Here is a 115004-nt window from a genome sequence, read left to right as displayed (position 1 = left end):
CATGCGCTGTTCATGCTGGGCCTCGGCACCTGCGGGATGCTCGGCCACATGCTCCTGACCCAGGCCTTCAAGCACGCCGCCCCGGCGATGCTGGCGCCGTTCAGCTATGGGCAGATCCTGTTCGCCGGGATGTTCGGCTATCTGATCTTCGACCACAGCCCCGATGCCTATGGCGTGGTCGGTATCACCGTCATCTGTCTCAGCGGCCTGGCCGTGGCCTGGGTGCAGCGCCGTCGCTGACTCAGTGCCCGCGCAACTCACGGTTGGGTAGCGCCAGCGCTGCCGCCAGGCCCAGCAGCGAGATAGCCGCGCTGCCCAGCAGCAGGTTGCGGAAGGTGATGGAAAGCTCCGCCTGTACCGCCAGCGTCGCTTCGCCTGTGCGCAGGCTGCCCAGCAAGGCTTCGCCGGCCAGGGCGTAGCCACCGTCCTGCAGCATTGCCAGCAACAGCGCCGACATCAGCGCCACGCCCACCGCGCCACCGAGGGAGCGGAACAGGTTGGTGGTGCTGGTGGCGACGCCGATATCCTGTGGCTGCACCGCGCTTTGCGCCGCCACCAGCGAGGTGGGGAACTGCGCGCCGCCGGCAATCCCGGTGAGGAGCATGAACAGGCCGCTGAGCAGGCCGGAGGAGGGCGGGCTGAAGGCCATGCCGGCGATGGCCAGCGGCATCAGCACGCTGCCGAAGAGGATCTGCGGCTTGAAACGTCCGGTGAGGTTGGTCAGGCGGCCGGCGCAATAGGCTCCGATCGGCAATCCCATGGCCAGCGGCAACAGATGCAGCGCGGCGCTGTCCGCTCCGGCGCCGGTGATGCTCTGGTAACGCAGCGGCATCAGCATGGTCAGGGAAATGGACTGGAAACTGGTGAAGAAGATGGCGCACCAGCACAGCACCGCGACCCGGTTGCCGAACAGTTTCAGTGGCAGCAGTGGCTCCGGTGCCCGGCGTTCGTAGAACACGAACAGAACGAGCCCGAAGACGCCGGTTGCGAACAAGGCCAGCACCGCCTCGCCGTGCCACGCATAGCCCTGGCCGACCAGGGTGATGGCCAGCAGCAGGGCGGTGAGCCCAAGAATCAACAGCAGTGCGCCGGGATAATCCACCCGGGCCTCGCGTTGCGGCGTCGCCAGGCCGCGCAGGCTGTTGCGGGTCACCCACCAGGCGGTCAGGCCCAGCGGCAGGTTCAGCCAGAACACCCAGCGCCACGACAGGTACTCGGTCAGCAGCCCGCCCAGCACCGGACCGGCAACGCTGGCGGCGGCGTACATGCTGCTGAAATAACCCTGGTAGCGCCCGCGTTCCCGTGGCGGCACCAGGTCGCCGAGGATCGCCTGGCTGACCGACACCATGCCGCCGGCACCGATACCCTGCAGCACCCGCGCCAGCACCAGTTGCTCCATGTTCTGGGCGGCGGCGCAGAACACCGAGGCGAGGGTGAAGATCGCGGTGCCGGAGAGAATCATCCGTCGCCGGCCATACAGGTCACCGAGCTTGCCGTAGATCGGCGTGGCGACGGTCATCGCCACCATATAGCCGGAGATCACCCAGGCCAGCAGGCCGACATCATTGAACTGTGCGGAAATCGCCGGCATCGACACGGCGATGATGGTCTGGTCGAGGGCGCCGAGGAAAATCGCCAGCATCAGGGCGACCAGAACGGTACGAATGGCGGGTTGCGGGGTGTTCGGCTGGTTCACGGACGGCTCGGTTCAGTGGGCTTCAGCGCTGACTTGCCAGCGATGAAGCCAGAATGATGTAACCGAGTCTATCCGATAGCTTGCTAAGCGTCTGCTACCTCAAGGCACTCAAGGTCGCCGTATGCGGCACGCAGTGATCGAGGCTGCAACTGGCGGCCGACCAGGGTTGATTGCGTGCCTGCTCCACCCGCCACGCGGCCGTGGCGTACAGCCCCATGACGGCGGCGATGGTCATGACAATGGCGCATTTTCTTGTTTTCACGCCCATGATGCGGACCTCCTGCATCAACACATGCGGTTACTCGCATGCTGTTACAAGGATAGTCCAGCATCCCGAAGCCCGCTCAGGGCAGGGCCTGGTCCCACTCCGGGTGGTCGGTGAAACGTTCGGCGAGGAAGTCCAGCATGCTGCGCAGCGTGGCCGGCATGTGCTTGCGCGAGGTGTACACGGCGTTGAGGTCGAGGGTCATGGGTCTGGCTTCGGGCAGCAGGCGGATCAGTTCGCCGCTGCGCAGTTTTTCCGCCGCCAGGTAGGTCGGCAGCATGGCGATACCGGCGCCGGCCAGGGTTGCCTGTTGCAGCGTCAGGGCCTCGTTGGCGCTGATATTGCCGTGCACCGGCACGGCGATGCTTTCACCCGCCACTTCGAAATGCCACAGGCTGCGGCCGAAATAGGAGTGGGTCAGACAGTTATGCCCGCTCAGGTCTTCTACCCGGCTAGGCGTCGGGTGGCGGCGCAGGTAGTCCGGTGACGCGCAGATCACCGAATGACAGACACTCAGGCGCCGGGCAATCAGGTTGGGATCGATGTCGTTGCTGGTGCGGATGGCCAGGTCGATGCGCTCGTCCACCAGGTTGACGGTGCGGTCGAGCATCTGCAGATCGACCTTTACCAACGGATAACGCCGGACGTACTCGGTCACCGCATCCACCAGTTGTGCCTGGCCGAACGAGGTACTTACGCTGATGCGCAATTCGCCTCGCGGCGCTTCGTCCGGAGCACTGACCACCGCTTGCAGGTCGCCAGCCAGCTCCAGCATCTGCCGACAGCGTGGCAGCACCTCGTTACCAGCGGCGGTCAGGCTCAGCTTGCGCGTGGTGCGCTGCATCAGCCGGGCGCCGACCCAGTTTTCCAGGTCGGCCAGATAGCGCGAGATGACAGGGCGCGACATGTCCAGATGGTCGGCGGCGGCGGACTGGCTGCCCAGATCCACCACCGTGACGAACACCCGCATTGCAGTGAGGCGGTCCATGATGTGCACGATTTCCGAAACAAACTATGTCCAAGCATCGCATTTTTTGCGTCGAATCGCGCAACTAAGCTGTGAGCCATTGTCCCTCACAGGAATTGCCCGATGCTCCGTTTTCTGTCCTTGCGCCGTCTGTTGCCGGCCCTGTTCACGCTGTTTTGGGTCGCCCGTGCCGCTGCCGCGCCGGCGCCGCTGGAACTGACCGTCTACAACCCCGGCACCGCTGCGCTGTTCCCGGTCAGCTCGGTGATCGTCAGCGGTCAGCACGATGCCATTCTGGTCGACGCCCAGTTCGGCAAGGCCCAGGCCCAGCAGGTGGTGGAGAAACTCCGCGCCAGCGGCAAGCAGCTCACCACCATCTATATCAGTCACGGTGACCCGGACTACTACTTCGGCCTCGACACCCTGGTCAGCGCCTTCCCCAAGGCTCGCGTAGTCGCCACGGCACCGACGGTGGAGCACATCAGGAAGACCATGGATGCCAAGCTGGCCTACTGGGGCCCGCAGATGGGGGCCGACAAACCGCAACGGCTGATCATTCCCGAGGTCTTGAAAGGTGACCGGCTGACCCTGGAAGGCCAGGCCCTGCAGGTGATCGGCCTCGATGGCCCGCAACCGGACCGCAGCGTGGTGTGGATTCCGTCGATCAAGGCGGTGGTGGGCGGCATCCTGGTGACCGAGGGGCTGCATGTGTGGATGACCGACACCCAGACCGCGCAATCCCACGCCGACTGGCTCATCGGCCTGAAACGTATCGAAGACCTGCAGCCGGTCACCGTGGTGCCGGGACACTATCTGGGCAAGAACAGCGGCTCCCTGGACGCCGTGCGCTTTACTGCCAGCTACATCCGCGCCTTCGATGAAGAAAGCGCCCGCACCGCCAACGCCGCCGAGCTGATCGCGGCGATGAAGAAACGTTACCCGGACCTGGCCGAGGAAAGCTCTCTGGAGCTGGGGGCCAAGGTCGCCAAGGGCGAAATGAAGTGGTAAGTCGTTCAATCCTGATCGGAGGTTTTTCATGAGCAAGATCGCAATCATCGGCGCGACCGGCCGTGCTGGCAGTGAACTGCTGGAAGAGGCCCTGCGCCGTGGTCACAGCGTCACCGCCATCGCCCGTGATCCGGCCAAGCTGCAAGGCCGCGCCGGGGTCACCCCGGTGGCACTGGACATCAAGGATGCCGCGGCGCTGGAAAAAGCCCTGGCGGGCAACGACGTGGTGCTGAGCGCGGCGCGCTTCGACGGCATCCCGGCGCAGACGCTGCTGGGCCCGGCGAAAAAGGCCGGCGTGAAGCGGGTTCTGGTGGTCGGTGGTGCGGGCAGCCTGCTGTTGCCGGATGACTCGCGGGTTATCGACAGCCCGGACTTCCCCGAAGCCTACAAGGCAGAAGCCAACGCTGGCGCGGTGTACCTGCAGACGCTGAAGCAGGAGCAGGATCTGGACTGGACCTTCCTCTCGCCGTCGGCGGAGTTCGTTGAAGGACCGCGCACTGGCAGCTACAAGCTGGGCAAGGATCACCTGCTGATCGGTGCCGATGGCAAGAGCTGGATCACCTTTGCCGACTACGCCATCGCCTTGCTGGATGAGGTCGAGAAGCCGGCGCATTCGCGGCAGCGTTTCACTGTCGGGTACTGATCGCTCGTCAGCACAGATCCAGGTAGGAGCGGCTTCAGCCGCGATTGGCCGCGCAGCGGCCATAAAACCTGAGTTCCGGGTATTCCAGATGAGTCGCGGATTCAGGTTTTACGACGGCTGCGCCGCCGATCGCGGCTCAAGCCGCTCCTACGGGGTCGCAAGTGATCGGTAGTAAGCTAGCGATTGTCCGCCTGTTCTCCCAGCCATTCGAACAGTTCCAGCAATCCCTGGCCCGCCGCTCTCTCCGGCCGAACCAGGTAATATGCCTTCCCTGTCCCGACCCGCAACCCGAACGGCGTCACCAGCCGTCCACTCGCCAGATCCTCGCCAATCAACGCCCAGTCGCCGATTGCCACGCCGGTGCCCTGCGAAGCCATGGCCATCGCCATGTCCAGGGTCTCGAAGTGTTGGCGCTTGCCCTGGACCTGCGGGTTGGCGCCTGCCGCTTCCAGCCAGGTCTGCCAGTCCCGCTCGTCACGCGCCGGGTGCAGCAGCATGTGCCGGGACAGGTCCGCTACCTCCTTGAGCGGCACGCTCCCCGCCAGCACCTGCGGCGAACACACGGGCGTCAGTTGTTCATCGAACAGCTTCAGCGTCAGCACGCCCTCGGGCTCGCCGCCATAGACCACCGCCGCGTCGAAGCCTTCACGACGAAAGTCCACGCCGTGCAGCAGGGTGGTGGTCAGCTCTACCGGGACATCCGGGCGCAAGGTCTGCCATTCCATCAGCCGTGGCAGCAACCAGCGCATCACGCAGCTCGGCGCCTTGAGCTGCAGGGTTTTCCCCGGTTCGCCGATGCTCTGCATGCCTTCCTCGACCAGGGCGAACATCTGCTCTACCCGTGGCAGCCACGCCTGCCCTTCGCGGGTCAGGCTCAGGCCACGGGCCTGACGGACGAACAGCGGGTAGCCGAGGTGTTCTTCCAGCCCGGCGATCTGCCGGCTCACCGCGCCTTGGGTCAGGTGCAACTGCTGCGCCGCATGGGTGAAGTTGCAGCACTGGGCGGTGACCAGGAAGGTGTGCAGGGCGGGGAGGGGAGGAAGTCGTTTCATTGGAGATAAGCCATGATCTGGGCGCATGGCTAGTATGAGGAAGTTTGCATTGTGCCGGTAGCGGCCCGGCGGTCCAATTGAGCCCTGTTCCAACAACAAACGACAGGCGAACGAAAATGGCGACGTGCGGCGAAGTGCTGGTGAAACTCCTTGAAAACTATGGCGTGGATCATGTCTTCGGCATCCCGGGCGTGCATACCGTGGAGCTTTACCGTGGCCTGGCCGCCTCGACGATCCGCCACATCACCCCGCGCCACGAGCAGGGCGCCGGCTTCATGGCCGACGGCTACTCGCGCACCCGTGGCAAGCCGGGGGTGTGCTTCATCATCACCGGCCCCGGCATGACCAACATCACCACCGCCATGGGCCAGGCCTACGCCGACTCGATCCCGATGCTGGTGATTTCCAGCGTGCAGTCGCGCAATGCCCTGGGCGGCGGTCGCGGCAAGCTGCACGAGCTGCCGGCGCAGAGTGACCTGGTGGCGGGCGTCGCTGCGTTCTCTCATACCCTGATGAGCGCCGACGATCTGCCTGCGGTACTGGCCCGGGCCTTCGCGGTGTTCGAAGGTGCACGGCCGCGCCCGGTGCATATCGAGATTCCGCTGGATGTGATCGTCGAAGACGCCGATCACCTGCTCGCCAGCGAGCCGGTGCGCGTGGCCCGTGCGGGCGCGGCGCCGTCCACCGTGGCGAAGATGGCCGGATTGCTGGCCGGTGCGCGTCGTCCGCTGATTCTCGCCGGTGGCGGCGCCATCGATGCCGCCACCTCGCTGACCCGCCTCGCCGAATACCTGCAGGCCCCCACCGCGCTGACCATCAACGCCAAGGGCATGCTGCCGTCGGGCCACCCCCTGTTGATCGGCTCGACCCAGTCGCTGGTGGCGACCCGGGAGCTGGTGCGCGAGGCCGACGTGGTGCTGGCCATCGGCACTGAGCTTGCCGAGACCGATTACGACGTGACCTTCAAGGGCGGTTTCGAGATTCCGGGCACCTTGCTGCGCATCGACATCGACCCTGACCAGACCGTGCGCAACTACCCGCCGAAGCTGGCCCTGGTGGCCGACGCCCGCGAAGCCAGCGATGCACTGTTGCTGGCGCTGGCCGAACACCCTGCGCCCGTGCGTGGCAATGACTGGGGCCCGGCCCGTGCTGCGCGGCTGCGTGAAACCCTGGCGGGGCAGTGGGATGCGGCGACGCAGGCACAGACCCTGTTCCTGCGTACCATTCTTGGCGCACTGCCGGATGCGGTACTGGTGGGCGACTCGACCCAGCCGGTGTACACCGGCAACCTCACGCTCGACCTGGATCATCCGCGCCGCTGGTTCAACGCCTCCACCGGTTACGGCACCCTCGGCTATGCCTTGCCGGCGGCCACGGGTGCGTGGCTGGGCAGCGCCGAGGATCCGCAACAGCGGCTGCCGGCGGTGTGCCTGATCGGTGACGGCGGCATCCAGTTCACCCTGCCGGAACTGGCCAGCGCGGTGGAGGCGCAGGTACCGCTGATCGTGCTGCTGTGGAACAACCAGGGCTACGAAGAGATCAAGCGCTACATGGTCAACCGCGACATCGAACCGGTGGGTGTGGATATCCACACGCCGGACTTCCTCACCATTGCCAAGGGTTTCGGCTGTGCCACCGAAGCGGTCAGCGATGTGGAACCGCTGCGCCAGGCGCTGCTCAAGGCTCGCGAGCGCAAGGGGCCGACGGTGATCGAGATCGATCAGCGGCAGTGGACGGAGACGGTGCTGGGCTGATTCCGCTGGCAGCGCGCGCAGTTACAGCGCGCTGCGCAACCGTGCCATATCCCGCAGCGGCGGCGCGCCGTACAGCCGGCTGTATTCCCGGCTGAATTGCGACGGGCTTTCATAACCCACCCGATAGCCCGCCACCGCCGCCTCCAGCCCGTCGTTGAACATCAGCCGACGGGCTTCCTGCAGGCGTAACTGCTTCTGGTACTGCAGCGGGCTCATGGACGTCACCGCCTTGAAGCGGTGGTGCAGGGCCGAGACGCTGAGGTTCACTTCCCGCGCCAGATCCTCGATGCGCAGCGGCTTGTCGTAATGATCGTTGAGCCACTGGATCGCCTGGCAGACCCGATGGGTCTGGCTGTTGGACATGGCGATTTCGTACAAGCGGTGCCCCTGTTGCCCGCGTAGCAGGCGGTAGAGAATCTCCCGGCGGATCAGCGGTGCCAGCACCGGGATGTCCTTCGGTGTCTCCAGCAGGCGAATCAGGCGCAGCAGCGCATCCAGCAACGCCAGGTCCAGACGCTCCACGTACAGGCCACGCCCCGAGGCGGCGGGCACGCCCATGGGGCCGGCACCGCCGATCAGGTTGTTGATTTCCGCCGGATCGATATCCAGGCGAATCCCCAGGCTCGGGCTTTCCGGGCTGGCATCGAGGTAGACGCCGCTGATCGGCATCGCCACCGACACCACCATGTAGTGCAGCGGGTCATAGACATAGCGCTCATCGCCCAGATGCACCGCCTTGCTGCCCTGGGCGAGGATGCACAGGGCCGGTTGCGCGAGGGTGGGCATCGAACGGATGTTTTCCTCGTGACGCACGAGAAACAGGCCATTGATTGCCGATGATTGCAGGGCGTCCGTGCCGGCGTGCTTGCAGACCAGGTCGGCCAGGGCCTGGCGCAGGGATTCGAGAGCGGGATCGAGCGGTGTGGGGGATGACATGGTCGGATTTCCTCGGCGGACGGATGCAGCATAGGTTTGTGCAAGTACGTCCGCTAGCCGAAAGCTGTCGTCTTCTTGCCCGATCCTGCCGGATGGCCGGTATTGTCACCAAAATGAAGCGTTTGCCTTTGCCTGATGGGCTCGCGACCAAGCCCGTGTGCACTCGGGTGATGCGTGAGGGTAAACGGGTGGTCGTGCAGGATCAGGCAATTTGCCGACAGCATTCGCCTAACGCCGTCGCGGCCGGAGCAGTAGCCTTGGCAGCCTGGCAGTTTCCCTCTGGCCGTCTACAGGAGCATCGCACATGACGTCATCTCAACCGGTCAGCCATCTGTCCTTCGTGCGCGCCAGCGCGGGACGTTCCGCCGAGCTGGGCGAACGGCTCCGGCAGTTGCTCGAACCCAGCCGGCGAACCCCGGGCTGCCTGGGGTTCAGCCTGCAACGCTCCACCTGTGACGCCGACCTGTGGCTGCTCAGCAGCCAGTGGTGCGATCAGGCGGCCATGAGTGGCTACTTCAACTCGCCGGATCTGCAATTGTTCGGCGAACTGGTGCAGGCGCGGGTGCTGGCCAGCCTTGATCTGCACACCTTCAGCGAGCCGAACGCGGGTTAGAATGGCCGCCTCTTTCGCAACGGTGTGGATGTAACGGTCATGGCACGCAGAGTATTCGTGGGTTTTGAGGCGGTATCGGCGGTGGTGCCCGGCGAGGGCGGTTACAGTGCTGCCATTGCTGTGAAGGGCCTGGGTGCCACGGGCGCTCCGCGCTTTCACAAAGTGCTGCCAGAGCAGACCTTCAAGACCGCCCTGGCCGCCGACGAAGCAGCCTGCGCGGAGCTTGAGCGCCTGAGCGGCGTCAACGCTGACGCCGAACTGGTCTGGTAAGCGTGGTTCAGAGCTGCGGGCGGCGCATCTGGAACAGGTTGCCCAGCTCGAAATAATCCGCCGGGCCACCGCCACGCAGGATGGGTTCGGCGGCGGCGGTGTCGTAGATGCCGTCCTTCAGCAGATGCTCGGCGATATGCACCGCCACCACTTCTCCAAGAATCAGCCAGCTCGGCACCAGAGCCTGGTCGGCCCGCTGCAGTTGCACGATCTGGCTGACCTTGCATTCGAACGACACCGGGCTTTCCTGCACCCGCGGCACGGCAATTACCCGTGAGGCGGCCGGGGTCAGTTGGCTCAGGGCAAATTCGTCGACCTCCGGTGGTACTGCCGCGCAGCTCTGGTTCATCGCCTCGGCCAAGGGGCGGGTGGCGAGGTTCCAGGCGAATTCGCCGGTCTGCTCGATATTGTTCAGGCTGTCTTTGCGCCCGACGCTGCAGAAACCGATGATCGGCGGGATGTAGTTGAAGGCGTTGAAGAAGCTGTAGGGCGCCAGGTTCAGGCGGCCTTGAGGGTCCTGGGTCGAGATCCAGCCGATCGGGCGCGGGCCGACGATGGCATTGAAAGGATCGTGGGGCAGGCCGTGGCCTTTTGCGGGTTCGTAGTAGTACATCGGTCGGGCCTTGTGGGCGGATACACGGAAGAAAGGCTCCCAGTGTGCCAATTGCCGCGGTCCCTGAAAACGATTAAGCCCGGCCGAAGCCGGGCTGTGAGGAGAAGGCTTCAGCCATTAGCTGAAGCGATGGCCTTGGGTACGGTCATAGCCGTCTTCGGCGAATTTGGCACCGCCAGTGCGGTCGTAACCGTCTTCGGCGAATTTGGCACCGCCAGTGCGGTCGTAACCGTCTTCGGCGAATTTGGCACCGCCAGTGCGGTCGTAACCGTCTTCGGCGAATTTGGCACCGGCAGTGCGGTCGTAACCGTCTTCTGCGAATTTGGCGCCGCCGGTGCGGTCGTAGCCGTCTTCGGCGAATTTGGCGCCGCCGGTGCGGTCGTAGCCGTCTTCGGCGAATTTGGCGCCGCCGGTGCGGTCGTAGCCGTCTTCGGCGAATTTGGCACTGCCGGTGTGATCGTAACCGTCAGCGGCGACTGCGGCCGACTGCGCCTGGGGCTGGGCGAAGCTGTTGCTGTGGGTGCGATCAAAGCCGTCGGCGGCGAAAGCGTTGGCAGTCAGAACCGAGAAGGCCAGGGTCAGGATCAGTTTGCTTTTCATGGTCGTTGCTCCGGGGTAGTGAGGGGTTGCTTGTTTCTATGGGTTTGATGCTACGCCGATTAATTTGATTAAAAAGCGCAAAAATCAGGCTATAAAAATCGATTTATTCGATTTGATAGCCCGCAGCCAACCCATTTCCACATCACGGACCGCTCTGCGTCAGGGCTTTTGTGCCGCGTGGCTATCCGTTACCCATAGCCTGTGCTCGCCGGGTTATGTCGCGATTAACGAGGCTGTACAGACGCTGAACGCTTTTTTCATTTTGCGCCGACCTCTTTTTCATCGCCGTTTGAGCAGTCTCTGCCGCACTTGCCCTCCGGAGCCTCGAACCGATGAACAAACTCCCCCAGATCACCCTGGCGTTCTGGATCATGAAGATCTGCGCCACCACCCTCGGCGAGACAGCGGGCGACCTGCTGTCCATGACCCTCGGTGTCGGTTATGCGCTGAGCTCGGTCATCCTGATCAGTCTGTTCCTGGTCACGCTGGTGACTCAGTTGTTTTCCCGGCGTTATCACCCGGTGCTGTACTGGCTGGTGATCCTGTCTACCAGCACTGCCGGTACCACCATGTCGGACTTCATGGACCGCACCCTGGGCCTCGGCTACGCCACCGGCTCGGCGGTCCTGATTGCGATCCTGGCGTTGACCTTCGCCCTCTGGCGCCTGAGCGGCGACCCGCTCAACGTCAACGCCATCAGCACGCGTCGTACCGAGTTGTTCTATTGGGTGGCGATCCTGTTCTCCAACACCCTGGGCACCGCGCTGGGCGACTACCTGGCCGACGATTCGGGCCTGGGCTTCGCCGGTGGTGCCCTGCTGATTGGCGCGGCTATCGGCCTGGTGGTGGTGGCGCGTTACTGGACGCGGATTTCCGGCGTGCTGCTGTTCTGGATCGCCTTCGTTCTGACCCGCCCGTTCGGTGCGACACTGGGGGATTTCCTGACCAAGCCTCATGAAAAGGGCGGCCTGGACTTTGGCACCGTGGGCTCATCGGCGGTGCTGGGCGCGATCTTGCTGGGGTTCGTTCTGATGGCTTATCACTTCAATCGGCGGGAGCAGCAGGTGCGGGTGGGCGAACTCACCTGACGCTTGTAGCGCTTGCAGTTTCGTTTCGCGCAAACAAAAGCCCCCGGTCTTTCGGCCGGGGGCTTTGTCTTTTCACGGTCTGATGCGTTGCGCTATCAGTCGGTGACGATCCGCGAGTGCTTCTGAGTGTCCTTCATGAACACGTAGACCAGCAGCGAGCAGGCGATACAGGCGGTGACGTACCAGTAGTAGCCGGTTTCCATGCCCATGTCCTTGAACTTCAGGGCGACGTATTCGGCGGTGCCGCCGAAGATCGAGACGGTCAGGGCGTATGGCAGGCCGACGCCCAGGGCGCGGATTTCGGTGGGGAAGAGTTCGGCTTTGACCACGGCGTTGATCGAGGTGTAGCCGCTGACGATGATCAGCGCCCCCATGATCAGGAAGAACGCACCCCAGAAGCTGTCGATGGTGTGCAGGGTGGTCAGGATCGGTACGGTGAAGATGGTGCCCAGAACACCGAAGGCGATCAGGATCGGGCGCCGGCCGATCTTGTCGGAGAGGCCGCCGATCACCGGCTGCAGGCACATGAACAGGAACAGCGTGCCTGCCGAGATCATGGTCGAGTCAACGATTTCCATGCCCACCGTGTTGACCAGGTATTTCTGCATGTAGGTGGTGTAGGTGTAGAAGGCCAGGGTGCCGCCCATGGTCAGGCCGACCACGGTGGCGAGTTCCTTGGGGTGGCGCAGCAGGGTGCGCATCGTGCTCTCTTTGGCTTTCGGCTTTTCCTTCTGGGTGAAGGAGGCGGTTTCTTCCATGCCGCGGCGCAGGTACAGGGCGACCACCGCACACAGTGCGCCGATCACGAAGGGTACGCGCCAGCCCCAGTCGTAGAGCTGTTCGGGGGACAGGTTCCGCTGCAGGATGATCAGCACGGCGAGGGCGATGAGCTGGCCGGAGATCAGGGTCACGTACTGGAAGCTGGAGAAGAACCCGCGACGTTCCTTGGTCGCCATCTCGCTGAGGTAGGTGGCCGAGGTGCCGTATTCGCCACCCACCGACAGGCCCTGCATCAGGCGGGCGATGACCAGCAGGATCGGCGCGGCGACGCCGATGGTCTCGTAGCTCGGGGTCAGGGCGATGACCAGCGAGCCGAAGCACATCAGCAGGACCGAGGCCATCAGCGCGGCCTTGCGGCCCTTGCGGTCGGCATAGAGGCCCATCAGCCAGCCGCCGATCGGACGCATCAGGAAGCCCACGGCGAAGATCGCGGCAGTGTTGAGCAGTTGTGCAGTGGTGTCGCCGGCCGGGAAGAAGGCCTTGGAGAAGTACAGGGAGAATGCGGCGTAGACGTACCAGTCGTACCACTCGACCATGTTGCCGACCGATCCGCTGAAGATCGACTTGAGACGGCTGGAGGTGGTCTTTGCCGCTGCGGGCGCGGCGGCCGCCCCAGCAGGCAGGGAGGAGGAGTTATCCATCTGACGTAACCTTCAATGTTGTTTTTGTGAAGCGCGTCGAAACGCAGCCTGGCGTGGCTATAGCAGGAGCTGTGCCAGCCACCGCGCAGCTGACTGGCCAGCTCCCGCAAGCGCCTTGGGAAGCCCGGAAACAGAGGCCTTCCGCGAACCTGTGGGAGCTGGCTTGCCAGCGATAGCGCCAGAGCAAACAACAAGGATGAACAGTCTGATGAGCGGAAATCCGCTTATCTGGAAATCGGTCTGAGCAGGAATTCGCCGAGTCCTACAAGCGATCGATAAAGTCTTCGCGGACCAGTCCGTGGCGCTGCATTTTCTCGTTGAGGGTACGCCGCGGCAGTTGCAGTTCTTCCATGACGGCCTTGATTTCGCCCCTGTGCCGGCGTAGTGCGCTGCGCAGGCAATTGGCTTCGAAGGCTTCGGTCTGCGCGGCGAGGGACTGGCCCGGCTCCACCTGCACCGCCTGCGGTTCGGCCAGGCCGAGGGCATGGCGCTCGGCGGCGTTGGCCAGTTCGCGAACGTTGCCGGGCCAGTCGTGGCCGAGCAACTGGCCCAGTTGCGCGACGCTCACGGGCGGCGCAGTGCGGCCGAGGTTCTGCGCAGCGCGGCGGGCGAAGTGTTCGAACAGCAGCGGGATGTCCTCGCGCCGTTCGCGCAGCGGCGCCAGGTGCAGCTCGGCGATGTTCAGGCGGTAGGCGAGGTCTTCGCGAAAGCGTCCGGCGCGAGCCTCTTCGAGCAGGTCAGGCTTGGTTGCGGCGACGATGCGCAGGTCCACGGTGATGCTCTGGTTGGCGCCCAGGCGCTCCAGCTTGCGCTCCTGGATCACCCGCAGCAGCTTGGCCTGCTGGGCCAGGGGCATGCTTTCGATTTCGTCGAGAAAGACCGTACCGCCATTGGCGTATTCCAGCTTGCCGACGCGCTTGCCCTGGGCGCCGGTGAAGGCGCCGCTTTCATGGCCGAAGAGCTCGGTCTCGAACAATTGCTCGGGGATCGCCGCGCAGTTGAGCGCGACAAAGGGCCTGGCCGCACGCGGGCCGAAGTCGTGCAGGCAGCGCGCGACCTGTTCCTTGCCGCTGCCGGTTTCCCCGCGGATCAGCACGTTGACCGGCAGTGCCGCCAGCTCCAGCACCTGGCGCCGCAGTCGCTGCATGCCCTGGGTCATGCCCAGCAGGGTGGCTTCGAGACGGGTCTTGAGATCGGCCTGTTCGTGCAGGCGGCGGTTTTCCAGCACCAGCCGGCGTTTTTCCAGGGCCCGGTGCAGGCTGCCCATCAGGGCTTCCGGGCTGAAAGGCTTTTCGAGGAAGTCGTAGGCGCCGTTGCGCATGGCGTCCACAGCCATGGGCACGTCGCCGTGGCCGGTTAGCATGATCACCGGCAGGTCGGCATCACGGCGCTGCAGCTCGGCCAGCAGTTGCAGACCGTCCATGCCGGGCATGCGCACATCGCTGAGGATCACCCCTGGAAAGTGCGTCGGCAGACTGGCCAGGCATTCATCGGCGCGGCTGAACAGCTGCACCTCGAAGCCCGAGAGGCTCAGCCATTGCTCAACGGCACTACGGATACTGGCTTCATCGTCGACGACAATCACCGAATTCAACATACAGGCTCCGGATCGCGGGGAAGGGTGAAGCTGAAGCGGGCACCACCTGGCTGGTTGTCCACCCGCAGGCGACTGCCGGCCTCGTGGATGATGCCATAGGAGATCGCCAGGCCCAGGCCCAGTCCTTCACCCACCGGCTTGGTGGTGAAGAACGGGTCGAAGACGTTGCCCAGGTGTTCCTCGGCAATACCGCCGCCGCTGTCCAGCACACTCAGGCGCCAGCCTTCGTCTTCGCATTCGATGCGGATCTCCAGGCGACGGAAACTCTTGCCGGTCATGGCATCGAGGGCATTGTGCAGCAGGTTGATCAGCACCTGTTCCAGGCGAATCGCATCGCCACGGACCCAGGCCGGGCGAGCCAGGTACAGGGCGGTGCTGACGCCCTCGGCGCGAATCCGCGCATCGAGCAACTGCAAGGCATGATCGACCACGGTGGCCAGGTCGAGACGTTCGCGCAGGCCGCTGGGGCTGTTGCGGGCGAAGGTCTTTAGGTGGCCGGTGAGCGAGGCCATGCGCGTGAGCATCTGCTCCAGCGGTTGCAGGGCCTGCCTGGCGTCATCGATGCGGTCGTGGTCGAGCAGCAGGCGCAGCGAGGCCAGTTGCATGCGTTGGGTGGTCAGCGGTTGATTGAGCTCATGGGCCAGGGCCGCAGACATCTGTCCCAGCGCCGCCAGCTTGGTGGATTGCACCAGGCCTTCCTGGGCGGTGCGCAGGTCGCGGGTGCGCTCTTCCACCAGGCGTTCCAGCTCTTCGCGGCTGCGTTGACGCAGGCGGGCCAGACGCAGGCGCTGGCTGACGAACAGGGCGGCGAACACCAGGGTCAACCAGATCGCGGCTGCCGCCAGTGCCGCATTGCGTCCGCCGTCACCGGCCTGTGGCTGGCGCAGCAGATGCAGGGTCCAGCCTTCGCTTTCCAGCGGCAGGCTCTCCCACAGGTAATCGACATTGCCTGTCGGTCCCTGGACGCGCACCAGATGGCTGTTGTCGGCGAAGCGGTCGAGCACCTGGCGCTTCAGTGGAACGAGGGCCTGTTTGTCGTACTGGCGGGTCTGTTCCAGCTCATTGAAGTCGTGGGCCGACAGGCTGTTCAGCTCGCGGTAGCGCCAGCCGTCCTGGTTGGCGATGAAGATGATGCCCCGTGAGTCGCTGACCAGCAGGATGTCGTTGCCTTGGCGCCACTCCCGTTCCAGCTCGGGAAACTCCAGCTTGACTACCATGGCGCCGAGGAAGCGCTGGTCGTCATCCTTCACGGCGCTGGACAGGAAATAGCCGGGTATGCCGCTGGTCACGCCCACCGCATAGAAGCGACCGGTGCCCTGGCTGCGGGTCTGCTTGAAGTAGGGACGAAAACTGTAGTTGTTGCCGACATACGTGCTGGGCAGGCGCCAGTTGCTGGCGGCCACCGCCAGGCCGGTCTGGTCGAGCAGTTCCAGGGTCGAACAATTGGCCGCGCCATTGATGCGTTCCAGCTTGCGGTTGAGCTGGTCCTGGGTGGTGGCATCCACCGGGCCGCGCAGCGCGGCGATCAGTTCAGGGTCAAGGGCAAGCACCGCAGGCAGAGCGCGGTAGCGTTCGATCAGGGTATGCAGCGAGGTGGCGTACAGGCCCAGTTGCTGCCGGGCACGTTCGGCGTCATCGGCCAGCCCCTGGCGCTGGGCATGCTGCATGGCCAGGGCGGCGGCGATGACGGTGCCGGCGGTGATCAGCAAGAGGATCAGGCCGAGACGCAGGGTGCGAAAGGAGAGAACCATGGGAATCCATCCGGGCAATGGGGAAGGCCGGATGGCGCTTCCCCTCGGGCTGGGTCGCGCTTACAGCAGTTCGAAACTCTGCTGTTGCACCGTTGCGGAATCCAGGCCGACCTGCACGTTGAACTCGCCCGGTTCAGCGGCGAACTGCAACTGGCTGTTGTAGAACTTCAGGTCGTCCTCGCTGATCCGGAAGGTCACCGTGCGTTCTTCACCGGCCTTGAGCAGGATCTTCTGGAAGTTCTTCAACTCCTTGACCGGGCGGCTCATGGAGGCGGCAACGTCCCGCAGGTAAAGCTGGACCACGGTTTCGCCGTCGCGCTTGCCGGTGTTCTTCACCTTGACGCTGGCTTGCAGGCTATCGCCTTTCTTCAGCGTGCTGGCCGACAGGGTCAGCGGCGACAGCGAGAAATCGCTGTAGCTCAGGCCGTAGCCGAAGGGATACAGCGGGCCGTTGGGTTCCTCGAAGTACTGCGAGGTGTAGTTGCCCGGCTTGCCGGGGGTGAACGGACGGCCGATGCGCATGTGGTTGTAGTACATCGGGATCTGGCCGACCGAACGCGGGAAGGTGATGGCCAGCTTGCCGGACGGGTTGTAGTCGCCAAACAGAACGTCGGCGATGGCGTTGCCGCCTTCTGTGCCGGAGAACCAGGTTTCGAGCATGGCGTCGGCTTGCTCGCGCTCCCAGGCCAGCGACAGCGGACGGCCGTTCATCAGCACCAGCACCAGCGGCTTGCCGGTGGCTTTCAGGGCCTTGATCAGGTCGCGCTGCACGGCGGGGATTTCCAGGCTGGTGCGGCTGGACGACTCGTGGGACATGCCACGGGATTCGCCGACCACCGCCACCACCACGTCGGATTGCCGGGCGGCCTTGACCGCTTCGTCGATCAGCACGGCGGCCGGACGCGGATCGTTGATGATTTCCGGGGCGTCGAAGTTGAGGAAGTTCAGGTAGTCGAAGATCGCCTGGTCACCGGTGATGTTGGAGCCCTTGGCGTAGACCACCTTGGCCTTGCCCTCCAGGGCGCGGCGCAGGCCTTCGCGGACGGTGACCGAGTGCACCGGTTTACCGTCGGCCGCCCAGCTGCCCATCATGTCGATCGGTGCATCGGCCAGCGGGCCGACCAGGGCGACGGTGCCGGCTTTCTTCAGTGGCAGGGTCTGGTTGCGGTTTTCCAGCAGGACCAGGCTGCGGCGCGCCACGTCGCGGGCGGCCTCGCGGTGCAGGCGGGAGTCGGCGTAGTAGTCCGGCACGTCGTTCTCCGGCTTGCCGATACGCACGTACGGGTCCTTGAACAGGCCCATGTCGTACTTGGCCCCGAGCACTTCGCGCACTGCCTGGTCCAGCTCGCCCTGGCTGACTTCGCCGGACTTGAGCAGGCCGGGCAGTTCTTCGCCGTAGAGGGTGTCGTTCATGCTCATGTCGATGCCGGCCTTGATCGCCAGCCTAGCGGCTTCGCGACCGTCGCGGGCGACGCCGTGACGGATCAGTTCCTGGATGGCGCCGTGGTCGCTGATGGTCACGCCGTTGAAGCCCCACTCCTTGCGCAGCAGGTCGTTCATCAGCCAGGTGTTGGAGGTGGCCGGCACGCCGTTGATCGAGTTCAGCGCCACCATCACCCCGCCGGCACCGGCGTCGATGGCCGCACGGTAGGGCGGCAGGTAGTCGTTGTACATCTTCGGCAGGCTCATATCGACCGTGTTGTAGTCGCGTCCGCCTTCCACCGCGCCGTACAGGGCGAAGTGCTTGACGATGGCCATGATGCTGTCGTGGTCGGCCGGGCTCTTGCCCTGGAACGAGCGGACCATCACTTCGCCAATCCGCGAAGTCAGCCAGGTGTCTTCGCCGAAGCCCTCGCTGGTACGACCCCAGCGCGGGTCGCGGGCGATGTCCACCATCGGCGCGAAGGTCATGTCGAGGGAGTCGGCGGACGCTTCGATGGCCGAGGTGCGGCCGACGGTGGCGATGGCGTTCATGTCCCAGCTCGAGGCCAGGCCCAGGCCGATGGGGAAGATGGTGCGGTTGCCATGGATGGTGTCGTAGGCGAAGAACATCGGGATCTTCAGCCGGCTGCGCATGGCGGCATCCTGCATCGGCCGGTTTTCCGGTGCGGTGCGCGAGTTGAAGGTACCGCCGATGCGGCCTGCGGCGATTTCCTCGCGGATCTTTTCCCGCGGCATTTCCGGGCCGATAGAGATCAGGCGCAACTGGCCGATCTTCTCGTCCTGGGTCATCTGGCCCAGCAGGTTGTCGACGAACGCCTTCTTCTCCTGGAGGCGGGCGGCGGCAGCGGAGGTGTCGGCCAGGGCCGTCTGACTGGCCAGGCTGACGAGCAGACCCAGCAAACACAGCTTCTTCATGAATTCAGTTCTCGAGGCCTGCGCCGGTGATCACGGGTCCACCGACCTGCCGAAATTGGGGGAGCGGCTATTGTTGTTGTGTGCTGGGGCACGTTTTTAGCCGATTGGGGCTGCACTATCCAGCGGCGGTCACGGATTATGCCTCAAGTCCGGTGTTTTACGGGTAATCAAGGAGCGTTGCGAGCATGCAGGTCATCAACACGATCAAACCCTGGCTGCTGGTGCTGGTCGCCAGCCTGCTGGCGGGCTGTGGCATCAACAATATTCCCACCTACGACGAACAGGTGAAGGCCGCCTGGGGCCAGGTGCAGAACCAGTACCAACGCCGCGCCGACCTGATTCCCAATCTGGTTGAGACGGTCAAGGGCTACGCGAAACATGAGCAGGACACCCTCACCGCGGTGATCGAGGCACGGGCCAAGGCCACCTCGATCCAGGTCGACGCCAACACCCTTAATGATCCGGAGAAGATCCGTCAGTTCCAGGCTGCCCAGGCACAACTGACCGGCGCCCTGAGCCGGTTGATGGTGGTCGCCGAGCAATACCCGGACCTCAAGGCCAACCAGAACTTCCTCGCCCTGCAATCCCAGCTCGAAGGCACGGAGAACCGCATCGCCGTGGCGCGCAAGGACTTCATCGCCGCCGTGCAGAAATACAACACCGAGATCCGCACTTTCCCCGGCCTGCTCTGGCACAAGGTGATGTACAGCAACCTGCCGCTGCGGGAGAGCTTCGAGGCCACCAGTGCCGATGCCGACAAAGCGCCTGAAGTGAAATTCTGATGCGTCCGCTCAGGGCGGTGATGCTGCTGGCGCTGCTGTGTGCAGCGCTGGTGGCACGTGCCGAGGTGGCGTTTCCGGCGTTGAGCGGGCGGGTGGTGGATGGCGCCAACCTGCTGGACGCTCACACCCGTACCCAGCTTGGGCAGATGCTGCTGGCCCACGAACAGGCCAGCAGCGAGCAGGTGGTGGTGGCCACGGTGGCGGACCTGCAAGGGCTGGCCATCGAGGACTATGGTTATCAGCTCGGCCGGCATTGGGGCATCGGTCAGAAGGGCAAGGACAACGGCGCCCTGCTGATCGTCGCGCCGAACGAGCGCAAGGTGCGCATCGAGGTTGGCTATGGCCTGGAAGAGCGCCTGACCGATGCGCAATCGTCGGTCATCATCAATCGCATCATCCTGCCGGCGTTCAAGCGTGGGGAGTTCAGCCAGGGTATCGTGCAGGGGGCTGCGGCCATGCTCCAGGTGCTCGGCGGCAACCCGCTGGCGCAGCCATCGCGGGCCAGTGCGGCGGAAGGTGAAGGCGAGCCGCCGTCGCTGTGGGCCATTGGCCTGTTCATCCTGCTGGTGGTGGTCGTGCTGTATCTTCAGGGGCTCGGTGGCGGTGGCCGGCGAGGTGGTCCGGGCGGTGGTTTTGGCGGCGGCTTCGGCGGGCTGGGCGGTGGCGGGTTTGGCGGCGGTCGCGGAGGGGGTGGTTTTGGTGGGGGCGGCGGCAGTTTCGGTGGTGGCGGTTCGTCCGGGAGTTGGTGAGTCGCTGCCGATGGCCTCATCGGCAGCAACAAAGGGTTAAAAGGACATCCATGGCATTACTCAACGAATTCCAGCAACGCCAGGTCGCCGAGGCGATCGCCGAGGTCGAACGCCACACCGACGCCGAGCTGGTCACGGTGCTGGCCCGCAGCGCTGACGACTACGCCTATGTACCGCTGATCTGGGCCAGCCTGCTGGCACTGCTGATACCGGGGTTGCTGTACTACCTCACCGGCTGGTTCAGCGCCCATGGCCTGTTGCTCACCCAGTGGCTGACCTTCATCGTGCTCTGCCTGGTGCTGCGCCTGCCGCTGTTCACCAGCCGCCTGGTGCCGCGCCGGGTCCGTCACTGGCGTGCCTCCAACCTGGCGCGGCGGCAGTTCCTCGAGCAGAACCTGCACCGCACCGAAGGCCGCACCGGGGTGTTGATCTTCGTCAGCGAGGCCGAGCGCTACGTGGAAATCCTGGTGGACGATGGCATTGCCGAGCGCCTGGGCGACGAAGCCTGGGAAGCGATCGTCGCCGGTTTCACCGCCCAGGTGCGGGCGGGCCAGACGCTGCAGGGCTTCCTCACCTGTATCGAGGCCAGCGGTGCCTTGCTGCAAAGCCATGTGCCGTTGACCCAGACCCGCAACGAATTGCCCAACCGCCTGGTGATCCTCGACTGACGCGCCGATCGACAAACGCTGGGCGCTGGCCGGGCATCGACGTAAAATGCCCGGCATTGCGCGCCGCTGGCGCCCCCGCAACCCCCGAGGCACCCAATCTCCATGTCCGTTACCTCCACCGTCCAGGCCGCGCCGGATGCGCGTGCGCAGTTTCTCGCCCTGCTGGCCGAGAGCCTGCAACAGCAATCCTTCGTCAAGCTGGTCCTGGCCCGGCATGTCGGCACCGAAGCCGATCTGCAACGCATCACCGCCAAGCCGCTGACGGTCAAGGGGCAGGCCAGCCTGTCGTTCACCCTGCGCTACAAGACCCGCGACATCACCCGCAATCTGCCGCTGGACGACGCCCTGGCGCAGGTCGGCGAGTGGCTGCCAGGTTCGTTCCGCAATGCCCACCTGCTGAGCCTGGCCGACGAGGTGCAACTGGAGTTCAGCAAGAAAGGCAAGCCGATGCTCCACCGCAACGCCGCGCAGCAGGTGCGTCAGGCAGCGGCTGGCGAGCACGACCGGGAGAAGAAACGCTACCTGGAGCTGAGCCGTCCGTTCCTGCAGGACCTCGGCGTGACCGACAGGCAGCACGCGCTGATTCCGGCGATGTCGCGCAAGTGGAAGCAGATCAACAAGTTCATCGAGGTGTTTTCCCACGCCTTCGCCAGTGTCTCGCTGCCGACCGAACAGGCGGTACGTGTGGCTGATTTTGGTTCCGGCAAGGGCTACCTGACCTTCGCCATCCACGATTACCTGAGCAATACCGTGCAGCGTCAGGCGCAGGTCACCGGTGTCGAGTTGCGCGCCGACATGGTCGAGCTGTGCAATGCCGCCGCCAGCCGCCTGGAACATCCGGGGCTGGTGTTCGAGCAAGGTGACGTGCGCAGCGTGGTGCCGGCCGAGATCGACGTGATGATCGCCCTGCATGCCTGCGACATTGCCACCGACTATGCCATCCACACCGGCATCCGTACCGGCGCGTCGATCATCATGTGCTCGCCGTGCTGCCACAAGCAGATCCGGCCGCAACTGCACAGCCCGGGCCTGCTCAAACCGATGCTGCAATACGGCCTGCACCTGGGCCAGCAGGCCGAGATGCTCACCGACAGCCTGCGGGCGCTGTACCTGGAAGCCTGCGGCTACGACACCAAGGTGTTCGAGTTCATTTCGCTGGAGCACACCAACAAGAACAAGATGATCCTGGCCACCAGGCGCAAGGAGGCGGGAGATCCTGCGGCCTTGCTGGAGAAGATCGCGGAGTTGAAGGCGTTCTACGGGGTTTCGGAGCACTGCCTGGAGACGTTGCTGCGGGCGGACGGGTTGATCCCGGCCTGAATGAATCGGGGCCGCTCTGCGGCCCTTCGCGACGGTTCGGCGCCCCGACACGCTCGCTCCCACCGGGACGGGTGGGAGCAAGCAGCCCGGGATTCACTCAGAAGAACCGGGTAATGCTCACCTTGGCGTTGCGTCCGGTGCTGTAGACGTTGTCGTCGCTGAGCATCGGCGCGTAATCGCGGTTGAACATATTGTCGAGAGTGAAGTTGACCTCGGTGCCCTTCAGGTAGGGCTGCTGCGGTTTCCAGCTGGCGAACAGGCCTTGCACGTTGTAGGCGTCGTTGGCGCGATGGTCCCAGGCGCTGTCACCCAGTGCACTGCCCATGAAGCCCGGTGGGTACTTGTCGCTCGGCAGGCGGTCGGTCTGACGCACCCACAGGCCTTTCCAGCCCACCACCGCGTCCCACTGCGGAATCTTCACGCCCAGGCGCGCCACCCACTTCGGTGCCGGTACGTCACGCGCCCAGACATTCGGGCCCCACGGATTGTTATAGGCGCCGTCGTGCTTGCCGGTCATCCAGGTGTAGGAAAGGGTGCCGAACAGGTAGGTGGAGTCGTAGAAGCTTTCCACCTCGAAGCCCTTGTAGGTGACGCCGTCGAGGTTGCGGTAGTTGCCGATCAGGTATTTCCCGCAGGTATCGCCGATGCTGCCGCCGTTCACGGCCTGCGCCTGGCACTCGATACCGAGGTTCTTGAAGATTTCGTCCTTGATCCGGTTGTGGAACAGGGTGGTACGGACCTGCAGGTTGTCGTCCTTGAAGAGCACGCCGGAGAAGTCGGTGACATTACCGACGCGCAGCGCGGTGACCCGTTCAGGATCGAGGTTGCGGCTCGTTGAACTGCGGGTGCTGGCCGCACTCTGGACTTCGTACTGCTCGTCGATCACCGGCGCGCGCCAGGTTTTCGAGTAGTCGGCGAAGAACGCGACATCGTCGGTGGCGCGCCAGAACACCGCCAGGCGCGGCGACCAGCCGGTGTAGGTCTTGGCGCTGTAGTCGTGTCCGGCGGGCGCGACGTTGTAGAACGGTGCATCGTTTTCTTCGCCACGGTTGCGCACATGGTCGTAGCGCAGCGACGGGGTGATGGTCACCTGGCCCAGGGTGATGGCGTCCTGTACGTAGGCGCTATTGGTATCCACCTTGCCGTGGGGCATGAAGCCCGGCTGGAAATGGCCGTAGTTGTAGTTCGCGGTGTTGTACGTGGTGCCGGGCATCCACATCTCGGTTTCACGGGTGTGGCGATGCAGTTCGAAGCCGGTGGTCAGCGAGTGGTCCAGCACGCCGGTGCTGAACTGGGCGGTGTTGCGCACTTCGAAGTTGCGGTCCTTGTAGTCGGTCTCCATGCGCCGCCCGCCGGTGGCAAGCTGGAAGAACGCGTTGGGCCCGCGGTCGTCGGTCTGGTCGACATCGGATTCGGAATAGCTCACTTCCAGGTTGACCAGGGGATTGTCCACCGGCTGGAAGCGATACTTGGCCGACCAGGTGGTGTCGATGGTTTCGCGGTGGGCCAGGAAGCGGCGAATGGCCTGGTCGTAGCCATAGCGGTCGATGTTGGCCTGGGTCGGCGGGGTCGAGTAGTTGGTCGACGAATAGCGTGTCATGCGCTGGTTGTTCGAGCGCGAATAGGACAGCCCGAGGGATTGCTCCTCGGTGAGCTGAACGTTCAGCTTGAACAGGGCGCCTTCGAGGTCCTGGGCGCTGTCGGGCAGGCGCTTGGGATTGATCGGGTATTGGTTGCGCGGGTCGGGCAGCGACGAGGCCAGCTTGAAGTCGTCGCCGTCGCGCTTGGTCAGGTAGACCAGGCCGTCGATGCGGCGGTCTTCGGTGCGGCCGAACAGTGCCGTGCTGTAGACCTGCTGATGATCGTTGCTGGAGTAGCCGTACTTGACCATCGCGCCGGTGTCGCGGCCTTCCTGCAGCAGGTCAGGGGCGTCCTTGGTGGTCATGTTCACGCTGCCGGCGAGACCGGCGTTGCCGACGAAGGGCGAGTGCGGGCCTTTCTCCACCTCGATGCTCTTGATCAGTTCCGGCTCGATGAACATCGTCCCTTGCTGGTAACGCTCGAAGCCGGTCTTGGTGGCGCCGTCGACGGTCAGTTGCACGTCTTCGGCATCGCCCATGCCCCAGATATTGATCTTCTGCCCGCCGGGCATCATGGAGCCGGCCATTTCCACGCCGGGCAGGGTGCTCAGCAGGGACGGCACATTGTTGGCCTGCTCGCGGTCGATGTCGCGCTGGGTCAGGGTCGAGCGGCCGACGGTGGCCGGGGTCACCTGCTGGCCGTCGCCGACGATGCTGGTGGCACCTAGCTGGAGGCTGGCGTTGTTGTTGCCGGGCGGGGTGGATTCGGTTTCCCTGGGCCGCACCACGTAGGTGCTGCGGACCTTGACCAGGGCAAAACGGCTGTTGGCGAGCAGGCGGGCGATGGCGTCTTCGGCTTCGTACTGGCCGTTGAGGGCGGGCGCGGCGACATTGCGCAGCAGAGACTCGTCGAACAGCAATTGCACCTTGGCCTGTTGGGCCACCTGGCTCAGCGAGGTCGCCAGTGGCTGGGCCGGCAGGTGCAGCTCCACCGGCGCGGCCTGGGCCTGCAGGCTCAGGGCCAGGCAGGCGGCCAGCAGTGATGGTCGGGCAGACAACGGCTTGGTAGGTCGAAACGCGCGAAACATGAAATCCCCCAGTGCGGCCAAAGGCCAGAAAAAGTCAGTGCGCAGGGCGCGGACGGGGAGGAAGACGCGGAGGCGAGAAAAACCCTCACCTGCAAATGAAAAATATTCTCAGGATTTTTTTCGGCGCTGAATGAACCTGTTGTCGCGTTGCTGGCCCCATCGCCGGCATGGCACATAACCCGTGGGAGCTGGCGGTGCCAGCGATGAGGCCATCACTGGCGCCCTGAGCGTCGCAGCCTACTTGCGCTCGATGCGCATCCGCCCGTCCGCGAGCACGGCGGTCTTGACCGGCAACAGCGCGGGCAGTGCGTTGAGCAGGGCATCCGGATCATTCACGTCGAGGTTGCCCGACACCCGGTATTTCGCCAGCGTCGGATCGGCCAGCAACACCGCTGCCGGACGGTACAGCGACAGTTCGTCCACCAGGCTGGCCAGCTCGCGGTTGCGGAACGACACATGGCCGCTGCGCCAGTCGGCCACTTCACCGTCGCCCAGGGTCTGGCGGCTGAGGTCGCCACGGGCGAGGTTATAGACCGCGCGTTCACGGGCACCCAGCAGCATCGGCTCACGGCGCTCGCCTGGCGCTTCGAACGCTACCAGGCCATGTTCGACACTCAGTACCAGCTCCTGCTGGCCCCGCCGCAGGTCGAACGCGGTGCCCACTACCCGAACCCGGGCGGTGCCGGCATCGACGAACAGTGGGCGTTCCTTGTTCGGGGCGACGTCGAGGAACACCTGGCCCTGGTCCAGATGCACGATGCGCCGCTCGGCATCGAACTCGACGCGCACGCGGGTGTTGGCGTTGAGGTCCAGGCGGCTGCCGTCGGGCAGGGTGACACTGCGTGGTTGACCTTCCTGGCTGGCCACCTGCTGCTGGTAATAGACCGCTGGCGTGCCGAGATTGCTCGCCAGCAAGGCGCAGACCAGCGCCGCGGCGGCGGCCAGTGCCGGTCGCCAGTACGCGGTGCGACGCGGACGCAGTTCCACCGGTTTGTTCAGTTGCTTGAGGGCGGCGAGGTCGTCCCAGAGCTGTTCGAACTGCTGGTAGGCCTGGGCGTGGCCGGGCTGCTCCAGCCACTGGGCGAACGCCTTGCGTGAGGCGCGCGAGCGGTTGTTGCGGTTGTGGGTGAACCAGCTCGCCGCCTGCGCGTCCAGCGGACGGCTGTCCATGTCAGGAAGGGTCATTCTGGTTGCTCCGCAACGTTGTCGCTGTCCAGTCGTTGCTTGAGGTACAGCAGCGCCGCGGCGATATGTTTCTCCACCATGCTGATGGAAATGCCCATGCGTTCACTGATCTGTGCCTGACTCAAGCCTTCGAAGCGGTGCAGCATAAGGGCTTCGCAGCGTCGCGGCGAGAGCTCGGCAAGCACAATTTTCAGGTGTTCCAGGCGTTGCAGACGCTGTGCGCTGGCCATCGGGTCGCTGGCGAGTGCTTCGCTGGCCTGGGTTTCGGGCGCCGATTCGGCCTGTTCGTCAAGCACGGTATGGCGCACTTTCTGCCGCCGCCAGTGATCGCGCAGCAGGTTGCGCGCCACCTGGAACAGAAAGGCCCGAGGCTGCTCCACCCGTGCCTTGTCGCGGTATCCCAGCCACTGGGTGAAGACATCCTGGGTCATGTCTGCAGCGTCGCTGGCATTGTCCGTGCGCTTGCGCAGGAAATGCAGGATGTCGGCATAGAACCCGTGGCAGGTTTCTTGCGCGAGAGGGTCGGGCTTGGAGCGACGCATGCGAGCTTTCCCAGAAAGGGCCGGCGAGAAAAGTCGCAAATGTTATCGAGAATTATTGTTATTTGAAATGCCCTGTTTCAGCTTTCCCGAATCCCGTGCCTGCTTCAGCGACGTTTCCGGGTGATCGCGGCGGGTGCGGGCACGTTGAGTTCCGCTCGACCCAGTGGGTGGCTGCTGGAGTCGAAGAAGTGCAGCTCGATATCCGCTGATTCGCCGAAGATGCGTGCGTAATGCTGCTTCTGGCCAACGATGGCCGCCTCATTGGTCGGCAGGATCGAGATGGCGAGGTGAGCCGGTTTCGCTTGCCGGATGGCCTGCAGCAAATGGTTGTCGGCGCGGTCGAGGTGATGGCCGAAGATGCACAGGCCTTCGTTGTGGCTGGCCAGGGCCGCGTAGCTCCAGGTCAGGTAATCGGAGGAGCGGATTGCCCGCAGCTTCTGCGCGCTGCTGTCCTCGTTGACGAACAGCGGCACGTCGCCCGGGGTGTTGATGGCAAAGCCGTCGAGCAACTGGCTGCCGCTGGCTGCGCGTTGTCGGGTCCCGCCGTCCTGGGTCTTGAGCAGGTGCAGGCCGCCGTGGAGGTAGTGCAGGCGAGTGCCCTGGCCATGGGCCCGGCTGACGTCGAAATCGCCTTCTTCATCGAACAGCGCGAGAAAGCCTCGCGGCTCGTGGCTCACCGCCCAGTGACAGAGCAGGTCGTAGTTGCTGGTGAATACGCTGCGGTAGTTGCGCAACTCGGTATTCAGCGCAGCCAGCGTAGTGTCCGGCAGCAGCTTGCGGGGAATGTGCACGCTGCGCACGGCGTGGATCAGCGCTTCCTTGATCGCGTAATAGCGGTTCAACGGTGCCGAGGAACTGATCGCCAGCGCCGCGTTGACTCGGACTGTGGTGTTGAGGGCACTGAGGACCGGCTCGAAGAGCTCGCTGCCGAGGGATTTGAACAGTGCCTGGTCGCTGACGCCGAGGGGTTTGTTGCGCACCCGCTGGGCGATCTCGAATAACGAGAAGTAGCTGAATGGCCGCCAGATCGTCCGGCTGGCGCCGTTGCCCAGCAGCAGGCCGGTGCTCGGGTGGCGGGCGTTGAGGTCCGGCCAGTAGGCGAGGGAAGCGTCGAAGTCGAGGGGCATGAAAAGGCTGTCTCGTAGGAATCTGTTGCAAATCGGCAGGGCGGGACTGTAGCACGCACGGCTTGTCATCCGCCCCGACGACTATGCTCTTGAGCATTTTCGACGAGGAGGACGTTGCATGCCGTTCAAGCGATTGCGGGTGGGCCTGGGTCTGATAATGGCGGCGCTCGGCGTACCGGTGCTCGCCGCCGATGGCGCAACGCTGGCGAGGGGCCAGGGCATTCCCGACCTGGCGGTGATCGCCCATCGCGGCGCCTCCTTCGATGCGCCCGAGTCCACTGTCCCGGCCTATGAACTGGCCCGTGAACTGGGCGCCGATTACCTGGAAATGGACCTCCAGCGTTCCCGCGACGGCGTGCTGGTGGTGGTCCACGATGATGATCTGCAACGCACCAGCGATGTTGCCGAGCGCTTTCCCGAGCGCAAGGACAGCCCGGTCAGTGCCTTCACCCTGGCCGAACTGAAGTCGCTGGACGCTGGCAGCTGGTTCAACCGCCAGCACCCGGAGCGGGCTCGGGCCTCCTTCGCCGGTCTGAAGCTGCTGACCCTCGATGAAGTGATGGACATCGCCGAAGCCGACCCGGCCCGCCGCCCAGGCCTGTACATCGAAACCAAGAAGCCGAGCCTGTTTCCCGGGATCGAAAGCGATCTGCAGCGGGCGCTTCAGGCCCGGGGCTGGCTGGACCGGCCAGGGCGAGTGGTGTTGCAGAGTTTTGATCGCGGCAGCCTGGCGTTGTTGCAGCAGGCCATGCCCCAGGTGCCGAAAGTGCTGCTGTTGTGGCTGGGCCAGGGCGCGATCGAGCCAGCTTCGGCGCAGACCTTCGCCGAGTCCGGCGAGCAGGACAGGGCCGCGTTCCTCGCCCGCCAGCAACCGAAGGACCGCGCCGAGTTCGAGCGCTGGCTCGGTTACGCCAAGGCTGCGGGCGCCATCGGCACCGGGCCGTCTGCCGCGCTCGTCGGTGGCGGCGAGCAGAGCTACGCCGACCTGGCGCAACCGTGGATGAATCGCATGGCCCACGACAAGGGCTTGCTGGTCCATGTCTACACCGTCGATGAGGCCGTGGATTTCAAGCGTGTCAGCGAGGCCGGGGTCGATGGCATCTTTACCAATCGCCCCGGATCGCTGCTGCGGTTCTACGGTCGTCCGGTGCCAGGGGGTGAGGCGAGCCTGCTGCAGGCCAGGGGCTGGTGAGGCCCGAGGTGTTTGTCGATAGATCTTCAGTGCTCTTGAGATCGAGCGCCGCCCGCGCGGCGCATCGCCGGCAACGCCGGCTCCCACATTTGTTGCAACGCGCCATGGCCTGTGAGATTTGAGTTGCCAGCTTTTGGTGTTTGGCGATTTATTGCGAGGAGGCTATTGGGCTCGACTCGATATCGTGTCGTACACACAAGGCGATCAACCATGGCTTTACAGGCATAGGCACGTTGCAACAAATGTGGGAGTCGGCGTTGCCGGCGATGCGCCGCGCGGGCGGCGCTCGATACGGAGGGCGCTGAGAATCCAGAGGCATGCGCTCGGCGCTCCGCTTGCCAGCGATGGGGGCCTCATGAACTAAGGCAAATTCGGCACCGGTGCCGCAGCCCCTGCATCCGCTTCATCCCGCCGCACCTTGTTGCGCCACAGCCGGTAGGCGCGAATGCCCGCCCGCACCGAGCCATACAGCAGGTGATTGCCCATTTCGCGCGCGAGCCCCGAGCGCACCAGCATCCGCAGGAAATTCCCCCGCGCCCGGGCGATGCCCAGTTCGATGCCTTGCGCCTTCAAGGTGTCGCGCACCTCGCGCAGTGCGGCGATGCCGCTGACATCGATGGTGCTCACGGCCTCGGCGTCAAACAGTACCGCCTTCGGCTCAGGCTCGCGCTGCACGGCGTCGAGCAGGCGCATCTTGAAGTAGTCGGCGTTGAAGAACAGGATCGCGTCGTCGAAGCGGTACACCACCAGGCCCGGTACGGTACGGGCGTCTTTGTGGCGGCTGATGTCCACCTGGCCTTCGATCCCAGGCGCCCAGCCCAGTACGGCGTCGGTGGGCTGGTAGATGCTGTAGAGCAGGCGCAGGATCGCCAGGGTCACGGCAATGATGATCCCCGGCAGCACACCGACGCCGAGTACGCCGATGGTGGTGAACACGCAGAGGAAGAACTCGAAGCGGCTCAGTGCCCAGATCTTGCGCAGCGACTGCACATCGATCAGGCCCCAGCCGGCCATCAGCAGCACCGCGCCCAGCGCCGCCTGGGGAATCCAGGCCATGGGCGCAGTGAAGAACATCAGGATCACGGCGATCACCAGGGCGGCGACGATGCCCACCAACTGGCTTTTGCCGCCGACCATGTCATTGACGGCGGTGCGCGAGTCGGCACCGCTGATGGCGAAGCCCTGGGACACGCCAGCCGCCAGGTTGGACACGCCGAGGGCGACGAATTCGTGGTTGGCGTTGATCGCATAGCCGTGCCGCGCGGCGAAGCTGCGGGCGGTGAGCATGGCGCTGCAGAAACTCACCGTGGCGATACCCAGAGCGTCGCGCAACAGGCTTTTCATTTCTTCCAGCGAGGTCTGCGGCCAGGCCAGTTCCGGCATGCCGCCCGGTACATGGCCGAGCACCGCGACACCGTACTGGTCGAGTCCGAAGACACCGGCGATCAGGGTGAACACCGCCACCGTGACCAGCGCCGACGGCAGCTTGGGGTAGCGCCGCGGCAGCCAGATCAGCATCGCCAGGCCGGCCAGGCCGATGGTCAGGGTCAGCCAGTGGATCTCGCCGACCCGCTCGAAGAAGTTGATCATGCTGAGGATGAAGCCGTTGCCCTCGATCTTGAAACCGACCACCTTGCCCAGTTGGCCGGCCAGCAGGCTCAGGCCGATACCGTTGAGGTAGCCGATCAGGATCGGCCGCGAGAAGAAGCTGGCGATGAAGCCGGCCCGTGCCACGCCAGCGGCGATCAGCATCACTCCCACCAGCACCGTGACCACCACCGACAGTTGCAGCAGCCGCTGCGGGTCGCCCATCGCCAGCGGGGCGATGGCGCCGGCGACCATGGCGCAGGTGGCGGCATCCGGGCCCACCATCAACTGCCGCGAACTGCCCACCAGCGCGTAGACCATCATCGGCAGGATGCACGCATACAGGCCCACCTGCGGCGGCAGGCCGGCGATCTGGGCGTAGGCGATGGCGATGGGAATCTGGATGGCGGCTACCGACAGGCCAGCCTGCACGTCCGGGCGGAACCACTCGCGACGGTAATGTAGCAGGTTGGCCAGGCCCGGAAGCCAGCGGGAAAGAAACATGTTCAGGTCCTTTTGATGTATCTGACAGACGCTAGCGCAATACCCCGGCGCCCGGCCATCCGCAGAGGGAAGGTCGGGATGCTGGACGGCATTTGGCCAGCATCCTATACCCTGAACAGTTGTGTGGCCAATCGGAAGCTCGGGTCAGCCTTCCGCCCACTCCAGATCCCCAGTGAACAGCACCGTCAGCCAGCGATCCGGGCCTTCGCCGCCGATGGCGTTGCCGATCTCGTCGCGCCAGGCGTCCCACTCGGCGATGGTCCGGGCGGGCATCTCGGCCGGGACGATGAAGAACAGTTCGATCTCCCGCGAGCGCCCGACTCTCGCGACGTACGCCCGGTAGCCAAGCATGCCGTGGCGTTCGACGAACGCCTGGGCCACTTCATCGACGTGTTGCTTGAGGTCCGCCGGGGTGACCAGGAACATGTCTGCCAGGGCCTGGCGCACCACCGAGATCGGGATCGGGATGATCGCCAGGCACACCAGTGCCAGTACCGCCGGGTCGATGTAGGGCGATAGCCACTCCCAGCGGGTGCCTTGCACGGCGATACCGAAGCAGAAGGCGATAAGCAGGGCGGCGGTGATGCTGGCCGACATGACCCAGCCCTTGACGTCCATGCGCACGAAGTCCGAACCGATCTTGCGGTTGGCGCGGGCTTCGAGGATGGCGATGGTCAGGCAGGCGATCACCGTAACGACCGCATAGACCAGGGCCACGCCGAACTCCAGGTCGCGGCCGCCTTCGAGCAGGCTGCTGACGGCGTTGATCAGGGCGTAGACGGCCACGCCGGTGAGCAGGATGCCATTGAGTGCCAACACCATCGGTTCCAGGTGCCAGAAGCCCATGGTGAAGCGTTCGCGCAGCTTGCGTGACATGCGTGCCGAGCGGGTGTGGGCGGTGATCAGCTTGACCACCACCAGCGACAGCCCGCTCATGCTGGCATCGACCATCGAATAGACGCCGTCGAAGATGATCGAGAACGAGCCCGAGGCGAGGCCGAAGCCGATGCCGATCGCGGCGATGAACAGGGTGACGGCGATGGAGGTGCGCAGCACGCCCTGTTCGCTCGTCATGTTGAAGAAACGCGTACCCATCGAGGGGCTCCCATGATTGCCGGGCATCCGGAACGGCACGCCCTTTTCTATGCTGGTCAATCCTAGACCCGGAATTGCTCCATCAAGGCTTGTTGCTGGTTGGCCAGGCGGTTGAGTGACTGGCTGATGCGCGCCGACTCGTCGGCCTGCCCGGACAGCGACTCGGTGACATCGCGGATACCGGCGACGTTGCGGTTGACCTCTTCGGCCACCGCGCTCTGTTCCTCGGCGGCGGAGGCGATCTGCAGGTTCATGTCGCTGATCACCGTCACCGCCTCGCCGACCCGCTGCAGCGCGGGCAGGGCCTGTTCCATGCGCGTGGCGCTGTCCTTGGCCTGGCGCTGGCCGTCCTGCATGGCCTCGACCACGTCCTGGGTGCCTTGCTGCAGCGCTTCGATGACCTGGCGGATTTCCTCCACCGAGACCTGGGTGCGCTGAGCCAGGTTGCGTACCTCGTCAGCGACCACGGCAAAGCCGCGACCTGCTTCGCCGGCGCGGGCGGCTTCGATGGCGGCGTTGAGAGCGAGCAGGTTGGTTTGCTCGGCGATGGCGCGAATCACTTCCAGCACCGAGCCGATCTCGCCACTGCGCCCGGCCAGGGCACGTACCCGCTCCATGCCCAGGTCCATGTCGCGGGCCAGCTGGTCGATGCTCTGGCGGGTGACTGATACCAGATCGAGTCCCTCGCGGGTCGCCTGGTCGGCGCCGCGTGCGGCGTGGGCGGCCTGGGAGGCGTTGCTGGCAACGTCATGGGCGGTGGCGCTCATTTCGTTGGCCGCGGTGGCCACCTGTTCGATTTCCCGCTGTTGCTGCTGCATGCCGCTGCTGGTCTGGCTGGCGATGGCGGCCGACTGGTCGGCCGTGCCACGGGCTTCAAGCAGCGAGCCCTTGACCTGGGTGATGACGGGCTGGAGCTTGTCGAGGAAGCGGTTGAACCCGCCGCTCAACTGGCCCAGTTCGTCGTCGCGGTGGTAGTTGAGTCGTTGGGTCAGGTCGCCGTCGCCGCTGGCGATTTCCTTCAGGCGGTCAGCGACGTCGAGGATCGGCCGGGTGACGCCGCGGGCGGTCAGCCAGACCAGTATCAGGCCGACTATGGCGGCGGCGAGGGCGATCAGCAGGCTGGTCAGGTTGGCCGACTGATTGTGCGCGTCGAGGCGCTGGTTGAGGGCCACCGCTGGCGCCTGGAGTACCGCTTCCGGCAGTTCCAGCAAGACTTGCCAGGGCGCTGCGTCCGGGATCGGCGTGAATGGATGGGCGATCTGCATCAGGCCGTTGTCCAGGCGTTCCACCGGCTTGCCCGAGTGCAACAGGGCCGCCATGGCCGGATCCAGCGGCTTGCTCAGTTGCGCGGCGTCACGGCTGTGGCCGGCGAGCAGGCCAGCAGGGCTGACGATGCTGACCTGACCTTCGCCGTCGAACAGTTGCCGACGACCCTCGAGGCTGAGTTGCTGCAGGTTGTCGAGGCCGATATCGAGACCGATCACGCCGATCACTTTGCCGTTGTCCAGCAGCGGCAGGGCGATGCTGGTCATCAGCACCTGACGGCCGTTGACCTCGTCGAAATACGGGTCGAGTACACAGGCGCGGGCGGTTTCCTGCGGGCAGGTCAGCCAGCGGTTGTAGGGCGTGCCGTTGGCGGCAGGGGTGGTGTCGGCGAGCATCGACTCGGGCATGGCTTCCGATTCCAGCGTTCCCGGCTCAGGCCGCGACCAGTACAGCGAGAAGCGTCCGCTGTCGTTGCTGCCCAATGCGGCCTGCCCGGCGAAGCGGGCGTCCTGACGGTCCAGGCCGTCGGGCTGGAATACCAGGTACAGGCCGATCAGGTCCGCGTTGCCCGCCAGGGCGGCCTGGGTCTGCTTCACCAGTTCGGCACGCAGGTCGGCATCGCCTTTCATCCTGAGCACTTGCACCAGCCGCGACAGTCCGTTGCCGTACTGCCAGGCATCCATGAAGTAACGCTGGACCCGCAGCGCCTGGTTTTCTGCCTGCGCCTGCAATTGCCGGCGAGCACTGTGGTCCAGCAGCTCGCTGTTGGCCCGGAACACCTCGGCGGCGCCGCGACGGGCCTGGGTCAGCGAGGTGGCCGCAAGAATCGCGACGATGGCCAGCATGCACAGGCCGGCGAGGAGAATGATCTTCCACTTGATGGACAGGCGGCGCGGGAGCATGGGATTTCCTTCTCGTTCATGAACGACGCCCGCGGGGTGGCGCGGGCGTCGGAGGCGGGTCAGGTCATTCGGCGAGGTAGCTTGGCGGTGCGACCCGGAACGACTTGGTCAGCCAGGCGAGGTACAGCACGCCGGCCAGCGCCCAGACGCCGCCGAACATCAGCGAGTGCTCGTCCAGGTCGAGCCAGAGCATGGCGATGGTGCAGAAGCCGATGGTGGGCAACACCAGGTACTTGAACTTGTTGGCCAGGCCCTGGTTCTGCTTCTCGCGCAGGTAGCAGTGGTTGATCACCGACAGGTTGACGAAGCTGAACGCCACCAGCGCACCGAAGTTGATGATCGAGGTGGCGGTCACCAGGTCGAAGAAAATCGCCGACAGGGAAATGAACCCGACTACCACGATGTTCACCACCGGGGTCTTGAAGCGAGGGTGCAGGCGGGCGAACACACCGGCCGGGATGACTTTGTCGCGACCCATCACGAACAGCAGGCGCGAGACGCTGGTCTGGGATGCCAGCCCCGAGGCGATGGTGTTGATCACCGTGGCAGCGATGAAGAACGACTGGAACAGCTTGCCGCCGACGTACAGGGCGATCTCCGGCAGGGCCGCTTCATGGTCCTGGAAGCGCGCCATGGTCGGGAAGTAGGCCTGGATGAAGTACGACATGACGATGAACAGCAGGCCGCCGAACAGGGCTACCATGAAGATCGCCCTGGGAATGGTCTTCTCCGGCTGATGGGTTTCTTCCGAAAGCGTGGTGACCGCGTCGAAACCCAGGAACGAGAAGCACAGGATCGTGGCGCCGGCCACCAGGGCGTTGAACTGCGTCTTGTCGTCGGCGAACGGGATCAGGCTCCAGGCCGTGCCCAGGCCTTCGCCCTGGTCCAGGCCGCGCAGGCACAGGTAGACGAACAGCGTCATGATCAGCAATTGCACGCCGACGAACAGTGCGTTGAAGCTCGCCACCAGGTTGACGCTGCGGATGTTGATCAGGCTGATCAGGGTGACGAAACCGACGACCCAGAGCCATTCCGGAACTTCCGGGAACATCGCCGACAGGTACAGCTTGGCCAGCAGGGCGTTGACCATCGGCAGCAGCAGGTAATCCAGCAGCGATGACCAGCCCACCAGGAAACCGATGTGCGGGTTGATCGCCCGTTGAGTGTAGGTGTAGGCCGAACCCGACTGCGGGAAACGCCGCACCAGGGTGCCATAGCTCAGGGCGGTGAACAGGATGCCCAGCAGGGCCAGGATGTAGGCGCTGGGCACATGGCCGGCGGTCAGGCCGGAGACGATGCCGAAGGTGTCGAACACCGTCATGGGCGTGAGGTACGCAAGGCCGATGATCACCACCTGCCAGAGTCGCAGGGTTTTGCGCAGATTGACGTCGCCGTGGGTGTGCTCAGGCTGCATGCGGGCGCTGCTCCTGGGGCGGGACGACGGGGTGGACGGACGACGGGCACGGCAAGGACGAGCAGGTGGGCTCCATTGTTGTTTACCTTTTATGTTGGAGCTGGAATGGGCGCGGGCGAGGCGCCGGTGTCAGGGCTGGCCGTGCCGTAACCGCGAAGGCGGCGCGTGGGGGCTCTCCTGGAGGGCAAGAGGGCGGCGCTGTTCTTCTTGGTTTATGGGGCGCAGGGCAAGGTGGGAAAAATAAGAAACGAGATGGGGGTAGCGTGTCAAGTAAAACGCTACATTATTTTTATTTCATGAATATTTATCGAGGAATTTTGTATTTTTGCGGGGTTTTTTTGAGTTTTTGGCCTGAATGTCGATTTTGATGTTCGTAAAAATTGACGAATGAGTAGGGGATGCCTGGCAGGAGAAACTGCTGGCCCAGATGGTCTCTGCCGGGGCATCGCCAGAATCAGTGCCGCAGAGCCGCGAGCACATGTTCAGGGTCATTGTGAATGGCCCGTAGCAGTGCACGTGCCGGGCCTTCTGGCTCCCTTCGCCCTTGTTCCCAGTTGCGCAGGGTTCCGACGGCAACCGATATGGTTTTGGCGAAGTCCACTTGAGACAAGCCCGTTGCCTTGCGAATGTTTCTGACCTGCATGGCATCCACATGGAATTCACGAGAAGGTTTGCGCTCGCCTCGGTCAATCTCATCCATCTGGTTCATGCTTTCGACCAGGCGGTTGAAAAGATTCTTGTCCATCATGTCCACCCTTCGTTGATCTTGCGTAGAACGGCCTTTTCCTGAGCAGTCAGGTCGTCCTTGATCCCTTTCCTGTAAATCAGTAGCAAGCGGATCTGGGCATCACTGCAAACGTAGTAGTAGATAACCCGGACGCCACTTCTCTTTCCCTTGCCATTTGCGCTCCAGCGAATTTTCCGCAATCCGCCGGTTCCCTGAATGACGTCTCCCGCTTCGGGGGCCTCGGCCAGGAAAATCTGGAAGCGTCGATAGTCGGCATCATCCAGCAGCTCGAAAAGATCCGCGGTAAAGATGGGCGTCTCAATGAAGATCATTCATTCCCTGCTAGGTACGTCATTGGCGTACCTTGAACTCTAGAGGCTATGCAGCGCTTGGGCAATGCCCATTTGGCGGCGAAAAAACTGGAGTACAGAGGGCGGCGCAAGTGAAGCGGAAGAGGGTTGACGCGGGTGAGCAGATTTTTGGCTGGCGCTCTAACGAACTGAAATTCAAAGAAAATCTGGAGCGGGTGAAGGGAATCGAACCCTCGTTATCAGCTTGGGAAGCTGGAGTAATGCCATTATACGACACCCGCGCAAGGCGACTTTTTACCAGAACCTTGAAACGATTTGAAGCTTTTATCGTGAACGGTGCGTGCGGCCTGTAGCGACAGGGCGGTGATCTTCCTTCTGCCCGGTGGGCTATCGATACCGCTGGCTGCGCTACAGGCGCCCGTCCCTCTCAAATGGCCAATGCATGCTGGCCCTGCACATGCGGGTAGCGAGTGCGTTGTTCGCGTTGCGCAGGTTTCAGGAAACTCAGCAGCGCGTCGCGGGTGTCGCGGCAGGCCGACTTGTTTTCCATGTCGAGGAAGTGCCCGGCGCTGCCGATCTCGCTGAAGTGCGAGTTGCGCACATGCCGGCTGAACTGCCGCGCATCGGCGATGGTGGTGTACTCATCCCACTCGCCGTTGATGAACAGCACCGGGATGTCGATCGCCTTGGCCGCGTTCAACGCCTTTTCCAGGTCGTGGTTGAGCACCTGGTGGATGTGGTAGTGCATCTGCGCGTATTCGTGGTTGTCCAGGCTGCTTACGTGCCGGTAGTTGAAGCGCTTGAACAGCGGCGGCAGGTACTTGCCGATGGTGTCGTTGACCAGGTTGCCGACCTGGTAGCGATCGCACTCGCTGAGAAACTTCGAACCGCGCTCCAGATAGTCGCGCATCGGTTCGTTGATGATCGGCGAGAACGAACTGACGACTGCCCGCTCGATGCGCCGTGGCTTCTGCGCCAGGGCCATGAGGGTGCAGGCGCCGCCCCAGGAGAACGACATCACCTGATCGGCGCCGAAGTGGTCGATCAGCTCCAGCAGGATCTGGCCTTCGGTTTCCTTGGTCAGCAGGCGTTCGTTGTGGTTGTGCGGCTTGGATTTGCCGGCATACGGCTGGTCGTAGAGCACGACGTTGAATTGCGGATGCAGATTGCGCACGGCCTGGGCAAACGAGGCCGTGGTGGCGAGCGAGCCGTTGATCAGGATGATCGTCTTTTCGGCTTCTTGCGAACGATAGAACTCCGTGTAAACCCGGTATTGCCCCTGTATATCCAGCACAGCAATTTCTGGCCTCATGTCATCGACTCCTGGCGCAAAAAAAGGGTATCCGTCCAAGCAAGCTTGCACGTTCTTTATGACAGGTAGGCATACGCCTTGAAGTGAATCGAGGGGCCCTTGTCGATCCGTTACAGGCGTGGTCGACGGGTGTTGTTCTAGGCGGGCGATTCTGCCGATCCCCCAGGCATCAAGGCGCGGGTGGCCGGCAAAAAGGTGTCTTGGACTACGAACGTGACTTGGCAGTCACATGAAGACCGACGATTCGATTCAAGCAGTGGATGGGCGAAGTCGCAAGTGCCGTTCGGGCAATTGAGTCACTTTTTTGGGTGACCGTTCGTCGGGTCAGATGGCTGCGATTTCTGCTGCGGACAATTCCCGGTACTGCCCGGGGGCCAGCTCCGGGTCCAGAACCAGCGGGCCCATGCGTTCGCGGTGCAGCCGTACCACCTTGTTGTCGTAGTGGCCGAACATGCGCTTCACCTGATGGTAGCGGCCCTCGACGATGCTCAGCCGGGCGCTGTGGCTGCCCAGCAGGACCAGCTCGGCGGGCAGGGTGGTGAGGTCTTCGAAGGCGAAGTAGAAACCCTCGCGAAAGCGCTCGACATAGTGCGCCTCGATCACCTGCTCGGTTTCCACGTAGTAGACCTTGGGCAGCTTGGTCTGCGGCTGGGTCAGGCGGCGTGACCATTGGCCGTCGTTGGTCAGCAGCATGAGACCGGTGGTGTTGAAGTCCAGGCGCCCGGCGATATGCAGGTCGTCCTTGTCCGGCTCGTCGAGCAGGTCGAGCACCGTGCGGTGCTGCGGATCGCGGGTGGCGCTGACGCAGCCTTCGGGCTTGTGCAGCATGAAGTAGCGCGCTGGATAGCCGGCCTGCAGTACCTGCTCGTCCACTTCGACGCGGCTGAATACCCGCACCTCGTGCCGGGGATCGCTCACGGCCAGGCCATCGACACGCACCCGGCGTTCTACCAGCAGCAGGCGCACTTGCTGGCGGTTGAAACAGGGCAGGTTGGCGAGGAAACGATCAAGGCGCATGACGGGCAACAGGACGGGAAAAAGGGCGCGCAGTTTAGCCGTTTGGCGGCGTCTCGGCAGCCTTGAGCCGGGCGTCGGCCTGGGTGCAGGACGGACACAGGCAGGCGGCGTTGCGCAGTTCGTCCGGCAGCGCTTCGAGCACGGCGGGATCGATGTGCACGCTGTAGCACCAGCAGGCGCGGTCCGCAGTGCGCGGGTCGGCCAGGCTGCACTGGTTGCTGGCGCCACAGGCGGGGCAGCGTTGCGGGTCAGGCATGGTCGGTCGCCGAAGGTTCGCGGCAGACGCGGTTGCGTCCGCCCTGTTTGGCACGGTACAGCGCCCGGTCGGCGCGGGCGATGAGGCTGTGCAGGGTATCGTTGGCGTGCAGGCTGCTCAAGCCGATGCTGGCGGTCAGGGCGATGGCGGTCTCGCCGAACATGAACGTGCGTTCCTCGGTGCGCTGGCGGATCTTCTCGGCCACGCTCTGGCCCTTGTCCGCATCGGTGTCCTTGAGCAGCACCACGAATTCCTCGCCGCCCCAGCGGCAGAGAATGTCGGCCTGGCGCAGGCTGCTTTCCAGCACACGGGCGAACTGGCGCAGCACTTCGTCGCCGGCCAGGTGCCCGTGGGTATCGTTGAGCTGCTTGAAGTGGTCGAGGTCGATCAGCAGCGTGGTCAGTGGCTCCGGGCCGCGCTCGGCTTCGACCAGCGCCTGGGCCGCCAGCAGGTCGAAGGCGCGGCGGTTGTGCAGGTGGGTCAGGCTGTCGAGGGTGGCCATTTCCTGCAGGCTGTCCTGGTGGCGGCGGATCATGCCGTTGATCATCGCCAGGACGATCAGCGAAATGATCCCGCAGATCGCCAGGTTCAGGTACAGCGACTGCTTCACGCTCTCCAGACTGTCACCGGTGGGTTTGTCGACGAACAGGTACCAGTTCAGCTCCGGGATGAAGCGCACGTTGAGAAAGTGGCTCTGGCCATTGCGCTCGTATTCGCGACTACCGCTGACCGGGGTCGGCATGCGCGCCAGCAATCCACCGAGGGCCGGAATGTCGGCCAGCGACGTGCCTGCCCGGACGCCTTCCGGTCCGCCGGACGAGCCGGTCAGGACAATCCGGCTATTGGCGTCGACGAAGTACACCGAGCGCTGGTAGCGCAACTGGTAGGCATCGATCAGCCTGACCACCGCATCCACGGTCAGGCCCACGCCAGCGGCGCCGATGAAATTGCGCTGGTAGTCGAACACCTTGTAGTTGATGAACACGGTCAGGCGGTCGCGGTTGGCCATGTCCAGGTCGACGTTGATCTCGTAGGGGGTCTGCATCTGCTTCACCCGCGGGTACCAGCGGTCGCGCTCGGTGCCGGGGTCGATCTTCTTGAGAATGCCCTTGGCCTGGTAATAGATGCCACTGGCCTCGGAGACGAAAAAGGCGGTGTAGGCGCGCTGCTCGCGGGTGACTTCGCCGAGGTAGCGGGTGATCTGCTCCGGGTCCTGCTCGCCGGCCAGGGTCCAGTCACGCAGGAAGGTGTTCTGCGCCATCATCGAGGACACCACGATGGGGCGGATCAGGTCTTTCTGGATTTCCGAATAGACGGTGTCCGAGGTCAGTGGCAGCTCGGTGTTGACGATGCTGTCGCGGATCGAACTGCGCGAGGCGTAGTAGCTGACCAGCGATGTCGAGATGAAACCGCAGCCGAGCAACAGGAGTAATGCCAGCAGGAGTGACCGTTGCGAAAACAGGGCGGAACGAAGAGGCATGGCAATCCCGGGGCGGCAACCAAGGGCTCCTATTCTAGAGGTGTAACAAAAAAATAACTGGATGATTTTTGCGGGTATCAACCTGTTGCAAATTGTTGCCGAAATCGCACCGCACGCCCTTTTCGATGTCTGATTCAGTGTCGATGAACGCTTGCCGATCGACGCCCGCCAGCGCCGCTGGGTCGGGGCAGTTCCGCGGTCCGGGAGGCCGCCATGTATCGCCGACTTTCACTGCTTGCCGTATTGGGTTTGTTGCTCACCGCCTGTGTCCCTTATGGAGGTGGAGGCTACTATCGGACCGATGTCTATTCCGTGGACCGCTACGACTATCCCGGCTACTACCGGCCGGCTTATCCCTACAACCGTGGTTATTACGTCGTACCCCAGAGACCCCGTTACTACGCACCGGCGCCACGGTATTACCAGCCGCCGCCGGTCCCGGCCTACCGGCCGCATCCCGGCCCGGGTCGCCCCAATGGCGGCTGGAACCGGGGGCCTGACCGCAATGACCATGGCTGGAGCCGTGGTCCCGACCGCAATGACCGCAACTGGAGCCGTGGCCCCGGCCGTGATGACCGGGGTGGTGGCTGGCGCGGCAATCGTGGTGATGGCCGAGGCGACGGACGCCACGGTGACCGCGATCACTGACCGCTGAACCGCGACACCCCCTGGCGCCTGGCCTCAAGCCAGATCCGCCAGGGGGTGTCGTCCTTCCCAGGCCTTGTGAAAATGCGCTTCGACCACCGCGTCGGGCACGTGCGCCACATCCGGCCAGTGCCAATGGGGGGGGTTGTCCTTGTCCAGCAGCCGCGCCCGCACACCCTCGCTGAATTCCGGATGGCGGCAGCAATTGAGGCTTATGGCGTATTCCATCTGCAACACCTGACCCAGTGACAGATACCGTGCCCGGGCAATCTGCTGCCAGACCAGATGTGCCGTCAGCGGACAGCCCTTGAGCAGGGTGTTCGCCGCCTTGGCCAGCACGTCGTCGTCCTGCTGCGCCAACTGGCCGATGGCGCGCCACGCGCAAGCCGGGTCGCTGACATCCAGCAGTTGGTCGATCTTTTCCCGTCGTGGCAACCACTGCGCTGTTGGCAAGGCTTCGCGGGCTTCCAGTTCCAGCGCCTTGAGCAGGCTGTTGAGTTGCATGGCGGTCTGTTCCTGCCAGTTCAGTTGCAACAGACCGTCGATCAGTTCGTCCTGCTGGGCCTCGCCCATGAAGCGATCGGCCAGGCCCAGGTCGAGGGCATCGCGGGCATTGATCGGTGCGCCGGTGAGGCCGAGGAACAGGCCAAGCCGCCCGGGAAGGCGGGCAAGGAACCAACTGGCACCGACATCCGGATACAGGCCGATGCTGATCTCCGGCATCGCCAGGCGACTGGACGGGGTGACGATCCGCACCCCGGCGCCCTGTAGCAGGCCCATGCCGCCACCGAGCACATGGCCGTGGCCCCAGCACAGCAAGGGCTTGGGATAGTGATGCAGCGCGTGGTCGAGCCGGTACTCGGCGGCGAAGAAGCTGGCCGCCAGCGGCGGCACCTCGCCGGGATGGGCGCGGCAAGCCTCGACCAGGCTGCGCACGTCGCCACCGGCGCAGAACGCCTTGGCACCGTTGCCGCGCAGGAGCACGCAGACGATCGCCGGATCCTGGGCCCAGGCGTGCAGGTGCAGGCTCAACTGCTCGATCATCGGCAGCGACAACGCATTGAGGCTCGAAGGAGCATCGAGCGTGGCGATGCCGAGGCGCGCGCCATCGACACCGGTGAGAACTTCGAACTGCACAGCCATGGGCGACCTCGCACGGGTTGAACCGACAAGTATGGTCGCTGGCGCCGATCGTGCCGCCCGCCGGTCGCGCCGATTGACAAGCGGGGGCAGCTTTCCTAGTGTCCGCCCCACTGTGCAACGGATAACCCCATGACCGACGACGACCGTATCAAGCTCGAACCCAGCTGGAAGGAAGCGCTGCGCGCTGAATTCGACCAGCCCTACATGCATGACCTGCGCGAGTTCCTGCGTCAGGAAAAAGCCGCCGGCAAGGAGATCTACCCGCCCGGCCCGCTGATCTTCAATGCCCTGAACTCCACGCCGCTGGAGCAGGTGAAAGTGGTGATCCTCGGCCAGGATCCGTACCACGGCCCGGGCCAGGCCCATGGCCTGTGCTTCTCGGTGCAGCCCGGTGTGGCGACGCCGCCTTCGCTGGTCAACATCTACAAGGAGTTGCACCGCGACCTCAATATCGAGATTCCCCGCCACGGCTACCTGCAACACTGGGCCGACCAGGGCGTGCTGCTGCTCAACACCACCATGACGGTCGAGCGGGCCAACGCGGCTTCGCACGCCAACAAGGGCTGGCAGTTCTTTACCGACCGCATCATCCAGGTGGTCAGCGAGCAGCGCTCCGACGTGGTGTTCCTGTTGTGGGGCTCCCACGCCCAGAGCAAGAGCAAGCTGATCGATGGCACTCGTCACCTGATTCTCAAGTCGGTGCACCCCTCGCCGCTGTCCGCGTACCGTGGCTTCCTCGGTTGCGGGCATTTCGGTCGCACCAACAAGTTCCTCGAGGAGCGAGGATTGACCCCCATCGACTGGCAGATTCCTGCGCTGTAAATCGTGCGGTACCTGATATTTTTGTCAGTTTCGCGCTACCAGTCATGAGTATTAAATAACCCAAGTCGTTTCATTCCTGCGCCCTTGAGCCTGATTACAAGGGCCGCAGGTGAACTTGGGAGAATACGCTCATGTCCGGAAAAACCTGTTGTGAAAGCTGCGCGCAGACGCTTTCCTTCCCTGCCCCGACCGTTCCCGATGCCTTGGCGCCACTTCCGGGTGACGATGCCTGGCTGGTACCGGTCGAGTTCCAGGGGCAGCCCCTGCGTGTGGAAATCGCCGAGGCCTGGGGTGGCTACGAGGAAGAAAACGGCTCCACCTTTTGGGTCGATGTGCAACTGATCCTCAATGAGAATCAGGTGGTTGACACGCTCCGTCTTGAGCCGCCCTTCGATGCAGACGCCGACTTCCCGTTGTTCTTCAGCGTGCCCGAGGAACAGTTCAACATTCCCCGTTACGTGTCGTTGCATTATCAATTGCACACTGACTCGGGCAACTCCGTCGATTCCGACCCGATCCGCATCGAGATCGACCACCGTGCGCCCAATAGCAACAACCCCGGCGAGGCGCTGATCTTTCCGGATGAGGTGATTCGCGACGGCGTGACCGAAGCGTGGCTGGCGCGCAATGGCGATCAGTTGGCGGTGGAGGTGCCTCGCTGGTCTGATCTGGAGGTCGGCGATACGGTGTATTTCTACTGGGGAACGCCGTTCGACACCGAGCCGGTGGGTTCGCTGGTCATCACCGAGCCTCATGCCGCGCCGGGTACGCCCATCGCGTTCGCCTATTCGGGCGACACCTTGCGTGAAAAGGGCAATGGCGAGCTGAACGGCTATTACGTGTTGTCCGATCGCGCAGGCAACCGCAACCCGCCTTCGCGCATCGTGCCCATCGATGTCATCGACCTGCCGGCGGTGCCCGATGAGTTCCCGGCGCCGGTGGTGCCTCTGGCTACCGTCGACAAGCTGATCGACCTGGGTGATGCCCGGACGGGCGTGGTGGTTGAAATAGGCCCGATCATCGATGCGGCGGGCGGGGACACCTTGCAGACCTGGTGGAACGGCAGGCAGTTGCCGACGATCACCCTGCCGCCCGCGCCGACCTGGCCGCAAACCGTGCCGGTGGCGTGGGCCATCCTCTCGGCGGACGGCTTCGCTGCACCGGTGCCGGGTAATGTGCAGTACCGTTGGCAGCGCGGCACAGGATCCGGCAAGGACTCACCGCTGACCTCCTTTACCGTCGATCTCACGGTCGCCGGGCCGGATCCGGTAGGGCCGGATCCGATCAACCCGAACCTCGATCTGCTGGTGGTCAAGGGGCTGACAGGCGACAACGTGCTGATCGGTCCCGACATGGGCAATGATGCGCGGGTAGCGCTCGAACTCTATGGCAATCCTCGTGCCGGCGAAGTGCTCGAGCTGCACTGGGGCGATCATCCCCAGGTCGCGGCGACTTATCGCGTGCAAGCCACCGATCTGCCGGGTCAGCAGGTCTGGTTCGAAGTGCCCTGGGACATCATCGATTCCGTGGGCAACAATCCGCAGTTGCCGGTCTTTTATTGGGTCTCCAACGGCGTCAATCGTCAGCGCTCCGGGAACACGCTGGTGCGCGTGGCGGTACGTCCGGTGGAAGGCCTCGAGCCGCCTTCATTGCCGGATGCGTCGCTGTGGAACTGGATCAATTGCGAGAACGAGCCCTGGAACGGCATCCGCGTGAAAATTCCGGGCAATGCCGCGTTGCTGCAGGCCGGTGACCTGATCGAGATGAGCTGGCAATTGTGCAGGGCAACCACGGGGGAAGACCCCATCACCGAAACCGTGTTCTTTGCGCCCCACACACTGACCGCCGCCGAAGCCGTGGACGGCGTGATCCTGGTGATGGACCGTTTCACCGAACTGGTGCTGCCACTGCAGATGGCAGACGGTTCGGCCAATGTCGGCTATCGCCTGACCAAACTGGACGGCACCCCCGGTATCGCGCCGCTCAAGGTCGTGCGGATTTCCCTGGTAGTTCCCGGCAATACGAAGCCCTGCGACGGGACGAACGGATCGAAAAAATGACGGTACCTGATATTTTTGTCAGGTGCGCATTCCTGAAAATTGGAATTTACTGAACACAACAGTTCACCGCATCGGGATCAGCAATAACGTCACCCGGATTATTCAAGGAGCGATAGGGATGAATAGTATCGATGACCTGTTCCGACAATAACTGACCAGCACATCCGGCCATTCATCGTGCTTTCGAGAGATGGCCCGCTTTAAAAAATCTGGGTTGTAGATTCGCAAGTAACACGACGGGATGAATTTTTTCCCGGGACGGTCTTCGGCCAGAAGAAGGCCAAACATCAATATTGGAAACAAGGAGTCTCGATCATGAACGATATCGAGAAACTGTCCCCGGACATGAAAAAAATGCTCGCACTGCGTAGCCTGCAAGAGAGCACTGACAGGATCAAGGAGCGCATGAACGCCAGCCGGGCACTCATGCAGGGCGTCCCCTTGTCGGAGGTGAGCCAGCAGGATCCGCTGGTACCGGTCAATACATTGCCCGACGTTGGCGATGGGCAGGACAATCTGCTCCCCCTAAGCGAGCTGCCCACCGGAATTACCTTCACGCTCTCGCCCTGGGAGCCGATGGATGAACCGGGCTACGACATTTATTTTGCGTTGGACGACAATCTTTTTCCGACACTCCCGCAACTTACCGTCCGGCCTGGCTTCGATCCCGAAAATGTAACGCTAGCGCTCGGGGATTTGCGGCTCGATCACGGTCAGCATAAGGTCAAATGGGAGGTACAAGGCCACGACACCGGTAATCCACTGCCAGGCCCAGACCTGCCCTTCTTCGTCGATATCCTCGCGCCCAACCTGCACCTACAGCCGAACAGGCCGCTATTGCCCGAAGACCTGCCAAACGGTGAGATCACCCAGGAATACCTGGACCAGAACGGCGGCGTCACGTTCACCTTGCCTGCCTGGCAAGATCCGCGGATCGGAGACACGTTCAGCTTCTATATCAATTCCCTGCCGTTCATCACCGAGCAGGATGCGCCCGCCGACAATCAGGTCACCATCCCCGCCGCTGACTTCGCCCGGTTACCGGAAGGCACGCTTAGACTGGACTATTACCTTTACGATCGTGCGGGCAATCGCACGGTCAAGTCGCTGGATACCTTGGTTTATTTCGCCAAATCCGCTGCGCCGGTACTCAGAGCGCCGATCATCCCGCAAGGTCCGGATATCACCCTGGGGGATGCTCGTGATGGTGTGATTGTGCAGCATGATTTTGACTCTCACACGAGCGGTGACTATGTCGCGGTGAAATGGGAGGGCGTGGACACGGACGTCATCCTCTATCCCACGCCGGCGGTCAAGGTGCCGCTGAGCATCATCAAAGTCCCCGGTGAAACCTACACCGCCACGGTGTTATATCAGGTCCGCCGCAACGGAAGAGAATATGACTCACCGTCAGTGACTGTAACGGTGGATCTGGAAAGGGTAGGACCAGATCCGGACGTGCCGGATGAAATCGTCAATCCGAAGCTCGATCCACTGGTGCTGGTCAGTTTCACGGGCGTGGACAACATCATCGCGCCGGCCGACAAAAACCAGGATGCCACCATCACGGTGCCGCTCTACACACCGGTGAATGTCGGGGAGATGATCGAAACCTTCTATGGCGGTCTCGCCAACTCCCTCGGGGCCAGAAGTCTTGTCCAGGCCGATATCGATAAGGGTGAGATTACGGTGGATGTGCCCTGGGACCTCATCCAGACCGTGGGCAACGGGACCATTAATGCGTTCTATCGCATCTTCCCGGACGGCAAGCCGGAAAACGTCCAGCAATCGCCGGACACGCCAGTCCTGGTGACGGTGCATAACCTGGAGGCCTTGCCCGTTGCGGTGTTCCCTGACCGCAACGTGAACCTCAACATCATCAACTGCGTCAATGAACCGTGGCTCAACGGTGTCAATGTCAGGCTGGCCTATCCCGACTTCGAGGCAGGTGATCTGGTCGAACTGAACTGGGTGCTTGACCCTACCGTGGTGCCACCGACCCACCCGACCGTGCCAACCGATCCACTCGAATCCACCCGCATGAAATTCCCGCACGAGGTTACGGCGATTGAAGCGGCAGCGGGCGCTGCGGTGATCAAAGTGTGGTGGGGCCCACATATCTCTGACCTCACCGAGGGTTGCATTGTTGTCGAGTGGACATTGCAGCGAGGCGATGTGCACGGAAGTTCAGACCAGTCGTTCGTGCGCTACAGCCGTCACAGACCGGGAACTGGCCGTCCGGTATGTCCGGACGACGATCCGGCCTGAGTGGCCCGAGCGCGATAAAAGCCCGGAACTTCGGTTCCGGGCTACTTCACACGTGTTGCTTGTCTAGATAGCCAGATGATTTTTCTTATCGGTGCTGTGGAATATTCCTACATACGATCTGTAGGACGTTCACTAGTCTACGTTTTCCAAAAAATCAGGTTCTCGGAGAGTTTTTCTGTGGTTGCTGAGACTTCAAGATAACCAACGTAGGTGATTATTTTATGGCTACTCAGATTGGAATGAACGGGCAGCGTATCCTTCGTGTTGCGCCCTGGGCTTTATTGGTCCCTCTTTTCCTGCACAGTCACCCAGTTGCTGCAGCGTTACTTGACGGTGTGACTCTGGACATTGATTCGACGACCCCGGTCGATAGTTATGAGTTGACCAATGCCGCGGTATTGAATGCACAGGGTGCCACTACTGATACTATTAATGCCAGGAACGGTTCTACCGTAAACTTCACGGGTGGTTCTGTGGTGAGTTCGGCCCCCGGCGTCGCGACGGTCAATATTGCCGGTTCCACGCTAAACCTGTCGGGATCCCAAATCACTGGCATCAACAACCGAGGCCTGGCGCTTACTACCCTCAGCACGGGTGAAGGCGCCGTGGGACGGGTCACCGACAGCAGTATTAGCGGTAGCCCCGCCGGAGCATCCGTGACGAGCGAAAGTACGCTGATCATGGTCAACTCCACACTGACCGGAACAGCCGCCAATAGCGTGGGGCTGATTTCGTTCTCCGGTACCATTCACGCCCAGGGCGGCAGCATCACCGGCGGGGACAAGGGCATCAGCATTCGTCGCGGGGCGAACAGCGGCGATCTGGTCCTGGATGGCACACAGGTCACTGGCCAGACGGGCTCGGCCATTGAGCTGATCAACGGCGGTGTCTCCGATATCGACATCCTCAACGGCACCACCCTCACCGGCGGCAACGGCACCCTCATCGACGTGCTGAGTGGCTCGACGGCCAATGTGCGTGTCTCGCAAAGCGACCTCACCGGCAACCTCAACGTCTCGGACACCAGCACCGGTGACTTTACCTTCGACAACGGCCGGATGACCGGCGACCTGATCGTTGCCCAGGGCGGTACCGCATCGCTTGCGCTGAACAACAGCTCGCTCTTCACCGGGCGCCTGGAAAACGTCCAGGACGCGAGCATCGACAGCACCTCGCACTGGATGATGACCGGCGACAGCAGCGTGACCAACCTCAGCATGAACGGTGGCCGCGTGACCCTGGGTGATACCGACTCGTTCTACACCCTCAACCTCGAGACGCTGTCGGGCAACGGCACCTTCGTCATGGGGTCGAACTTTGCCACCAACGAAACCGACTTCCTAAACATCACCGGCGAGGCCACCGGCAACCATGAGCTGCTGATCAGCGCCAGCGGTACCGACCCGGCGGCCGGCGTCCCGTTACAGGTGGTGCACACCGGCGGCGGTGACGCGTTGTTCAGCCTGGTGGGCGGTTCGGTGGATCAGGGCGCCTATTCCTATGGCCTGAAGAAAGAAGGCGACGACTGGTTCCTCGATCCGGAAACCCGCACCATCAGCCCCGGCACCAAGACGGTGATGGCGCTGTTCGGTGTTGCCCCGACCGTGTTCTACGGCGAGCTCACCACCCTGCGTACCCGCATGGGCGAACTGCGCTACAGCGAAGGCCGCAGCAGCGGCGTCTGGATGCGGGCCCACGGCAGCCAGCACAACGTCGCCGACGCGGCCTCCGGCGTGGGCTACACCCAGAACCAGCAAGGCATGTCGTTCGGCGCCGACGCGCCGCTGCCCTACGGCGATGGTCAGTGGCTGATCGGTGCGCTGGCCGGCTACAGCAAATCCGACCTGAACCTGAACTACGGCAGCTCCGGTACCATCGACAGCTACTACCTCGGTGGCTATGCCACCTGGCTGGATGCCAAGACCGGTTACTACGTTGACACCGTGATCAAGTACAACCGCTACCAGACCACCGCCAAGGTCGGCCTGAGCGACGGCGAGCGGGCCAAGGGCGACTACAACAACCATGGTATCGGCGGCTCGGTGGAAGTGGGGCGGCACATCAAACTGAACGACGGGTTCTTCGTCGAGCCCTATGTGCAGATCGCCGGCACCGTGATCCAGTCCAAGGACTACAGCCTCGATAACGGGATGCGCGCCGAAGGCGATGCCACCCGCTCGCTGCTGGGCAAGGTCGGCACCACGGTCGGCAAGACCTTCGATCTCGGCGAGGGTCGCATCATCCAGCCGTACCTGAAGGCTGCGCTGGCCCACGAGTTCGTCAAGAACAACGAAGTCCAGGTGAACGACAACAGCTTCAACAACGACCTCTCCGGCTCTCGTGGCGAGCTGGGCGCGGGTGTCGCGTTGTCGCTGTCGAAGGACTTCCAGGTTCACGCCGACTTCGAGTACAGCCATGGCGAAAGCATCGAGATGCCTTACAGCATGAACGTCGGGCTGCGCTACTTCTGGTAAGCGTTTCAGGGGCGGGGACCTGGCCCGGGCATTGCCCGGGCTTTTTTCATGGCTCGGAGGAAGGGCGTTCCGCGTCCGGGTTCCAGTGCCGGAACAACGGCTCGGCCAGAAACAGCACGAACAGCAGCCGCATCATCTGCAATGCCGTTACCAGCGGTACCGACAGTTGCAGGGTTTCTGCGGTCAGGCTCATTTCGGCGATACCGCCGGGCATCATGCCCAGGGTCAGGGAGCGCAGGTCCAGGTGAGTGGCAGCGCTCAGCGCCAGTGCGGCCACGGCGGCGATCACCATGGTCAGCACCGTCGCCGCCAGGGTGCGGGCCAGGAATGACGGCGCACGGCGGAAGAAGGCGCGGTTGAAGTGGCAGCCCAGGCCCGCGCCGATCAGCCATTGACCGATCTGGCTGGCGCCATCGGGCATGCCCAGGTGCAGGTTCCAGCCGATGCTGGCGACACCCGCCACCAGCAGCGGGCCGAACAGCCAGGGATTGGGCTGCCTGAGGCGTTGCCAGAGCCACGCCACCAGCGCACCGACCGGGAACAGCACCGCCAGCCAGCCCCAGTTCACCGCACCCGCATGGGAAATCGGTACGCCGTCACCGAGCAGGTACTTGAACGCTGCCGGCACGCACAGCACCACCACCAGCACCCGCAGACTCTGCCCGGCCGCCACGCGACTGAGGTTGGCGCCGTTGCGTGCGCCGAGGTTGACCATTTCGCCGGAACCGCCCGGCATGCTGGAGAAGAATGCGGTGGCGCGGTCTTCACCGGTACGCCGCAACAGCCAGACGCCGACCACACTGGAAAAGCTGGTGATCAGCGCGCCGAAGAAGATCAGGCCGAAATGGCTGGCGACCTGCTCGGCCACATGGGGTGTGAAGTGCAGGCCGATGCCGATGCCGACGATCCATTGCCCGCACTTGCGCCCGCCGGGGATTTCCGCCAGTTGCCAGGGCGTCAGGCAGCGCACCAGGATGATCGCCAGCAATGAACCGACCATGAACGGCAACGGCCAGCCGACGGCGCTGGCCGCGAACCCGCCGGCCAGGCCGACCAGCGGGGTTGCCCACCATTGTCTGAACGACGACTCAGACATCGGCCAGGGCGCGACGCTGCAGGGCCCGGCGACGCCAGATGCGGATCAGCGGCAGGGTCAGCATCAGCACGGTCAGGGTCCACACCGCGACACTGATCGGGCTCGACCAGAGAATGTCCAGCGCACCGTTGGAGATCGACAGCGCGCGGCGCAGGTTCTGTTCCATCAGGCCGCCGAGGATGAAGCCCAGCAGGATCGGCGACAGCGGGAAGTCCAGCTTGCGCAGGATGTAGCCCATGATGCCGATGCCGACCATCAGGAACAGGTCGAAGGTGGTGGCATGCACGGCGTAGACGCCGATCGCGGTGATGATCGCGATCACCGGCACCAGCGCCCAGTTCGGCACGGCGAGGATGCGGGTGAAGATGCGGATCATCGGGATGTTCAGGATCACCAGCATGATGTTGGCGATGAACAGCGAAGCGATCAGGCCCCAGACGATGTCCGGCTGCTGTTCGAACAGCATCGGGCCAGGGGTGATGTTGTACAGCGTCAGGGCGCCGATCATCACCGCGGTGGTGCCCGAGCCCGGTACGCCGAGGGTCAGCATCGGCACCAGGGCGCCGCAGCAGGACGCGCCGATGGCGGTTTCCGGTGCGGCGAGGCCGCGGGCGTCACCCTTGCCGAACTTGCCGCTGGTACCGGCGAGGCGTTTTTCGGTCATGTAGGCCACGGCGCTGGCCAGGGTTGCGCCGGCACCCGGCAGCACGCCCATGAAGAAGCCGAGCAGGCCGCAACGGATGTTGACCACGAACACCGAGGCCGCTTCCTTGATGTTGAACAGCATGCGTCCGGTGGCTTTCACCGCGACGTGACCGTGGTGGGTCTTTTCCAGCAGCAGGAGGATTTCGCTGATGGAGAACAGGCCCAATACCAGCACGACGAACTGGATGCCGTCGGCCAGATGCACGCTGTCACCGGTGAAACGGTACACACCGCTGTTGGCGTCGATGCCGACGGCCGACAGGAACAGACCGATCAGTGCAGCGATGAAGGTCTTCAGCGGCTTGTCGCCGGCCATGCCGCCGAGCGCGACGATGGCGAACACCATCAACACGAAATACTCGGCCGGCCCGAAGGCAATCGCCCATTTCGCCAGCAGCGGGGCAAACAGCACCATGCCGCAGGTGGCGATGAAGGCACCGATGAACGAACTCCAGGCCGACAGCGACAGAGCGACGCCGGCCAGGCCCTGGCGGGCCATCGGGTAGCCGTCGAGGGTGGTCATCACGGTGGAGGCTTCGCCAGGGATGTTCAGCAGGATCGAGCTGATCCGCCCGCCGTATTCGCAGCCCAGGTAGACCGCCGCCAGCAGGATCAGCGCCGACTCTGGTGGCAGTCCGAGGGCGAAGGCGATGGGGATCAGCAGGGCCACGCCGTTGATTGGGCCGAGGCCCGGCAGCAGGCCGACCACGGTGCCGATCAGCGTGCCGGTGAGGGCGGTGACCAGGTTGTACGGGCTGAGGGCCACGCCGAAGCCCTGGCCCAGATAACTCAAGGTATCCATGTCAATTCTCCAGAACGTCGAGCAGGCCAAGGGGCAGTGGAACGTCCATCACCCGGTCGAACAGCACGTACAGGGCGATGCTCATGAAGCCGACGATGACCGCGCTGTGCAGCCAGCGACCGCCGTACAGCCGCGCCATCGGCACGCCGATGAGGATGCTGCTGACGATGAAACCGAGGGTTTCGAAAGTGGCGGCGAACACCAGCAGCAAGCCGACGCAGACGCCGATCTTGTTCAGGGTTTCGCGGTCCAGTTCGGGCTCGTCCTCACCGCGCACGATGGGCGTGGGACGCAGGGCCAGATAGAGCAGGGCCAGGCTCAGCAGGCCCAGCATCAACAGCGGGTAGGCGCGGGGGCCGACCGGTTCGTAGGAAAAGGCGGCCTGGTAGGGCCATGCCATCACGGCCAGGGCGGCACAGACCGCCAGCAGGGTCAGGGCGAAGAGGCGTTGCAGGATCATCAGGAAATCCTCTTGGGAAGGGTGATTTCAGTGAGGGCCTCATCGCTGGCAAGCCAGCTCCCACACAGCCTGTGGGAGCTGGCTTGCCAGCGATGGCGGTTACTGGATCAACCCGAATTCCCGGGCCAGTGCCTTGTAGTCGGCGACCTGTTTCTTGACGTAGGTGTCCAGCTCGTCGCCGGTCATGGCGAACGGGAACAGCTCGCGCTGGTCACGCAGCTTGGCGAACTCCTCGGAGGCCAGCAGCTTGTCGAAGGAGGCCTTCCACCAGGCGTAGTCTTCGTCGCTCACCTTCGGCCCGACGTAGAAGCCGCGCACCACCGGCCAGACGATGTCGTAGCCCTGTTCCTTGGCGGTGGGGATGTTCTTCATTTCCGGCTCGTCCAGGCGCTGCTCGGAGAACACCGCCAGCAGGCGCATGTCGCCGCTCTGGATATGCGGCATGGAGTCGGAGATGTCGGTACTGCCCACCTGGATGTGGCCACCCAGCAGCGCGGTGGCGATCTCGCCGCCGCCTTCCAGGGCGACGTAGCGCAGGTCGCGCGGGTTGATGCCGGCGGCCTTGGCGATCAGTGCGGTCTGCATCCAGTCCTGGCTGCCGACGGTGCCGCCGGAGCCGATCACCACTTTGCTCGGGTCTTTCTTCAAGGCCGCGACCAGGTCGTCGAGGGTCTTGTAGGGCGAGTCGTTTTTCACTGCGATGGCACCGTAGCTGGTGCCCACCGCCGCCAGCCAGCGCACGGCGTTTTCGTCGAAGCGGCCGAACTTGCCCTGGGCCAGGTTCAGCAGCGAGCCGCTGGACCAGGCTACCAGCGTCCCGGCGTCGCCCGGACGCTGGGCGACCACCGCGTTGTAGGCCACGGCGCCAACGCCGCCGGGCATATAGGTGACGCGCATCGGCTTGGTCAGGATCTTCTCGTTGACCAGGGCGCTTTGCACCAGCTTGCAGGTCAGGTCGAAACCACCGCCCGGCGAGGCCGGGGCGATGCATTCAGGGCGTTTCGGTTCGGCAGCGAGTACCTGGCCGGCCAGCAGCAGGCAGCCGGTAGCGATTGCGATTTGGCGTAGTGAAAAAGACATCGTCAGTCTCCGTAGCTTTAGTTGTTATAGGCGGATTACCACAAGGCAACGCTGTAGCTCACCAGCACCCGCACCTCGTCCGCGTCGCGGGCGAAGTTCGAGCGGTAGGTGGCGTTGCGCAAGCGGACAGCGACGTTTTTCAACGCACCGCTCTGCACCACGTACTTGAGCTCGGTGTTGCGTTCCCATTCCTTGCCTTCGCTGCCGTTCGCCAGGCTGACGTTGTCCCCGTTGACGTAACGGGTCATGAAGCTCAGCCCTGGAATGCCGAGTTTGGCGAAGTCGTAGTCGTAACGCACTTGCCAGGAGCGCTCGTCGGCCCCGGCGAAGTCGTTGATCTGGACGAAGTTGACCAGGTACGGGTCGGAGCCATCCACGTAGGGGAAGGCGCTGTCGCCGGACATGCTCTGGTAGGCGGCGCTGAACTTGTGGCCATTGAGGCCGTAGCTGAGCATGCCGTTGAGGGAGGTGTTGTCGATCTTGCCGCCGCGGGCCTGGCCCTGGTCGTCACTGATCGCCAGGCGCAGGTCGGCGCCGAAGGTGCCCGGACCGAACGGCTGGGTCGCCACCAGGCCGGCGAAGTGCTGGCGGTAGACGTCGTCGAGCTGGGCGAAGTGGTAGCTGCCGGTGATGCGGTCGGTGAACTTGTAGTCCAGGCCGGCCAGGTCGAAGTGGTTGCCGGCAACGGTGCCGAGGAAGCGACTGTTCTTGTTGTTCAGCGCGATGTCTTCCTTGTTGGTGTCATCGCGGTCCTTGGCTTTCTCCAGACGGCCGCCGGTGAAGGTCAGGTTTTTCAGTTCTTTCGAGGTCAGCAGGCCGCCCTCGAAGGTCTGCGGCAGGATACGGCCGTCGTTGGGCTTGAGGGTTGGCAGCTCCGGAATCAGGGTGCCGATCTTCAGCTCGGTGGCGGAGATCTTCACCTTGCCGGTCAGGCCCAGCTTGGAATATTCATCGGCGGCGCGGCCGTCGTCGTGGGTCGGCAGCAGGCCGGTGCCGGTGCGGTCCGGGCTGGAGTCGAGCTTGACCCCGAGCATGCCCAGGGCATCGACGCCAAAGCCCACGGTGCCTTCGGTGTAGCCGGATTCCAGGTTGAGCATGAAGCCCTGGGCCCATTCGTCGCGCTTGGACTGCTGCGCGCTGGTGCCGTCGCGGAAATCGCGGTTGAAGTACATGTTGCGGGTTTCGAAGGTGGCGCTGCTGTCTTTGATGAAGTCAGCCTGGCTGAGCGGTGCAACGCTGCAAAGGGCGATGGCGCTGGCCAGAGAGGTCGGGCGGGAGAAAGTACGACGGATAGGCGCGTACGCCTGCGGCTGGGCTGGCAGCATCTGTGGAGTAACCCCGTTTATTGTTCTTATCGGATCGAACGCTTCGGTTCGTTTCTACGGCTCCCGGAAAGGGCCGTGAACGGATGCTAGGGGCTCAACCTTTCGCTAACCTTTCAATTCACTTTCATTCGCCGCGCGGCTTCACAGGGGGCGCTTCCTCTGTAAACTCCGCGCCACTGAACGCGATGCGACCGGGAGAAACCGATGCGAGTGCTGCTCGTCGAAGACCATCTGCAGTTGGCCGAAAGCGTGGCCCAGGCCCTGAAAAGCACGGGTCTTACGGTGGACGTGCTGCATGACGGCGTGGCCGCCGACCTCGCCCTGGCCAGTGAAGACTACGCCGTGGCGGTGCTGGACGTGGGGCTGCCGCGCATGGACGGTTTCGAGGTGCTGGCGCGCCTGCGGGCACGGGGCAAGAACCTGCCGGTACTGATGCTGACGGCCCGCAGCGACGTCAAGGACCGGGTCCATGGCCTCAACCTCGGTGCCGACGACTACCTGGCCAAGCCCTTCGAACTCACCGAGCTGGAAGCCCGGGTCAAGGCCCTGCTGCGACGCAGCGTGCTCGGCGGCGAGCGCCAGCAGCGCTGCGGCCCGCTGGTCTACGATCTCGACACCCGGCGTTTCACCCTCGGCGATGAGCTGCTGACGCTGACGTCTCGGGAGCAGGCGGTGCTCGAGGCCCTGATCGCCCGTCCCGGCCGGGTGATGAGCAAGGAGCAACTGGCTTCCCAGGTGTTCGGCCTGGACGAAGAGGCCAGCCCCGACGCTATCGAGATCTACGTCCACCGTCTGCGCAAGAAACTCGATGGTCATGCCGTGGCCATCGTCACGTTCCGCGGCCTGGGCTACCTGCTCGAGCATCGTGATGCGTGACGCCGGCAGCCTGCGTGGGCGACTGTTATGGAACCTGGCGCTGCTGCTGGTGGTGCTGATGATCGCCAGCGGCCTGAGTGCCTACTGGAACGGTCGCGAAGCCGCCGACACCGCCTACGACCGCACGCTCCTGGCTTCGGCGCGGACTATTGCCGCCGGCCTGTCCCAGCGCGATGGCACCCTGAGCGCGGATGTACCCTACGTGGCCCTGGACACCTTCGCCTACGACAGTGCCGGACGTATCTATTACCAGGTCAACGACATTCACCGTCGGCTGATCTCAGGCTACGAGAACCTGCCACCGCCGCCGCCGGGGACGCCGCGCACTGATGACTACCCGGCGCTCGCCCGGTTCTACGACGCCCGTTACCTGGGCCAGGACGTACGGGTGGTGAGCCTGCTCAAGGCGGTCAGCGAGCCGAACATGAACGGCATGGCCGAAATTCGCGTTGCCGAGACCGAAGAGGCGCGGGTGCGCATGGCGCGCAGCCTGATGGCCGACACCCTGTTGCGTCTGGGCATGCTGGCGCTGGGGGCGCTGCTGCTGGTGTGGTTCGCCGTCAGTGCCGCGTTGCGTCCGCTCGAGCGCCTGCGCGGCGCGGTGGAAGAGCGCCAGCCCGACGACTTGCGGCCCTTGCCTTCCGTGGAGGTGCAGCGCGAGCTGACGCCTCTGGTCGGGGCGTTGAACCACTTCACGGAACGTTTGCGCGGTCAGTTCGAGCGTCAGGCGCAGTTCATCGCCGACGCCGCCCACGAACTGCGCACGCCGCTGGCGGCGCTCAAGGCGCGGGTGGAGCTGGGCCTGCGGGCGAAGGAGCCGCAGGTCTGGCGTGAAACCCTGGAAGCCACGGCGCAGAGCACCGACAAGCTGACGCATCTGGCCAACCAGTTGCTGTCCATGGCCAGGGTCGAGAACGGTGCCCGGGCCATCGCCGAGGGCGGTGCGCAATTGCTCGACCTCAGCCAGCTGGCGCGGGAACTGGGCATGGCGATGGCGCCGCTGGCCCATGCCCGTGGCGTCTCCCTGGCGCTCGAGGCCGAGGCGCCGGTATGGGTCAAGGGCGAGCCGACGCTGCTCAACGAATTGCTCAGCAATCTGGTGGACAACGCGCTGGCCCATACGCCCAAGGGCGGCAACGTGATTTTGCGGGTGAATGCGCCAGGGGAACTGGAAGTCGAGGACGACGGGCCGGGCATTCCGCCGCAAGAGCGTGAGAAGGTGTTCGAACGCTTCTACCGGCGCGGGGCGCAAGGCACCGGGCTGGGGCTGGCGATCGTGGGCGAGATCTGTCGGGCGCATCTGGCAGCCATCAGCCTGCACGATGGCGAAGGTGGCGGGCTGAAGGTCCGGGTCAGTTTCAATCCGGTGCAATGACCCAAGACTGGGCGGCTTGGCCGCCCCCGGGATTCACCTGAACATCCGCCGTGCATCCAGCAGTTCTTCGGCCAGCACCGGGCTTCCCGTCGGCACGTTCAGGTGGCGGAAGGCCGGCAGTGCCGCCAGCGGCCGCTCCCGTCCGCTGGTATCGCAGAGCACGCGGGCGATCTGCACGATATCGATGTAATCCACTTTCTGCGACTCGCGGTCCAGGTTCTGCACCTCGCCCGGCAGGCCGGCCAGTTGCTCCGGAAACTCCCAGACACTGAGAATCTTGTCTCCCAGCACCGGATGGATCTGTTCGATCACATGGTTCAGGCAGACCGGGTCCGACAGCAGTTCGTTGTGCTCCTCGGCGTAGGTCAGGATCGGCAGCACGCCGATCTGATGGACCAGCCCCGCGAGGGCGCCCTGGTCGGGCTTGAGTTCCGTGTAGCGCGAGCAAAGCTCATAGCTGATCCCGGCCACTTCCAGGCTTTTGGCCCAGATTTCCCGCATTTTCTGCTCGACCACTTCCGATCGGGCATGAAAGATCTGTTCGATCACCAGGCCGATGGCGAGGTTGCAACTGTAGTTGACCCCAAGGCGGGTGATGGCGGTCTGCAGGTCGGTGACTTCAGTGATGGCCCGCAGCAGCGGGCTGTTGACCACCTTGATGAGGCGTGCGGCAAGGGCGGCGTCACGGCCGATCACTTTGCTCAGGGTGCTGACGCTGATTTCGCTGTCTTCCGCAGCTTCGCGGATACTCAGGGCGACCTCTGGCAAGGTCGGCAAGACCAGGTCGTCGTTGTCGATGGCGGCCAGCAACTGCGTTTGCACCATCTTGGCCAGCGTGTTCATCGTGATTCTCTCCCGCGTTCAGGGATGGCCCCGAGGTCATGCGCAACGGGGCAGGGCGGGCTCAGCGCTGGATTTCGCGATCGCGATCCAGTTCGTAAGGCAAGGTCAACAGGCTCAGGCGGGGGCCTTCGAGGCTGCCCAGGTGCAGGTTGTCGTCTTCCACGGCATCGGCTGTCAGTACGGCCAGCAGCTCGCCGCGGGCGGCGAGCACCACTTCTCCGACCGACGAGGCGTGGGTCGGCGAGAAGATTTCACTGCCGGGTGCCGGCATTTGCGCCTGATCGAGGGCCAGCCGGTAGAGGCGGCGTTTCAGTTTTCCCAGGTACTGCATGCGGGCAACGATTTCCTGGCCGGTGTAGCAGCCTTTCTTGAAGCTCACACCGCCAACGGCCTGCAGATTGATCATCTGCGGAATGAACAGCTCGCGGGTCGGCTCCATGACCTGGCCGATGCCGGCGCGGATCTGGCCGAGCAACCAGTCGTCCAGTTCGCCTTGCGGCAGATGGGCGGCCAGTTGCTCGCGAACGGCGTCGGCCTGGGCGGCCGGAGCCCACAGTTCGACCCGGTCGGCGGAAACGTTGATGGCAATCAGGCCGTCATGGCGAACGGTAGCGCCGGGCTGCTGCGGCACGTCCAGGCCCAGGGCGGCAAGGGCGGCGGTGCCGTGGTCCACGCCGAAACGGACCCAGGCAGCGCTTTCGTCAGTCAGCCTGGCCTTGGAGAACACCGCGTACTTTTTCAGGTCGGCCAGTTGTGGCTCCAGCAGTTCGCGGGTCATGGCCAGCAGGAAGCCGTCGCCTTCGGGCAGGATGCGGAAACTCGATTGCATCCGGCCCTTCTGCATGCAGCGCGAGCCGAGGCTGGAGGTGTGTTCGTCGAGATAACCGATATGGCAGGTCAGTTGCCCTTGCAGGAACTTGCCAGCGTCCGAACCGCGCACAGCGAGGACGCCTTCGTGGGACAGGGTGCAGAAAAAAGCGGAGTCGGCCATGGTTCATCGCAGGTAAATAAGACTGGGGGCCATCATAGAGTGCCATTCGGAAAATAGGTAGCGACGCTAGACCAACGCCGTGTGCTCATCGGTAAGCGTGTCTGTATACTGGCGGCCTATTCGAGGAGGGCCCCATGGTCGAACAAACTGAACTGAACCGGCTGTTCTGGCATAGCCGCCGCGGTATGCTGGAGCTGGACGTACTGCTGGTACCTTTCACCCAGGAGGTCTACCCGACCCTGAACGAGACGGACCGCGAGCTGTATGTACGTCTGCTGAGCTGCGAAGACCAGGACATGTTCGGCTGGTTCATGGAACGCACCGAGTCCGAAGACCCGGAGCTGCAACGCATGGTTCGCATCATCCTGGACCGTGTCCAGCCCAAGTGATCGCTTCGAGTGCTGCTGGCAGGGCTCCAGGCTTCTGCTGGCGGCTTATCTCGCCTGTCTGCTGCTGGCCCTGATGGCGTTTGCGCTGCTGGCGCTGCCGCCGGTGCTCTGTGTGTCCGGCGTTGTTCTTTGTCTGGGACACGCCGCCTGGGTCATTCCCCGGCAACTCTTGCTCAATCATCCCTGCGCCATCACCCGCCTGCGCCGCGATGCCCATGGCTGGCAGCTGTGGAGTGCCGCCCGCGGCTGGCACGGGGTGCAGCTGCGGCGCGACAGCATGGCGCTGCCGGGCCTGGTGATTCTGCGTTATCGACTGCCGGGGCAATGGTTCACTCGCAGCCAGTGCATCGGTCACGATGCGCTGGAGCCGGTGCAGCACCGGCGCCTGCGCTTGCGCCTGAAGTTCAGCCGCAGAAGGTGGGCGGCTGCAGAATAGTGTCGCGGGCGTCCGGCAGCAGGTCCGGATAGTCGAGGGTGTAGTGCAGGCCGCGGGATTCCTTGCGCTGCATGGCGGACTTGATCATCAGTTCGGCGACCTGGGCCAGGTTGCGCAACTCGATCAGGTCACGGCTGACCTTGTAGTTGCTGTAGAACTCGTCGATCTCGTCCAGCAGCAGGCGCACCCGGTGTTCGGCCCGTTGCAGGCGCTTGCTGGTACGCACGATCCCCACGTAGTCCCACATGAATCGCCGCAGTTCGTCCCAGTTGTGCGCGATGATCACGTCTTCGTCCGAATCGGTGACCTGGCTGGCATCCCAGCAAGGCAGGGCCTGGGGCATGTTCACCTGATCCAGCTGGGCGACGATGTCGGCGGCGGCCGAGCGACCGTAGACGAAACATTCCAGCAGCGAGTTGCTGGCCATGCGGTTGGCGCCGTGCAGGCCGGTGAAGCTGGTTTCGCCGATGGCATAGAGGCCCGGTACGTCGGTACGGCCGTCCTGATCGATCATCACCCCGCCACAGGTGTAGTGGGCCGCCGGAACCACGGGGATCGGCTGGCGGGTAATGTCGATGCCGAAGGTCAGGCAGCGTTCGTAGACGGTGGGGAAGTGGCTTTTGATGAAGTCCGCCGGCTCGTGGCTGATGTCCAGGTAGACGCAGTCCACCCCCAGGCGTTTCATTTCATGGTCGATGGCCCGGGCCACGATGTCCCGTGGCGCCAGTTCGGCCCGCGGGTCGAAGCGTGGCATGAAGCGCTCACCGTTGGGCAGCTTGAGCAGTCCGCCTTCGCCGCGCAGGGCCTCGGTGATCAGGAAACTCTTGGCCTGCGGGTGATACAGGCAGGTAGGGTGGAACTGGTTGAACTCCAGGTTGGCCACCCGGCAGCCGGCTCGCCAGGCCATGGCGATGCCGTCGCCGCAAGCCCCGTCGGGGTTGCTGGTATAGAGGTAGACCTTGGCTGCGCCGCCAGTGGCCAGCACCGTGAAGCGGGCGCCGAAGGTGTCGACTTCGCCGGTGGCGCGGTCCAGCACGTAGGCGCCGAGGCAGCGGTCGCCCTGCTGGCCGAGACGCCGCTCGGTGATCAGGTCCACGGCCACGCGCTGTTCCAGCAACTCGATGTTCGGCCGCTGGCGGGCCTGGTCCAGCAGGGTCTTGAAGATGGCGGCGCCGGTGGCATCGGCGGCGTGGATGATGCGGCGGTGGCTGTGGCCGCCTTCGCGGGTCAGGTGGAACTCGAAACCGCCGTCATCGACACTGGCGTGCTCGTCGCGGGTGAACGGTACGCCCTGGTCGATCAGCCACTGGATCGACTCGCGGCTGTGCTCCACGGTGAAACGCACGGCGTCTTCATGGCACAGGCCGCCACCGGCATTGAGGGTGTCCTCGACGTGGGACTGCACGGTGTCGGCGTCGTCCAGCACCGCGGCGACGCCGCCCTGGGCCCAGAAGGTCGAGCCATTGGCGAGGTCGCCCTTGCTGAGAACGGCGATGCGCAGGTGTGACGGCAGGTTCAGCGCGAGGCTCAGGCCCGCGGCACCGCTGCCGATCACGAGGACGTCATGTTGTAGTTGTTGGCTCATGTCTGGAATTTCCGCGCGGGGCGACCACGTAGGACACTGGTATAAGGGCAGTGGTATCGGCACAATGGTCAAGCGTTCATGGCATTGTGAAACTATCGTGAATCAGGGTGGGGTGCCTTTATAGCAGTCCCGAGGCCCGGATTTCCATTTCACTGACGCGGTTGCGATGGCCATGCGTGGGAACTTTCCTGGAATCATGCATATCCATAGAGGGTTGCCTGCACGCCAGCAGCCATAGTGGCGCAGGGTAGCGGTCGTTTTTCGCCGTTGCCGAAGGAAGAAAACTGATTTGTCGACGCAGCCGGCCGTGACCGCGCTGCGTCTTTCGTGCGAGCCGATCATGGGTCGCCGGAAACTTCTCTGGAGGGGGAGAACTTTTGCAAAAAGCCCGAGTCTATGGATGCAAGCCTGAACGATGGCCAATGCAGCACCCCTCCAGGTTCACCGAGGAGTGTTCATGCTAACCCAGGAAGAGGATCAGCAGCTTGTCGAGCGCGTGCAGCGCGGTGACAGGCGAGCGTTCGATCTGTTGGTGCTGAAGTATCAGCACAAGATTCTCGGGTTGATCGTGCGATTCGTGCACGACACCCATGAGGCCCAGGATGTTGCGCAGGAAGCGTTCATCAAGGCCTACCGTGCTCTTGGCAATTTTCGTGGTGACAGCGCTTTCTATACCTGGCTGTACCGCATTGCCATCAACACGGCGAAAAACTATCTGGTGTCCCGCGGTCGGCGGCCACCGGACAGCGATGTAAGTTCCGAGGATGCTGAGTTTTACGATGGCGATCATGGCCTCAAGGACCTCGAATCCCCTGAACGCTCGCTGTTGCGTGATGAGATCGAAGGCACTGTCCATCGAACCATCCAGCAACTGCCAGAAGATTTGCGTACGGCGTTAACTTTACGTGAATTCGATGGTCTGAGTTACGAGGACATTGCGAGCGTCATGCAGTGTCCGGTGGGTACCGTGCGCTCTCGGATTTTCCGCGCTCGGGAGGCCATAGACAAAGCCCTGCAGCCGTTGTTGCAGGAAACCTGAGACAGCGGCGACAGCCAAGAGAGGAACCGCCATGAGTCGTGAAGCTTTGCAGGAATCGCTGTCCGCGGTGATGGATAACGAAGCGGACGAACTGGAGTTGCGTCGGGTATTGAATGCCGTCGACGATGCCGAAACCCGTGCCACCTGGTCGCGTTACCAGGTCGCTCGTGCAGCGATGCACAAGGAACTGCTGATGCCCAAGCTGGACATCGCCTCGGCCGTTTCGGCCGCGCTGGCCGACGAGGCCACGCCGGTCAAGGTCGCTCGCGGCCCATGGCGCAGCGTGGGTCGCCTGGCGGTAGCCGCCTCCGTCACCCTGGCCGTGCTGGCAGGTGTGCGGCTGTACAACCAGGACGAGATCACCGGTGCCCAGCTGGCTGCCCAGCAACCGGTCCAGCAAGGGCTGGCGGCACCGCAGGTTCAGGGTCCGGCTGTTCTGGCAGGCTATAGTGAAAGTTCCGAGCAGCCTACCGGCCCTATGGCCAACGGTGTTCTGCAGGGCCAAAGCGGCTGGCAGGACCAGCGTCTGCCGGGCTACCTGCGTCAGCATGCCCAGGAAGCTGCCGTGAAGGGGACTGAAAGCGCATTGCCTTACGCACGTGCCGCCAGCCTGGAAAACCGCTAGGAACACCCAAGGAGGATCATGCGCGCGCTACCTCTCATACCGCTCCTGTTCAGCGGCTGCCTGACGATTCCGGCCATTTCGATGGCCGCCAACTCGTCCACCGAGGCTGCCGACTGGCTCAACCGCCTGGCGAAGGCCGAGCAGGAGCAGAGTTATCAGGGCACTTTCGTTTACGAACGCAACGGTAGTTTCTCTACTCACGACATCTGGCATCGCGTCCAGGACGGCAAGCTCAGCGAGCGGTTGTACCAGCTCGACGGCCCGGCCCAGGAAGTGGTGCGTGTCGATGGGCAGACCCGCTGCGTCAGTGGCGCGCTGATTCCGGGCGTGGGCAACGCGGCGCGCTCTTCGGCGCGGGTGCTCGATCCCCTGAAACTCATGAGCTGGTACGATCTGAGCGTCGCAGGCACCTCCCGGGTAGCCGATCGCAAGGTGGTGATCCTGACCCTGCGTCCTCGCGACCAGCACCGTTATGCCTTCGAGCTGCACCTGGACAGCCAGACCGCCCTGCCGCTGAAATCCCTGTTGATCAACGACAAGGAGCAGTTGCTGGAGCGCTTCCAGTTCACCCGTCTGGATACCCGCGACACGCCTGACGATGCCGAACTCAAGCCCAGTGCCAATTGCCACCCGGTCGCCGAGGCGGCGGGGCAGGTCAATGAGGCGGTTGCCGGCTGGCGCTCGGACTGGCTGCCGCCGGGCTTCGAGCTGGTCAACAGCAGCGTGCGCAAGGATGCCGACGGCAAGCACAGCGTCAGCAGCCTGATGTATGACGATGGCCTGGCCCGCTTCTCGGTGTTCCTCGAGGCCATGGACCAGAATGCCGGCTCCGATGCTCGGCTGCAGTTTGGTCCGACCGTTGCCGTCTCGCGGCAGTTGACGACGCCCAAGGGTGAGGTAATGGTCACGGTGGTGGGTGAAATCCCCATCGGGACGGCCGAACGGGTGGCCTTGTCGATGCGCCCGCAGGACGCCCAGGCCAGCCAGTAAAGACTTCAAGGATCGTTTAGGTACATGGATGACAAGGACGACAGGCATGTCCCAGAGTTGCTGACATGATTGGTAAGCCTTCAAGTTTGCAAAATCATCCGGATTTGTTCATAGGTCAGACCTTCGCAGGTCTGGCCTTTTCTGCTGTTGCAGCATCAAGAATGCCAATGTTTCAGGCCTGGTCGCAGCCCTCGGGGTTGTTGCCGGGCCTTTTTCGTTGGCAGGTCCCTACTGCTTAACCACGCTCGTTGTGACGGGAGCCGTATGTCAATACCACGCTTGAAATCCTACCTATCGCTGTTTGCGGCCGTGCTCATGCTCGGTCAGATGGCCACTGCCCAGGCTGAAGCCCTGCCGGACTTCACTACCCTGGTCGAGCAGGCTTCGCCGGCCGTCGTAAACATCAGTACCAAGCAGAAACTGCCGGACCGTCGTGTCGCGGGTGGGCAGATGCCTGACCTGGAAGGCCTGCCGCCGATGTTCCGCGAGTTCTTCGAGCGCAGCATTCCCCAGCAGCCTCGGGGTGGCGACCGCCAGCGCGAAGCGCAGTCGCTGGGTTCGGGGTTCATCATTTCCGATGACGGCTACGTGCTGACCAACAACCACGTGGTCGCCGACGCCGACGAGATCATCGTTCGCCTGTCCGACCGCAGCGAGCTGCAAGCCAAGCTGGTCGGCACCGACCCGCGTACCGATGTGGCGCTGCTCAAGGTCGAGGGCAAGAACCTGCCGACCGTGAAGCTGGGCGACTCGTCCAAGCTGAAGGTGGGTGAATGGGTACTGGCCATCGGTTCGCCGTTCGGCTTCGACCACTCGGTGACCAAGGGTATCGTCAGTGCCAAGGGCCGCACCCTGCCGAACGACACCTATGTGCCGTTCATCCAGACCGACGTGGCCATCAACCCGGGTAACTCCGGCGGCCCGCTGTTCAACATGAACGGCGAAGTGGTGGGTATCAACTCGCAGATCTTCACCCGTTCCGGCGGCTTCATGGGCCTGTCGTTCGCCATCCCGATCGACGTGGCACTGGACGTTTCCAACCAGTTGAAGAAAGACGGCAAGGTCAGTCGCGGCTGGCTGGGCGTGGTCATCCAGGAAGTGAACAAGGACCTGGCTGAATCCTTCGGTCTCGACAAGCCGGCCGGTGCCCTGGTAGCCCAGGTGCTGGAAGACGGTCCGGCCGCCAAGGGCGGCCTGCAGGTGGGCGACGTGATCCTCAGCCTGAATGGCCAGCCGATCGTCATGTCGGCCGACCTTCCGCACCTGGTCGGTGGCCTCAAGGACGGCGCCAAGGCCAAGCTGGAGATCATCCGCAACGGCAAGCGCCAGAACCTGGACGTAACCATCGGCGCACTGCCGGATGACGATTCGGAAGTCACCACCACCCCTGGCGGTACCGCCGAGCGCAACAGCAATCGCCTGGGCGTGACCGTGTCCGACCTGACCGCCGAGCAGAAGAAGACCCTCGAGCTGAAAGGCGGCGTGGTCATCAAGGAAGTCCAGGATGGTCCGGCCGCCATGATCGGCCTGCGTCCGGGCGACGTGATCAGCCACCTGAACAACCAGGCGATCACCTCGGCCAAGGAGTTCACCGAAATCGCCAAGGAGCTGCCGAAGAACCGTTCGGTGTCCATGCGCGTGCTGCGCCAGGGGCGTGCCAGCTTCATCACCTTCAAGCTGGCTGAGTAAGCCGCTACGAAGAGAGAGGGCAGCCTTCGGGCTGCCCTTTTTTTTGGCTGAATTTTCGTCGCGAAATTTTTATCGTCGTGCCGGCCGCGCCAACGCCCTGAATTGCGTGAGCTTTTTCGAAGGTGCTGGAGCGACCTGATATTTTTGTCAGTTGTGGGCCTGTTCCCCTTGGCTTTTCAATCATCTCAGCCCCGTAGGTGCCAACGCCTATCCACGGGTTTGACCTGATCAGGAGAGCACTCATGACTATCGATGAGAAGATTGCCAATCAAGCCCTAGCCGGGCAGCCACTGCCGTTCAACGCGCCGCAGCCGAAGGCCCTCGCCCCGCTCTCCATCCCGGGTCTGATCGGCCCCCTGGAAACCCCGGGGGTCGATGGTGGCGTCAACTACAGCATGATCGACTCTGATGCCTCCGGGTTGCTGGTGGTGGTGTACCAGTACGTCAACATGCGCGAGGGCGACTGGATCGAGATTTTCTGGGGGGACTCAACCACCTCCGTAGCGTCCACGCCCGTGCGTGAGGCGGACATCGGCAACAACGTCTATCTGAACATTTCTCGTAATGCGATCAAGGACGGCATCAGCGAGGTGACCTATCGCATCACCCGCGTCAGCGGCAACAAGGAAAACTCCGATCGCTTGAACGTGCTGGTACGCACGGTGTTTCCCGGAGGGGCCGACCCACAGCCCGATACGCCGAACCACGAGGGGCTTGCGGCGCCTGAACTCGATCTGCCTCCGGGAACGATCATCGACGAGGACATTGCCCGCGAAGGCGTCACCGTCACGATCGGCCGCTATGAAAACATGCGTGAGTACGATCTGATCTCCCTCAGTTGGGGCGGCGAGATCGTCAAGCACCTGGTCACCCAGGCAGAGGTGGATGCGGGGTTCGTGGAGATTCTGGTTACCGAAGACATCATCCTCGATGCAGGCGACGCCGATGGCCTGGTGGTGGTCTATCAGGTGATGGATGAAGTGGAGAACGTTCAGCGCGTCTGGTCCATGCGCACCACCGTGGACGTGGAAGTCGGCACTGGCATGTTCGATTCGCCGCTGATCGACAACCCGGACCCGGATGCCGATCCCTGGGACGTCATCGATCTCGACAAGCTCGGAGAAGCGGATCTGCTGGTCGAGGTGATTGTCGACCCGAGCAACGGCCTGCTGGTCGGCGACGAGGTGGCGCTCACCTGGGTAGGCACCACCTCGCAAGGCCAGGCGATCACCGTGGAACTGCCGGCTCAAACCGTGCGCAGGTCCCGTGAAGTGCTGGACTTTTTTGTTCCCAACGCCGATCTGCGGCAGTTGGGGCTCGGTCGGGGTTCGGCCTCGTATTCGGTCGTGCGAAACGGCGCCGCCGAGGGGGCTTCGAAGCGGGCAGCGGTCACTTTCCACGGTGTCGAGCGCGGGTTGCCCAAGCCGACCGTGCTCGAAGCACAGGGCGGTGTCCTCGACCCGGATCTGGCCCAGGCAACGGTAAACATTCCCATCGAATTCCTGCGAGCTAACGATTCAGTGATGCTGACCTGGCGGGGCACCCGTTCTGATGGCAACCCCCTGCTTTACGAGGACAGGCAACAGCTCAGCGCCGGATGGAATGGCCGGCCTGTCACGTTCCCCATCCCGGGTGCCAGCAACATCCTCCCGCTCAAGGGCGGGCGAGTCAGTGTCTATTACACCATCGGTCGTTCCGGCGGCGTGGCGATCGAGTCTGAACGCGAGCTGCTGATGGTGGGCGAGGCTCAGTTCCAGTTGCCTGCACCCTACACCCGGCCCGCTGCGCAGAATGGCATGCTCGACCCCGACGAGCTGCCCGAGTGGCTGGAGCTGGTGATCGATCCGTATCCCAACATGGCCGACGGGCAGCGGGTTCACGTGTTCTGGAGTGCCACGGTGGGCGAGCACTTCGAGGACCACATGGAGATCAATCCGTTCTCGGTTGGCCGCGAGGTGGTGTTCGAGCTGGACCGCGAGCATATCCGGCAGAACCTCGGCGGTGAGGTCGAACTCTGGTACGAAGTTCGCGAAGACGGCGAGGCTACCCGCCCATCCGCTCGGACGACGTTGAAGATCGGGGCCCAGCAAGGGCAACTGCCCCTGCCAGAAGTGCCGGAGTCGAACGATGGCATTCTGAATCCGGTGGATGCCATTCGCGGGGCTACGGTGCGCATCCCTGTCGAGGCGGATCTCAAGTTTGGTGACGAGGTCGATGTGCACTGGATCGGCAGCAAACCGAACGGCACCACGACCGTAACGCGCCCAGTGTTCCAGGAAGACGTCGGGAAACCCTTTGAACTGACGGTTGGCTACGAGTTCGTGGCTGCCAACGCGGACGGCAACGTGGTGGTGTCCTATGAGGTGTTCGGTGCCGATGGTACCAGGCGCACTTCGGAAACCCTGAACCTGCGGGTGCAAAGCGCCGAGTTGCCGTTGCCAGTGATCGACGAGGCCGGGGAGGGTAATCAGCTCAATCCCGATGATGTGCTCAACGGTGCCACCGTGGTGATCGATGCGTCGGCACAGTTCAAGGAGGGTGACGAGGGCGAGGTGACGATCACCAGCTCGGCCCAGGGCGGCAGCACCACCATTTCTTACCGGGTTCCGGTCGGCGGCACAGGGCAACCGGTACGCGTGAAAGTGCCTTACGAGGTGATCAACGCCAGTACCGGTACCAGCTTCAAGCTTGAGTACGACATTATCCGGAGCGGGGGCGGCACGCCGGAAAAATCGAACTTCAACACCTATACCGTGAGTCGTGAGGTCGGTGCCGGGCCATTGCTGGTGATGGGTGCGCGCTTCAATGCCAGTACCTATCGGGCGTCCAGTGCGCCGCGGATGCTCAGCGCGTTCCATCGCACCACCCTGAGGCCGTTGCTGGCCGAATGGCGCTATGAAGGCAGCACGGTCTGGACGGCCAAGGAACGCTGGTTCGATAACAAACCGTGGCTCAAGTTGCATGTTCGCAGCAAGGACGAAGGTGTGGTCCTGAACCCGGCCAATATCGTGGGTAATGGTATTGATACCAGCGCCAACGGGTTGGCGGCGTTCGTCGCCATGCGCGACGAGGGCGCCACCGGCAGCCCGGGTGAGGTGGACATGGTGGCATGGGGTAAGGAAGGCTACGGTGGCAAGCTTTCTCCCGATCTCATCGCCATCCGCGACATTGCCGAGGTGTCGTGCACCAGTAACGCCTACGCGGCGCGTCGACGCGATGGCTATGTCGTGACCTGGGGCACAGGGGACAGTGGTGGCAATCCCCCCACTGACAATGGCAGTTACGTGCAGGTCAAAAGCAATGCCCACGCCTTTGTCGGGTTGAAGCAGGACGGCAGCCTGTTCGCGTGGGGCAAGGCAACGCACGGGGTGCCCGTCGCGGGCGACGCCGTCAATCACAACGACTATGTGGATGTGTGCGGCGCATCGATGGCGTTCGCGGCACGTCGGGCAAACGGACAGGTGGTGGCATGGGGAGATGCCACCAACGGCGGCAAGCTCAAGCCCGGCCAGGAAGGTTTCAGCGACATTATCCAGGTCACCGGGAACTACGCGGCCTTCGCAGCGCTGCGGGATCCGGGTAATGGTGCTTCGACCAGCGTGATCGCCTGGGGGGCGGCCGCTTACGGTGGCGATGTCACCGAGGAAATCGCCCGGCTCACCAACGTCAAGGCGTTGGGCGCCGCCACGGCCCAGGCGTTCTCCGTGCTGCTGGACACCAATCAGGTGCGTGCCTGGGGCCCCAAAAGCCATGGCGGCGTTGTTCCCGACAACATCCAGAACCTGACGAATGTGGTGGAGATTACCAGCACCTGGCATGCCTTCTGCGCCCGTCTGAGCAGTGGCAACGTGGTGGCGTGGGGCAATGACACCAATGGCGGCCTGCTGCCGGAAGATATCGCTCGCCGTTCCGACATCGTCCAGGTGGTCGGCAGTTCCTGGAGCTTCGCGGGGCTGTGCCGTGACGGGTCCGTGGTCGCCTGGGGCGCGCCGGCAACCGGAGGCGACACCTCCAAGGTCGCGGCCAAGCTGGTCAATGTCCGGGCGATCTACGCCAATACCCATGGCTTTACCGCGCTGACCGCAGATGGTGCCGTGGTCACTTGGGGTGTACCCGACGGGGGCGGTGACAGCGACTCCCAGCAGCAGTACCTGACTAACAAGGTCACCACCGGTCGCGCCATGACGGTCGAGGAGGTGCAAGCCGAATCAGCCGCGGCGCTGCAGGCCACCGAGGGCGTCTGAGGTTCGACGCGAAACCCGAGCCACGCACCTGCGGCCTGCAAGGCGTCAGGTGCGTGCACCCAGGAGCTTGACCATGAGTTTCGTCAGAGAGGATTTACCGGCGCCCGCGGTGGATGGCGTCGTTGATGGCACGCTGGACCCGGACAAAGTCCCGGAGACCGGCACCATGGCTAATATCACCAATGTGCCCACGCAGTGGGGCGGCTCGGACCTCACGCTGTATCTGGAGGACACCTTCGGAGCGGTTCTTTACTGGATAACCTGGCCGGTGGGACCCCATGGCCGGGATATCAGGCTTCCGCTTCCCAAGGCCACCCTGGTCGCCAACCTCGGCAAGGACGTCCGGGTGCGATACACGGTCAGTGATATCGGCTCATCGAGATCGCTCGACTTCAAACTGGAACAGGGCTTTGCCGGTACCGTCGAATTTGACCTTTCCCCGCAGAACTACCTGGTGCTCTATACCCATTCCGAGGCGCGCCCGCCCGAGAAAATCCCGGACTTCGCGCGGATACAGCGGGTCATGCCGGGAGCGACCCGCTACAGCAGCGGCGATGAAAAGCTGGCCAGGGTCGATGATTACGGCATCGTCACCGTTTTGGGCAACGGCAAGGTCACCATCCATGCCGAGGGCAGCCCCTCGGGGCCCGGTAGCTACGAGCTGGTGATCAAGGGCATCAAGGAGTTTCACGTCCTGAGTCCTGCGGCGGACTGGGACGGTGCACGGAAACTGTGCGACGAGACGGCACTCCTGCTGCCCACCAGCGGGGACTTCAATCGACTGCTGACATTCTATCCCCCGCCGGTTCGCGATGATCTGCCCGATGTCCCGGTGTGGGGCGATGTCCTGGGGGCTGGCACCGCCTTTACCCTCGACCTCTATTCCGGCGTCATTGGCGCCGAGGACATGGCGACCTTGCTGCAGGTGGCAGGCATCAAGCCCTGAAGCCCGACCAATACCTTCCTTGATTTCGCGACCGGCCGCACCTCCCAGAGGTGCGTGCTGCGGGAGAACCGAGATGCCTGGATTCATGCTGCAACTCTGCGGTGCGCTGTCGCTTTGTCTGTCACTTGGCCTGGGCGCCTTGCCGGCCCAGGCGATCAGTGGGCCTGAAACGGCGCAGCGGTTCAATCAGGCCTACGTCAGCACGCCTGAACATTGTGTCGATCATTACCCGGCCTATTACTGCAGCGGGGTGATGGTCAAGCAGGTGCTGGCCAGCGACCCGTCGCCGTTCTGGTCCCATGGGCCTGATGCGGTGGCTCGCGGCGCCGAGCGATTCGATTACCTCAGGCTCGATGTGGCGACTGCGCCGTTGCTGCAAGCCAGTGGCTATCTGTTTTCGGATCGTTTCACGGCCAGCGGCCAGGGCAAGGACTATCAACTGGTGGGGGACGACGGCATGAACCGTCCTCCGGAGTTGCTGGTACGCAACTGGGGGGCGGTTGCGCCAGCACAATTGCCGGTCGAGGCCATCTACCATCGCCGGACACCCGAAGGCCTGCGTGCGGCGTTGAGCGATCAATACGCCTGGTTCAAGGCGACGGGCAACTGGCTGCCGGTGCTGCGACTCGATGCCACCGACAGCAACGCCCAACCGTTGGGCTTCGACTCTCGTGAACAGCTTTACAGTGGCTACCAGATCGCCGACCGCATCAATCGGCGTTATGCCGATACCAAAAGCACCTGCCTCGACAATAAATCGGCGCTCCACTGCAATGGGGTCTTCATTCGTGGTACCGGTTTCGGCGCAAATTTTCACTCCTGGAACCCCAGCCCGAACTCGGTCGGCCGTGACGGCGTGTCGTTTGCCTGGGTGCGAGCGGACAATGGCGTGAGAAACGTTGGCAGCCCGGGTCTGATTTTCCACGAGCTGGGCAAGAAGTCGGATCATCAAGTGCGGTTTCGCTGCGCCTATCCCGCTAACGCAGCGACTTCCCAGACGTCCAACAGTTGCCGGGGGGCCTGCACGGCGCAGAACATCACCACCGTCGCAGGCTGGCGAGCGTCGTACGGCGGTGCGCCAGGGGCGAGCTGTACCTTTGGTGATACCCCAGCCGAAATTCAGCTCAACACCGATGTGCGGGTGGGGCAGAGCTGGGCTACGGGCCATACCGAGCTGATCATTGGGGCCTGGGACCAGAATATTCCCACGGAGCTGCCCATCGAGGCCTTTTTCTATGTGCCGGCTGCCAACAGTCTCCCGGGCGCTCGCTACATCCAGAACGATTACTTCAAGGTCACCGGCAGGTTCATGCCGATTCTGCGGGTCGATCTGAATGCGCCAATGGGCTCCAAGTTCATGTTCATTCCAGAGGACCAGTCCTTCTCGGTCGAGGCCATGGAGCAATTGCGGACGATCGAGTTCCCGCCGGCCGGAATCCTGAATTCCGATGATGCCGATTGTGTCGGCTGTGGCAGCCCGCTCCCTTGAGCTGTTCGAACGCCTTCCCTGATTCAGCGTTCTCTCCATCGCCGGCCAGGCCTATCCAACCGGATGGCCGGCGAATGGAATCTCCCACAACCCATCGGCATCAGGTACAATTCCCGGCTATTTTTCGGCGGGCGTCCGGCCCGCGGCCTTTTTGAGTGTTGATCCGTGAGTGATTTGAGTCATATCCGCAATTTCTCCATCATCGCCCACATTGACCATGGCAAGTCGACGCTGGCCGACCGCTTCATCCAGATGTGCGGCGGTCTGAGCGACCGCGAGATGGAAGCCCAGGTCCTCGACTCCATGGACCTGGAGCGTGAGCGCGGCATCACCATCAAGGCCCACAGCGTTACCCTGCATTACAAGGCTGGCGACGGCAAAACCTACCAGCTGAACTTCATCGATACCCCCGGCCACGTCGACTTCACCTACGAAGTCAGCCGCTCGCTGGCGGCCTGCGAAGGTGCACTGCTGGTGGTCGACGCCGGCCAGGGCGTCGAGGCGCAATCGGTCGCCAACTGCTACACCGCCATCGAGCAGGGCCTGGAAGTCATGCCGGTCCTGAACAAGATGGACCTGCCCCAGGCCGACCCGGACCGGGTGAAGGACGAGATCGAGAAGATCATCGGCATCGACGCCACCGACGCCGTGGCCTGCTCGGCCAAGAGCGGCATGGGCGTGAACGAGGTGCTGGAGCGCCTGGTGCAGACCATCCCGGCGCCGGAAGGCGAGATCGACGCACCGCTGCAGGCGCTGATCATCGACTCGTGGTTCGACAACTACCTGGGCGTCGTCTCCCTGGTGCGCGTGCGTCATGGCCGCGTGAAGAAGGGCGACAAGATCCTGGTCAAGTCCACCGGCAAGATCCACCTGGTGGACAGCGTCGGTGTCTTCACCCCGAAACACACCCAGACCACCGACCTCAAGGCCGGTGAAGTGGGCTTCATCATCGCCAGCATCAAGGACATCCACGGCGCCCCGGTGGGCGACACCCTGACCCTGTCCTCGACCCCTGAAGTCGAAGTGCTGTCCGGTTTCAAGAAGATCCAGCCGCAGGTTTATGCCGGCCTGTTCCCGGTCAGTTCCGACGATTTCGAAGATTTTCGTGATGCGTTGCAGAAACTGACCCTGAACGACTCGTCGCTGCAGTACACCCCGGAAAGCTCCGACGCCCTGGGCTTCGGTTTCCGTTGCGGCTTCCTCGGCATGCTGCACATGGAGATCATCCAGGAGCGCCTGGAGCGCGAATACGACCTGGACCTGATCACCACCGCGCCCAGCGTAATCTTCGAGGTCAAGCTCAAGACCGGCGAAACCATCTACGTCGACAACCCGTCGAAGCTGCCGGACATCTCGTCGGTCGAAGACTTCCGCGAGCCGATCGTCGCCGCGACCATCCTGGTGCCGCAGGAGCACCTGGGCAACGTCATCACCCTGTGCATCGAGAAGCGTGGCGTGCAGCGCGACATGCAGTTCCTCGGTTCGCAAGTGCAGGTGCGCTACGACCTGCCGATGAACGAGGTGGTGCTGGACTTCTTCGACCGCCTGAAATCCACCAGCCGCGGCTATGCGTCCCTGGACTACCATTTCGATCGTTATCAGTCGGCCAACCTGGTCAAGCTCGACGTACTGATCAACGGCGACAAGGTCGATGCCCTGGCATTGATCGTGCACCGCGACAACGCGCACTACAAAGGTCGTGCGTTGACCGAGAAGATGAAGGAACTGATCCCTCGGCAGATGTTCGACGTGGCGATCCAGGCGGCCATCGGTGGCCAGATCGTTGCCCGGACCACGGTCAAGGCACTCAGAAAGAACGTACTGGCCAAATGTTACGGTGGCGACGTGAGCCGTAAGCGCAAGCTGCTCGAGAAACAGAAGGCCGGTAAGAAACGCATGAAACAGGTGGGCAACGTGGAAATTCCACAGGAAGCCTTCCTCGCCGTGCTCAGGTTGGATAGCTAGGTCCTATGTCATTAAATTTCCCGCTGTTGCTAGTCATTGCAGTCTTTGTCTGTGGGCTGTTGGCGCTGATCGATCTGCTCTTCCTAGCGCCGCGCCGGCGTGCGGCGATCGCCACCTACCAGGGCAGCGTCAGCCAGCCTGAAGTGGCGGTACTGGAGCAGTTGAACAAGGAGCCGTTGCTGGTCGAGTACGGCAAGTCGTTCTTCCCGGTGCTGTTCATCGTGCTGGTGCTGCGGTCGTTCCTGGTGGAGCCGTTCCAGATCCCGTCGGGCTCGATGAAGCCGACCCTGGAAGTGGGCGACTTCATCCTGGTGAACAAGTTCTCCTACGGCATCCGCCTGCCGGTGATCGACAAGAAGGTCATCGAGATCGGTGACCCGCAACGCGGCGATGTCATGGTGTTCCGCTACCCGAGCGACCCGAACGTCAACTACATCAAGCGTGTGGTCGGCCTGCCGGGTGATGTGGTGCGCTACACCAGCGACAAGCGGCTGTACGTCAATGGCCAGCAGGTCGCCGAGCAATTGGTCGGCGCCGAGCCGGGCACCCTGGGCAGCGCCGAGCTGTACAAGGAAAAACTCGGTGAAGCCGAGCACCTGATCCGCAAGGAAATGAACCGCTACAACATGCCGCCCAACCAGCAATGGACCGTGCCCGCCGGGCACTACTTCATGGTCGGCGACAACCGCGACAACTCCAACGACAGCCGCTACTGGGATGACCCGGCCATTCCCAAGGAGCTGCTGGGCATGGTTCCCGACCAGAATATCGTCGGCAAGGCATTCGCCGTGTGGATGAGCTGGCCGGGGCCGAAACTCAGTCACTTCCCGACCCTGTCGCGGGTAGGGCTGATCAAGTAGCACCTTCACGGCGCTGTCCTTCGGGACGGCGCCGAGTGCTTTTCTGGCATAGGCTGTATCGAGGGGCCCTGGCGGGGCTCCCAGCCCTGCAGGCCAGCAGGCATGAATCCACACCGTCTTTCAGGATCTGCATTTGAACAACGCTTTATTTTCGACGGCCGCCGGCCGGACTGAACCGTGCGGGACCGGCGCCCTGGCGTCGCCGCTGAACATCGACCACGAACGTCGCGTGGGTACACTGTGAACGCTTCCCTGAGTCGCCTCGAGCGCAAGCTCGGCTACACCTTCAAGAACCAGGAGCTGATGCTGCTGGCCCTGACGCACCGCAGCTACGCCGGCCGCAACAACGAGCGCCTGGAGTTCCTCGGTGACGCCATCCTCAACTTCGTTGCCGGCGAAGCGCTGTTCGAACGTTTTCCCCAGGCCCGCGAAGGCCAGTTGTCGCGCCTGCGCGCCCGCCTGGTGAAAGGCGAGACCCTGGCCCTGCTGGCCCGCGGCTTCGACCTCGGCGACTACCTGCGCCTGGGTTCGGGTGAGCTGAAGAGCGGCGGTTTTCGCCGTGAGTCGATCCTGGCCGATGCCCTTGAAGCACTGATTGGCGCCATCTACCTGGATGCCGACATGCAGACCGCTCGCGAACGGGTACTGTCGTGGCTGGCCGGCGAGTTCGACAGCCTGACCCTGGTCGACACCAACAAAGACCCGAAAACCCGCCTGCAGGAGTTCCTGCAGTCCCGGGCCTGCGAACTGCCCCGCTATGAAGTGGTGGATATCCAGGGCGAGCCGCATTGCCGGACCTTCTTTGTCGAATGCGAAGTGACCCTGTTGACCGAAAAAAGCCGGGGGCAGGGTGTCAGCCGGCGTATTGCCGAGCAGGTTGCTGCCGCTGCGGCATTGATCGCCCTTGGCGTGGAGAATGGCAATGACTGATACGAACACCACCCGTTGCGGCTATGTGGCCATCGTCGGCCGCCCGAACGTGGGCAAGTCGACGCTGCTCAACCATATCCTCGGGCAGAAGCTGGCGATCACCTCGCGCAAGCCGCAGACCACCCGTCACAACATGCTCGGGATCAAGACCGAAGGCGATGTCCAGGCGATCTACGTCGACACCCCCGGCATGCACAAGAGCAACGAAAAGGCGCTCAACCGCTACATGAACAAGACTGCCTCGGCGGCGTTGAAAGACGTCGACGTGGTGATCTTCGTGGTCGACCGTACCCGCTGGACCGACGAAGACCAACTGGTCCTGGAGCGCATCCAGTACGTGCAGGGCCCGGTGATCCTGGCGATCAACAAGACCGACCGCCTGGAAGAGAAAGCCGAGCTGATCCCGCACCTGCAATGGTTGCAGGAGCAACTGCCGAACGCCGAGATCGTGCCGATCTCCGCCCAGCAGGGGCACAACCTCGACGCGCTGGAAAGCCTGATCGCCAAGCACCTGCCGGAAAACGAGCACTTCTTCCCGGAAGATCAGATCACCGACCGCAGCAGCCGCTTCCTTGCCGCTGAACTGGTGCGCGAGAAGATCATGCGCCAGCTCGGTGCCGAGCTGCCTTACCAGATCACCGTGGAAATCGAAGAGTTCAAGCAGCAGGGCGCTGTCCTGCACATCCACGCCCTGATCCTGGTAGAGCGCGACGGCCAGAAGAAAATCATCATTGGCGACAAGGGCGAGCGCATCAAGCGCATCGGTTCCGAGGCGCGCAAGGACATGGAAGTGCTGTTCGACGCCAAGGTCATGCTCAACCTCTGGGTCAAAGTGAAGGGTGGCTGGTCCGATGACGAACGCGCCCTGCGTTCCCTGGGCTACGGCGACCTGTAATCCCTCCAGGCCCGACACCGACCGGTGTCGGGCCGCTCTTTCCTGAAGCCGATCATGGACCAGCCCGAAGCCCGACCGGCCTACGTTCTGCACAACCGTGCCTACCGCGAAACCAGTGCGCTGGTGGACTTCCTCACCCCGCAAGGGCGCTTTCGCGCTGTGTTGCGCCGCGCCCGCGGCAAGGGTGGCAGCCTGGCGCGGCCGTTCGTGCCGCTGGAAATCGAGCTGCATGGGCGCGGCGAGCTGAAGAATGTCGGGCGCATGGACAGTGTCGGCGTTGCTGCCTGGCTGAACGGCGATGCCTTGTTCAGCGGGCTCTATCTCAATGAACTGTTGATCCGCCTGCTGCCGGCGGAAGATCCCCACCCGGTGCTGTTCGAGCACTACGCAGCGACCCTTCAGGCGCTGGCGGCCGGTCGTCCGCTGGAACCGCTGCTGCGGGCGTTCGAATGGCGGCTGCTGGATGAACTCGGCTACGCCTTCGCCCTGGACCAGGACGTCAACGGCGAACCGCTGGCGCCGGACGGCTGGTACCGCCTGCAGGTGGATGCCGGGCTGGAGCGGGTGTACCTGGTGCAGCCCGGACTGTTCACCGGTGCCGACCTCGCCGCCATGGCCGAGGCCGACTGGACTGCGCCTGGCGCCCTGAGTGCGGCCAAGCGCCTGATGCGCCAGGCACTGGCCGTTCATCTGGGCGGCCGTCCGCTGGTCAGCCGCGAACTGTTTCGCAAGCGTTGAGCTCGTCGTATGCTGTCGGGCTCAACATTCAGGAGAGTTTCTTCGTGACCCACAGCAACCGCATCCTTCTCGGCGTCAACATCGACCACGTGGCGACCCTGCGCCAGGCCCGTGGCACCCGATACCCCGACCCGGTCAAGGCCGCGCTGGACGCCGAAGAGGCCGGTGCCGACGGCATCACCGTGCACCTGCGCGAGGATCGCCGGCATATCCAGGAACGCGACGTGCTGGTGCTCAAGGACGTGCTGCAGACCCGCATGAACTTCGAGATGGGCGTCACCGAGGAAATGATGGCGTTCGCCGAGCGCATCCGTCCAGCGCACATCTGCCTGGTACCGGAAACCCGTCAGGAACTGACTACCGAAGGCGGCCTCGACGTTGCTGGCCAGGAAGCGCGGATCAAGGCGGCGGTAGAGCGCCTGTCGAAGCTGGGTTCGGAAGTGTCGCTGTTCATCGACGCCGACGAGCGGCAGATCGAAGCCTCGCGTCGCGTGGGTGCGCCAGCCATTGAACTGCACACCGGCCGCTACGCCGATGCCCACACCCCGGGCGAGGAAGCCGATGAACTGAAACGCATCGCCGACGGCGTGGCCTTTGGCCTGAGCCAGGGGTTGATCGTCAACGCCGGCCATGGCCTGCATTACCACAACGTCGAGGCCGTGGCGGCGATCAAGGGCATCAATGAGCTGAACATCGGTCACGCGCTGGTGGCCCATGCCCTGTTCGTGGGCTTCAAGGGCGCGGTGGCGGAAATGAAGGCACTGATCCTGGCGGCCAGCCGCTGATACAAGACCTCGTGGGAGCGGCTTCAGCCGCGATTGGCCGCGCAGCGGCCACAAAATCGGTACCCCGGTTGTATCCGTCTGATCGGGGACTCAGGTTTTACGACGGCTTTGCCGCCGTTCGCGGCTGAAGCCGCTCCCACAGGGGCCAGCGGCGCCCCTATTCCCTTCAGTCCGGAAACACCAGGCTGAACCGCGTCGGCCCGTTCAGCACGCTGCTCACCTCGACCCGCCCACCGTGCACCTGCATGATCGAGCGCACGATCGACAAGCCCAGCCCCGTTCCGCCATCCATCCGCGAACGCCCGCATCCCACCCGGTAGAACCGCTCGAACAGGTGCGGGATATGCTCCTGGGCAATCCCTGACCCGCCGTTCTCGACCCAGCAGTGCAGCCCGTCGCTGCGCGCCTCGATACCGATCTCCACTGTCCGCCCGGCCGGGCTGTGGCGAATGGCATTGCTCAGCAGGTTCGACAGCGCCCGCTGCAGCATCAACCGGTCGGCCTGCACCGTGCCCCAACCGCGTACCTTCAGGGTGATGTCCTTGCTTTCGGCACTGAGGTCGAACAGTTCGGCCACTCGCCGTGCCTCTTCACCCAGTGCCACCGGTGTCAGTTGCAGGCGCGCCGTGGGCTGGTCCACCTGGGCCAGGAACAGCATGTCGGTGATGATCCGGTTCAGGCGGGTCAGTTCCTCGATGCTGTCTTCCAGCGCGACCTTGTAGTCGTCGGCGGGGCGTTCGCGGCTCAGGGTCACCTGGGCCTTGCCCATCAGATTGCTGATGGGGGTGCGCAGTTCGTGGGCGAGGTCATCCGAGAATTGCGACAGTTGCTGCACGCCGTGGTCCAGACGGTCGAGCATCACGTTGATGCTGTGGGCCAGCTCGCGCAACTCCTGGGGCAGCCCGGTTTCCGGCAGGCGATGACTGAGTTCCTGGGCCGAGACCTGCGCGGCGATCCGGCGGAAGCGGCGCAAGGGCGCCAGACCACCCTGCACCAGCTTCCAGGCACAGACGCCGATCAGCAGCAACAGCAGGGGCAACGCCAGCAGGGTAGAGCGCAGATAGGCATGGAGCAGATCGAGGTCTTCGCCACGGTTGACCGTCAGCTCCACCTGCACGGCGGTACCGTCCTGCAGGTGCATGGTGCGGGACGCGGTCAGCAGTTGAACGCCGCGGCTGTCGTTCCACTCGTCGAACCCCAGCCTCGGGCCGGCGATGATGGGCAGCGGCGGTGCTTCCAGCGCCGTCCCGAGGCTGAGCCGCGCCGGATGGCGGGCGTTGCGCTGGATCACGCTGAGGCTCAGGTTGTCGTGGCCCATCACCACGTCCAGCAACGGGTGGGCGCGTGCGGCGAGGTCGCCGACCTTCAGGTCGACATTCAGGCTGTGTTCGATCTGCTCCATCTTGCGCTGCAGATGCTCGCGGGCACGGTCGTCCAGTTCGCGGTCCAGTGCCACCACGGCCAGTGTCGCCAGCAGCAGCACCAGGGCCGCGCCCATGAGGATCACGCTCAGGCCCAGGCGCAGGGACAGCCGCGTCGACCTCATTCGCGGGCTTCCAGGACGTAGCCGACGCCCCGCAGGGTGTGGATCAGCTTGTGCTCGAACGGGTCGTCGATCTTCGCTCGCAAGCGGCGGATGGAGACTTCGACGACGTTGGTGTCGCAGTCGAAGTTCATGTCCCAGACCAGCGAGATGATCTGAGTACGCGACAGCACATCGCCGCTCTGGCGCATCAGCAGGTGCAGCAGGGAGAACTCTTTGGCGGTCAGGTCGATGCGTTTGCCGTTGCGCCAGGCGCGGTGGCGGATTGGGTCCAGTTCCAGGTCGGCGACTTTCAGGGTGGACGACTGCAGCGACTGTTCGCTTCGCCGCAGCAGGGTTCGCACCCGCGCCAGCAGTTCGGGGAATTCGAAGGGCTTGAGCAGGTAGTCGTCCGCCCCCAGGTCGAGGCCCTTGACCCGGTCGGACAGACGGCCATGGGCGGTGAGCATCATGATCCGCGTGGTGGACTCGGCGCGCAGGGTCTGCAGGACAGTCCAGCCGTCCATCTCCGGCAGATTCACGTCGAGAATGATCAGGTCATAGGCCTGTTGCCGGGCCAGGTGCAGGCCGTCCGGGCCGGTGCGGGCGCAGTCGACCACGTAGCCGTTCTCGGTCAGGCCCTGCTGCAGGTAGTCGGCGGTGCGGACTTCGTCCTCGATGATGAGCAGGCGCATGAGGTACTCGCGTAGGTGGAAAGGAAGCGATTCTCAACCCTTGAGTAGCTTCAGGGTCAAGTGTGGGTCAGGCATGGTAAGCCACGCGGTACGGGGGAGGTAGGCAGATAACAGATTTGTAACGCTTTAGTCACCCTGGCGATAAAACCGGCTCCCTAGAGTGGCTGGCTTCAAAAACAGCGGCCCTGTCACTGGCAGGCGGGGTGCAGGGGGACAGCCATGGGGTGCACAGCAACGATCATTCATGGGCGCGCGAAGTCGTGCCGCAGACGGTACGGGGCGATCTGGCTCTGCCTGGCGTTGTGGGTGATGGCGCCGGGCGTCGGCGCTGCCACATTGACGCTCGATGACGCCCTGCGCACGGCGCGCGAGCACAACCCGGAACGCGCTGCGGTGCGCTGGGGCACCGAGATTGCCGCGGGCGAGCGTATCCAGGCCGGCGTGCTACCCAATCCCGAGCTGAGCTGGGAAGTGGAAGACACCCGTCGTGATACCCGGACCACCACCGTGACCCTCAGCCAGCCCATCGAGCTGGGCGGCAAGCGCGCTGCGCGGATCGCGCTGGCCGAACGTGGGCAGGGGCTGGCGGCACTTGAACTGGAGCGCCAGGACAATGCGCTGCGGGCCGATGTCACTGCTGCCTTCCATGATGCTGCCCGCGTCCAGGAGCAACTGGCGCTGGCGGGCCAGTCACTGCGCCTGAGCGAGCGCGGGCTGCAGGTGGTGCAGGGCCGGGTCAAGGCCGGCACTGCCTCGCCGATCGAGGCGACCCGCGCCCAGGTGCAGGTATCGCAGATGCGCCTGGAGCAGCAGCGTGCCGAGCAGGCGGTGGTGGTGGCCCACCGGCAACTGGCGACCGCCATGGGTATCGCACAGGTCGATTTCGAACGTGTCGAGCCGGCAATCCGCAGTCTGCCACCGGTGCCATCCACCGAGCGCCTGCTGGCGCGCCTGGAGCAGACCGTCGAGTTGCGCCTGGCCAGCCAGCAGATCGAGCAGAGCGAGGCGGCCCTCGGTGTGGCGCGCAGCCAGCGGATTCCCGATCTGACGCTGAGTGTCGGCAGCCAGTACAACCGCGCCGAACGCGACCGGGTCAATGTGCTGGGCGTGTCGATGCCGTTGCCGCTGTTCGACCGCAACCAGGGCAACGTGCTGGCGGCTGCCCGGCGCTCCGATCAGGCCCGCGACCTGCGCAACGGCACCGAGGTGCGGGTGCGCGGCGAAGTGATCCAGGCCCTGGCCCAATGGCGCAGCGCCGAGCATGAAGTGCGTTCGTTCGAGCGCTCGATCCTGCCGTCCGCCCAGCAAGCGGTAGAGGCCGCCACCCGCGGTTTCGAGCGCGGCAAGTTCGGCTTCATCGATGTCCTCGACGCCCAGCGCACCCTGGTCGAGGCCCGTACCCAGTACCTCGCGGCCCAGGCGTCGGGCACCGAAGCCCAGGCCCGCATCCAGCGGATCTTCGGCGAGCTGGCGAGTACCGGCCGCTGACCCCCGATCACCGAATCTGATTGCGCGCAGCGACCCGGGTCGCTGCGCCTTTGCCGAGGAATATGCATGAACGGAAAAACCATCACGCTGCTGTCCCTGACGCTGCTGCTCGGGCTTGGCCTGGGCACTGTGCTGGGCCAGCGCGGCACTGACACGCATCCCGAACCGGCCGCTGCCGCGTCCAGCCATGAGGAGCACGGTGAAGCCGGGCACGACGAAAGCGAGGAGGGTGAAGACGGCCATGGTCATGACGAAGCGCAAGCCGAAGAAGGCCAGGTCCACCTGAATGACGAGCAGATCGCCGTGGCCGGCATCGAACTGGCCACGGTGCAGACCCGCACGCTGAACCGCAGTCTGAACCTGCCGGGCGAAATCCGCTTCGACGAAGACCGCACGGCGCATCTGGTGCCGAGGGCCGCAGGCGTGGTGGAGTCGGTGGCGGTCAGCCTCGGTCAGCACGTCAAGGCCGGTGAACTGCTGGCGGTGATCGCCAGTCCGCAGGTTTCGGAGCAGCGCAGCGAACTGGCGGCCAGCCAGCGTCGGCTGGCGCTGGCCCGCAGCACCCTGGCACGGGAAAAGGACCTCTGGCAGGAGGGCATTTCCGCCGAGCAGGATTACCTGCAGGCGCGGCAGGCGCTGCAGGAAGCCGAGATCGCCGAGGCCAATGCCCGGCAGAAAATCAGCGCCCTGAGTGGCAGCGTGGTACTCGCGGGTGGCAATCGCTACGAACTGCGTGCGCCGTTCGCCGGGCAAGTGGTGGAGAAACACCTGGTGCCCGGCGAGGTGGTCAGCGAAAGCAGTGCGGCGTTCACCTTGTCGGACCTGTCGAAAGTCTGGGCCACCTTCGGCGTTGCGCCACGGGACCTGGCCTCGGTACGGGCCGGCATGCCGGTGCAGGTGGTGGCCAGTGACCTGGGCGAGCAGGTCGGCGGAACCATCACCCACGTCGGCAGCCTGCTGGGCGAGCAGACCCGTACCGCCACCGTCCGGGTGACCCTGGACAACCCGCGTGGCGCCTGGCGTCCGGGCCTGTTCGTGGCGGTGCAGGTGCCCACCGAGCGCCTGGCCGAAGCCCTGGCGGTACCGGAGCAGGCGCTGCAGACCCTCGAAGACAAACCCGTGGTGTTCGTGCGTACCGCCGACGGTTTTCTGGCCCAGCCGGTGCAGACCGGGGTGTCCGCCGACGGTTTCGTTCAGGTGAGCGGCCTGCAGGCCGGCCAGCAGGTCGCCGCGCAGGGCAGCTTCATCCTCAAGTCGGAACTGGGCAAGGCCAGCGCCGAGCACTCCCATTGAGCCGCCACAGGTAATCGACATGTTCGAACGCATCATTCAATTCGCCATCGAGCAGCGCCTGATCGTGCTGCTCGGTGTGCTGCTGATGGCCGGCCTCGGGCTGGCCAGCTACCAGAAACTGCCGATCGACGCGGTGCCGGACATTACCAATGTTCAGGTGCAGATCAACACCGCGGCCGATGGCTTTTCGCCGCTGGAAACCGAGCAGCGCGTGACCTTCGCCATCGAAACCGCCATGGCCGGTTTGCCCGGCTTGCAGCAGACCCGTTCGCTGTCGCGCTCGGGCCTGTCCCAGGTGACGGTGATCTTCGAGGACGGCACCGACCTGTTCTTCGCCCGGCAACTGGTCAACGAACGCCTGCAACTGGCGCGGGAGCAATTGCCAGAAGGTGTGGAAACGGCCATGGGGCCGATCTCCACCGGCCTCGGTGAAATCTTCCTGTGGACGGTGGAAGCCGACGACGATGCACGCAAGCCCGATGGCAGCCCGTACACGCCCACCGACCTGCGGGAAATCCAGGACTGGATCATCAAGCCGCAGTTGCGCAACGTCCGTGGCGTAGCCGAGATCAACAGCATCGGCGGTTTTGCCAAGGAGTACCAGATCGCCCCGGACCTCAAGCGGCTGGCGGCCTACAAGCTGACCCTGAACGATCTGCTCACTGCCCTGGAGCGCAACAACGCCAACGTCGGCGCCGGCTACATCGAGCGCCAGGGCGAGCAGTTGCTGATTCGCGCACCGGGCCAGCTCGGCGGCATCGACGACATCGCCAACACCGTACTGGCCAATGTCGATGGCACGCCGATCCGCATCCGCTCGGTGGCGGAGGTGGGTATCGGCCGCGAGCTGCGCAGCGGTGCCGCGACCGAGAATGGTCGCGAGGTGGTGCTCGGCACCGTCTTCATGCTGATCGGCGAGAACAGCCGCAGTGTGTCCCTGGCGGTGGCGCAGAAGCTTGAACAGATCAACAAGACCCTTCCGGCAGGGGTCAAGGCGGTGACGGTGTACGACCGTACCGACCTGGTGGACAAGGCCATCGCCACGGTGAAGAAAAACCTGGTGGAGGGGGCGATCCTGGTGATCGCGGTGCTGTTCCTGTTCCTCGGCAATATCCGCGCGGCACTGATCACCGCCATGGTGATCCCGCTGTCGATGCTGTTCACCTTCACCGGGATGTTCAGCAACAAGGTCAGCGCCAACCTGATGAGCCTGGGGGCGCTGGACTTCGGCATCATCGTCGATGGCGCCGTGGTGATCGTCGAGAACGCCATCCGCCGTCTGGCCCATGCGCAGCAGCACCATGGCCGGCTGCTGACCCGTGCCGAGCGCTTGCGGGAAGTCTTCGCCGCTGCCCGTGAGGCGCGGCGGCCGCTGATCTACGGGCAGTTGATCATCATGGTGGTGTACCTGCCGATCTTTGCCCTGAGCGGGGTCGAGGGCAAGATGTTCCACCCCATGGCCTTCACCGTGGTGATCGCCCTGCTGGGCGCGATGCTGCTGTCGGTCACCTTCGTACCGGCCGCCATTGCCCTGTTCGTCACCGGCAAGGTCAAGGAAGAAGAAAACGCTTTGATGCGCGGCGCCAAGCGCGGTTATGCGCCGCTGCTGCGCTGGGTGATGGGCCATCGCAACCTGGCCTTCGGTCTGGCCGCGGCCATGGTGGTGCTGTCCGGCGTGCTGGCGTCGCGCATGGGCAGCGAGTTCGTGCCCAGCCTCAGCGAAGGTGACTTCGCCCTGCAGGCCCTGAGGGTGCCGGGCACCAGCCTGAGCCAGTCGGTGCAGATGCAGCAGCAACTGGAGAAAAGCGTGATGGAGCAGGTGCCGGAAGTGCTGCGGGTATTCGCCCGTACCGGCACTGCCGAGATCGCCGCCGACCCGATGCCGCCGAACATTTCCGACAGCTACGTGATGCTCAAGCCGAAGTCGCAGTGGCCGGATCCGGGCAAGTCCCGCGAGCAGTTGATCGCCGATATCCAGCGCGCTGCCGCGCGGGTGCCAGGCAGCAACTACGAGCTGTCGCAGCCGATCCAGTTGCGTTTCAATGAGCTGATTTCCGGGGTGCGCAGCGATGTCGCAGTGAAGCTGTTCGGCGATGACATGGCGGTGCTCAACCGCACGGCCACGGAGGTTGCCGCTGCCCTGCAGAGCGTGACGGGGGCGTCCGAGGTGAAGGTGGAGCAGACCAGCGGGCTGCCGGTGCTGACCATCGATGTCGACCGCGAACGGGCGGCGCGCTACGGGCTCAACGTGGGTGACGTGCAGGACAGCATCGCGGTGGCGGTGGGCGGGCGCAAGGCCGGCATTCTTTATGAAGGCGACCGTCGTTTCGACCTGGTGGTGCGCCTGCCGGACGAGCTGCGTACGGACATCCAGGGCATCTCGCGCATGCTGATCCCGGTGCCGGCCGGCGGTGGCGCCGAGCAGATCGGCTTCATCAGCTTGGGCGATGTGGCGCAGGTATCGCTGGTGCAGGGACCGAACCAGATCAGCCGCGAGGACGGCAAGCGCCTGGTGGTGGTCAGCGCCAACGTGCGCGGTCGTGATATTGGCTCGTTCGTGGCCGAGGCCCAGGAGCGCCTCGATACCCGGGTGACGATTCCTGCGGGTTACTGGGCCAATTGGGGCGGCCAGTTCGAACAACTGCAATCGGCGGCTCAGCGCCTGAAGGTGGTGGTGCCGGTGGCCTTGCTGCTGGTGTTCGCCTTGCTGTTCATGATGTTCAACAACCTCAAGGACGGCTTGCTGGTGTTCACCGGCATTCCCTTCGCCCTGACCGGTGGCGTGGTCGCACTGTGGTTGCGGGATATCCCGCTGTCGATTTCCGCCGGTGTCGGCTTTATCGCCCTGTCAGGGGTGGCGGTGCTCAACGGCCTGGTAATGATCGCCTTCATCCGCAGCCTGCGCGAGCAAGGGCTGGGCTTGCGCCAGGCCATCGACGAAGGCGCATTGACGCGCCTGCGCCCGGTGCTGATGACCGCGCTGGTGGCGTCTCTGGGCTTTATTCCGATGGCCCTGGCCACGGGGACCGGCGCCGAGGTGCAGCGGCCGCTGGCGACGGTGGTGATTGGCGGGATCCTCTCGTCCACGGCCCTGACCCTGCTGGTGTTGCCGGCGCTGTACTACCGGGCTCACCGCCGCGACGAGGAGGGCGCGGCTGCATGATTGGCGCCGCCTTGCAGCACTGTAATGTGCGGCTCACCTTGTTGTTAGGCGGGCGTTCTTATGATCACTGTGAATTCATTCACGAGGTCAGCACCATGAACATCAGCAAATACGCCCTGATTGCCCTCCTTGCCTTGGGCAGCACCAGCGCCATGGCCGAAGGCGGCGCCGAGCGCTCCCGGTTGTTCGTCCAGCAGTTCAAGGAAAGCCAGGAGCAACTGTGGGGCGACAAGGGCAGCAAGGCGCAGAAGGCCGAACAGGTTGCCCAGAGCGATCAGCGCAAACCGCAAGGCGGCAGCAAGTAACACCCATTCACCGATCTGCTCCACAACTCCTTTGCAAGGTGAATGTTTTGGGCGCCCATTGAGGGCGCCCTTTTTTGTGGCGGTGCCTGAGGCCCTGATTGCCGAAAGCAATCCTTACTTGCGCGCCACCAGCACAGCCCGTCTCGGCGCTGGCAGGCCTTCGATGGTCAGGCTGTGGTCGTTGGGGTCGAGGAAGTCGCTGAGCGACTGGTAGCGCATCCATTCGGTGCTGCGCTGTTCTTCGACGCTGGTGGTGCTCACGTCCACGCAGCGTACATCCCGGAATCCGGCACGACGCAGCCAGCGCTCCAGCGCCGGAACCGAGGGCAGGAACCAGACGTTGCGCATCTGCGCGTAGCGGTCTTCCGGTACCAGCACCTGGTTTTCGTCGCCTTCGATCACCAGGGTTTCCAGCACCAGCTCCCCGCCCTTGACCAGGCAGTCCTTGAGCGCCAGCAGGTGCTCGATGGGGGAGCGACGGTGATAGAACACGCCCATGGAGAACACGGTGTCGAAACCTTCCAGGGCGGGCGGCAAGTCTTCGAGGGCGAACGGCAGGTGCCAGGCCGGCAGCTCCGGCAGGTAGCGCTGCACCGCCTGGAACTGGCAGAAGAACAGCCAGTTGGGATCGACCCCGATCACGCTGTCGGCACCGGCACCGAGCATGCGCCACTGGTAGTAGCCGTTGCCGCAGCCCACATCCAGCACGCGTTTGCCGCGCAGGTCCAGGTGGGGGGCGACCCGCGTCCATTTCCAGTCCGAGCGCCATTCGGTATCGACGTGCACGCCGAACAGGTCGAACGGCCCCTTGCGCCAGGGCGACAGGCCCATCAGCGCCGTGCGGGCCTGCTCGCGGGTAGCGGGGTCGCAGTCGAAGTCCAGGCGCAGGCCGTTGACCAGATCGACCGCACTTGGCGTCAGTGCCGGCAGGCCATCCAGCGCGCTTTGCCAGCGTTCAAGGTCGCCATGGCCCTTTTCCAGCTTGGCGTCGAGTTGTGCTTGCAGGCCTTGCGACCAGTGCGCCAGAGGCGTGCCCGCCAGACGGCGGACCAGGGGAGACAGATCGATCATGGCAGGGCAATCAGGGAGGCGAAGTTGAGACACTGGAACCACGGCACCACCTTGCTGAAGCCCGCGGCCAGCAGGCGTTCGCGGTGTTCTTCGAGGCTGTCGGGTTTCATCACGTTTTCGATGGCACTGCGTTTCTGGGCGATTTCCAGTTCGCTGTAGCCGTTGGCGCGTTTGAAGGCGATGTGCAGGTCGGTAAGCAGGGCATGCTCCTCGGCATCGCCGAAGCGCAGCTTCTCCGAGAGGATCAGCGCACCGCCGGGTACCAGCGCCTGGCGGATCTTGCCCAGCAAGGCCAGGCGTGCGCCCGGCTCGATGAACTGCAGGGTGAAGTTCATCGCCACCACCGACGCCGCTTGCAGGCGCAGGGCGGTGATATCGGCTTCGATCACCTCGACCGGCAGCAGCTCCTGGTACATCGCGTCCTGAGCCTTGAGGTACTCGGCGCAGCGCTCGACCATCGCGGCCGAATTGTCCACCGCCAGCACCCGGCAGCCATCGGTGCGCACATGCCGGCGCAGGGCCTGGGTTACCGCGCCGAGGGAACTGCCCAGGTCGTAGAGCAGGGTGTCGGGGCGGGCGAACTGCGCCGCGAGCACGCCGATGTTCTCGACGATGGTCGGGTAGCCCGGTACCGAGCGCTTGATCATGTCGGGGAACACGCGCACCACGTCTTCGTTGAAGGCGAAGTCGGGTACCCGCTCCAGCGGGGCGGAGAATAGACGGTCGGGTTCTTGGCTCACGGTCAGTACACGGGGTGATCGAAACGGGGCGACATTCTAGCCAAGCAGGGAAGCGATGCCTATGCCTTGCCGGACGAGGGGCCGGCTTCAGCGGGTTTAACCGGATGTTTCCGGCTGCTGGCGGTGGAATCCGGCGACTCCGCGGCTTCTGCCAGGGGCTTAGGGTGGTGCTCTGTCATGCCAGCCATGACGGCAATGGTCCAGGACGGATCTTTTCACGAGGGCATCAAGATGAACGCAGTTGAGCAAAATCCGTCGTTGCGGGACATGAGTGTCCAGCAGCGGGCGGAGTTCGCACCGAAACAGTATTTCGGTGTGATCGCTAATGACGATGTCAGCAGCACGATGCAGCCGGGGCTGATTTTCACCGCCGATAACCTCCGGGTCATCAAGCGCTACGTCGAATATGTCTATCGCTTGCCGAAAGATATCGACGAGATCACCCGGGGCCACGACTACAGCCTGGTGGGAATCGACCCGGCCCAGTTGCAGAATCACTACAAGAGTCTGCGCAGGCATGCCGACGCCTGGGTTGTTCTGGAACGGGAAACCAAGAAACTGGGCGCCCAGTTGGAGAGTTTCGCCGACCAGTTCATCGAGCAAGGCAATCAGTTGGTCGACGGCCTGAAGAAACTTGCCGGCTACGGCCAGCTCAGCCAACGCCTGAGTGGTGTTGTGGACGAGGTCACGCTGACCCATACGAGGTTCCAGCCGCTGGGTAGCGAGGATCGCCAGCAGATTGTCACGCTCGGCGCCCATCTGGAGCTCATCCGCGAGGATATTGCCGAGGTCAAGCAGGAGATCGCGTTGATCAGGGGGCGAGCCTCCTGGTTCGCCGAGGCCGTGGTGAAGCAATTGAGGCCGGAAGTCGATGCCTTGATGCTACGTATCAACAGCGTGGATGTGGCGAAGAGAATCAACGAGCTGCGCCAGCAGATTGCCTTGCTGGACGTAGACATCGAGCAAAGGAATGGCGAATACCAGGCACTGGTGGGCTATGCCTTTACTGGTTTGCTGTTCGGCCCGATCGGTGTCGCGATCACCGGTGGCGTGTTCGGCTCCAAGGCGGAAGAAGTGCGCCGAGCCAAGAATGAGCTCATCACTCGCCGCAGTGGCTTTGCCGAGGCCGTCGCCTCCATCAATCCCATGATTGGCGACCTGGAGCGCACCGCTTCGCAGATTGCCGACCTCAAGTTCCGCCTGACGGATGTGCAGACCGCTGCACAGAACCTCGAAGACGTGTGGGGCCTGCTCCAGGTGTATGTGCAAGAGTCGGAAGAGGAGATGGGTCGGATCCGGACGGATATCGAACTGGCGCGGTTCATCCAGCGCTTCGACCGGGTGGTCCGCCCCTGGGTGCGTATCCGCGGCCTCTCCATGCAACTGTCGCGGATCTTCAACACCGCTATTGATGAAATTCGCAAGGAAGGAGTTTCACGATGAGTCATTCGATCCCCCCGCTGTCCGATTACCCGATGCCTTCCGTGGTGCGTATGAACGCGTTGCGTGAGGACTTTCTTGACCTGCTCTATTCCGGCACTGGCGACCTGTTGCCAGCGGTGGTCGAGGCGCTGCAGAACCTGCTCGCGAGCCTGCGCGACAGCGAGCGGCTGCTGGCCGATCAGGTCCGCGCCGGCCTGGTGTCTCTCGACAATCACCGCTGGGACGAGCCCGCAGCCGCAGGGCTGGACGATCTGGAACAGGATGCACAACGCGATGTGCAGCGTCTGGCCAGCCGGGGCAAGGCCATCGCTGACAATCTGCTTGCCCTGGAAAAGATACGGCTGCCGGCGGTGGCCCAGCGCATCGCGATGCTCACCGAGCAGCGCAGCACGCTGGAGGCGGCGATGCAGACGCAGCAGGCCCGGATCGAGCGCCTCGACGCCCAGGTGGTGGAGATGAACGTGGTCATCAATGCGTTCGACACCCCGGGGCTGATCAAGCTCTTCAACGGTCTGATCCCCCTGGAGCAGGATATCGACCTTGTGACGAAAACCCTGGCGACCGGCGTCGTGAGTCCCGCGCTGCTGAAAGCCGCGTCGGCTCGCTTTGTCGAGAACCTTTCCGGCATCGTCGAGGGGCGCAAGCTGACGGACGTGATCAAGGCACGTAACCGCCTGGTCGATGAACGCAACGCGATGGGCCTGGAGCGTCAGGCATGGCAGACGACCCTGGAAGGTTACTCCAGGGAGCTGGCGCAGTTGCCGAATGTGGCCGCGCTGGATGCCTTGCGCAGCCAGTGGCTGGAGCAGGCGCAGCTCCTGTCGCGCACCTGGACGGCGCAGGTGGATGACATGAAGCGCCAGACCAGCCTCGACGAGTTGGCCAGTCGGCTGTCATCGATGACGCATTATCTGCTGGCGGTACGTCGTTTGTATGAGGCGGCCTAGTGGACGGACACTTGGCAGTCGAACGTCCTGGCAGGCGCCGCCTGTGTATCCCAGGGCTGCTGATAGACCAGCACCAGATGGCCTTCGCCGGCTTGCCGGGCCCTGAAGCGCCAGGTTGATTGACCGGCGCTGCCGACCATGCCACCGGCCTCGGGGTTGCTGTAGACCTCAGGGCCGAGCGGCGTCAGCACTTCGGTACCGGCGCTCTCTACTCGCCAGCGGTAGCCGGTGCTGGGGTTGCTGGGCAGGGTCAGGGTCAACGGCTGGCCGACACTCAGTTGCAGCGGGCACTCGCGTTGGCTTTCGACGATCAGGGTTTCGGTGTGCACGGCATCGCGCGAACAGGCGGCCAGCAGGCCCAGGCCCAGCAGCAGGGCGGTACGGCGGAAGGTCATGGTCACTCCGGAGCGCGGGGGATGGCCGGAGCTTAAACCGGATGTGCTGCCAGGGGCTACAGGCATGAACCTGTGGCAGCGAGCGGGCTCGCTGCCACAGGGGTGTCATCAGCCTGATGTAATCAGGCGAACAGCACCTTCGCCACGTCGCCGAAGCGCTTGGCGAAATGCACGGTCAGGCCCTCTTTCAGATACTCCGGCAACTCCAGGAAGTCGCCGCGGTTGGCCTCCGGCAGGATCAGTTCGAAGATCTTCTGCCGCCGCGCCGCGATGACTTTTTCCCGTACGCCGCCGATGGGCAGCACATGCCCGGTGAGGGTCATCTCGCCGGTCATGGCCACGCCTTTTTTCGGCGCCTGGTCGCGGGCCAGGGACAGCAGGGCGCTGGCCATGGTGATACCGGCGCTCGGGCCGTCCTTGGGCGTGGCGCCTTCCGGCACGTGCAGGTGAACGAAGGCTTCGTTGAAGAAGCCCGGATCGCCGCCAAACTGCTTCAGGTGCGAACTGACGTAGCTATAGGCGATCTCGGCGGACTCCTTCATCACGTCACCCAGTTGCCCGGTCAGCTTGAAGCCGCGGTTGAGGGTGTGGATGCGCGTCGCTTCGATCGGCAGGGTGGCGCCTCCCATGCTGGTCCAGGCCAGGCCGGTGATCACGCCTTTGCCGGCCAGGACCTGTTCGCTGCGGAACACTGGCATGCCCAGCGCTGCTTCGAGGTCTTTCGGGCCGATCCTGATCTTCGCGTCCGGCTCGTCCAGCAGGCGGACCACGGCCTTGCGCACCAGCTTGCCCAGTTGCTTCTCCAGTTGCCGCACACCGGCTTCGCGGGCATAACCCTCGATCACCGCGCGCAGGGCGGCGTCACTGATGCTCAGGCTGGTTTTCGCCACGCCGGCCTTTTCCAGTTGCTTGGGCCACAGGTGACGCTTGGCGATGGCCAGCTTTTCCTCGGTGATGTAGCCGGACAGGCGGATCACTTCCATGCGGTCGAGCAGCGGGCCGGGAATGGAGTCGAGGGTGTTGGCGGTGCAGACGAACAGCACTTTGGACAGGTCCAGGCGCAGGTCGAGGTAGTGGTCGAGAAAGTCGACGTTCTGCTCCGGGTCGAGGGTCTCCAGCAGCGCCGAGGCGGGGTCGCCCTGGTAGCTCTGGCCCATCTTGTCGATCTCGTCGAGCATGATCACCGGGTTCATCACTTCGACGTCCTTCAGCGCCTGCACCAGCTTGCCCGGCTGGGCGCCGATGTAGGTACGGCGGTGGCCCTTGATCTCGGCCTCGTCGCGCATGCCGCCGACGCTGAAACGGTAGAACGGCCGGCCGAGGGATTCGGCGATGGATTTGCCGATGCTGGTCTTGCCCACGCCGGGCGGGCCCACCAGCAGCACGATGGAGCCGCTGATCTCGCCCTTGTAGGCGCCGACGGCGAGGAATTCGAGGATGCGGTCCTTGATGTCGTCGAGCCCGGCGTGATGCTGGTCGAGGACTTTACGGGCGTGCGCGAGGCTGAGCTTGTCGGTGCCGTAGACGCCCCAGGGCAGCGCGGTGGCCCATTCCAGGTAGTTGCGGGTGACGGCGTATTCCGGCGAGCCGGTTTCAAGGATCGCCAGCTTGCCCATTTCCTCGTCGATGCGTTTCTGCGCGGCCGCGGGGAGGGTCTTGCCTTCGAGACGCTGCTTGAACTGCTCCAGGTCGGCGCTGCGGTCGTCCTTGGTCAGCCCCAGTTCCTGCTGGATGACCTTGAGCTGCTCCTTGAGGAAGAACTCACGCTGGTGCTCGCCGATCTGCCGGTTCACTTCGGCGGAGATCTCGTTCTGCAGGCGCGCGACTTCCACTTCCTTGCGCAGCATCGGCAGGACTTTCTCCATGCGCTTGAGCATCGGCACGCAGTCGAGGACTTCCTGCAACTGGGTGCCGGTGGCGGAGGTCAGGGCGGCGGCGAAGTCGGTCAGCGGCGACGGGTCGTTGGGGCTGAAGCGGTTGAGGTAGTTCTTCAGCTCTTCGCTGTACAGCGGGTTGAGCGGCAGCAGTTCCTTGATCGCGTTGATCAGGGCCATGCCGTAGGCCTTCACCTCGTCGGTGGGTTCGGCGGGCTGGTGCGGGTATTCGACTTCCACCAGGTAAGGCGGGCGATGGTGCTTGAGCCAGGTACGGATGCGCACCCGGGTCAGGCCCTGGGCGACGAACTGCAGCTTGCCGTTTTCCCGGCTGGCGTGGTGCACCTTGACCAGCGTGCCGTACAGCGGCAGGACCGAGGTATCGAAATGACGGTGGTCTTCCACCGGCGTGTCCATGAAGAACAGCGCCAGGCTGTGGTGTGGCGTCTTGGCCACCAGGTCCAGGGTTTCTGCCCAGGGTTCTTCGTTGACGATCACCGGCAGGACCTGCGCGGGGAAGAACGGGCGGTTGTGGATCGGGATCACGTAGACCTTGTCCGGCAATTGCTGGCCGGGCAGGGCGAGGGTGCGACCGGTCGGGTCGTGGTCTTCGAGGTGTTCGACTTCGGCGTATTCGTCTGGGTGTTCCGGTAGATCCTGCTGGTCGCTCATGGGGCACCTGCGTGAATGACTATGGTGCTTAGATGGGGCGGTCGGGAGGTGGTTTCAATGCCTGAGGGCTTTTGTCGGGAAGCCCGGATGAAAGATTCATTCTAGTGCAGGTGCAGGAAGATGATTGCCAAATGCTACTGTGTCGGGATCGCCGGTCAATCGAGCTGAAGGGAGAAAAGCATGGACAGTGCACTGAAGCGTATCCACCGGGAGTTGCAGGACATCAGCAAGGACCCGCCGGCCAATTGCAGCGCCGGACCGCTCGGTGATGATCTGTTTCACTGGCAGGCGACGGTGATGGGGCCTTTGGGCAGTGCGTACGAAGGCGGGGTGTTTTTCCTGGATGTGCTGTTTCCGAAGGACTATCCCTTCAAGCCTTTGCAACTGAGGTTCAAGACACCGATCTGGCATCCCAATATCGGCGAAGACGGCGAGGTGGGGCTGGATATCCTCGACGAGAACTGGACCCCGGCGTTGACGCTGGCGAAGATGCTGTTGAGCGTCATGGCCTTGCTGGCCGATCCGGACCCGCGTGGGGCCTTGCGTCTGGAGGCGGTGCTGGAGTTCCAGCGGGCGCGGGCGGAGTTCGACAGGAAGGCGCGGGAGTGGACGCGCAGGTTCGCCCTGTAGCGTTGTTGTGAACTCAAGGGCCCTATCGCCGGCAAGCCGGCTCCCACAGGGGCTGTGGGAGATGGCTGGCGACAAGGCCCTCGGTATCACTCAGTTCGGCAGTTTATAGGCGATGATGTAGTCGCCCATTTTGGTACCCAGCGAACCGTGGCCGCCGGCGGTCACCAGCACGTACTGCTTGCCGTCCTTGCCGGTGTAGGTCATCGGCGTCGCCTGGCCGCCAGCCGGCAGGCGGGCTTTCCACAGCACTTCGCCGGTGTTCACGTCATAGGCCCGCAGGTATTGGTCCAGGGTGCCGCTGAGGAAGCCCAGGCCGCTGGCGGTGACGATGGAGCCGCCCATGCTCGGCACGCCGATCGGCAGGCCAATCGGGATCGGCGAGCTGTCGCGGCTGGTGCCGTTCTTGTGTTTCCACACCACTTTGTTGCTGAGCAGGTCGATACCGGCCACGTAGCCCCAGGCCGGTGCCTGGCACGGCACGCCCAGTGGCGACATGAACGGGTGCATGATCACTGCGTACGGCGCGCCAGTGTTGGGCTGCACACCGCTGGTCTCGCTTTCGCGCTTGCTGCCTTCGGCCACCTCGGCACGCGGCACCATCTTCGATACGAAGGCCATGTAGTTGGGGCTGGTGAACAGCAACTGACGCACCGGATCCACCGAGACGCTGCCCCAGTTGAATACGCCGACGTTGCCCGGGTAGACCAGCGAGCCCTGCACCGACGGCGGGGTGTACTGGCCTTCGTAGCGCAGCTCGCGGAACTGGATGCGGCAGAGCATCTGGTCGAACGGCGTCGCGCCCCACATGGCTTGCTCGGTGAGGTCCGGCGCCAGCAGGTTGAGGTCGGAGCGGGCCTGGGTCGGTGCGGTGTGGTCGCCTTCGACCGCGCCCTGGGGCACCGGGATCTCGTTGATCGGCACGATCGGCGTGCCGTCGCGGCGGTCCAGTACGTACAGGCTGCCCTGCTTGGTCGGTGCGATCAGCGCGGGTTTCACGCCGTCGGCGGTCTTCAGGCTGAGCAGGGTCGGCTGGCTGCCGACGTCCATGTCCCACAGGTCGTGGTGGGTGAACTGGTAGTTCCAGCGCACCTTGCCGGTGGCGAGATCAAGGGCGACGATGCCGGCGCTGAATTTCTCCGCGCCCGGGGTGCGGTCGGCGCCCCACTGGTCCGGGGTCTGGTTGCCCAGGGGCAGGTAGATCATGCCGAGGTTTTCGTCGACGCTGGCCAGCGACCACATGTTCGCCGAGTTGCGGCTGTAGGTCTTGCCCGGCGCCAGTGGCGCGGTTTCGGTCGGGTTGTTGCTGTCCCAGTTCCACACCAGGCGGCCGTCATGAACGTCGTAGGCGCGGATCACGCCGGACGGTTCGTTGGTCGATTCGTTGTCGGTGACGTGGCCGCCGATGATCACCAGGCTGCGGGTGATGGCTGCCGGCGAGGTGGAGTAGTAGCCGCCGGCGGTGAACGGGCCGATGCCTTGGGTCAGGTCGATCACGCCCTGGTTGCCGAAGCCTTCGCAGACTTTGCCGTTGTCGGCGTTGAGCGCGATCAGGCGGGCGTCGGCGGTGGGCAGGTAGAGACGGCGCGGGCAGGCGCGGGCCACGGCCTGGCCGGCTTCGGAGACTTTCGGTGCCGGGCTGCCGTCGGCGTTGACGTAGCTGTTTTCGTCGTAATAGGAGACGCCGCGGCAGGTCATGTGGGCGAAGCCCTTGAAGCCCGACGGGCTCTTGATCTGCGGGTCGAAGCGCCAGATCTCGGCGCCGGTGTCCGGGTCCAGGGCCAGCACCTTGCTGTGGGCGGTGCAGGCGTAGAGCTTGCCGTTGACCTTCAGCGGGGTGTTCTGGTTGGTCAGCTCGACCGGGTCGTTCTCGGTGGGCATGTCGCCGGTGCGGATGCGCCAGGCTTCTTCAAGCTGATAGATGTTGGTCGGGGTGATCTGCCGCAGCGGCGAGTAGCGATCGCCGAACTCGGTGCGGCCGTAGGCTTGCCATTCGCCGTCGGGCATGTCCGGCGCGGTGCTGAACAGGGTGGTGGTATCGCGGCCCAGTTCGCCCTTGATTTCACCCGGATGGGTGAACTGGCTGGCGATGGCGGTGGCGCCGGAGGCCACCACGGCGAGGCTGAGCACGGCGATGTTGGTCTTGGCCGGCTGGCCGGTCAGGCCACGCAGCGGACGGCGCGCCCACGGCAGCAGCAGGACTACGCCGATGGCGAACCACAGCGACAGCCGCGGCACCAGTTGCCACCAGTCCAGGCCGACTTCCCACAGCGCCCAGGCGGTGCTGCCCAGCAGCACCAGGCCGTAGAAGCCGAGGGCGTGCTTGCGCAGGGCCAGCAGCATCACGCCGGACACGGCGAAGCCGATCCCGGCGATCAGGTAATACAGCGAACCGCCCAGTTGCATCAGCTTGATGCCGCCGGCCACCAGGGCCATGCCCATCAGCAACAGCAGCACGCCGAGCAGCCTCGGCAGCCAGCGGTGTTTAGTCGGGGCACCCACAGTGCTCATCGTCCGTTCTCCATCAGGTTGAAATCTTCAGGCCCTCGGGCCGCTCAAAAGTTGCTCTGGATCTTCAGGCCGCCAATCAATGCGTCGTCCACCTCGCCGACTCCGCCCGGATGGCGGATGTATTGCAGGTTGGGACGCACGGTGAGCCAGTCGGCCAGGTGAATGCCGTAGTACAGCTCGGCGCTGTATTCGGTGTCCTGGACCGGCACGAAGGCGGGATCGTTGTAGTCATCGAGGCCGCTGGCGGCGTTGCGCGCTTCGGCGTTCTTGCGGTAGGCGGGGTTGACGTGCACGCGGGCGAGGGCGAATCCGATATCGTCCTGGCTCCGAGCGTCGAACGGCCCCCTGTACACCACACCTGCCTGCACATAGTTGTCGATGGCATTGGTCTTCTTGTCGTGCAACGTGGCGTTGGCGAAAACGCTCAGGCCACGCGAATGGTCGGTCGCCAGCGACGTCACCTGCTGCTGCGCCCCCAGCCAGAACCCGTGCTTGCCCCCGTGGCGGGCATAGTCCTGGCCGCTCAGTGCGGCGGGTTGATCGTCGCGGTCGCGGTAAACATCGTTTGCCCTGGCATTACTGTAGTAGTAGCCGGCGCGATATTCCCCCTTCAGGCCCCCGATCGACGGGCTCCAGACCAGTTCGAGCGGAAACAGGGCGCCCTGGGTGCCGCTGCCGCTGAGCTTGAAGCCGTTCTGGCGCTCCAGGTTCGACGGGTTCTGTTCGAAGGCGCCGACCTGGGCATACAGCTCGGGACTGATGGTGTAGCGGATCCGCGCCGCCCATTGGCTGACCGGCCAGTTGTACCAACTGTCGCCGACCCAGTTGCCCACCTGCGAGCCGCAGAACGCCAGGTTCTGGAAGTCGCAGGGGAAGCTGTTGAAGTCCTCGCCTTCGCCGAAGCGGCCGACCTTGAGGTCCAGCGCGCCGTCGAAGTACTTCTGCTTGATCCACAACTGCGTCAGCCGCCAGGTCTGGCCGCGGCCCCAGACTTCCTGGGCCGAGGTGAAGCCGCCGACCCGCGGGTCGTTGAGGCGGTCGTTGCTGATGTTGTTGCCGTGGCGCTCGGTGACGGTCAACTGGAACTCGGTGGCGTCCCAGCCGAGGATCTTCTGCAGGTCCAGGTGGCTGCCGAAGGCGAACTGGTCGCTGTAGCGCGCAGTGCGATCGTGGTCGTGGCCGCCGTGCAGGTTGCTGCCCATTTCCCCGGTGTAGGTGAGGCTGAAGTCGTAGCCACGGGCAGCGAGGTCGCTGCGGTTGCCGTTCCAGTCGCCGAACATCCACGGCGAGTCGGTTTCGAACGGCGAGGCGCCGTGCGCAGTGCTGGCGAACGCACACAGCAGAGGCGTGGCAAGGAGGCGGGAAAGCGGGAAGCGAGGCATGAGATAGCGCTATCTTTTGATTGTTGAAAAAACGACGAATGTCCCGGCGGATGAAATATCGCCGGGATTCTGTAGTGAATAGGTTGGGTTAAGCGTTTCAGCTCGGGGCGGGAGGATATAGAGGAACTGCAGGGTTGGGAAGGTCGGGTGAGGCGATGGAGTGTTGTGGCATTGGTAATAATCGGTGTGCCTCATCGCTGGCAAGGCCAGCGGTGAGGCACACCGCGGATCAGAAGGTGGTACGCAACCCGACCTCGACACTGCGCCCTGCCGCCGGCGCGATATCCCGCAGGATCGAGCTGGCATAGCGCACGGTCTGGTCCGTCAGGTTCTCGCCGCGCACGAATGCCAGCCACTCGCTTTCGCCGACATTGAAGCGATAGCCCAGGCTCGCACCGAGGGTGGTGTAGCCGTCGGTGCTGGTTTCGTTGGCGGGCTTGCGGTGCTGGGACGCGGCGTGTTGCACGTCGACTCGCGCCTGCCAGCGATCCAGATTCCACACCAGTCCGCTGTTTAGGCGCAGTGGCGCGATGCGCGGCAGGTCTTCGCCGGTGTCGAGGTTCTTGGCCCGGGTGTAGTCGCCGGACAGCTCCAGGGCGAAGCTGCCGTAGCGGTTTTCCAGCAACTGCCAGCGATCCTGTGCCTCGATGCCGTAGAAGCGTGCGCGCACGCCGCTGTAGAGGTATTCCGGGATGTCACCGTCATGATCGTGGTCATGGTCGTGATCATCATGATCGTCGTCGCCGTGATCGTGGCCTTCACGCATCTCGCCGCTGGCCAGCAGGCCGATGTAGTTGCGGAAGTGGCTGTAGAACACACCGACGCTGCCCTTGTGGGTGCCGTTGTCGAAACGCAGCGCCAGGTCGGCGGCGATGGCTTTCTCCTTCGACAGGTTCGGGTCGCCCACTTCATAGCTGCCGGTGGCAACGTGGGCGCCGTTGGCGTACAGCTCGTAGAAGGTCGGGGCGCGCTCGGTGTAGCCGAGGCTCGCGGCCAGCGACCAGATCGGGGTCAACTGGTACACCGCGCCGGACGACAGGCTGGCGGCGGTGAAGCTGCTGGAGCTGTCGGCCTCGGCGAAGCGTTCGTTGCCATTGGCGTCCGGGTCGATACGGGTATGTTCCAGGCGCCCGCCGAGGCTCAGGGCCAGACGGTCGGTGGCTTGCCACTGCTCCAGCACGAACAGGGCGACGCTGTCGGTGTCGGTCTGCGGAACGAAGGCTTCCTCGCCCAGGGCCGAGAACTCGTTGCGGCTGACCTGCGCGCCGATCACGCCTTCGACGGGGCCGAGCGGTTGGTGCCGGGCTTCGACACGGGCTTCGTAGCCCTTGTTCTTGAAGGTGGTGTGGACCTCGCCTTCTTCCAGTTCGCGGTGCTGGTAATCGGTGTAGCCGAGGTCGAACTTCAGCGAGCTGAACGGGCCTTCAAGGTCGCGGATCTCGGAGGCGAAGCCGTAGTGGTCCTGTTCCATCGCCAGGCGCACGCCGGGTTCGGCCACCGAGCCGTAGTTGCTGTCGTAGCGGCTGTAGGACACGCCGGTGTAGCCGTGCTCCCAGGTGTAGGAGCCGCCGATGGCACCGCCGTCCTGGCGACCGTCGCTGTTTTCCAGACGATGGCGGCTGCCGGGTTCGTCGGCATCGCGGACTTTCGAGCTTTGTGCGTAGCCGGGAATGCGCAGGTCATTGAACTGCCGGCTGTTGGCGTCCAGGTGCAGGGCGAAACGGCCGTCGCCCGCTTCCAGTTTGCCCGCCGCGCTGCGGGTGGTGTCGGCGCCGCCGTAGCGCAGTTCGCCGGCACCGTGGATGCCTTCGATGGCCTCGGTGGGGATGCGGTTGTCGAAGGTATTTACCACGCCGCCAATGGCGCTGCCACCGTAGAGCAGGGCGGCGGGACCACGAACGATTTCCACGCGATCGACGTTTACCGGATCCAGCGGCACGGCATGGTCATAGGAGAGTGACGAGGCATCCAGCGCGCCGACGCCGTTGCGCAGCAGGCGGATGCGGTCACCGTCCAGGCCGCGAATGATCGGCCGGCTGGCGCCAGGGCCGAACCAGGTGGACGAAACGCCCGGCTGGTTGTTGAGGGTTTCACCGAGGCTGCCTTTCTGTTGCAGCAGCAGTTGATCGCCTTCGAGCACGCTGCTTGGGGTGGCCAGTTGCGCGTTGCCCAGCGGGTTGCCGGTGACCACCTGGGTCTGCAGTTCCACGGCGTGGCTCGGCGCAGATGCGAGCCACAGCGCGGCGGCGAGGGGAGAAAGGGGAAGGGAGAGGTAACGCATGCGGGGTCCTTGGCAGAGGTCATTTATCGTTACACTATAACATTGCCGTGAAATCAAAATGCAATCCCTCTCATTGCGCAGGACGCCAGCTAGACTGCGGGAAGCATTTGCCCCGGCGCCGAAAGGGGCCTAAGGTGCGCACCTTCGTTTGGCTGGAGCCCTGGCATGACTGCCACTGACAAGAATCCGCTGCATGGCGTGACCCTGGAACAGATCCTCAATGCCCTGGTGGCCCGCTACGAGTGGCCGGGGCTGGCGCAGCGCATCGACCTGCGCTGCTTCAAGAGCGACCCGAGCATCAAGTCGAGCCTGACCTTCCTGCGCAAGACGCCCTGGGCGCGGGAGAAAGTCGAAAGCCTCTACCTGAAGATGCTGCGTGACATCAAGCGCGAACAGTGAGCCGCTGATGCTGCGATTGTGGACCGGCGCGGCAGCCTGCCTGGGCTGGTTTGCCCTGGCGGTGCAGATGTACCTGGTGCTCTGGTCGCGCTGGCAGGAGCAGGCCAGCCTGCTGGGCGGGCTGGTGAACTTTTTCGGGTTCTTCACCGTGCTCAGCAATATCCTGGTGGCGACCGTCTTTACGTACTCGGCTTTCGGCCGCCAGTCGCCGGCGCGGCGCTTCTGGCTGTCGCCGGCAGTCGGTGGCGGGGTGCTCGTCAGCATTCTGTTCGTGGCCATCGCCTACAGCCTGTTGCTGCGCCATCTCTGGCAACCGCAGGGCTGGCAGTGGCTGGCGGACGGCTTGCTGCACGATGTGATGCCGCTGCTGTTCGCGCTGTACTGGTGGTGGCGGGTGAAAAAAGGGGAATTGCGGATCAGCCACCTGTGGGCCTGGATGCTCTATCCGCTGGGGTATTTCGGCTACGCGCTGCTGCGCGGTCATCTGGTGGGGTTCTACCCGTACCCGTTCATCGACGTTGCCGCGCTGGGCTATGTCCGGGTATTGCTCAATGCACTGGCGATGCTCGCCGCGTTCATCATCCTCGGTGCAGGTGTCATCGCGCTGGATCGCTGGCGAGGCCGGCGTCCGGGCTAAGCCGGAACGCAGCCCCGAACGACGGGATCACTCGTCCGCAGTGCCATCTGCTCGCCAGTAGGCAGCTGCTTTCAAGCAGTCTTCCGACACGCCTTTTTGCTCCAGCAGCAACGCCTTGGCCTGGCGTGTCAGGGCTTTTTCCAGCGCCACCCAGGCGTACAGCTTGCCTTCGGGCAGTTGCAGGCCGGCCAGCACCTCCAGCACCGACTGCCGGTGCCGCTCGACCCAGATCACGTTGACGTCGGCCTTGCTTGGCAATGGCTGGCGTTCCTGCGCGTCCTCGATCTCGACTACGGCGATCACCTTGCGCCCGGCCGGGAGTTCTTCCAGGCGGCGGCCGATGGCCGGAATGGCGGTCTCATCGCCTACCAGCAGGTAACTGTCGAAGATATCCGGCACCACCAGCGAGCCTCGTGGCCCGGCGATGTTGAGCCGGTGGCCGGGCGCCGCCTGGGCGGCCCAGGTCGAGGCAGGGCCGTCGCCATGCAGGACGAAGTCCAGGTCCAGTTCGTTGTTGACCAGGTCGATGCGCCGCGGGGTGTACTCGCGCATCGTCGGTTTCACGCCTTCACGGGGCAGGTCGACGGCGTCCATGGCCGCCTGCTCTTCGGCATTGTTGGCGAACAGCAGTTTGATGTGGTCATCGCTGCCGAGGCTGATGAAACCTTGCAACTGGGCCCCACCCAGCGTGATACGACGCATGCGCGGGGTCAGGTCGGTGACGCGCAGCACGGTCAGCTGGCGGTGTTTGATCTCGTGCATCACGCGGTGAATGGTGTTTTCGCTAGCAGTCATTCGGAAGGCTCCTGAACAGGGGAGGTTGTAGGTCCGGCAACAATGGCTTTCGCGGTTTCGTTGAGCAGGGTGCGTACCCGCTCGATTTCTTGTGGGTTCCAGCGTCCGCTGTGCATCTGCAGGGCGTGACGCAGGTTGTGAACGGCTTCGTGGATTTCCGGTGGGCGGTCATGGCCACGCAGCGAACGCTTGCTGACTTCGATGCGCATGCGCACGCCGTCCAGCGCCACGGCCTGCTCTTTCAGGGACTCGCGGCCGGCGTCGGTGGCCTGGTAAAGCTTCTTGCTGCCGTGGATCTGGCCGGTGATGAGTTCGCTTTCTTCAAGGAACGTCAGGGTCGGATAGATGACACCGGGGCTCGGGCTGTAGTTGCCATCGAACAGCGATTCGATCTGGCGGATCAGGTCGTAGCCATGGCAGGGCTGCTCGGCGAGCATCGACAGCAGAAGCAGCTTCAGGTCGCCGGGTGCGAACACCCGCGGGCCCCGGTCACCGCGTTCGCGGCGGCGTTCGAAGCCTTCGGATTGGGGGAAATCGCGCATGAGGAGTCTCCTGTGTGCTGTCGATATGTCTCAAGATATTACTCAAGATATATCTTAATGCAAGTCGGAGAGCTGACTGACCGGGGTGATGGGGTGGTTGAAGTGGCCTCATCGCTGGCAAGGCCAGCTCCCACAGGATCCCCTGCAAAGCCTGAAATAGAGGCCAGCAGGGAGCCCCGTGAGAGCTGGCCTTGCCAGCGATGAGGCCCTGAAGGGCGACAAAAAATCAGTGCGCCTGCGTCACGCTGGACCCAGGCTCGGCCATCACCGGCGGCGCACACAGGGTGTTGCCGCCCGGCTGCAGATACGGCAGCAGGATCGGCGCCATGCCCTTGAGCACCTGCACCGGCAGCGCCGAGGTGAATTTGAACGACTCCGCTGCACGCCCCGGCACGAACGCGGTGAGGGTGCCGAAGTGGTTGTCGCCCAGATAGAACACGAAGGTCGCGGTACGGTTCAGCGAGCGCGAACCGATCAACCGACCGCCGGCGCCGAAGCTTTCGATACGGTTGTCGCCGGTCCCGGTCTTGCCGCCCATGGTCAGGATGGTGCCGTCGTTGAGCTTGAACGCCCCGGACACGCGCCGCGCCGTACCGGCATCCACCACCTGCGACATGGCCCCACGCAGCGCCCTCGCCACCTCCACCGAGAGCACCCGCTCGCCACGGTCCGGGTCACCGGCCAGACGCACCTCATAGGGCGTGCCAGCGGCGAAGTGCAGGGTGTCGATGCGCAGCACCGGCAGGCGCACGCCGTCGTTCTGGATGATCCCCACCAGCTCGGCCAGCGCTGCCGGACGGTCGCCGGAACTGCCGATGGCGGTGGCCAGCGACGGCACCAGGTGATCGAAGGGATAGCCGACCCGCTTCCAGCGCGCGTGAATATCGAGGAACGCCTCCACTTCCACCAGCGTGCGGATGCGGCTGTCGCGGGCCCCCTTGTGCTTGCTCTTGAACAGCCAGCCATAGACTTCCTGACGCTCGAAGTGGCTGGCCAGCACCGCCTCCTGGAAGCTGGCGCTCGGGTGCTTGAGCAGGTAGCCCAGCAGCCACAGGTCCAACGGGTGGGCCTTGGCGATAAACCCTTGGTCAGGCAGGTCGTACTTGCCGGGACCGTAGGCGATGTACAGGTCTTCCAGGCGGCCGTCGCTGAGCGGGTCTTTCTTGCCGGCTGCCGGCTTGGACACCAGCCCCTCTTTTTTCATGTGGGCGCGGACGAAGGCCTTGAAGGTGTCTTCGTTCGCCTCGGGGAACAGGTAACGGTGCACGGCGGCCAGGCGGATCGGGGTGACCCGCAGACCGTCGAGGAAGGTATCGAGGCGTTCCTGGGAGGTCTTGCGCTGGTACTTTTTCCAGAACCGGCGCAGGAAATCGGTGCCTTCGCGGTCGGCGAAACGTGCCAGGTATTCCTGACGACGCGGCTCGGCATCGTCCTTGAGCAGTGCCGAACTGTTGCCCGGCGCCTGATAGGTGCTGTAGCGCACCAGGTCGCGCATCAGGCGAATGAACGGCAGGTTGATGGACTCGCGCAACGAGTCCTTCAGGCTTGGAATGCGGCCGTTGTCTTCCTTGCGGAAGTTGTTGAACACATGCAGCCCGCCACCGGTGAAGAACGCCTCGCCGGGACTGGCGGAATACTTGCGCTCCAGCGCCGCGTCGAGCATTGCGGTGATGTTGCGGTCCTTGTTCTGGATCAGCCAGTCGATGGCCCAGCGGGTGATGAAGTCCAGCTCGGCCACTTCGACTTTCTTCAGCTCCGGCACGCTCAGGTTGCCGTAGCGATCATGCAGCTCGGAGATGATTTCCAGATAGCTGGTCAGCACCCGCAGCTTGGCGGTGGAGCCCAGTTCCAGCTTGCTGCCTTCGTTGATGTCGAACGGCTGGTCGGTGCTGTCGGTCTGTACCCGTACCCGCGAGCCGTCGGCAGTGCGCTCCATCAGGGTGAAGCTGTAGCGCACCTGGGTGGTACTGGTGGGGGTCAGCAGGCGCTCGCCCATCAAGCCCATTTTGGCCGCGAATTCCGGGTCGGCGAGGTGTTTGAGGTAATCGCTGATCTGGGTCTGCAGCCCCGATTGCAAGGTGCTGGTGGCCGACAGGTCGAGGCGGTCGAGGTCGTACAGCGGCCGGTTGAGCATGGTCGACAGCCGGCTGCGGGCGACGCTGATGCCCTTGTTGGTGACGATCGGCACGATGGTCGGCTGCGCCACCCAGTCGCGGTAGATGGCCTTGCTGGCCAGGGCAGCGTCGGCCAGCGGCTGGTCGATGATGTTGTTGGCCGCCAGCAGGCGCACATGGCTGTCGGTCAGGGTCGCCAGTTCGTTGCGGCCCTTGGCGAGGAAGTGCGAAGGGCGTCGCTGGGCGATCATCAGCGACAGCACCTGGCGCAAGGCCAACCCACGGGCGGCGAGGGTTTGCGGATCGGTGGCGTCCGACGCCAGCAAGCGGTTGACCTCGGCGAAGTCGGCGCCGTACCAGACCCGCAGGCCCTCGGCCATGCCGTGCACTTCGCCGTGGCCGGGCACCGCCGACAGCGGCACGCTGTTGAGGTAGTCGCGCACGATGCGCTGGCGGGCCTCCAAGGTTTGCGGGCCGTCCTGGTAGGCGCGCACGCTGGCGGAAATCATCTGGCGGATCTTCTCCGAGCCAGACACGGTCAGGCCGTCCGGGGAGTGCCGGTATTTTTCCAGTTGCGTGGCCAGGGTGCTGCCGCCCGCCGACTGACCGGGCAGCGCCAGGTACTTGGCGATCTGGGTGTAGGCCGCCTTGGCGAAGCGCGGCCAGTCCACCGCCGGGTTGCCATTGGGGTCGTTGGGATCGAGCAGGTCGCGGTTCTCGATGAACAGCAGGCTGTGCACCATCACTGGCGGGATCGAGGCAAAGTCCGGGTACAGGTGCTGCGGATAGTTGTACTGGTAGAGCACGTCGCCGCTGCAATCGGTGATGCTCAGGCCAGCCTGGATCTTCTCGGTATAGGGTACGAAGAAGCCGTGATCGACGTAGTTCATCAGCGCGGGCGAGAAACGGGTCTGTTCCACGATCACGTAGTCGCGCTTGAGCAGGCGCGGAATGAATTCTCCGAGGGCGCTGTAGCCCAGGCGTTTGTCGAACGGCCCCTCGCCGGGGTAGACCATGGCGTCGGTAGGGCCCTTGTGCATGGAATAGGCAAGGGTCGCGGCGAACTTGCTGAACTCCCGCGACTGCAGGCGCGAGGTCTGCATTTCCTTGTAGGCGGCATACCCAAGCAGCGCCAGGGTGACCAGCACGATCAACGCGATGAACCACCACAGGTAGCGCAGGCTGGAGCGGCGGGGCGACGGCGGTACTTCCTTTTCCTCAGAGGTGGCTAGGGTGTTTTCATGATCCGAGTGCCACTGTGCGCCCATAGTCTTACGCCTGGTGTCATATTTTCCTATTGCTTGCCTGAAGCTTAGACGCTGGTCGGGGGTGGTGAAAAAATTGTTGGCAGATGTTGGCTGTTTCGCAGGACAGGGCGGGAAAGGGCTGATTTGACTGGAGTAAATGATTCTCCAGATACAAGAAGGGCCGCATTCGCGGCCCTGTTTGTTACCTCACACCGGCTGAGCGGCCGTGATCCGGGTCAAGCGCTTGTTCCAGTCCAGCCACATGGCCAGGCCCATCATCAGGCCCAACCCGGCCAGTGCGGTCAGTACCTGCACCGCCCAGTGGTCGTCGCTCAGCGCGTTGGCCATGTCCGCCAGTGGTGCCAGCAGCACGCCGAAGCAGAACACTTCCAGTGAATAGCGGCCCATGCGGCAACTTTGCCGGGCCAGCCAGCTTTGCACCCAGGGCCCGGTCGGCAGCAGTTTTGCAGTGCAGTAGGCCAGTGCCAGGAAGTGCAACAGGCGAGCCGGCGACAGATTGGTTTTGCTGATGGGGTACAACCATTCCGCCAACACCTTCGGCATCAAGGCGTCATGCACCTCTGGCCAGCGCCACGACAGGGCGATCGCCGCGCACACCAGGCAATAGGCCGCCGCCACCATGAACAGCGGCTGGCGCCGCAGCGGGCGGGTTTGCGCGGGCTGCTCGCGCCGGGAATGGATCGCCACCGCGCCGCCCAAAATGAACAGCAACTGCCAGGCCAGCGGGTTGAAGAACCACACCCCGCCTTCCTGCGCCGCAAGGTTCCACTGGAACATCGGCGCCATCAGGTACAGCGCTGCGGAAAAGCCCACCACATACTCGGCCTTGCGCAGCAGCAACGGCAGCACCAGCGGCAGGCCGAGCAGCAACAGGATGTACAGCGGCAGCGGGTCCATCAGGTTCGGCTTGAAGCGCAGCAGCAACTCGTCCACCAGCGCCTGCTGCGGGTTGCCGAGGAAATAGTAGAGGCCCATTTCCTGGATCATGTCGCGGGTTTCGACGTGGTTGTTGGCGACGAAGACGATGCCCATCAACAGCACCAGCAGGAAGATGTGCACCACATACAGCACCCAGGCGCGGCGCAGGATGCGCACGCAGGCCACCACCCAGCCGTCGCGCAGCGCGATCTTGCCGTAGGCCAGCACCGCCGCGTAGCCAGCGAGGAAGACGAAGATTTCCGCCGCATCGCTGAAACCGAAATTGCGCACCGTGAGGTTGGCCAGCGGGTTGCCGGGGATGTGGTCCCAGAAAATGAAGACCAGCGCCAGCCCCCGGAAAAAGTCGATTCGATGATCGCGCCCGTTAGTCATGATGAAGGCTCTTGGCGAAGGGTGTTTCAGTAGAGGAGCGGTACTGCCGGCCCTCGGTTCCGCGCCGTCGGTGTTTGCCGATCAGCGGCGCGGAGGGTGGGGAGTTTTGCCTGATATTGCAACGGAGGGGTGTTACTGAATGTCTCTCACGCCGCTTCCGCCTGCGCTTCGAAGCTGTCGGCCCGGGCCATGGCCCACATGCGCTGGTAGAACTCGCCGCTCACCTCGCCGTTGAGCAGCTCGCCCGGCTTGAGGAACACGTGCAACTGCGAGAACAGCTTGATCTCGGTCGCCGACATGCGCCGCACCAGGTGCTTGGCCTGCAGTTGCGACGGATGATCGAGGCCGGCGGCGGCGAGCATCTCGGCCAGCGCCTTGAGGGTGTTGCGGTGGAAGTTGAACACCCGCTCGGCCTTGTCCGGCACCACCAGGGCACGCTGGCGCAGGCCGTCCTGGGTGGCGACGCCGGTCGGGCACTTGTTGGTGTGGCAGCTCTGCGACTGGATGCAGCCGATGGCGAACATGAAGCCCCGCGCCGCGTTGGCCCAGTCGGCACCGATGGCCAGCACGCTGGCGATATCGAAGGCGCTGACGATCTTGCCGCTGGCACCGAGCTTGATCTTGTCCCGCAGGTTCAGCCCGACCAAGGTGTTGTGGACGAACAGCAGGCCCTCGCGCAGCGGCACGCCGATATGGTCGGTGAATTCCACAGGCGCTGCGCCGGTGCCGCCTTCCTTGCCGTCGACGACGATGAAGTCGGGCAGGATGCCGGTCTCCAGCATGGCCTTGGCGATGCCCATGAACTCCCACGGATGCCCCAGGCAGAATTTGAAGCCTACCGGCTTGCCGCCGGACAGCTCACGCAACCGGGCGATGAAATGCATCATTTCGATCGGCGTGGAGAAGGCGGTGTGCCGCGACGGCGAAATGCAGTCTTCACCCATCATCACGCCACGGGTCTCGGCAATCTCGCGGGTCACCTTGTGCTTGGGCAGGATGCCCCCGTGGCCGGGCTTGGCGCCCTGGCTCATCTTGATCTCGATCATCCGCACCTGCGGATTGCGCGCCTGCTCGGCAAAGCGCTCGGGATCGAAGCGGCCATCGCTGGTGCGGCACCCGAAATAGCCGCTGCCCAGCTCCCAGGTCAGGTCGCCGCCGTGTTCGCGGTGGTAGGGGCTGATGCTGCCTTCGCCGGTGTCATGGGCGAAATTGCCCAGCTTGGCGCCCAGGTTGAGGGCGCGGATGGCGTTGGCGCTCAGCGAGCCGAAGCTCATTGCCGAAATGTTGAACACCGAGGCCGAATACGGCTGGGTGCACTGCGGCCCGCCAACGATCACACGGAACGCCGTCGGATCGGTCAGCGGCGCCGGGCGCATGGAGTGGCCGATGAACTCGAAACCGGACTGGTACACGTCGATCAGCGTACCGAAGGGCTTGTCCGACTGCTCGTTCTTGGCCCGGGCATAGACCAGCGAACGCTGGGCGCGGGAGAAGGGCAGGGCGTCGCTGTCGGATTCCAGCAGGTACTGGCGGATCTCCGGGCGGATGCCCTCCACCAGGTAACGGATATTGCCGAGGATCGGGTAGTTGCGGCGCACCGCGTGACGCTTCTGCAGCAGGTCGAACACCCCGATCAGGCTCAGCACCCCAGTGGTCAGGGCGAAGGGCCAGAGCCAGTCATGGCGCAGGAAGGGCAGGCAGGCGAGGGTGAACAAAATGCAGGCGACGAAAAAGGCGTAGCGGCTCAGGAGTGACAGGCTCATACGGTTTCCTTTGTATTGGCACGGTCAGGCTGAGAAGCCTGGGCAAGCCCTAAACCATATAGCCGATAGGGAAATGAAGCCAGTCAGGCGCCGCGAATCAACCGCTCCCGCAGCACGCTTTCATCTTCGTCCGCCACCTGCGGCCAGAACTGCACCGCCCCGGCCACCAGCGCCGCTGTCGGCAAGCCATCCCGATACAACAGGCGATTACCCGCCAGGGCCGGCACCTTGGCGCCGGGCAGCAGGCTGCCGCTGAGGTTGAGCGGGTCGCTGCCGCTGACGATCACCAGGCTGCCGTCCAATGGACGGCGGCGCACGTTGCGCAATACGGCGATGGCTTCGGGCAGGGCGAACTGTTCGCCGGCCAGGCCGCTGACGAAGCGCCCCCCACGGATCTCGCCCCGGGCTTCGAGGCGGTGGAAGGTGCGCAGCAGTTCGCGCCAACTGGGCAGCCAGTCGGCCTCGCGCTCCAGCAGGCGCCAGAACACCACGCCGTAGCGGCGCAACAGGGTGCGGGCAATATGTTCGTGGATGGCCTGCGGGTCGTCGTCCGCAGTGGCGCGGCGCAGCAGGCCCCAGCGACCGGCATCGTCCATGCCGCCGAACAGCGGCCCGCGACCGCGCCGGCTGCTGTGGGCCTGACGTTTGCTGGCCGGGGTGATCAGGGCGCGCAGACCGGCGAAGCTGTCGGCGCTGACGAGGCCCGCCGCCACCAGTTCCTGTAGCGCGGTTTCCAGTTCGGTGGGCAACAGGTGGGCATCGTGGCGCAGTTCGTCGAAGAACAGCGCGCCCTGCTGGCTGAGCACACCGTGGACTTTCTGCGCCCTGGGCGACAGCGCATCGAGGATGAAGGGCTCGCCCAGGCCCTGCCATAAGCCCAGGCGACTGCGGGGCAAGAGCACCAGCGGCGTGCTGCGCAGGGTGTTGCTGGCGGCCTTGCCGTTGGGCGCCAGACGCGCCCAGGCGAAGCGCCCGGCGCGACAGGCCTGGTCCAGCCAGCGCGGGCTGTAGTCCTTGAGCCGCGCCGGCAACAGGTCGCTTTCCCAGGCGCCGGCCGCGGCGGCGTAGCCTTCGAACTGCTCCAGCACTTCGCCCAGGGCGGCCTCGCCTTGCAGGCGGCTGTCGCCGGCCAGGTGCTGCCAGTCGAACAGGAAACGCATGAAGTCCTGCAGGCTGACCGGCTCGATTTCCCGGCGCAGGCGCTTGAGGGTGTAGCGGTGGATGCGCGCCAGCAGGTGGCGCTCGCACCATTGCTCGTGGGGCTGGTCGGGATGGAACTGGCCGCGCATCACGTAGCCTTCGCCTTCCAGGCGGGCGAGGGCCTGGAGCACAGTGGCCGGCGACAGGCGCAGCGGTGCGGCGATCTGTTCCGGTGTCAGCGGACCGAAGCCGGAAAGGCGGGCGCGGATCAGTTCCAGCGTGGCGCTGTCCTGGTCCGGCGTTTCGGCAAAGCCCGGCAATGGCAATAGCGCGGGCCGCGGCAGGGCGAGCGGATACACCGCCAGCAGCCCGTTCAGGCGTTCCCGCGCCAGCCACAGGCCGGCATCATCGGCCACCGGCAGTCGGCAGGCGCGACCGCCCTCGGCCAGTTCGGCCAGCCAAAGCGCCCAGCCCGGATTGACGGCGACTTCGTCATCGCTGATCGCCGCCAGGGTCATCAGCGCTTCGTGCATCTCGTCGCGATTGCCCGGTGCAGGCCAGGCTTCTGCGACCACGGCGGCGATGGCATCGCGGTCCAGCGCGCCCAGTTCATCGCCGCTTTGCGGTTCGCTCCAGCGCCGGTTGAGCACCGCCTGGGTGCGCCGCTCTTCCAGCGGGGCGTCGTCGAGGAAGGTGTAGGGCCGGGCGTTGAGGATCGCCGCTGCCAGGGGCGACGGTGCGGGCAGGTCACGGCAGATCAGGCGGATGTCACCGGTTTCGATGCGCCGCAGCAGGGTCAGCCAGCCTTCGGCGTCCATGGCGTCGTGCAGGCAGTCGTCGAGGGTCTGCTCCACCAGCGGGTGATTGGGGACTTCGCGCTCGCCGACGATGTTTTCCAGGCACGCCAGTTGATCGGGGAACACCGCGGCGGTCAGGTCTTCGCTGCGCATGCGCTGGATCTGCGGGGCGATGCGCTTGCCCCCGGCAAAGCGCGGCAGGGCCAGGGCGACGCCGGCGTTCCAGCGCCAGCGCACGCCGAACAGCGGCGCGTCGAGCACTGCCTGGATCAGCACCTGCTCGGCATTGGCCGTGGAGAGGAAGCGCCAGACGTCCTCCAGCGGAAAACTGTGTCCCGCCGACAGCGACAGGATGATCGCGTCTTCGCTGGCTGCTGCCTGCAACTCGAAGTTGAAGGTGCGGCAGAAACGCTTGCGCAGGGCCAGGCCCCAGGCACGGTTGATGCGGCTGCCGAAGGGCGAGTGGATGATCAGCTGGGTACCGCCGGACTCATCGAAGAAGCGCTCCATCACCAGGGTGTCCTGGGACGGCAGCGCGCCCAGCACCTGGCGCGTGCGGCCAAGATAATCCAGCAGTTGCCCGGCGCTGTCGGCCGCGATGCCCAGGGGGCTGGCGAACCAGTCCAGCAGCGGTTGCTCGCGGCCCTGGCTGGCACTCAGGCGCTGGTCGATTTCACCTTGCAGGCGGGCCACGGCGCGGGACAGTTCGTCGCTGCGCCCCGGCGCCTCGCCGAGCCAGAACGGGATGTTCGGCGGCAGGCCCTGGGCGTCCTCGACCCGCACCTTGCCTGGCTCGACCCGCAGGATACGGTAGGAGGCGTTGCCGAGCTGGAAGATGTCGCCGGCGATGCTTTCCACGGCGAAGTCCTCGTTGACGCTGCCGATATTCAGCGCCTGGGGTTCGAGCATCACCGCGTAGTCGGCATTATCGGGAATGGTGCCGCCGCTGGTGAGGGCGGTCAGCTGGCTGCCACGGCGGCCACGCAATTCTCCGCTCACCGCATCGCGGTGCAGGTATGCACCACGTACGCCCTGGCGACCGCTGTAGCCCTCGGCGAGCATGCGCAGCAGCGCCTGGTAGTGGCGTTCGTCCAGCTCTGCATAGGGCTGGGCGCGGCGGAAACAGTCCAGCAAACCCTGCTCCGGCCAGGGCTGGCAACTGACCTCGGCGATGATCTGCTGGGCCAGCACGTCCAGAGGTGCCCGGGGCACCTTCACTTCGTCCAGTTCGCCACGCCGCACGCAGTCGAGCAGGGCGACGCATTCGATCAGGTCGTCGCGGGTGGTGGCGAACAGGCGGCCCTTGGGCGTGCCTTCGACCTGGTGCCCGGAGCGTCCGACCCGTTGCAGGAAGGCGGCGATGGAGCCCGGAGAGCCGACCTGGCAGACCAACTCCACCTCGCCGATATCGATGCCCAGTTCCAGCGAGGCGGTGGCGACCAGCACTTGCAGTTCGCCGCGCTTGAGCCGCTGTTCGGCGTCCAGTCGGGCTTCCTTGGCCAGGCTGCCATGGTGTGCCGCCACCGCCTCGCGTCCCAGGCGTTCGCTCAGGTGCCGGGCCAGGCGTTCGGCCAGGCGCCGGGTATTGACGAACACCAGCGTAGTGCGGTGCTCGCGGGCCAGTTCGGCGAGGCGGTTGTACACCTGTTCCCAGACATCATTGGCCATGACCGCGCCAAGCGGTTGCGGCGGCACCTCGATGGCCAGGTCCCGTTGGCGGGCGTGGCCGATATCGACGATTGCGCAGGGGCGGCCGCTGCCGACCAGAAACTGCGCCACCCGTTCCACGGGGCGCTGGGTGGCGGACAGGCCGATACGTCGCAGGGGACGGCCGCACAGGGCTTCGAGGCGTTCCAGGGTCAGGCTCAGGTGGCTGCCGCGCTTGTTGCCGGCGATGGCGTGGATCTCGTCGACGATCACCGTGTGCACCGTCGCCAGCCCCTTGCGCCCGGACTCCGAGCCGAGCAGCACGTACAGCGATTCCGGTGTGGTCACCAGAATGTGCGGGGCCTGCTTGCGCATCGCCGACCGTTCTTTCTGCGGTGTGTCGCCGGTGCGTACGGCGGTGCGGATGACCGGGGCGGGCAGGCCCGCTTGCACAAGCTCGGCGCTGATGCCCGCCAGCGGATTCTGCAGGTTGATCTGGATATCGTTGGACAGCGCCTTGAGCGGCGAAACGTAGACCACCAGGGTTTCGTCGGGCAACTGGCCGTCGTTGGCCAGGCCCTGCCCGAACAGTTCATCGAGCACGGCGAGAAAGGCAGTGAGGGTCTTGCCCGAGCCGGTGGGGGCGGCCACCAGTAAAGACTGGCCGTCGCGGATCAGCGGCCAGGCCTGCGCCTGCGCGGCGGTCACCGTCGGGAAGCGGCGGCGAAACCAGTGGCGGACGGCCGGGTGGAAGAGCTCCAGAACCGGGTGATCGTGGGCGGGCAGATTCATGCTTCGTTTATGCGTCCTGGGTCGCGTGCTTGCAAGGTGCCACTGGTCAGTTGCCGGGTGGCCGTGGGATCCTTGGCGGCCTTT

At 64.1% G+C, this 115004-nt stretch carries 91 protein-coding genes, 1 tRNA gene and 2 pseudogenes (1 of these 94 running past the window's edge); 43 read left to right on the top strand and 51 right to left on the bottom strand.

Going from position 1 to position 115004, the window contains the following annotated elements:
* Positions 1-240 carry the final stretch of a DMT family transporter gene (locus AC05QJ_RS26020; protein WP_476744103.1) on the top strand. It extends 645 nt beyond the left edge of the window, so 240 of the gene's 885 nt are visible here — the last part of the coding sequence; its start codon lies beyond the left edge, outside the window; the stop codon is at positions 238-240.
* A 1-nt stretch (position 241) separates the two neighbouring features.
* On the opposite strand, the gene AC05QJ_RS26015 is transcribed toward AC05QJ_RS26020, so the two are convergent.
* The 3 genes from AC05QJ_RS26015 to AC05QJ_RS26005 all read right to left on the bottom strand — a co-directional run bounded on the left by AC05QJ_RS26015 (position 242) and on the right by AC05QJ_RS26005 (position 2949).
* Complete coding sequence (locus AC05QJ_RS26015) at positions 242-1642, bottom strand: MDR family MFS transporter (RefSeq protein ID WP_476748009.1); 1401 nt, start codon at positions 1640-1642, stop codon at positions 242-244.
* Positions 1643-1790: 148 nt separating this feature from the next.
* Positions 1791-1964, bottom strand: a complete 174-nt coding sequence (locus tag AC05QJ_RS26010) for a hypothetical protein (protein WP_476744102.1) — start codon at positions 1962-1964, stop codon at positions 1791-1793.
* A 76-nt stretch (positions 1965-2040) separates the two neighbouring features.
* A complete protein-coding gene (locus AC05QJ_RS26005) occupies positions 2041-2949 on the bottom strand; it encodes a LysR family transcriptional regulator (protein ID WP_476744101.1) in 909 nt (302 codons plus the stop codon).
* A gap of 102 nt (positions 2950-3051) precedes the next feature.
* Here AC05QJ_RS26005 and AC05QJ_RS26000 point away from each other — a divergent pair, with 102 nt between their 5' ends.
* Both AC05QJ_RS26000 and AC05QJ_RS25995 read left to right on the top strand, forming a co-directional pair.
* The gene (locus tag AC05QJ_RS26000) at positions 3052-3936 is read left to right on the top strand and encodes an MBL fold metallo-hydrolase (protein ID WP_476744100.1); all 885 of its coding nucleotides are present in this window, start codon (positions 3052-3054) and stop codon (positions 3934-3936) included.
* A 28-nt stretch (positions 3937-3964) separates the two neighbouring features.
* Positions 3965-4579 (top strand): NAD(P)-dependent oxidoreductase, encoded by a 615-nt coding sequence (locus AC05QJ_RS25995; protein WP_476744099.1) that lies wholly within the window; start codon positions 3965-3967, stop codon positions 4577-4579.
* A gap of 176 nt (positions 4580-4755) precedes the next feature.
* Here AC05QJ_RS25995 and AC05QJ_RS25990 read toward each other — a convergent pair whose 3' ends face one another.
* Positions 4756-5631 (bottom strand): LysR substrate-binding domain-containing protein, encoded by an 876-nt coding sequence (locus AC05QJ_RS25990; protein ID WP_476744098.1) that lies wholly within the window; start codon positions 5629-5631, stop codon positions 4756-4758.
* 116 nt (positions 5632-5747) lie between these two features.
* Here AC05QJ_RS25990 and AC05QJ_RS25985 point away from each other — a divergent pair, with 116 nt between their 5' ends.
* Entirely contained in the window at positions 5748-7385 is a 1638-nt protein-coding gene (locus AC05QJ_RS25985) for a 5-guanidino-2-oxopentanoate decarboxylase (RefSeq protein WP_476744097.1), read from the top strand.
* Positions 7386-7406: 21 nt separating this feature from the next.
* Here AC05QJ_RS25985 and AC05QJ_RS25980 read toward each other — a convergent pair whose 3' ends face one another.
* A complete protein-coding gene (locus tag AC05QJ_RS25980) occupies positions 7407-8321 on the bottom strand; it encodes an AraC family transcriptional regulator (RefSeq protein WP_476744096.1) in 915 nt (304 codons plus the stop codon).
* A 304-nt stretch (positions 8322-8625) separates the two neighbouring features.
* Between AC05QJ_RS25980 and AC05QJ_RS25975 the strand changes: the two genes are divergently transcribed.
* Both AC05QJ_RS25975 and AC05QJ_RS25970 read left to right on the top strand, forming a co-directional pair.
* Positions 8626-8934, top strand: a complete 309-nt coding sequence (locus AC05QJ_RS25975) for an antibiotic biosynthesis monooxygenase family protein (protein ID WP_476744095.1) — start codon at positions 8626-8628, stop codon at positions 8932-8934.
* 39 nt (positions 8935-8973) lie between these two features.
* Positions 8974-9204, top strand: a complete 231-nt coding sequence (locus AC05QJ_RS25970; RefSeq protein WP_476744094.1) for a hypothetical protein — start codon at positions 8974-8976, stop codon at positions 9202-9204.
* A gap of 7 nt (positions 9205-9211) precedes the next feature.
* On the opposite strand, the gene AC05QJ_RS25965 is transcribed toward AC05QJ_RS25970, so the two are convergent.
* Positions 9212-9817, bottom strand: a complete 606-nt coding sequence (locus tag AC05QJ_RS25965; RefSeq protein ID WP_476744093.1) for a flavin reductase family protein — start codon at positions 9815-9817, stop codon at positions 9212-9214.
* A gap of 117 nt (positions 9818-9934) precedes the next feature.
* Complete coding sequence (locus tag AC05QJ_RS25960; protein WP_476744092.1) at positions 9935-10417, bottom strand: heme utilization protein; 483 nt, start codon at positions 10415-10417, stop codon at positions 9935-9937.
* A gap of 332 nt (positions 10418-10749) precedes the next feature.
* Between AC05QJ_RS25960 and AC05QJ_RS25955 the strand changes: the two genes are divergently transcribed.
* Entirely contained in the window at positions 10750-11505 is a 756-nt protein-coding gene (locus AC05QJ_RS25955) for a COG4705 family protein (RefSeq protein ID WP_476744091.1), read from the top strand.
* Positions 11506-11600: 95 nt separating this feature from the next.
* Here AC05QJ_RS25955 and AC05QJ_RS25950 read toward each other — a convergent pair whose 3' ends face one another.
* The 4 genes from AC05QJ_RS25950 to bglX form a co-directional block, all read right to left on the bottom strand.
* Entirely contained in the window at positions 11601-12926 is a 1326-nt protein-coding gene (locus AC05QJ_RS25950; RefSeq protein ID WP_476744090.1) for an MFS transporter, read from the bottom strand.
* A 262-nt stretch (positions 12927-13188) separates the two neighbouring features.
* Positions 13189-14523: a sigma-54-dependent transcriptional regulator gene (locus AC05QJ_RS25945; RefSeq protein ID WP_476744089.1), complete on the bottom strand. Its 1335-nt coding sequence runs from the start codon at positions 14521-14523 to the stop codon at positions 13189-13191.
* A complete protein-coding gene (locus tag AC05QJ_RS25940; RefSeq protein WP_476744088.1) occupies positions 14517-16274 on the bottom strand; it encodes an ATP-binding protein in 1758 nt (585 codons plus the stop codon). The genes AC05QJ_RS25945 and AC05QJ_RS25940 overlap by 7 nt, the downstream gene beginning before the upstream one ends.
* A 60-nt stretch (positions 16275-16334) precedes the next feature.
* The gene (bglX, locus tag AC05QJ_RS25935; protein ID WP_476744087.1) at positions 16335-18632 is read right to left on the bottom strand and encodes a beta-glucosidase BglX; all 2298 of its coding nucleotides are present in this window, start codon (positions 18630-18632) and stop codon (positions 16335-16337) included.
* 185 nt (positions 18633-18817) lie between these two features.
* Between bglX and AC05QJ_RS25930 the strand changes: the two genes are divergently transcribed.
* The 4 genes from AC05QJ_RS25930 (at position 18818) to AC05QJ_RS25915 (ending at position 22151) form a co-directional block, all read left to right on the top strand.
* Positions 18818-19414, top strand: a complete 597-nt coding sequence (locus AC05QJ_RS25930) for a LemA family protein (protein ID WP_476744086.1) — start codon at positions 18818-18820, stop codon at positions 19412-19414.
* Positions 19414-20163: a TPM domain-containing protein gene (locus tag AC05QJ_RS25925; RefSeq protein WP_476744085.1), complete on the top strand. Its 750-nt coding sequence runs from the start codon at positions 19414-19416 to the stop codon at positions 20161-20163. Before AC05QJ_RS25930 ends, AC05QJ_RS25925 begins: the two co-directional genes overlap by 1 nt.
* Before the next feature lie 50 nt (positions 20164-20213).
* Complete coding sequence (locus AC05QJ_RS25920) at positions 20214-20831, top strand: TPM domain-containing protein (protein ID WP_476744084.1); 618 nt, start codon at positions 20214-20216, stop codon at positions 20829-20831.
* A 102-nt stretch (positions 20832-20933) separates the two neighbouring features.
* Entirely contained in the window at positions 20934-22151 is a 1218-nt protein-coding gene (locus AC05QJ_RS25915; RefSeq protein ID WP_476744083.1) for a class I SAM-dependent methyltransferase, read from the top strand.
* Positions 22152-22248: 97 nt separating this feature from the next.
* Here the strand turns inward: AC05QJ_RS25915 and AC05QJ_RS25910 are convergent, their stop codons facing one another.
* The 4 genes from AC05QJ_RS25910 to AC05QJ_RS25895 form a co-directional block, all read right to left on the bottom strand.
* On the bottom strand, positions 22249-24819 hold the full coding sequence (locus AC05QJ_RS25910; protein WP_476744082.1) for a TonB-dependent receptor: 2571 nt from the start codon (positions 24817-24819) through the stop codon (positions 22249-22251).
* Positions 24820-25056: 237 nt separating this feature from the next.
* Positions 25057-26004, bottom strand: coding sequence for a FecR family protein (locus AC05QJ_RS25905; RefSeq protein WP_476744081.1), 948 nt, complete (start codon positions 26002-26004; stop codon positions 25057-25059).
* The gene (locus tag AC05QJ_RS25900) at positions 26001-26546 is read right to left on the bottom strand and encodes an RNA polymerase sigma factor (protein ID WP_476744080.1); all 546 of its coding nucleotides are present in this window, start codon (positions 26544-26546) and stop codon (positions 26001-26003) included. The genes AC05QJ_RS25905 and AC05QJ_RS25900 overlap by 4 nt, the downstream gene beginning before the upstream one ends.
* A gap of 104 nt (positions 26547-26650) precedes the next feature.
* A complete protein-coding gene (locus tag AC05QJ_RS25895; protein ID WP_476744079.1) occupies positions 26651-27673 on the bottom strand; it encodes a DUF4917 family protein in 1023 nt (340 codons plus the stop codon).
* Positions 27674-27791: 118 nt separating this feature from the next.
* On the opposite strand from AC05QJ_RS25895, the gene AC05QJ_RS25890 reads away from it, so the two are divergent.
* Positions 27792-28865, top strand: a complete 1074-nt coding sequence (locus AC05QJ_RS25890) for a glycerophosphodiester phosphodiesterase (RefSeq protein ID WP_476744078.1) — start codon at positions 27792-27794, stop codon at positions 28863-28865.
* A gap of 360 nt (positions 28866-29225) precedes the next feature.
* On the opposite strand, the gene AC05QJ_RS25885 is transcribed toward AC05QJ_RS25890, so the two are convergent.
* From AC05QJ_RS25885 to AC05QJ_RS25830, 12 genes and pseudogenes are all read right to left on the bottom strand, one after another.
* Positions 29226-30956 (bottom strand): SulP family inorganic anion transporter, encoded by a 1731-nt coding sequence (locus tag AC05QJ_RS25885; RefSeq protein WP_476744077.1) that lies wholly within the window; start codon positions 30954-30956, stop codon positions 29226-29228.
* A gap of 144 nt (positions 30957-31100) precedes the next feature.
* Complete coding sequence (locus AC05QJ_RS25880) at positions 31101-32051, bottom strand: cation diffusion facilitator family transporter (RefSeq protein ID WP_476744076.1); 951 nt, start codon at positions 32049-32051, stop codon at positions 31101-31103.
* Between the two features lie 62 nt (positions 32052-32113).
* A pseudogene (locus AC05QJ_RS25875) lies at positions 32114-32662 on the bottom strand (methyl-accepting chemotaxis protein); the annotation flags it as partial.
* 309 nt (positions 32663-32971) lie between these two features.
* Positions 32972-33946, bottom strand: a pseudogene (locus tag AC05QJ_RS25870) (cache domain-containing protein); the annotation flags it as partial.
* Positions 33947-34283: 337 nt separating this feature from the next.
* Positions 34284-35633, bottom strand: coding sequence for an APC family permease (locus AC05QJ_RS25865; RefSeq protein ID WP_476744075.1), 1350 nt, complete (start codon positions 35631-35633; stop codon positions 34284-34286).
* A 454-nt stretch (positions 35634-36087) separates the two neighbouring features.
* Positions 36088-36378 (bottom strand): helix-turn-helix domain-containing protein, encoded by a 291-nt coding sequence (locus tag AC05QJ_RS25860; protein ID WP_476748008.1) that lies wholly within the window; start codon positions 36376-36378, stop codon positions 36088-36090.
* Positions 36378-36692, bottom strand: a complete 315-nt coding sequence (locus tag AC05QJ_RS25855) for a hypothetical protein (protein ID WP_476744074.1) — start codon at positions 36690-36692, stop codon at positions 36378-36380. Before AC05QJ_RS25855 ends, AC05QJ_RS25860 begins: the two co-directional genes overlap by 1 nt.
* 186 nt (positions 36693-36878) lie before the next feature.
* Positions 36879-36952: transfer RNA gene (locus AC05QJ_RS25850), tRNA-Gly, on the bottom strand.
* Between the two features lie 146 nt (positions 36953-37098).
* Complete coding sequence (locus AC05QJ_RS25845) at positions 37099-37983, bottom strand: alpha/beta fold hydrolase (RefSeq protein ID WP_476744073.1); 885 nt, start codon at positions 37981-37983, stop codon at positions 37099-37101.
* Between the two features lie 324 nt (positions 37984-38307).
* The gene (locus tag AC05QJ_RS25840; RefSeq protein ID WP_476744072.1) at positions 38308-39000 is read right to left on the bottom strand and encodes a 16S rRNA pseudouridine(516) synthase; all 693 of its coding nucleotides are present in this window, start codon (positions 38998-39000) and stop codon (positions 38308-38310) included.
* A gap of 34 nt (positions 39001-39034) precedes the next feature.
* Complete coding sequence (locus AC05QJ_RS25835) at positions 39035-39256, bottom strand: cysteine-rich CWC family protein (protein ID WP_476744071.1); 222 nt, start codon at positions 39254-39256, stop codon at positions 39035-39037.
* Positions 39249-40736, bottom strand: a complete 1488-nt coding sequence (locus tag AC05QJ_RS25830) for a sensor domain-containing diguanylate cyclase (protein WP_476744070.1) — start codon at positions 40734-40736, stop codon at positions 39249-39251. The genes AC05QJ_RS25835 and AC05QJ_RS25830 overlap by 8 nt, the downstream gene beginning before the upstream one ends.
* Before the next feature lie 312 nt (positions 40737-41048).
* Here AC05QJ_RS25830 and AC05QJ_RS25825 point away from each other — a divergent pair, with 312 nt between their 5' ends.
* On the top strand, positions 41049-41384 hold the full coding sequence (locus tag AC05QJ_RS25825; RefSeq protein WP_476744069.1) for a hypothetical protein: 336 nt from the start codon (positions 41049-41051) through the stop codon (positions 41382-41384).
* 33 nt (positions 41385-41417) lie between these two features.
* On the opposite strand, the gene AC05QJ_RS25820 is transcribed toward AC05QJ_RS25825, so the two are convergent.
* Positions 41418-42524, bottom strand: a complete 1107-nt coding sequence (locus AC05QJ_RS25820) for an enoyl-CoA hydratase/isomerase family protein (protein ID WP_476744068.1) — start codon at positions 42522-42524, stop codon at positions 41418-41420.
* Between the two features lie 129 nt (positions 42525-42653).
* Here AC05QJ_RS25820 and ung point away from each other — a divergent pair, with 129 nt between their 5' ends.
* The 4 genes from ung to AC05QJ_RS25800 all read left to right on the top strand — a co-directional run bounded on the left by ung (position 42654) and on the right by AC05QJ_RS25800 (position 50148).
* A complete protein-coding gene (gene ung / locus AC05QJ_RS25815) occupies positions 42654-43346 on the top strand; it encodes a uracil-DNA glycosylase (RefSeq protein ID WP_476744067.1) in 693 nt (230 codons plus the stop codon).
* Between the two features lie 131 nt (positions 43347-43477).
* Positions 43478-45406: a hypothetical protein gene (locus AC05QJ_RS25810; protein WP_476744066.1), complete on the top strand. Its 1929-nt coding sequence runs from the start codon at positions 43478-43480 to the stop codon at positions 45404-45406.
* Positions 45407-45721: 315 nt separating this feature from the next.
* Complete coding sequence (locus tag AC05QJ_RS25805) at positions 45722-47674, top strand: hypothetical protein (RefSeq protein WP_476744065.1); 1953 nt, start codon at positions 45722-45724, stop codon at positions 47672-47674.
* Positions 47675-48330: 656 nt separating this feature from the next.
* Positions 48331-50148 carry an autotransporter outer membrane beta-barrel domain-containing protein gene (locus AC05QJ_RS25800; protein WP_476744064.1) on the top strand — a complete coding sequence of 606 codons (1818 nt, stop codon included), beginning with the start codon at positions 48331-48333 and terminating at the stop codon, positions 50146-50148.
* A gap of 46 nt (positions 50149-50194) precedes the next feature.
* On the opposite strand, the gene AC05QJ_RS25795 is transcribed toward AC05QJ_RS25800, so the two are convergent.
* The 5 genes from AC05QJ_RS25795 to AC05QJ_RS25775 form a co-directional block, all read right to left on the bottom strand.
* Positions 50195-51244, bottom strand: coding sequence for an AbrB family transcriptional regulator (locus AC05QJ_RS25795; RefSeq protein WP_476744063.1), 1050 nt, complete (start codon positions 51242-51244; stop codon positions 50195-50197).
* On the bottom strand, positions 51237-52751 hold the full coding sequence (locus AC05QJ_RS25790; protein WP_476744062.1) for a tripartite tricarboxylate transporter permease: 1515 nt from the start codon (positions 52749-52751) through the stop codon (positions 51237-51239). Before AC05QJ_RS25790 ends, AC05QJ_RS25795 begins: the two co-directional genes overlap by 8 nt.
* A 1-nt stretch (position 52752) precedes the next feature.
* Positions 52753-53211 carry a tripartite tricarboxylate transporter TctB family protein gene (locus AC05QJ_RS25785; RefSeq protein WP_476744061.1) on the bottom strand — a complete coding sequence of 153 codons (459 nt, stop codon included), beginning with the start codon at positions 53209-53211 and terminating at the stop codon, positions 52753-52755.
* 99 nt (positions 53212-53310) lie between these two features.
* Positions 53311-54291 carry a Bug family tripartite tricarboxylate transporter substrate binding protein gene (locus tag AC05QJ_RS25780; RefSeq protein ID WP_476744060.1) on the bottom strand — a complete coding sequence of 327 codons (981 nt, stop codon included), beginning with the start codon at positions 54289-54291 and terminating at the stop codon, positions 53311-53313.
* Positions 54292-54326: 35 nt separating this feature from the next.
* Positions 54327-55616 carry an OprD family porin gene (locus AC05QJ_RS25775; RefSeq protein WP_476744059.1) on the bottom strand — a complete coding sequence of 430 codons (1290 nt, stop codon included), beginning with the start codon at positions 55614-55616 and terminating at the stop codon, positions 54327-54329.
* A gap of 204 nt (positions 55617-55820) precedes the next feature.
* Here AC05QJ_RS25775 and AC05QJ_RS25770 point away from each other — a divergent pair, with 204 nt between their 5' ends.
* Together AC05QJ_RS25770 and AC05QJ_RS25765 are read left to right on the top strand one after the other, a co-directional pair.
* The gene (locus AC05QJ_RS25770) at positions 55821-56492 is read left to right on the top strand and encodes a response regulator (RefSeq protein ID WP_476744058.1); all 672 of its coding nucleotides are present in this window, start codon (positions 55821-55823) and stop codon (positions 56490-56492) included.
* On the top strand, positions 56485-57867 hold the full coding sequence (locus AC05QJ_RS25765; RefSeq protein WP_476744057.1) for a sensor histidine kinase: 1383 nt from the start codon (positions 56485-56487) through the stop codon (positions 57865-57867). Before AC05QJ_RS25770 ends, AC05QJ_RS25765 begins: the two co-directional genes overlap by 8 nt.
* Positions 57868-57900: 33 nt before the next feature.
* Here AC05QJ_RS25765 and AC05QJ_RS25760 read toward each other — a convergent pair whose 3' ends face one another.
* Positions 57901-58710 carry an HDOD domain-containing protein gene (locus AC05QJ_RS25760; protein ID WP_476744056.1) on the bottom strand — a complete coding sequence of 270 codons (810 nt, stop codon included), beginning with the start codon at positions 58708-58710 and terminating at the stop codon, positions 57901-57903.
* 61 nt (positions 58711-58771) lie between these two features.
* On the bottom strand, positions 58772-59701 hold the full coding sequence (ygfZ, locus tag AC05QJ_RS25755; protein ID WP_476744055.1) for a CAF17-like 4Fe-4S cluster assembly/insertion protein YgfZ: 930 nt from the start codon (positions 59699-59701) through the stop codon (positions 58772-58774).
* A gap of 134 nt (positions 59702-59835) precedes the next feature.
* Here ygfZ and AC05QJ_RS25750 point away from each other — a divergent pair, with 134 nt between their 5' ends.
* A complete protein-coding gene (locus AC05QJ_RS25750; protein WP_003252043.1) occupies positions 59836-60090 on the top strand; it encodes an FAD assembly factor SdhE in 255 nt (84 codons plus the stop codon).
* Entirely contained in the window at positions 60074-60526 is a 453-nt protein-coding gene (locus AC05QJ_RS25745; RefSeq protein ID WP_476744054.1) for a protein YgfX, read from the top strand. The genes AC05QJ_RS25750 and AC05QJ_RS25745 overlap by 17 nt, the downstream gene beginning before the upstream one ends.
* On the opposite strand, the gene nadB is transcribed toward AC05QJ_RS25745, so the two are convergent.
* Complete coding sequence (gene nadB, locus AC05QJ_RS25740; protein ID WP_476744053.1) at positions 60495-62111, bottom strand: L-aspartate oxidase; 1617 nt, start codon at positions 62109-62111, stop codon at positions 60495-60497. The two genes, AC05QJ_RS25745 and nadB, sit on opposite strands and share 32 nt — an antisense overlap.
* 457 nt (positions 62112-62568) lie before the next feature.
* On the opposite strand from nadB, the gene rpoE reads away from it, so the two are divergent.
* From rpoE to pdxJ, 13 genes are all read left to right on the top strand, one after another.
* Positions 62569-63150 carry an RNA polymerase sigma factor RpoE/AlgU gene (gene rpoE / locus AC05QJ_RS25735; protein ID WP_003252049.1) on the top strand — a complete coding sequence of 194 codons (582 nt, stop codon included), beginning with the start codon at positions 62569-62571 and terminating at the stop codon, positions 63148-63150.
* A 31-nt stretch (positions 63151-63181) separates the two neighbouring features.
* Positions 63182-63775 (top strand): sigma-E factor negative regulatory protein, encoded by a 594-nt coding sequence (locus tag AC05QJ_RS25730; RefSeq protein WP_476744052.1) that lies wholly within the window; start codon positions 63182-63184, stop codon positions 63773-63775.
* Positions 63776-63793: 18 nt separating this feature from the next.
* Positions 63794-64765 carry a MucB/RseB C-terminal domain-containing protein gene (locus tag AC05QJ_RS25725; RefSeq protein WP_476744051.1) on the top strand — a complete coding sequence of 324 codons (972 nt, stop codon included), beginning with the start codon at positions 63794-63796 and terminating at the stop codon, positions 64763-64765.
* A gap of 315 nt (positions 64766-65080) precedes the next feature.
* Positions 65081-66454 (top strand): DegQ family serine endoprotease, encoded by a 1374-nt coding sequence (locus tag AC05QJ_RS25720; protein WP_476748007.1) that lies wholly within the window; start codon positions 65081-65083, stop codon positions 66452-66454.
* Between the two features lie 242 nt (positions 66455-66696).
* The gene (locus AC05QJ_RS25715) at positions 66697-70698 is read left to right on the top strand and encodes an RCC1 domain-containing protein (RefSeq protein ID WP_476744050.1); all 4002 of its coding nucleotides are present in this window, start codon (positions 66697-66699) and stop codon (positions 70696-70698) included.
* 73 nt (positions 70699-70771) lie between these two features.
* On the top strand, positions 70772-71644 hold the full coding sequence (locus AC05QJ_RS25710) for a hypothetical protein (protein ID WP_476744049.1): 873 nt from the start codon (positions 70772-70774) through the stop codon (positions 71642-71644).
* Positions 71645-71717: 73 nt separating this feature from the next.
* On the top strand, positions 71718-73133 hold the full coding sequence (locus AC05QJ_RS25705; RefSeq protein WP_476744048.1) for a hypothetical protein: 1416 nt from the start codon (positions 71718-71720) through the stop codon (positions 73131-73133).
* Between the two features lie 165 nt (positions 73134-73298).
* Entirely contained in the window at positions 73299-75098 is a 1800-nt protein-coding gene (lepA, locus tag AC05QJ_RS25700; protein WP_476744047.1) for a translation elongation factor 4, read from the top strand.
* 5 nt (positions 75099-75103) lie between these two features.
* Positions 75104-75958 carry a signal peptidase I gene (lepB, locus tag AC05QJ_RS25695; RefSeq protein WP_476744046.1) on the top strand — a complete coding sequence of 285 codons (855 nt, stop codon included), beginning with the start codon at positions 75104-75106 and terminating at the stop codon, positions 75956-75958.
* 240 nt (positions 75959-76198) lie between these two features.
* Complete coding sequence (gene rnc, locus AC05QJ_RS25690; protein WP_476744045.1) at positions 76199-76888, top strand: ribonuclease III; 690 nt, start codon at positions 76199-76201, stop codon at positions 76886-76888.
* Entirely contained in the window at positions 76881-77783 is a 903-nt protein-coding gene (era, locus tag AC05QJ_RS25685; protein WP_476744044.1) for a GTPase Era, read from the top strand. Before rnc ends, era begins: the two co-directional genes overlap by 8 nt.
* Before the next feature lie 54 nt (positions 77784-77837).
* Positions 77838-78521, top strand: a complete 684-nt coding sequence (recO, locus tag AC05QJ_RS25680) for a DNA repair protein RecO (RefSeq protein WP_476744043.1) — start codon at positions 77838-77840, stop codon at positions 78519-78521.
* Between the two features lie 44 nt (positions 78522-78565).
* Positions 78566-79306 (top strand): pyridoxine 5'-phosphate synthase, encoded by a 741-nt coding sequence (pdxJ, locus tag AC05QJ_RS25675; RefSeq protein WP_476744042.1) that lies wholly within the window; start codon positions 78566-78568, stop codon positions 79304-79306.
* A gap of 166 nt (positions 79307-79472) precedes the next feature.
* On the opposite strand, the gene AC05QJ_RS25670 is transcribed toward pdxJ, so the two are convergent.
* Positions 79473-80852 (bottom strand): heavy metal sensor histidine kinase, encoded by a 1380-nt coding sequence (locus tag AC05QJ_RS25670; protein WP_476744041.1) that lies wholly within the window; start codon positions 80850-80852, stop codon positions 79473-79475.
* Positions 80849-81523 carry a heavy metal response regulator transcription factor gene (locus AC05QJ_RS25665; RefSeq protein ID WP_476744040.1) on the bottom strand — a complete coding sequence of 225 codons (675 nt, stop codon included), beginning with the start codon at positions 81521-81523 and terminating at the stop codon, positions 80849-80851. Before AC05QJ_RS25665 ends, AC05QJ_RS25670 begins: the two co-directional genes overlap by 4 nt.
* Positions 81524-81832: 309 nt before the next feature.
* Here AC05QJ_RS25665 and AC05QJ_RS25660 point away from each other — a divergent pair, with 309 nt between their 5' ends.
* The 4 genes from AC05QJ_RS25660 to AC05QJ_RS25645 all read left to right on the top strand — a co-directional run bounded on the left by AC05QJ_RS25660 (position 81833) and on the right by AC05QJ_RS25645 (position 87772).
* Positions 81833-83011: a TolC family protein gene (locus AC05QJ_RS25660; RefSeq protein ID WP_476744039.1), complete on the top strand. Its 1179-nt coding sequence runs from the start codon at positions 81833-81835 to the stop codon at positions 83009-83011.
* A 66-nt stretch (positions 83012-83077) separates the two neighbouring features.
* Positions 83078-84304 carry an efflux RND transporter periplasmic adaptor subunit gene (locus AC05QJ_RS25655; RefSeq protein ID WP_476744038.1) on the top strand — a complete coding sequence of 409 codons (1227 nt, stop codon included), beginning with the start codon at positions 83078-83080 and terminating at the stop codon, positions 84302-84304.
* A 19-nt stretch (positions 84305-84323) separates the two neighbouring features.
* Positions 84324-87467, top strand: coding sequence for an efflux RND transporter permease subunit (locus tag AC05QJ_RS25650; protein ID WP_476744037.1), 3144 nt, complete (start codon positions 84324-84326; stop codon positions 87465-87467).
* 95 nt (positions 87468-87562) lie between these two features.
* Complete coding sequence (locus AC05QJ_RS25645) at positions 87563-87772, top strand: hypothetical protein (protein WP_476744036.1); 210 nt, start codon at positions 87563-87565, stop codon at positions 87770-87772.
* 114 nt (positions 87773-87886) lie between these two features.
* Here AC05QJ_RS25645 and cmoB read toward each other — a convergent pair whose 3' ends face one another.
* Both cmoB and cmoA read right to left on the bottom strand, forming a co-directional pair.
* Complete coding sequence (cmoB, locus tag AC05QJ_RS25640) at positions 87887-88843, bottom strand: tRNA 5-methoxyuridine(34)/uridine 5-oxyacetic acid(34) synthase CmoB (protein WP_476744035.1); 957 nt, start codon at positions 88841-88843, stop codon at positions 87887-87889.
* Positions 88840-89583, bottom strand: a complete 744-nt coding sequence (cmoA, locus tag AC05QJ_RS25635) for a carboxy-S-adenosyl-L-methionine synthase CmoA (RefSeq protein ID WP_476744034.1) — start codon at positions 89581-89583, stop codon at positions 88840-88842. Before cmoA ends, cmoB begins: the two co-directional genes overlap by 4 nt.
* Before the next feature lie 177 nt (positions 89584-89760).
* On the opposite strand from cmoA, the gene AC05QJ_RS25630 reads away from it, so the two are divergent.
* Both AC05QJ_RS25630 and AC05QJ_RS25625 read left to right on the top strand, forming a co-directional pair.
* The gene (locus AC05QJ_RS25630) at positions 89761-91026 is read left to right on the top strand and encodes an alpha-xenorhabdolysin family binary toxin subunit A (RefSeq protein WP_476744033.1); all 1266 of its coding nucleotides are present in this window, start codon (positions 89761-89763) and stop codon (positions 91024-91026) included.
* On the top strand, positions 91023-91973 hold the full coding sequence (locus AC05QJ_RS25625) for an alpha-xenorhabdolysin family binary toxin subunit B (protein WP_476744032.1): 951 nt from the start codon (positions 91023-91025) through the stop codon (positions 91971-91973). Before AC05QJ_RS25630 ends, AC05QJ_RS25625 begins: the two co-directional genes overlap by 4 nt.
* On the opposite strand, the gene AC05QJ_RS25620 is transcribed toward AC05QJ_RS25625, so the two are convergent.
* Together AC05QJ_RS25620 and lon are read right to left on the bottom strand one after the other, a co-directional pair.
* Positions 91970-92368: a protease inhibitor I42 family protein gene (locus AC05QJ_RS25620; RefSeq protein WP_476744031.1), complete on the bottom strand. Its 399-nt coding sequence runs from the start codon at positions 92366-92368 to the stop codon at positions 91970-91972. The genes AC05QJ_RS25625 and AC05QJ_RS25620 overlap by 4 nt on opposite strands.
* Before the next feature lie 122 nt (positions 92369-92490).
* Complete coding sequence (gene lon / locus AC05QJ_RS25615) at positions 92491-94914, bottom strand: endopeptidase La (protein ID WP_476744030.1); 2424 nt, start codon at positions 94912-94914, stop codon at positions 92491-92493.
* 180 nt (positions 94915-95094) lie between these two features.
* Between lon and AC05QJ_RS25610 the strand changes: the two genes are divergently transcribed.
* Positions 95095-95544: a ubiquitin-conjugating enzyme E2 gene (locus AC05QJ_RS25610; protein ID WP_476744029.1), complete on the top strand. Its 450-nt coding sequence runs from the start codon at positions 95095-95097 to the stop codon at positions 95542-95544.
* Positions 95545-95634: 90 nt separating this feature from the next.
* Here the strand turns inward: AC05QJ_RS25610 and AC05QJ_RS25605 are convergent, their stop codons facing one another.
* The 3 genes from AC05QJ_RS25605 to AC05QJ_RS25595 form a co-directional block, all read right to left on the bottom strand.
* Positions 95635-98052, bottom strand: coding sequence for a glucose/quinate/shikimate family membrane-bound PQQ-dependent dehydrogenase (locus AC05QJ_RS25605; RefSeq protein WP_476744028.1), 2418 nt, complete (start codon positions 98050-98052; stop codon positions 95635-95637).
* A 44-nt stretch (positions 98053-98096) separates the two neighbouring features.
* Entirely contained in the window at positions 98097-99434 is a 1338-nt protein-coding gene (locus AC05QJ_RS25600) for a carbohydrate porin (protein ID WP_476744027.1), read from the bottom strand.
* A 229-nt stretch (positions 99435-99663) separates the two neighbouring features.
* Positions 99664-101715 carry a TonB-dependent receptor gene (locus AC05QJ_RS25595; RefSeq protein ID WP_476744026.1) on the bottom strand — a complete coding sequence of 684 codons (2052 nt, stop codon included), beginning with the start codon at positions 101713-101715 and terminating at the stop codon, positions 99664-99666.
* Between the two features lie 165 nt (positions 101716-101880).
* On the opposite strand from AC05QJ_RS25595, the gene AC05QJ_RS25590 reads away from it, so the two are divergent.
* Both AC05QJ_RS25590 and AC05QJ_RS25585 read left to right on the top strand, forming a co-directional pair.
* Positions 101881-102114, top strand: a complete 234-nt coding sequence (locus AC05QJ_RS25590) for a VF530 family protein (RefSeq protein WP_476744025.1) — start codon at positions 101881-101883, stop codon at positions 102112-102114.
* 7 nt (positions 102115-102121) lie between these two features.
* A complete protein-coding gene (locus AC05QJ_RS25585) occupies positions 102122-102751 on the top strand; it encodes a Pr6Pr family membrane protein (RefSeq protein WP_476744024.1) in 630 nt (209 codons plus the stop codon).
* Positions 102752-102778: 27 nt separating this feature from the next.
* Here AC05QJ_RS25585 and AC05QJ_RS25580 read toward each other — a convergent pair whose 3' ends face one another.
* The 6 genes from AC05QJ_RS25580 to AC05QJ_RS25555 form a co-directional block, all read right to left on the bottom strand.
* On the bottom strand, positions 102779-103546 hold the full coding sequence (locus AC05QJ_RS25580; protein WP_476744023.1) for a siderophore-interacting protein: 768 nt from the start codon (positions 103544-103546) through the stop codon (positions 102779-102781).
* Positions 103543-104088 (bottom strand): PadR family transcriptional regulator, encoded by a 546-nt coding sequence (locus AC05QJ_RS25575; protein ID WP_476744022.1) that lies wholly within the window; start codon positions 104086-104088, stop codon positions 103543-103545. The genes AC05QJ_RS25580 and AC05QJ_RS25575 overlap by 4 nt, the downstream gene beginning before the upstream one ends.
* A 226-nt stretch (positions 104089-104314) precedes the next feature.
* Entirely contained in the window at positions 104315-107470 is a 3156-nt protein-coding gene (locus AC05QJ_RS25570; RefSeq protein ID WP_476744021.1) for a biosynthetic peptidoglycan transglycosylase, read from the bottom strand.
* Between the two features lie 186 nt (positions 107471-107656).
* Positions 107657-108781, bottom strand: coding sequence for an OpgC family protein (locus AC05QJ_RS25565; protein WP_476744020.1), 1125 nt, complete (start codon positions 108779-108781; stop codon positions 107657-107659).
* Between the two features lie 146 nt (positions 108782-108927).
* Positions 108928-110544 carry an FMN-binding glutamate synthase family protein gene (locus AC05QJ_RS25560; RefSeq protein ID WP_476744019.1) on the bottom strand — a complete coding sequence of 539 codons (1617 nt, stop codon included), beginning with the start codon at positions 110542-110544 and terminating at the stop codon, positions 108928-108930.
* Between the two features lie 83 nt (positions 110545-110627).
* Entirely contained in the window at positions 110628-114920 is a 4293-nt protein-coding gene (locus AC05QJ_RS25555; RefSeq protein ID WP_476744018.1) for a DEAD/DEAH box helicase, read from the bottom strand.
* Positions 114921-115004 lie beyond the last annotated feature (84 nt).

It is taken from the genome of Pseudomonas sp. TUM25319 (genome assembly GCF_056388475.1).
The sequence above is the reverse complement of the archived record's forward strand: the minus strand, read 5'-3'. Positions and strand labels throughout refer to the sequence as shown.

What these genes read in the sequence shown, in the direction of transcription:
- AC05QJ_RS25925 (WP_476744085.1), top strand. Translation starts at nt 19,414, where the DNA reads ATGCGTCCGCTCAGGGCGGTGATGCTGCTGGCGCTGCTGTGTGCAGCG.
- AC05QJ_RS25900 (WP_476744080.1), bottom strand. Translation starts at nt 26,546, where the DNA reads ATGCGTCGCTCCAAGCCCGACCCTCTCGCGCAAGAAACCTGCCACGGG.
- AC05QJ_RS25990 (WP_476744098.1), bottom strand. Translation starts at nt 5,631, where the DNA reads ATGAAACGACTTCCTCCCCTCCCCGCCCTGCACACCTTCCTGGTCACC.
- lon (WP_476744030.1), bottom strand. Translation starts at nt 94,914, where the DNA reads ATGAGCGACCAGCAGGATCTACCGGAACACCCAGACGAATACGCCGAA.
- AC05QJ_RS25575 (WP_476744022.1), bottom strand. Translation starts at nt 104,088, where the DNA reads ATGCGCGATTTCCCCCAATCCGAAGGCTTCGAACGCCGCCGCGAACGC.
- AC05QJ_RS25670 (WP_476744041.1), bottom strand. Translation starts at nt 80,852, where the DNA reads ATGAGGTCGACGCGGCTGTCCCTGCGCCTGGGCCTGAGCGTGATCCTC.
- AC05QJ_RS25895 (WP_476744079.1), bottom strand. Translation starts at nt 27,673, where the DNA reads ATGCCCCTCGACTTCGACGCTTCCCTCGCCTACTGGCCGGACCTCAAC.
- AC05QJ_RS25905 (WP_476744081.1), bottom strand. Translation starts at nt 26,004, where the DNA reads ATGACCCTTCCTGACATGGACAGCCGTCCGCTGGACGCGCAGGCGGCG.
- AC05QJ_RS25630 (WP_476744033.1), top strand. Translation starts at nt 89,761, where the DNA reads ATGCCAGCCATGACGGCAATGGTCCAGGACGGATCTTTTCACGAGGGC.
- AC05QJ_RS25810 (WP_476744066.1), top strand. Translation starts at nt 43,478, where the DNA reads ATGTCCGGAAAAACCTGTTGTGAAAGCTGCGCGCAGACGCTTTCCTTC.
- AC05QJ_RS25780 (WP_476744060.1), bottom strand. Translation starts at nt 54,291, where the DNA reads ATGTCTTTTTCACTACGCCAAATCGCAATCGCTACCGGCTGCCTGCTG.
- AC05QJ_RS25730 (WP_476744052.1), top strand. Translation starts at nt 63,182, where the DNA reads ATGAGTCGTGAAGCTTTGCAGGAATCGCTGTCCGCGGTGATGGATAAC.
- AC05QJ_RS25865 (WP_476744075.1), bottom strand. Translation starts at nt 35,633, where the DNA reads ATGCAGCCTGAGCACACCCACGGCGACGTCAATCTGCGCAAAACCCTG.
- AC05QJ_RS25915 (WP_476744083.1), top strand. Translation starts at nt 20,934, where the DNA reads ATGTCCGTTACCTCCACCGTCCAGGCCGCGCCGGATGCGCGTGCGCAG.
- AC05QJ_RS25995 (WP_476744099.1), top strand. Translation starts at nt 3,965, where the DNA reads ATGAGCAAGATCGCAATCATCGGCGCGACCGGCCGTGCTGGCAGTGAA.
- rpoE (WP_003252049.1), top strand. Translation starts at nt 62,569, where the DNA reads ATGCTAACCCAGGAAGAGGATCAGCAGCTTGTCGAGCGCGTGCAGCGC.
- AC05QJ_RS25950 (WP_476744090.1), bottom strand. Translation starts at nt 12,926, where the DNA reads ATGGATAACTCCTCCTCCCTGCCTGCTGGGGCGGCCGCCGCGCCCGCA.
- AC05QJ_RS26010 (WP_476744102.1), bottom strand. Translation starts at nt 1,964, where the DNA reads ATGGGCGTGAAAACAAGAAAATGCGCCATTGTCATGACCATCGCCGCC.
- nadB (WP_476744053.1), bottom strand. Translation starts at nt 62,111, where the DNA reads ATGAGCCAACAACTACAACATGACGTCCTCGTGATCGGCAGCGGTGCC.
- AC05QJ_RS25790 (WP_476744062.1), bottom strand. Translation starts at nt 52,751, where the DNA reads ATGGATACCTTGAGTTATCTGGGCCAGGGCTTCGGCGTGGCCCTCAGC.
- AC05QJ_RS25645 (WP_476744036.1), top strand. Translation starts at nt 87,563, where the DNA reads ATGAACATCAGCAAATACGCCCTGATTGCCCTCCTTGCCTTGGGCAGC.
- AC05QJ_RS25605 (WP_476744028.1), bottom strand. Translation starts at nt 98,052, where the DNA reads ATGAGCACTGTGGGTGCCCCGACTAAACACCGCTGGCTGCCGAGGCTG.
- AC05QJ_RS25595 (WP_476744026.1), bottom strand. Translation starts at nt 101,715, where the DNA reads ATGCGTTACCTCTCCCTTCCCCTTTCTCCCCTCGCCGCCGCGCTGTGG.
- AC05QJ_RS25775 (WP_476744059.1), bottom strand. Translation starts at nt 55,616, where the DNA reads ATGCTGCCAGCCCAGCCGCAGGCGTACGCGCCTATCCGTCGTACTTTC.
- AC05QJ_RS25610 (WP_476744029.1), top strand. Translation starts at nt 95,095, where the DNA reads ATGGACAGTGCACTGAAGCGTATCCACCGGGAGTTGCAGGACATCAGC.
- AC05QJ_RS25985 (WP_476744097.1), top strand. Translation starts at nt 5,748, where the DNA reads ATGGCGACGTGCGGCGAAGTGCTGGTGAAACTCCTTGAAAACTATGGC.
- AC05QJ_RS25965 (WP_476744093.1), bottom strand. Translation starts at nt 9,817, where the DNA reads ATGTACTACTACGAACCCGCAAAAGGCCACGGCCTGCCCCACGATCCT.
- AC05QJ_RS25665 (WP_476744040.1), bottom strand. Translation starts at nt 81,523, where the DNA reads ATGCGCCTGCTCATCATCGAGGACGAAGTCCGCACCGCCGACTACCTG.
- AC05QJ_RS25580 (WP_476744023.1), bottom strand. Translation starts at nt 103,546, where the DNA reads ATGACTGCTAGCGAAAACACCATTCACCGCGTGATGCACGAGATCAAA.
- AC05QJ_RS25585 (WP_476744024.1), top strand. Translation starts at nt 102,122, where the DNA reads ATGCTGCGATTGTGGACCGGCGCGGCAGCCTGCCTGGGCTGGTTTGCC.
- AC05QJ_RS25955 (WP_476744091.1), top strand. Translation starts at nt 10,750, where the DNA reads ATGAACAAACTCCCCCAGATCACCCTGGCGTTCTGGATCATGAAGATC.
- AC05QJ_RS25555 (WP_476744018.1), bottom strand. Translation starts at nt 114,920, where the DNA reads ATGAATCTGCCCGCCCACGATCACCCGGTTCTGGAGCTCTTCCACCCG.
- AC05QJ_RS26015 (WP_476748009.1), bottom strand. Translation starts at nt 1,642, where the DNA reads ATGCTGGCGATTTTCCTCGGCGCCCTCGACCAGACCATCATCGCCGTG.
- AC05QJ_RS25930 (WP_476744086.1), top strand. Translation starts at nt 18,818, where the DNA reads ATGCAGGTCATCAACACGATCAAACCCTGGCTGCTGGTGCTGGTCGCC.
- AC05QJ_RS25705 (WP_476744048.1), top strand. Translation starts at nt 71,718, where the DNA reads ATGCCTGGATTCATGCTGCAACTCTGCGGTGCGCTGTCGCTTTGTCTG.
- recO (WP_476744043.1), top strand. Translation starts at nt 77,838, where the DNA reads ATGGACCAGCCCGAAGCCCGACCGGCCTACGTTCTGCACAACCGTGCC.
- AC05QJ_RS25980 (WP_476744096.1), bottom strand. Translation starts at nt 8,321, where the DNA reads ATGTCATCCCCCACACCGCTCGATCCCGCTCTCGAATCCCTGCGCCAG.
- lepB (WP_476744046.1), top strand. Translation starts at nt 75,104, where the DNA reads ATGTCATTAAATTTCCCGCTGTTGCTAGTCATTGCAGTCTTTGTCTGT.
- AC05QJ_RS25720 (WP_476748007.1), top strand. Translation starts at nt 65,081, where the DNA reads ATGCTCGGTCAGATGGCCACTGCCCAGGCTGAAGCCCTGCCGGACTTC.
- AC05QJ_RS25975 (WP_476744095.1), top strand. Translation starts at nt 8,626, where the DNA reads ATGACGTCATCTCAACCGGTCAGCCATCTGTCCTTCGTGCGCGCCAGC.
- AC05QJ_RS25770 (WP_476744058.1), top strand. Translation starts at nt 55,821, where the DNA reads ATGCGAGTGCTGCTCGTCGAAGACCATCTGCAGTTGGCCGAAAGCGTG.
- AC05QJ_RS26000 (WP_476744100.1), top strand. Translation starts at nt 3,052, where the DNA reads ATGCTCCGTTTTCTGTCCTTGCGCCGTCTGTTGCCGGCCCTGTTCACG.
- AC05QJ_RS25845 (WP_476744073.1), bottom strand. Translation starts at nt 37,983, where the DNA reads ATGAGGCCAGAAATTGCTGTGCTGGATATACAGGGGCAATACCGGGTT.
- AC05QJ_RS25795 (WP_476744063.1), bottom strand. Translation starts at nt 51,244, where the DNA reads ATGTCTGAGTCGTCGTTCAGACAATGGTGGGCAACCCCGCTGGTCGGC.
- AC05QJ_RS25830 (WP_476744070.1), bottom strand. Translation starts at nt 40,736, where the DNA reads ATGCCTCTTCGTTCCGCCCTGTTTTCGCAACGGTCACTCCTGCTGGCA.
- AC05QJ_RS25625 (WP_476744032.1), top strand. Translation starts at nt 91,023, where the DNA reads ATGAGTCATTCGATCCCCCCGCTGTCCGATTACCCGATGCCTTCCGTG.
- AC05QJ_RS25785 (WP_476744061.1), bottom strand. Translation starts at nt 53,211, where the DNA reads ATGATCCTGCAACGCCTCTTCGCCCTGACCCTGCTGGCGGTCTGTGCC.
- AC05QJ_RS25960 (WP_476744092.1), bottom strand. Translation starts at nt 10,417, where the DNA reads ATGAAAAGCAAACTGATCCTGACCCTGGCCTTCTCGGTTCTGACTGCC.
- AC05QJ_RS25820 (WP_476744068.1), bottom strand. Translation starts at nt 42,524, where the DNA reads ATGGCTGTGCAGTTCGAAGTTCTCACCGGTGTCGATGGCGCGCGCCTC.
- AC05QJ_RS25725 (WP_476744051.1), top strand. Translation starts at nt 63,794, where the DNA reads ATGCGCGCGCTACCTCTCATACCGCTCCTGTTCAGCGGCTGCCTGACG.
- AC05QJ_RS25765 (WP_476744057.1), top strand. Translation starts at nt 56,485, where the DNA reads ATGCGTGACGCCGGCAGCCTGCGTGGGCGACTGTTATGGAACCTGGCG.
- AC05QJ_RS25600 (WP_476744027.1), bottom strand. Translation starts at nt 99,434, where the DNA reads ATGCCTCGCTTCCCGCTTTCCCGCCTCCTTGCCACGCCTCTGCTGTGT.
- AC05QJ_RS25590 (WP_476744025.1), top strand. Translation starts at nt 101,881, where the DNA reads ATGACTGCCACTGACAAGAATCCGCTGCATGGCGTGACCCTGGAACAG.
- AC05QJ_RS25880 (WP_476744076.1), bottom strand. Translation starts at nt 32,051, where the DNA reads ATGGGTACGCGTTTCTTCAACATGACGAGCGAACAGGGCGTGCTGCGC.
- AC05QJ_RS25750 (WP_003252043.1), top strand. Translation starts at nt 59,836, where the DNA reads ATGGTCGAACAAACTGAACTGAACCGGCTGTTCTGGCATAGCCGCCGC.
- AC05QJ_RS25710 (WP_476744049.1), top strand. Translation starts at nt 70,772, where the DNA reads ATGAGTTTCGTCAGAGAGGATTTACCGGCGCCCGCGGTGGATGGCGTC.
- ung (WP_476744067.1), top strand. Translation starts at nt 42,654, where the DNA reads ATGACCGACGACGACCGTATCAAGCTCGAACCCAGCTGGAAGGAAGCG.
- AC05QJ_RS25885 (WP_476744077.1), bottom strand. Translation starts at nt 30,956, where the DNA reads ATGTTTCTTTCCCGCTGGCTTCCGGGCCTGGCCAACCTGCTACATTAC.
- AC05QJ_RS25890 (WP_476744078.1), top strand. Translation starts at nt 27,792, where the DNA reads ATGCCGTTCAAGCGATTGCGGGTGGGCCTGGGTCTGATAATGGCGGCG.
- AC05QJ_RS25840 (WP_476744072.1), bottom strand. Translation starts at nt 39,000, where the DNA reads ATGCGCCTTGATCGTTTCCTCGCCAACCTGCCCTGTTTCAACCGCCAG.
- AC05QJ_RS25760 (WP_476744056.1), bottom strand. Translation starts at nt 58,710, where the DNA reads ATGAACACGCTGGCCAAGATGGTGCAAACGCAGTTGCTGGCCGCCATC.
- AC05QJ_RS25660 (WP_476744039.1), top strand. Translation starts at nt 81,833, where the DNA reads ATGGCGCCGGGCGTCGGCGCTGCCACATTGACGCTCGATGACGCCCTG.
- AC05QJ_RS25860 (WP_476748008.1), bottom strand. Translation starts at nt 36,378, where the DNA reads ATGGACAAGAATCTTTTCAACCGCCTGGTCGAAAGCATGAACCAGATG.
- AC05QJ_RS26005 (WP_476744101.1), bottom strand. Translation starts at nt 2,949, where the DNA reads ATGGACCGCCTCACTGCAATGCGGGTGTTCGTCACGGTGGTGGATCTG.
- AC05QJ_RS25620 (WP_476744031.1), bottom strand. Translation starts at nt 92,368, where the DNA reads ATGACCTTCCGCCGTACCGCCCTGCTGCTGGGCCTGGGCCTGCTGGCC.
- AC05QJ_RS25910 (WP_476744082.1), bottom strand. Translation starts at nt 24,819, where the DNA reads ATGTTTCGCGCGTTTCGACCTACCAAGCCGTTGTCTGCCCGACCATCA.
- AC05QJ_RS25805 (WP_476744065.1), top strand. Translation starts at nt 45,722, where the DNA reads ATGAACGATATCGAGAAACTGTCCCCGGACATGAAAAAAATGCTCGCA.
- AC05QJ_RS25565 (WP_476744020.1), bottom strand. Translation starts at nt 108,781, where the DNA reads ATGACTAACGGGCGCGATCATCGAATCGACTTTTTCCGGGGGCTGGCG.
- AC05QJ_RS25970 (WP_476744094.1), top strand. Translation starts at nt 8,974, where the DNA reads ATGGCACGCAGAGTATTCGTGGGTTTTGAGGCGGTATCGGCGGTGGTG.
- AC05QJ_RS25715 (WP_476744050.1), top strand. Translation starts at nt 66,697, where the DNA reads ATGACTATCGATGAGAAGATTGCCAATCAAGCCCTAGCCGGGCAGCCA.
- cmoB (WP_476744035.1), bottom strand. Translation starts at nt 88,843, where the DNA reads ATGATCGATCTGTCTCCCCTGGTCCGCCGTCTGGCGGGCACGCCTCTG.
- AC05QJ_RS25655 (WP_476744038.1), top strand. Translation starts at nt 83,078, where the DNA reads ATGAACGGAAAAACCATCACGCTGCTGTCCCTGACGCTGCTGCTCGGG.
- AC05QJ_RS25570 (WP_476744021.1), bottom strand. Translation starts at nt 107,470, where the DNA reads ATGGGCGCACAGTGGCACTCGGATCATGAAAACACCCTAGCCACCTCT.
- AC05QJ_RS25835 (WP_476744071.1), bottom strand. Translation starts at nt 39,256, where the DNA reads ATGCCTGACCCGCAACGCTGCCCCGCCTGTGGCGCCAGCAACCAGTGC.
- AC05QJ_RS25945 (WP_476744089.1), bottom strand. Translation starts at nt 14,523, where the DNA reads ATGTTGAATTCGGTGATTGTCGTCGACGATGAAGCCAGTATCCGTAGT.
- bglX (WP_476744087.1), bottom strand. Translation starts at nt 18,632, where the DNA reads ATGAAGAAGCTGTGTTTGCTGGGTCTGCTCGTCAGCCTGGCCAGTCAG.
- ygfZ (WP_476744055.1), bottom strand. Translation starts at nt 59,701, where the DNA reads ATGGCCGACTCCGCTTTTTTCTGCACCCTGTCCCACGAAGGCGTCCTC.
- AC05QJ_RS25650 (WP_476744037.1), top strand. Translation starts at nt 84,324, where the DNA reads ATGTTCGAACGCATCATTCAATTCGCCATCGAGCAGCGCCTGATCGTG.
- AC05QJ_RS25855 (WP_476744074.1), bottom strand. Translation starts at nt 36,692, where the DNA reads ATGATCTTCATTGAGACGCCCATCTTTACCGCGGATCTTTTCGAGCTG.
- AC05QJ_RS25560 (WP_476744019.1), bottom strand. Translation starts at nt 110,544, where the DNA reads ATGAGCCTGTCACTCCTGAGCCGCTACGCCTTTTTCGTCGCCTGCATT.
- AC05QJ_RS25920 (WP_476744084.1), top strand. Translation starts at nt 20,214, where the DNA reads ATGGCATTACTCAACGAATTCCAGCAACGCCAGGTCGCCGAGGCGATC.
- era (WP_476744044.1), top strand. Translation starts at nt 76,881, where the DNA reads ATGACTGATACGAACACCACCCGTTGCGGCTATGTGGCCATCGTCGGC.
- AC05QJ_RS25940 (WP_476744088.1), bottom strand. Translation starts at nt 16,274, where the DNA reads ATGGTTCTCTCCTTTCGCACCCTGCGTCTCGGCCTGATCCTCTTGCTG.